Raw genomic sequence first — 115,343 nt, 5'->3', positions numbered from 1 at the left:
CGGTCATCAACTATTTGCTGCACCGTCTGGAGCAATTGATCGACGGACGCCCGCTAATCTACGTCATGGACGAGTTCTGGAAGATCCTGGACGGCGGCGGCGCCCTCAAGGATTTCGCCAAGAACAAGCAGAAGACCATCCGTAAGCAGAACGGCCTGGGCATTTTCGCCACGCAGAGCCCGGAAGATGCGCTAGCCAGCGACATCTCCGCTTCGCTGATCGAACAGACCGCGACGCTGATCCTGTTGCCGAACCCGAACGCAAGCCGCGACGACTACATCGAGGGTCTCAAGCTCACCGATGCCGAATTCGAAGTGGTACGCAGCCTGGACGAGCGTTCGCGCTGCTTCCTGGTCAAGCAGGGCCATGCGGCGACGGTGTGCCAGCTTAATCTGCGCGGTATGGACGACGCTCTGGCGGTGATCTCGGCTTCGACGGACAACATCGAAATCATGCATTCCGTCCTGGAAAAGGCCGCCATCAAGGCGGGCGTCACCCAGGACAACCTGACCCCGGAGCAGTGGCTGGCCGATTTCTACGCCAACCGCAAGGGCTCGGGCAAGGGCAAGGCGGTCTCCGCGGAAGCACGGACGGAGCGGGCCTGACCCTAGACCAGGCCGGGATCCGTTCTTAGGGATAGCAAGGCACTGACTGTATCGCTGTAAACCGTTCCAGGCTGGGATGCCGGGGCGGCCACTCAAGGAGAGTCGAACGATGCACTTCAAATCATCCGCCTGGCCCTTGCTCTGTTCGCTGCTGCTCGGCGTTTGCGCGCTGTTGGCGCCGCGTCCGGCGGCGGCCCAGTGCTGGTACGACTTCACGTACACGCAGACGTTCTACGGCGCCTGCATGAGCCAGGTCACCCAGGGTCTGAACAATATCGAATGGGTCACCGACACGATGACCCAGATCGAGAAGTACACGACGTGGCAGGACCAGCTGAAGAAGCAGAACGAGCGTTTCGAGCAGTTGAACGTGGGCGGCTTCCAGCTCGGCGAACTGACCGGTAGCCGGGTGAAGATCGACGACCTCAAGGAGCGCAGCGAGGAAGACGGCGTGGAAGAGGTCTGCGGGAAAGGCAAGGGCAAAAGCGTCGTCGCCGATGAGCAATACAAGATTTGCCAAGCGAAACAGCGTTTGGTCAATCGCCGCTACAACCTGATGGTGCAAATGTTCAAGGATGCGGAAACGCGCGACCAGAAGATCGCCGACTTGCGCAATAACCGCAGGGGGCTGACCAGCGCCAACGATGCCGGCAAGCTTGCCGGCAACACCAACAGCGGCGTGCAGTCGCGGGCGTCGACCACCAACGACGGCCAGAACTACATGATGACGATGGAGCTGTATACGTCGATGATCGCGGCGCTCGACGAGGAAATGGCGAGAAGCGCGCAAAAGGCGCTGACGCATAAGGGGGCGAGTCAAAAGGGCCCCTTCGGTTTGCCGCCGATCGCGGGCAAGGTGATCCAGGGCGCGGTGCTGAAAGCAGCGCTGGCCGGAGCCAGGTCCCGAGATCTCTGAGCGCCGGGCGATACCGGACTACCGTCTTTCATATTCAAGGATTCCGATCATGAAGCAGATTTCCTCGCAGTCGTTCCACTCCCTGGCACTGAGCCTGGCTCTGGCCGCATCGGTCGGTCTGGTCGCGTTGACCCCCATGCCGGCGCATGCGATCTGGGCCTCCGAAATCACCCAGGGCATGAACAATGCCGAGCTGGTGGCTTCGACGAAGAAGCTCAAGGATCAGTACGACAGCCTCATGGATCAGCTCAATACGCTGCAGAAGCAGTACGACCAGCTGAATCCGGGCAACTTCAATCTCGGAGCGATCACCGGCTTCCGCGACAACAATGGCGAGTTCAGGGAGCGCGCCACTGACTACGGCATCGAAGTGTGCGAGGAAGGCAAGAGCAGCGTGAAAACGCAGCAATTGGCTATCTGCAAGAAGTCCGTTGAGATTCGCAACCTGCGCTTCAATGCGATGGTCAAGATGCTCAAGGACGTTAAGACGCGCGACGACGAGATCAAGCGTCTGCTGGATAAGCGCAAAACGTTGACGGCGGCGGCAGACAAGGGGCAGCTCGACGCCAACACCAACGACGTGGTCCGTCTGCAGGCGCAGATGGAAAACGACATCCAGAACGGCAAGTACACGCTGGATACCTATACCGCGATCTTGAACACCTTGAACGACGACATGGTCGCGACGGCGCAACGCGCGCTGCTCAACAAGCCCGTGCCGAAGAAGGAAGGTTTCACCCTGCCGCCGATCCTGGGCAAGGTGGTTCAGGGCGCGGCGCTGAAGTTTGCGCTGTCACAGGCCGGCAAACGCGATCTTTGATCCTGACCGTCGTTGCCGAGGGCGCGACGGCAGATAGTGCAATGGCATAGAAACCGGCCGGGCGGCACGCCTGCCGATGGAGATGGAAAGACGTATGGACATCCACACCGTATCGTTGGGGGCCGGTTCGCTGTTGGACTGGATGGATATGCAGACGGCGGCTCTGCAGAACATGGAGTTCTTCACCCTTATCAAGGACCATCTGGACAAGATGATCCTGAAGTTTCAGACCAACCTGCTCAAGCGGGTAGGGCAGCTCATCGGCGCGGTCGCGGCCACGGTGGTGACGTTGTGGATTGTCGTGCAGGGCTTCCGCATCGCCACGGGCCAATCGCGCGAGCCGATGATGGCGCTGGTGGTGAACTCGCTGCGATCGGTGTTGATCGTGGGCGTTGCATTGACGACAGCGGTGACGGCGAACACGACTTACGGCGCGTTGACCGATGGCGTATCCCACGTGATCCGTGAGACGGTGACCGGGCGGGACGACGACGGCCCCTACGCGGACATGGATCAGGTGTTGGCCATCCTTCAGGCAGGCCTCGATCTGGTCGGTTCGGTGGATGTCGGCGAAGACGTGATGACCAACGACACCAAGAACAAAGCGATGAACATGATCGGCGTGGGGCTGGGCGGGCCAGTCATCATGGCGATGATCGCGATGATGTTGAACAAGATCGCTATGGCCCTGTTCATAGGCATGGGTCCATTCTTCATCCTGTGTCTGCTATTCGACCAGACCAAGGCTTTGTTCCAAAAATGGCTGTTCTATGGTTTAGCGACCATGATGTCGATGGCCGTATTGATAGTAATGACCACGATTTCGATCGACCTGATATTGGCGGTAGGTGCGGCATTCTGGGTGACAGAGCTGATACCGGGAGTAGGCGACAAAGAAAGCATCATGAACTTGGCGCTGCAGCAGGGTGGTCTAGGAACGATTCTGTCGGCCCTGATCATCACCGCTCCACCGATGGCGGGTGCGTTCTTCAATGGTGTGATGGGTCAGTTCAGTCCGTATAACGCGTTCCAGCCGGCCAGTGGTGGCAACAACTACCCGGCGCCGGGACAGCAGTATCCGCAGCAGGCTCCCCCTGTAGCGCAGGCGCCCCGTGAATCAGGCGTTCATCAGGGCAGGCGAATGAGTTAATGCTTGACAGCACTGAAACTTGAGGTGGGCATGAATTATTTTCGATCTCTGATGCTAGTGGCCGTTGTTTTTGCGGGCTCGGTCTCTGTTGCTCAAGCAGAACAGGGGTGTGCAGATGGATTTATTCCTAATGCTGCGCCGACTGGCACTCCAGGGCAAAATCAATGCGTGCCGATTCCAGGCTTGAGCAGGCCTGGAACTCCATCTGCTCCTACGCCCCAGTGGGCTAAGCGATGGGGAGCTATTGCATACGACCCGACTACCGGCAAGGTAGGGGTTGCTAGCGATATGACCAGCAAACGAAAAGCTGTCAATGGCGCTTTAGCGCATTGCAGGTCCAAAGGTGGGACGGCTTGCGCCATCAACATTGATTACAGCAACCAGTGTGCAGCCATTGTTTATGGTGGCGGCGGAGAGATAGTGAAGTCGGCTGCCGCGAGTGCTGCCACTACCGATGAGGCTGAAGGCTTAGCCCTCAAAAATTGTAGGGAAGCTGCAGGGGTTGAATGCCAGGTTTTTTATTCTGGTTGTAGCTACCCACAGCGTGTTCAGTAAAGTTCTAGCTACTCGTTAAGCCATCATTCGGCGCCCATTGGGCGCCGAATTCGTTTTAATTCGTGAGATTCGTGTGCTTAGTTGCACGGTTGCCATGGATAAATGCCGTGCGGTATCCGCACATGCTTTCTGCTCTCGATAACACTTGCGTGGGCGTGTGAGAAACTATGACCTAAGCTGGTTTCTTGCACGCACAATTGAATGGGCGGTTGCCTAAATATGAAAAGCGTCGCTTGCTCAATGCTGCTGCTTACACTCATGCACTGGGGGCTGTCGCTGCCGAGCAAGGATGCCCTGACTGATTTGTCCCCCGCGCGACACCAACCGGGACTCCTGGGTAGAGTTCAATGAATGTCGATACCGGTCTGGAGTTACGAGCGCTCATTACTGCGTCTTTTCCCTGGCGGGCTAAACGTTGGGAGGCGATCGCATACGATCCGGCCACGGGCAAGATAGGGATTGCTAGCGGTATGGTCTGCAGGCTAAAAGCTGTCAATGACGCTTTAGCGCATTGCAGGTAACGAACTGAAATCTCTCATCGGATTCGCATTTATTTTGTGGTCGTAGAAGCAGCGTCCGCCAAGTCTCTGATGCTTTTGCATGTTGATGTGCTGAGCATGCACTTGGATTCCACATCGGTGGAGTAATAAAAAAGCGCATCAGAGGAGATATTGCTTCCGTTATAATCTACGCAGATCTGAATTCAACGGAGTCGATTGACATGAACGTCGAAAAATCCTCGGCCGTCCCTGCCATGATCGCGCTGCTCGCGATCTCTTCCATCTACTCTTCGGGCGTCAAGGCAGAGCAGGGATGCCCTGATGGATTTGTTCCGAATGCCGCGCCGACTGGTATCCCCGGGCAAAACCAATGCATACCAGGCCCTCCGCAGGGATACGACAGCGGAAACGGATATTCATCAGGGTCGAGCCACCATGACGGACATGGGGCATTCGCCTTCGATCCGGCGGCGATGGCGGTAGGTGCCAGCGATATTCAGACGGCCTTCGCGCGTTCGTGGCAGGCCAAATGGTCCGCGCTTAGAAGCTGTAAGAAAAATGGTGGAACCGATTGCAAGATCATCGCGACGTTCGAGAACGAATGCGCAGCGGCAGTTCTGGGGGCGACCGATAGCAGCAATGCCAAGGTCACCATTTATGTCGGCAAGGGCCCGAACATCGACGACGCGCAGGGCGACGCGGAGCAGCGTTGTAAGGCTGCCGGTTCGCCGGTATGCAAGGCCGCCTATTCGGATTGCGCGATGCCATGGCAAGATTAGGCCGATAACAGCGATGGCTTGCCAGGAGTGAGTTGCCTTACAGGCAGGGATGCGAAGTTCGGTGGAGGCTTTGCTGTGAAAACGGTTGGATGGCTTTTGCTGGGTTTAAGTAGCGTCGCCTCGATCTCCGCTCGCGCTGAGCAGGGATGTTCGGATGGCTTCTATCCTGGAGGTGCTCAGCCAGGGGGGGGCAGATTTGCGTGTCGATCCCTGGATACGGGACTTCGGGCGGTGGAGAGACTCCCTCCGAACAGTGGCAGTCGCGTTGGGGAGCGATTGCGACGGACCCATCGGGGAAGACGGGTATAGCCGGAAATGCGCTAACCAAGAAAGCGGCGGAAAAGGCTGCCGTGAGCCAATGCCAAACCAAGGGCGGGGCTGATTGCAAGGTCAAACTTAGTTATCGCAACGCATGCGGCGTTCTTGCTTGGGGCGGCGGTTTTATGGCCACCGCCAGCGCGGAGACTTCGAGTGAGGCTTCGGAAATGGCGCTCAAGGGATGCAGCAAGGATTCTTCAGAATGCGAAGTGTTTTTCTCCGACTGCAGCTATGCGCAGCGAGTGTGTTAGTCGATATCTGCGAAAGAGGTTTGGCGCAACATGAGATCGATGCCTTTGACAGTGTCGGAAGGGAGGGGTCACCGCGACGTGTTGTAGAGGCTCGATATCGAAACAACTGCAATGGAGATGGGTATATGGATATCAAAAGCTGTGCTGGCGGCTTATTGTTTTTAGCGTTGTCTGTTTGCTGCAGCACTGCGGTGGCAGAACAGGGTTGCCCAGATGGATTCACTCCTAACGCCGCGCCGGTGGGTACTGCGGGGCAGAATCAGTGCATCCCGATACCGGGGCTGAGCAGGCCCAGCAGTGGCGGCGGCAATTACGGCCCCACTGGCTGGAAGAGTGCCTGGGGCTCGATCTTTTTTGATTCCGAAAATTCGATCGTCGGTATCGGCGAAGGCGAGAAGAATCGCAGCCGGGCTAGAAAAGCCGCGCTGGAACATTGCAAGTCCAAGGGCGGCAAGGATTGCAAAGAGGTCTTGAGCTACCGCAACCAGTGCGCTGCTGTCGTTTGGGGTCCGTCGCCGACGGGGCAGGGATTCGTCATGGACACCATGACCGCAGACACCTTTGCCGCGGCCGCTGTGAGCGCGAAGGAACAATGCGAGCCGCGCTCGGCCACGGGCAAGTGCGAGATCTTCTATTCTGGATGCAGCGAGCCAACGGCCTATTGACGAGGAACCTCGGCGGGGAGGCAGGGCGCGCCAGACCGACGCAAGCGCGTTCTAATCGTCAAGATTGCACGTCAATCGTGGGAGTCCTCGCGATGACCGCGGTCACAGCCGCGGTCCCTGTGTCGACAGCGCACATCGCGCGCGGCCGCTCGCAGCACGCTGCTTTCAAATCCCCGTGACGGATGGCTGTGCTACAACTCCCCGCACCCCGCGCCGAATACCGGTAGCCACATGAAGCACTCACCACATTGCGCAATGATGCTCGCCGCCGTGCTGATGGTAGGCTGTAAGCCTGCTTCGGCCCCGTCGTCTGCTCAGACTTCGGCGGCCGCCGCGCCGGCGGCTCCGGCGGTCGCTGCGGCGGCGCAAGCTCAGCAAGGAAAGCAGGAAATGGGTTCGCTGCAAAGTCTGCTGGATGTACTCGGCGCCAAAGACGGCGCGGCGTGGTCGGCCTTCGACCACGCGCTCGGCGTGCAGTGGCGCGATCCCGCGCCGCAGGACAATCCCGATTCGAACTCGCCGCGCAACGCGCGCTATCGCAGCGGCACCTTGCTGCTCGCCGGCTTCGGCATGGTCGAGGTGCCCGACGGCAAGGCCGGCGCCGAAGCGGGGACGCGGCAGGCCAACGAGGGCGAGGTCGGGGTGACGCTCAACGGCGATACGCAGACCGTGCATTCTGTGTCGCTCGTCAAGTTTTACGCCAGCGACGATTACCAGGGCATCCTGCAGAAACAGCTGGGGCCGGGCGCGTCGTTGAGGCCCATCGCGGGGCAGTGCGAGCTCGACTACGGCACCACCTCGGAAAACACCCAGGCCAATCAATTCTTCGAGCTGTCCTTGACTGGCTCGAAAATCGTGTATGCTGAAGTCTACGTGGACGACGGCGGCAACCAAGGCCCCGGCACGACCACCTTCGAATTCACCCCCGACAAACCGGCGCAGAAGATCGCGTCGATGCGTTGCAAGGAGTCATAAGACCCTTAGCTGGTGCGACACGCGGTCTCTCGCAGACCCTCACAACTTGATTCGTCCTATCCAAAAGGAACAGCGTTATGGCTGATAGACGAGAAAAGGCAGTGGCCACTGCCCATGAGTACCACCAGGGTACGATCGCGAGCTTGGACGCTGCGATGACCCGACGTCTGGTTGCTTCCACGGTACTGACCGAGAGCAACGGCGGTGATTTAGGAATCACCAACAAACAAGGCTATGTCGGTCGCTACCAGGCGGGAGCCGGTTGGCTGGCCGAGGCCGGCTATGTCGACAAGCACAAGCTCGACGCTGCGATGAAACACGACGGCTTCGACCCCGAGAAAACCCGTGGGGCGGAGTGGAAGTGGGCGAGCAGCGGCGGCATGACGCGCTTCCTTGAAGACAAGTCGAACTGGAACCAGGGCCTGAGCCTGGACCAGTACAAGGCCTCGCCGGAACTGCAGGACAAAGCCTTCAAGACCAACAGTGACCAGGCCTACCGCCAGGCGCTGAAGGACGGCGTGCTGCATGCCGACGACAAGGCCGAGACCGTCGCCGGGTTCCTCAAGGCGCGCCACATCGCCGGCTACGGCGGCGCCAAGGCCGCGGTCACCGGCGGCCGCGTCAGCCGCGATGCCAACGGCACCAGCAACTACGATTACCTGCACGACATCACCCGCAATCGCGACGGCCTCAATCAGCTGATGGCGCGCGATCCGAAGACGCATGCGCGCATGGATGAGTCGCGCAGCGAACCGGCGCAGGCCAACGCGATGGCCGACGGCGTGCTCAAGCACGGCGAGCGCGGCCAGGACGTGCGTGCGTTGCAGGAAACCCTCGCCAAGCTCGGCTATCGCGACGCGCAAGGCCATGCGCCGCGCGCCGATGCCGACTACGGCGATCGCACCCGCGAAACGGTGCAGTCGTTCCAGCGTGCGCACGGGCTCAAGGACGACGGCATCGCCGGTCCGGACACGTTGCAGGCGCTCAAGCACGCGGCGCAGACGCCGTTGCTGTCCAATCCCGCGCATCCCGACCACGCGATGTACAAGGGCGCGCTCGAAGGCCTGGAAAAAATGGGCCCGCAGGCGTTCAAGAATCGCGACGAACTCGAACGCACCGCGGCGACGCTGGCGTTCGAGGCCAAGGTCAGCGGCCTGAGCAAGATCGATCATGTCGTTCCCACCGCCAACGGCGCAGGCCTGTTCGCGGTGCAGGGCGGCCTGGACGATCCAGGGCATAAGCGCATCCACGTCAGCAAGAGCCAGGCGGCCGAACAGCCGGTCGAGCAATCGACGTTCCAGGCCGCGCAGGACGCTCCGCAACCCGCCGCTCCCATCCCGGACAACAAGCCCCGAATCCAAAGCGCCTGACCGGGCGGCGCCGCCGCGCGCGCGATCGAACCGGATCCTCGCGATCCGTCTCGGCCGCGAATCGCGCAGCGGTACCGCTTCGGGGCGTATCGGACGGGCGCGCGTCTTCGACGACATCGGCACGGCCATTCGATCCGCTCCCGGCGCGCACGCAACGCATCGGCGTGCATCGCATCGCTCAGCGCTTATCCGCAACAACCAGTTCAGATCAGTCAAGGAATGTCATGAAATCTGCGAATTTGTTAGCCATCGCCCTGCTCACGGCCCTGGTCGGTTGCAAGGCCGCCGACGCGCCGGCGGGCGATGCGACGAAGACGACGCAAGCCACCGTCGCTTCGCCCACCGCCGCCGCGCCCACGCCGACTTCGGCGCCTGCGGCGGTTGAGCCGGCACCGGCAGCGGCCGGCGACGGCCGCTCGCTGTGCGCGGCAGGCGAGAGCGTGGTGTTCTCGTGCACCTTGTCCGGCGACAAGAAGTTCGCCTCGCTATGCGCGTCCAAGGGCGTCAGCGATCAGACCGGTTACGTCTACTTCGCGCAAGGCGCGGCCGGACATGCCGACTTCGTCTATCCCGCGGACAAGTCCGCGCCGGCTGGCCGCTTCAAGCGCAGCCACCTGGGCTTCGGCGGCGGCAGCGGCGGCTTTGCGTATTCGTTCGAAGACGCCGGCCGCAAGCACATCGTTTATTCGATCTCCGGCGAAGGCCTGGAAGACCAGGGCGTGATCGTGGCCGCGGCGCAGGACCTGGCGAAAGCCGATTCCGCGCTGGCCTGCGAGAAGGGCAGCGTGATCGAAGACGAGGACGACGCGTTGTTCAAGTACACGATGAGCTGGCCCAAGGACGAAGCCATCGAAAAGAACGGGCTGCCGCCCAAGAACTGACCGGCTGCGTTTCAGCCCGCTTATTACCTGATCAATCAAGGAAGGATTTTCATGTCTACTCCGAACAACCGCGATTTCCTGCTGCTCAAGGCCTACGAGTCGGGCATTCGCGAACCGAAAGAACTCGCCGTTTTCATGGGCCAGATGCAGATCGAGTCCGGCGGCTTCAAGAGCATGAACGAGAACCTGCACTACAGCGGCGCGGGTCTGATGAAGAATTTCAACGGCCGCAACGGCATGGACACGCAGGCCGAGGCCGACGCGATCGCCGCCGGCGGCCAGGAAGCGATCGCCAACGCGATCTACGGCGGCAAGTGGGGCGCGAAGAATCTCGGCAACACGCAGGAAGGCGACGGCTGGAATTTCCACGGCCGCGGTTACGTGCAGTTGACCGGACGCAGCAACTACGCCGCCGCCGGCAAGGAACTCGGGCTGGATTTCACCGCCAATCCGGGCCTGGCCGCCGATCGCGACACCGCCGCGAAGGTCGCCGTGCACTACTGGCAGAGCCGCGTGGTGCCGCACGGCCATCAGCACGACGTCAAGGGTTCCACTCACGACATCAACGGCGGCGAAAAGCATTTGCCCGAGCGCCGCGCCGCCGCCGCGCAGTGGGAAAAGATGCTGACGCCGGAAGTGATGGAGCGCCTGGCGCACGGCGAAGTGAAGCTGCCCAAGAGCGTTGGCGGCCACGATCCGATGGCCGACGGCAAGCTCAAGCTCAACGAGCGCGGCGAAGCGGTGCAGCACATGCAGGAATCGCTCAAGGCGCTGGGCTATCGCGACGCGAAGGGCGGCGAACTCAACCCCGACGGCCACTTCGGCAAGAAGAGCGAGGACGCGCTCAAGCAGTTCCAGCGCGATCAGGGCCTCAAGGACGACGGCGTCGCCGGCCCGGCCACGCTGGACAAATTGAAGGAAGCGGTGAAGCAGCATGCGCAGGCGCCGGCTCAGGCACCGCAACACGCCGAGCCTGCGCGCGCGCCGTCGTTGGCCGATCCGGCCAATCGCGATCACGCGATGTACCAGCAGGCCCTGGACGGCTTGCAGAAGCTCGGCCCCAACGGCGGCTTCAAGAACCATGGAGAGATGGAACGCGCCGCCGCCACCCTGACCTACGAATCGCGCGTCCACGGCATGACCAAGATCGATCACGTCGTGCCCAACGCCGATCGCAGCGGTTTCTTCGCGGTGCAGGGCGGCTTGAACGATCCGGCCCATCAGCGCGTGCTGACCGACAAGCAGCAGGCGATCGGCCATTCGGTCGAGCAGACCAGCGCGCAGTTGCGCCAGGACGTGCCGCAGTTGCAACAGCCTCAACAGCAGCCGGCGCAGGAAGAGCGCCAGCAGCAGCCGCGGACGATGGCGGCCTAAGGGTAAGACCGCTCGCCCCGGCAGGAGGCCAGGGCGGGCGGATGTGTTGGGGATGGTGCGTCCGCCGGTCGATCCGGCGGGCGCACCATCCCGGCCCCTCACAGGGCCGCAGTTGCTCCGTGTTTGCGCTTCATCACCACTCGACAGTTGGAACCGGCCGATGACTACGAACCGCTATGCCCCGTTGATCGCTGTGTGCGCTTTGTCGTTGGCGTTGGCGGCCTGCCAGAAGCAGGGCGCCGCGCCCGACGCCGCGCCGGCCGCGCCCGCGGCGGCAGCGTCCGCATCCCCCGCGGCCGCGCCTGCCACCGCGCCCGCCGCCAGCACTCCCGCCCCTACGGATACCGCACCAATGACTACCGAAATCCCTCAAGGCTTTTCTTCCTATGCATCCGAATCCATCGGCGACGGCAAGCAGTGCGTGGCCGGCGCGACCCGCGACGAGGACGGCATGAACCAGCGTCCGGTCGCCTACGTCGCGCAGACCTCGGGCAAGCCGGTCTGGACCAAGTCGCTGGATCTGCCGGCCGACACCTACCAAAGCCGCGCCACCCACTGCGTGCGCGAAGGCGATGCGGTCTATGTGTTGCTGCAATCCGACACCCAGCCTGAGCAAACCTTGTCGCAGACCTTGCTCAAGGTGGTGAAGCTCAGCCTGGACAACGGCGCGGTGCAGGCCAGCGGCGATGTCGCCGTGCCCGGCGCGCAGGGCGCGTACTCGGCCTTCGTCGAAGAAGGCGCGCAGCACCTGCGCTGGGACAACGGCGCGCTGCAGGTGACGGGCCAGTACTTCAGCCTCGGCGATCCGGACAAGCGCAGCGATTTCCACGCCACGCTCAAGGCCGACCTCACGCATTGATGCGCACCGCGCGCAATCGGTTTTTCATCCCGGATCGATCGCTGTGTCGATCCAATCAGAAGGAGTTTGATCATGGGTAAGAAAGAAGAATTCATCGCCGACCTGTACCCGGCCGCGATGCGCGTATCCAAGCAGACCGGCATGTCGGCCGAGCTGATCCTGGCGCAGGCCGCGCTGGAAACCGGCTGGGGCGAGAAAGTCCTGCCGGGCACCAACAACATCTTCAACATCAAGGACAGCAAGGGCTGGGACGGCCCGAGCAAGACCTTCAACGTGTGGGAAATCGAAGGCGGCAAGAAGGTCTGGAAGGACCAGGATTTCCGCGTCTACGGTTCCATCGACGAAGCGCTGACCGACCGCGTCAAGTTCCTCAAGGAGAACGGCCGTTACGCCAAGGCCGGGCTGTTCGAGGAAGGCACGCTGGGTAATCTGGAGAAGGAAGCCAAGGCGCTGCAGAAGGCCGGCTACGCCACCGATCCGGGTTACGCCAAGCAACTGGGCGAAGTGTTCAACGGCCCGACCATGCGCCGCGGCATCGCCCTGGCCAACAGCCGCGACCACGGCGGTCCGGACCATGTCGAACCCAAGCCGGCCGACGCCAAGCCCGCGCCGGCCAAGCCGGTCGATGCGATGGCCGACGGCAAGCTCAAGCTCGGCGAAGAAGGCAAGGCGGTGACGGCGCTGCAGGAACGCTTGAACGAACTGGGCTTCCGCGACGCCAAGGGCCAGCCGCTCAAGCCCGACGGCGATTTCGGCGCCAACACCAAGCACGCGGTGCAGGCGTTCCAGCGCGCGCACGGCCTCGACGACGACGGCGTGGCCGGCGCCAAGACGCTCGACGCGCTGAAGAAGGCCGGGCAGACGCCGCTGTTGTCGGATCCGGCCAACCGCGATAACCCGATGTACCAGCAGGCGCTGCAGGGTCTGGAGAAACTCGGCCCGCAGGCCGGTTTCAAGAACCGCGAAGAGCTCGAACGCGCCGCCGGCACCCTCACCTACGAGGCGCGGGTGAGCGGTCTGACCAAGATCGATCACGTCTCGCTGAGCGCCAATGGCAATGGCCTGTTCGCGGTGCAGGGCGAGCTGGCCGATCCGGCCAACAAGCGCGTGCACGCGGACAAGGCGCAGGCCGCGGGCCAGTCGCTGGAGCGTTCCAGCCAGCAGCTGCAGCAGGACGTGCCGCAGACCGCGGCGGTGGCGGCGCCCGAGCCGGAAAAGACCAAGCTCCAGGTCGCGTGATCCTCGTCGCGGCCGGCTCTGTCGGCCGGCCGCGGCGGCAGGTTGCGATGGCGTGGCGCGCTGCCCAGACGCGGCCCGGGCTTGCTGCGAGAGTGCGAAGTTTCAGCAGGGAAATCGAACGATGAAATTCAAGCAGATCGGTGTGTGGACAGCGGCGCTCGCATTGGCGATGGCGTTGGGCGGGTGCGAACTGGCTTCCAACAGCCAGCCCGCTTCGGCCGCGGGCGACAAGAACGCGACGCCGGCGGCAGCCGCGCCGGCGCCGCCGGCCCAGGCCTGCCCGTCGCAGGACTTCGATGTGTTCCTCAAGGCCTTCGCCGACGACGTGCAGATCCAGCAGGCCTACACCCAGCGGCCGCTGCAGAGCGAGACCATCGACGCCAACGCCGATCCCGAGCCCAAGCCGGTGACCGCGATGCTCGACGGCGACGCGCTGCATTTCCCGCTGATGCCCAGCGCGGCCAAGCAACAGGCCGACGGCCTGGTGCTGAGCCAGACCGAGCTCAACGGCGACAAGGAAGTGATGCTGGCCAAGCCCGACACCGATTACCAGCTGTCGTTCTTCTTCCGCAAGGGCGAGTGCTGGACGCTGTACCGGATGCGCGACGACTCGCTCTGACGGCAGCGACACCCAGCCCCGCATTCCCTTCAGGAGATCGCAATGTCCTACCAAGACGTCATGAACACGATCCTGCCGCAGCAGCAGGGCCGTGAGGCGCACATCACCGGCCACTACGGCGAGCACCGCGAAAACGGCGCGCACGGCGGTTCGGATTTCAATTACCAGGGCGGCCAGGCCGGGGTCAATCTGACCCATCCCACCATTCATTCGCCGATCGGCGGCACGGTGGAATTCGTCGGCGGCCGCTACGGCACCATCACCATCCGCGATGCCGAGGGCAACAGCCATCAGCTGCTGCACACGCAGACCCAGTCGGTGGTGGTCGGCCAGCGCGTGGAGGCCGGCAGCGAGATCGGCACGATGGGCGGACGCGGCCCGCGCGGCGAGGAGCAATACGCCCAGCACGTGCACTACCAGATGAAAGACGCGCAGGGCCGCAGCATCAATCCGGAAGAGTTCTGGAATCAGCGCCAGAGCGTCGGCGGCCGCACTGCCGCGCAGGCCGACGACGGCGTGCTGCGCAAGGGCGAGAACGGCGCGGATGTACGCAAGCTGCAAGAGGATCTCAACCGACTGGGCTATCGCGACGAACACGGCCAGCCCTTGAACGCCGACGGTCACTTCGGCGACCGCACCCGTCAGGCGCTGCAATCGTTCCAGCGCGAGCACGTCCTTAAGGACGACGGCGTCGCCGGTCCGCGCAGCCTGGACGCGATCAAGCACGCCGGGCCGCGTCAGGACGATCGCAGCAGCGGCCTGCTGTCGAATCCGAGCCATCCCGACAACGCCATGTACCGGCAGGCGCTGGACGGCCTGGAACGGCTGGGCCCGCAGGCCGGTTTCAAGACCCATCAGGATCTGGAACGCGCGGCCGCGACGCTCACTTACGAGGCGCGCGTCAGCGGCATGAAGCAGATCGATCACGTGGTTCCGAACGTCAACGGCACCGGCGTGTTCGCCGTGCAGGGCGCGCTCAACGACCCGGCCCATCACCGCGTGTTCGCCGACAAGCAGCAAGCGATGAGCCAGACGGTCGAACAGTCTTCGCAGCGTCTGGCGCAGGACGCGCCGGCCTTGGCGCAGCAGCAGGCCGAGCAGCACACGCAACAGCAGCAACAGCAGCAACAACAACGCATGACGATGGGTTGAGTCCGGCTTCGGCCGGACGAGGCGACGCAAGGAGGCGTCGCGGCAACGCAGGATGCAGGGGAGGTCGCCGCTTGGACGCGGCGGTGTTTCCACAGGCTGATCCGGACCGGCGACCGCGTCTTCGGTGGAGGTGGAACGGCGGTTCGGATTGGAGGGCCTCGCAGGCCAGGGACGGTCAAGCAGTCTCTGCGGGGTTCGCGACATGGAGGTCGATGCTTCGCCCGCAAGGGCGGAGGGGCACGGCAGGTTCGGTCACTAGGGAGGCCGAACCTGCCGCTGCCGCTTATCTGCCTTCGGGCATGCGCGCCGATCGCGGCGTTGCGGTTCGAGGGGAGGGGAATCAGAGCGGCGCCGCGCGACGGCCGGTTCGACCTGGGACCGGGCCCGGGGTAGGCTCGACGAGGAACGCGCCTGGCTGCGGCCGGGACCGCATCGGCTCGGGCGACACGCGACAGCCGCATGCCGCATGCGTGGCGGCGACATCGCTCCGGCAGGCATCCGGGGCACAACATCACCGGACCGGAATGTCCGGACGGAGGCAGCGATGAGCTCCAATCCACCGGATCGACAGCTTCGCGTCGGCACCGACGACGCCAGCCATACCCTGGACGACATGCGCCGGGCGCAGCAGCGCAATTTGCTCAGCAGCCCGAACCATCCGCAGCACGACCAGTTCTCGCAAGTTCGCGTTTGCCTGGACAAACAGGAAATGGCGCGTTCCTACAGCCCCGGCGAGCGCGACAACCTGGCCGCGGCGCTGGCTCTGGAAGCCGCACGCGGGCGTCACGGCGTGGACCACGTGGTCTTCAGCCACGACGGCGCGCGTGCGTTCGCGGTCGAAGGCGAACTGGATTCGCCGAGCCGTCAGGTCAGCTACGTCGATGCCGGCCAGGCCGCGCAGCAATCGATCCAGCGCAGCAGCGAGCAGTTCGCCCAGCTCGCGCGCGAGCAGGAACTGCAGGACCGCCAGCGCGAACTCGAACGCCAGCGCGACGCCGAGCGCAGGCGCGAGCGCGAACAGCAGGACCCGGACGGGCAGACCGCCGCGCGCAGCAGCGAGCGTGAGCAGCCCTCGCTGCTGCGCAACCTGTTCAAGGACAAAGACTGATCGCCCCGGTCTGCCGCCAGGTGCGGCGGACTGGACTGAATCCACATCCGGTCAGCCCCCGCTGATCGAGCCCGCCGGACCCCGCGTCCGGCCCGTGCAGGCATCGGAGGCCCGCAATGAACGAATATCGCCATCACATCCAGACCCGGGGCCACTATCAGATCGTGGCGCTGACCCGGGACTCGGAGTACGAACAAGACGACGTCTACGCCTACGCGATCATGTCCTCGGCCGGCGTCAAGCTGCACCAGGAAGTCACCCTCAGCGAGGCCCAGATCTGGCTCGACGACCGCATCCTCAAAGATTTGCTCGACAGCAGCGACGTTTCGCCGGATATGATGTCCCCATCGCGCCGGGCGGAGCGTTCAGGGCTCCGCAGTGGCCGGAAGCGAAGCTGACCGACAGCGGGGTCGGGGAAACAAAGCAGGAAACAAAACGTGAAAGGGAAGCCGATTGTTGCCCTGGTGGCATTGTTGTTGTTCATTGCCGCGGGCGCGTATCTGTCCGGATACGTAACGTTGTTGTTGCTGAAAGTCGAAGCCGCCGTCAAATGGAATACGTACCTTGAGTACGTCAAGGCACTGCATCTGCCGCAGGTCCGGCCGTATGTGGGCAAGATCAAGGCCGGCGGCTTCATAGGCTTCGGCATGCCGCTGGCCGCGTACTGCGGCCTGCTGTACCTGATGTTCATGCCGAAAAAGCAGTCGATGCACGGCGACGCGCGCTTCGCGACCGCCGGCGACTTGAGCAAGAAGGACATGTTCAAGTCCACCCCGACCAGCATCGTGGTCGGCAAGTACAACGGCCGGCTGGTCCAGCTCAGCGGCCAGCAGTTCGTGATCCTGGCCGCGCCGACCCGTTCGGGCAAGGGCGTGGGCATCGTGATTCCGAACCTGCTCAACTACCAGGCTTCGATGGTGGTACTGGACATCAAGCAGGAAAACTTCGACCTGACCAGCGGCTGGCGTTCGCAGCAGGGCCAGGAAATCTTCCTGTTCAATCCCTTCGCCGAAGACCGCCGCACCCATCGCTGGAATCCGCTGACCTACGTCTCGGCCGATCCGGCCTTCCGCGTCTCCGACCTGATGAGCATCGCCGCGATGCTGTATCCGGACGGCTCGGACGATCAGAAATTCTGGGTCAGCCAGGCGCGCAACTGCTTCATGGCGTTCACCCTGTACCTGTTCGAAGCCTACGAAGACGCAAAGAAAGTCGGCTTCCCGTTCGGCACGCAGCCGACCCTGGGCGCGGTCTACCGCTTGTCCTCGGGCGACGGCAAGAGCGAGCTCAAGCCCTTCCTCAAGGGCTTGTCGGAGCGGCCGTTCCTGAGCAGCAACGCCCGCGCCGCGTTCGGCAACATGCTGTCGCAGGCGGACGAAACCTTCGCCTCGATCCTGGGCACGTTCAAGGAGCCGCTCAACGCCTGGATCAACCCGGTGCTGGACGCGGCCACGGCGACGGACGATTTCCTGTTGACCGACCTGCGCAAGAAGAAGATGACGATCTACGTCGGCATCCAGCCGAACAAGCTGGCCGAAAGCCGCTTGATCGTGAACCTGTTCTTCAGCCAGATCATCAACCTCAACACCCGCGAACTGCCGCAGAACAACAAGGAACTCAAGCATCAGTGCCTGTTGCTGATGGACGAATTCACCTCGATCGGCAAGGTGGACATCATCGCCTCGGCGGTGTCGTACATGGCCGGCTACAACATCCGCCTGCTGCCGATCATCCAGAGCATGTCGCAGCTGGACGCGACCTACGGCAAGGACATCTCGCGCACCATCATCACCAACCACGCGCTGCAGATCATCTACGCGCCGCGCGAGCAGCAGGACGCGAACGACTACTCCGACATGCTCGGCTACACCACCGTGCGCAAGCAGAACATCACCCGCGGCAAGGAAATCTCGCGCAGCGAGTCGGAAGAGCGCCGCGCGCTGATGCTGCCGCAGGAGCTCAAGGCGATGGGCTTCGACACCGAGGTGTTCCTGTACGAAGGCATCCCGCATCCGGTGAAGTGCGACAAGATCAAGTATTACCAGGACAAGCTGTTCACCCAGCGTCTGCTTCCGAAGGTGACGGTGCCGATGCTGGATGTGAAGGTCTGACCGGTCGGATTGACTGATCCCAGGCGCCACCGCGATCGCCGATCGCGGTGGCGTTTTTGTTTGTGGCAAGCCGGCAAGTCCCGGCCGGGAGCCCATCTCCCGCAAGCGGGAGAGGGAGTAGGAAGCAGAGTCCCGCAAGCCAGTAGGGAGTGGGGAGCAGGGGTAGGAGCAAGCGACGATGCGGTTTCGTCACAGCCACCGCGCCATGCCCGCGAGTTCTGAAGATAGGACGAACTCGCCCAATTTTGAACCGGCGACGCGATCCGTCGCGGCGCCCGCGCGTCATAATGGCGGCAGCACGCACGTCAGGCCGAACCGTCATGAAAGACCTCCGCGTATCCCTCGTCCAAGGCGCCACCCGCTGGCACGATCCCGCCGGCAATCGCGAGTACTACGGCGATCTGATCTCCTCGCTGCACGGCATCACCGATCTGGTGCTGCTGCCGGAGACCTTCACCAGCGGTTTCAGCAACGAAGCCATCGGCAGCGCCGAGACCATGGACGGCCCTACAGTCGCCTGGATCCGCGAGCAGGCCGCCAAGCTCGGCGCGGTGGTGACCGGCAGCGTGCAGCTGCGCACCGACGAGGGCGTGTTCAACCGCCTGCTGTTCGCCACCCCCGACGGCGAGCTCCAGACCTACGACAAGCGCCACCTGTTCCGCTACGCCAAGGAGCACGAGCGCTACGCCGCCGGCCGCGACCGCCTGACGGTGGAGTGGAAGGGGTGGCGGATCTGCCCGATGGTCTGCTACGACCTGCGTTTCCCGGTGTTTTCGCGCAACCGCTTCGATGTCGAGCGGCCCGGCGCGGCCGACTTCGATCTGCTGCTGTACGTGGCCAACTGGCCGTCGGCGCGCGCCTATCCGTGGAAGACGCTGCTGCGCGCGCGCGCGATCGAAAACCTGTGCTACGTCGCCGGCCTGAACCGCGTCGGCGACGATGGCAACGGCCTGCACTATGCCGGCGACAGCGCGGTCATCGATTTCCTCGGTCATCCGATCAGCGAATGCACCGACGAGGAAGTCGTCGTCACCACGACCCTGCAAGCGGCCGAGCTGGCCGCGCATCGCGAGCGTTTCCCGGCGATGCTGGACGCGGACCGGTTCGAGTTGCTGTGATCCGCGCTTACGCGCGCAGCGACACTCAGTAATCTTCCCCGGCGCGCGAACGCACCGCGCCGGCTTCGATGTCGGCCTCGCTGACGCCGCGCTTGTGGAAATACACCTGTTCGGCGGCCCAGCGCAGCGGCGCGGAGTGCAGCAGCAGGTCGAACGGCCAATCGAACTGGAAGCGGTCGAAGGCCCAGCGCAGCGCGCGCTTGCGGCGGAATTTCGGCGCCGCGTCCTGGGCGATGGATTCCGGCGCCGGGCCGATGCCGCGCGCGTGCAGGGCGATCGCCTGGCCCAGGGTTTCGCCGTGCGCCCAGGCCGAGTGGATGCCGCCGGCGGTCACCGGCGAGACGATGCCGGCGGCGTCTCCGGTCAGCATCACGCCGTCGCGCGCGAGCGGGAACACCGGCCCGCCGCAGGGAATCAGGCCGGCTCGGGTCGCGGTGGGTTGCAGTTGCGCGCCCAGGCCGACCACGTCGCGGACGCGGGCGAGGAAGCCGTCGATATCCGGCACGCGCGCGCGCTCGGGATCGTGCCGCAGCGCCAGCCCGGCCTGCACGCCGGTCGGATTCTGCGCGACCCAGCCGATGTAGCCCGGCGCGTAGCGCTTGCTGACGAAGCAGTGCAGGGCGCCCGACTCGGGCAGGGTGGCCTGCGGGAATTCGTATTCGATGCCGTACAGGAACTCGTGCGTGCGGCCGAGCCCGGTGCGCTCGGCGACGCGCGATTTCGCCCCGTCCGCGCCGACCAGGAAACGCGTGCGGCCCACGCCCTCGATGCGCCAGCCCTCGCCGTCGCGCTCGGCCTGGGTGAACGACGCGCCCAGGCGCAGGTCGACCTCATGCCGCACCAGTTCCTGCGCCAGCCAGCGCATCAGCCGCGGCGTGTCGGTAGTCAGGAAGTAATAACCCGGCGCGCTCAGCGCCATGCTGCGCAGCTTGGGCGAGTACAGCCGCACCCGTTCGACCCGGTGCAGACAGCCGGCCGGCGCGCGGCTGAGCCAGGTCTGCTCGGCCGCTTCCTTGACCACGATACCGGTGGTGCGCAGCTTGTCGCCCGGATCGCGCTTGCGTTCGAGCACGACCACGCGCAAGCCCGCGCGCGCCGCCGCCAGCGCGCAGGCGGCGCCGGCGAAACTGGCGCCGACGACGACCAGATCGCAATCGTAGTGAGCGGTGTCCTGGTTCATGGGCGGACCTGTGCGTTGGGGTTGGGCACAGTGTCGGCGCGTTGCGCGAAGGGCGTATGGCGGCTGTGTGAAGTGCCGGCGCAGGCCTGAAGTCTCTGTAGGAGGGGCTTCAGGCCCGATGCTTTTCGTTCCAACGCCGCGATCTGACCGAAGCCTCGGGCTTGAAGGCCCTCCCACAGAGACTTCGGTGCTGTCCAGAACGGTTGAGCGAGGGATTCAGGCCCGAGGCTTTGCGGCGGCCTGTCGAGAGGCCACGGGTGCACAAATGGCCTCGACCGCGGTCTCCAGGCCATCGAGCGCAGCCTGCGGTGTCGCTTCGCAAGCCGCGCGCACGATCGCTCCGTCCACCGCGATCGCCAACGCGCCCGCGCGCGCCTCGCGCCGGTTGCCGGGCGGCAGCAATTCGGCGATGCGCGCCTGCATCTGCCGCTTATGCTCGCGCGAACGTGTCACCGCTTCGGGCAGGACCGGGCCGATCTCGGCCACCGCGTTGATGAACGCGCAGCCGCGGAACTGCGGATGCGCGAACCATTCGCCCATTGCCGCGACCAGCGCCGCGGGGTTCGAGCCGAAGCGGCTCAATGCGCCGTCGAACCAGCTCATCCAGCGCTCGTGGCGGTAATCGAGGAAGGCCAGGATCAGATCGTTCTTGCTCGGGTAGTGCCGGTACAGCGTCACCTTGGTCACGCCGGATTCGGCGATCACCTGGTCGATGCCGGTCGCGCGGATGCCCTGCAGGTAGAACAGGTCGTGCGCGGTGTGCAGGATGCGTTCGCGCGCGCTCGGGACCGGGTCGGTTTTGCGGTTCATGGCGTGATGGTAGATCGGTTCGCCCGGCTTCGCCATCGATGTAGACAGATCGGTCTACCGGCGTTAATCTACCCAGGTAGACAGATCGGTCTACTAACCTTGGAGCCGCTCATGGAAACTCGTCCACCGTTGCCGCCGTTCACCCGGGACAGCGCCGTGCAGAAAGTTCGTCTGGCCGAAGACGCGTGGAATTCGCGCGATCCGGCCCGCGTCGGCCTGGCCTATTCGCTGGACACGCGCTGGCGCAATCGCGCCGAGTTCGTCCAGGGCCGCGAGCAGGCGGTGGCGTTCTTGCAGCGCAAGTGGAGCCGCGAGATCGAGTACCGCCTGATCAAGGAATTGTGGGCCTTCGAAAGTCACCGCATCGCCGTGCGTTTCGCCTACGAATGGCGCGACGATTCCGGCCAGTGGTATCGCAGCTACGGCAACGAGAACTGGGAGTTCGGCGACGACGGTTTGATGTCGCTGCGGCTGGCGAGCATCAACGACAAGCCCATCGCCGAAAGCGAGCGCAAGTTCCATTGGCCGCAGGGACGGCGTCCGGACGAACATCCGGGGCTGAGCGAACTGGGGTTGTGACGGCGCGGATCCACGGCTGCATCGCAAGCGTGGTTCCGCGATCGCCGCTCGCATCCCTCCTGCATGAAACCACCGCGCCGTAAACGAATAAGGGCGCCGAAGCGCCCTTGTGCCGTGCACCGATACATCGCCGCGGATCACTTCGCTGCGGCCAGTCCCGCATACACCGCATCGCGCAGATCGAAGGTGAACTCTCCCTCCATTCCTTCGATCGCGGTATTGGTCAGCGCGACCACGCTGAGCCCGCGCTGTGCATCGACGAACCACGAGTGTCCGTACACGCCGCCCCAGGCAATGGTGCCGCGCGACTGCGGCGTGCCGCTCGCGGCCGGATCGCTCAGCACCGCCCAGCCGTAGCCATAACCCCAGCCCGGGTCGAGGCCTTCGAGCGGGGCGGGCACGTGCTCGCGCATCATCGTCGCCACCGACTCGGCCTGCAGAATCTCGCCGCCGCCCCGGCGCACCGTTTCCAGCAGGCTCAGCACGTCGCCGGCGGTGCCGGCCAGACCGGCGCCGCCGGAGGGATAAGACGCCGCGTTCTCCAGGCGGTTGGGCGCATAGCGCAGCGCACCGTCGAAAAACGGCAGCACGGTTTCATCGTGCATGCGCGCCGGGCGCCGCGAGCCGTCGGCGGCGAGGCCGTCGGTGTAGGGCGTCGCGGTGCGCTTGTGGTCGACGATGCGAAACGCGGTGTCCTTCATCGCCAGCGGCGCGGCGATCAATTCTTCGATCAAGGCCGGCAGCGGCGTATCGGTGGCGCGCGCCATCGCTTCGCCGAGCACGTCCAGGCCGATCGAATACTTGAAGCCCTGGCCGGGCGGAAAACGCAATTGCGCCTGGCTCAGGCGCTGCAGGTTGTCATCGATGCCCAGGCCGGGCTGATCGAAGCCGTCGGAGACGTTCAACTGGTCGTAATCGCTGCCGGTCGGCTCGCCGAAGCGATAGCTCAAGCCGGAGGTGTGGCTCAGCAACTGGCGCAGGGTGATCTGCGGTTCGCTGCCGTCGGCCAGACGCGGGCGGAACTGCGGCAGGTAACGAGTCACCGGCGCGTCCAGGTCGATGCGGCCTTGTTCGGCCAGCTTCATCGCCGCGGCGGCGACGATGGGCTTGGTCACCGAGGCCAGCAGGAAGATCGCGTCTTCGCGCATCAGCCGGTCGGATTCGCGATCGGCCAGACCGGCGGCGCGGCGATAGACCAGTTGGCCGTCGCGGGCGATCAGCACCACCGCGCCGACCAGGCGGCGTTCGGCGATGGCTCGGTCGATCGCGTCATCGACGCGGTCGCGCAAGGCGGACGGCGCGGGATGCTCCGCGATGGCGGTCGCGGCGACGGACTCGAGAACGGGCAGGTTCATGGGGATTGCCTGTGCCTTCGGTTAGATGCGTGCAAGCTGGACGCTAATGATGCAGTGCACAAGTGACCGGGGTGAAACACTGCGATGCCGTCATCGGATTGTGTTGCTGGCCGGTTCGAAGCAGGCGCAGCGCGAGCGGTGGCGAACCTGTCCGGGTCGGGTTGGTGGCTGTGCCGATGCGGTTTCGTATGAGCGAAGTCAGATCGCGCCCTCCGGACCATGCCGAGGTCCCCCTGCCGTCGTCCCCGCGAAGGTGGGGATCCAAAGGCTTCAGAGTCATGCCTCGGTGAAGCCCTGGATCCCCGCCTTCGCGGGGATGACGGTAATGGGGCCCCGCGCGGAGGGCGATCTCGCAAAAAACAAAAGGGCGCCGAAGCGCCCTTTGTTCGATACCGATCCGGCCGCTGAGCGCGGACCGGATCGTGTCGTCGCCGACTCAGCCGCGCGGGCCGCGACCGCCGCCGGGACGCCCGCCGCCGCGCGGGCCGCCGGGACGCGGGCCGTTCGGGCGGGCGGTGTTGCCGCCCGGACGCGGGGCGCCGCCGGGGCGTCCGCCAGGCTTGCCGCCGGCCGGACGCGGCGCGTTGCCGCGCGCGGGGCGTTCGCTGCCGTAGGGATTGAACCCCGGGTTGGCGTGATCGGACGGGAAGCTCGGGGCGTTGCCCGGGTGGCCGTAGGGACGCGCGCTGCGCTGGCCCTGGCCCTGGCCTTGCCCCTGACCGCCGCCGCCGCCGCCGCGGCGTTCGCCGTAGGGGCCGTTGCCGGTGGTGTTGCCGTTGCGATCGCCGCCGAAACCGCCGCCTTGCGGACGGCCGCGACCGGCGCCGGCGCCCGGACCGCGATTACCGCCGGCGCCGCCGCCGGGCTTGCCGGCATAGGGCTTCTTGGCGCGGCCGTCGGGATTGCGATGGCCGCTGGGGCCGGTCTCGACGCCTTCGGGCACGTACCAGGTGCGGAACGCGGCCGGATTGCCGTCGGGCAGGGGTTTGACGCCCTTTTCCTTGCGCTGCTTGAACGGCTTCTGCGACTGGCGGGCGGCGGCTTCGCCGCTGACGGTCAGGCCGCCGGGCTTGCGCGGACCGCCGCGGCCGCGGCCGCCGCGATCTTCGCGGACATGGTCGAAGCGACGCAGTTCGCGGCCTTCATCGGCGGTGTTGTGGCCGCTGACGTAGCCGGCCGAGCGCTCGCCGCCGGACAGGTGCACGGTGGACTTGGCCGCCTTGCGCTGACCGATCACCGGCTGCAGCGTCAGCGCCGACGGGGTGCCGTCTTCCAGGCCCAGTTCGGTGCGCAGGGCATCGACCTTGTCGTTGACCAGTTCCTGCGACTGGCCGCGCAGCAGTTCGCGCGGCAGCGAGACGGTGCCGTAGCGGATGCGCTTGAGCCGGCTGACCTGGCAGCCCTGCGATTCCCACAGGCGGCGCACTTCGCGATTGCGGCCTTCCTTCACCACGACGCGGAACCAGTCGTGCGAATCGGTGCCGCCGATGCGTTCGATCTCGTCGAACTTGGCCGGGCCGTCTTCCAGCGAGACGCCGCGGGCGAGGCGATCGACGAGGTTGTCCGGCACCGTCTCCTGGCCTTCGGGAGCGCGCACGCGGCAGACGTACTCGCGCTCGACCTCGAAGGAGGGATGCATCAGCGCATTGGCCAATTCACCGTCGGTGGTCAGCAGCAGCAGGCCGGTGGTGTTGATGTCGAGGCGGCCGATCGCGATCCAGCGCGCGCCCTTGAGCGCGGGCAGGGAATCGAAAATGGTTGGGCGGCCTTCGGGGTCTTCGCGGGTGGTGACCTCGCCTTCGGGCTTGTTGTACATCAGCACGCGAGACGGTTCGGTCAGCGCGCTGGCGACGAAGCTGCGGCCGTCCAGCTCGATCTTGTCGCCGCCCTTGATGCTCATGCCGATCTGCGCGGTCTCGCCGTTGACCTTGACCAGGCCGTCGGCGATGCGCTGCTCCAGCGCCCGGCGCGAGCCCAGGCCCGCTTGCGCGAGCACTTTGTGCAGGCGTTCTTCCAAGCGCGGCGCTTCGGGGGCCGTGCTGTCGCCGCTGCGCTTCAATGAGAGCTTGCGGGGTTTTTCGTCAGTCATTTCTGTTGCTCCGGCTGGTCGTCTTCGGACTCAGCCTCAAGTTCCGGAACGGTCGTCGTCTCGACGGCGTGTTGGTCTTGCTCGTGATCGTTCGCGTCCGCCGCGCGCTCGCCCGGCGCGGCTTCGGGGTCGTCCGAAAGGACGGTTTGTTCGGTGTGTTCGGTGTCGTCTTCGCTGTCGGCGCTTGCGCCGGCGGCTTCGGATTCGGTGGGGGCTGCTTCGCCGGCATCGGCTTCGGCAGGGGCCGGAGCGTCTTCGGCGGCGGCGATTTCTTCATCGCCGTAATCGTCGTCGTTGACTTCGCCGCGCTTGCCGGCCGGTTCGTCGGCGTGGCGGGCGGCGGTTTGCGCATCGGCCTCGCTGGCTTCGGAATCGCCCGGCGGCTGCTCGTCGCCGCCGTCGGCGTCTTCGTTACCCTGGCCGATGCCGCCAGCGGCGATCGCTTCGCCGCCGAACGACAGCTGCGGTTCGAGCTCGCCGATGTCCTTGAGTTCCGACAGCGGCGGCAGTTCGTCCAGGCGCTTGAGGCCGAAGTAGTCGAGGAAGGCCTTGGTGGTGCCGAACAGTGCCGGCTTGCCGGGCACGTCGCGGTGGCCGACGACGCGGATCCACTCGCGCTCTTCCAGCGCCTTGATGATGTTGCTGCTGACCGCGACGCCGCGGACCTGTTCGATCTCGCCGCGGGTGATCGGCTGGCGGTAGGCGATCAGGGCCAGGGTCTCGAGCGTGGCCCGGGTGTAGCGGGTCTGGCGCTCGGTCCACAGGCGCGCGACCCAGGGGTGGACGTCGGCCTGGACCTGGAAGCGGAAGCCCGAGGCCAGTTCGACCAGTTCCACGCCGCGCTCGGCGCAGCCTTCGGCCAGCGTCTGCAGCGCGGTTTCGACGCTGTCGGCCGGGGCCGGCTGGTCTTCCGGGAACAGCGCGTGCAGCTGCGCCAGCGTCAGCGGCTGGTTGGCCGCGAGCAGGGCGGCTTCGACGATGCGGGTGACTAGGTGTTGGTCCATGTAACCGGGATTCGGGAATGGGGATTCGGGATTCGTAAGGGTGTGTAGCGGTTCAGCCGTGGCGGGAAGCGGTGCGGCGCGATCGCCCCCGCGGATTTCGGAGACTGACTGACAGCGATGGCGCGCCGGGCGCTTGCGAGGTCCGGGTCGCGGACGGTCCGGCGCAGGCGCTCACAGGGCGCGATCGTCGTTGGCGGCGTCGTCGAACTCGCTGCTGAGCTCGATTTCGTCCGGGTCCTTCATCAGCGCCAGCGACTTGACGTAGATCGGCGCCAGCGGCCCGTCCTGCAGGATCTCGATCAACTGCTCCTTGGCCAGGGTCAGCAGCCCCAGGAAGGTCACCACCACGCCGAGCCGGCCTTCCTCGACCGTGAACAGCGTTTCGAAGCGGTGGAACACGCCGTCGTTCATGCGCGTGAGCAACTCGCCCATGCGCTGGCGCACGCTCAGCGCGTCGCGCTTGATCGCATGCTGGGTGTACAGCTCGGCGCGCTTGAACACGTCGTGCAGGGCCAGCAGCATTTCCTTCAATTCCACCGGCGGCGGCAGCTTCACCGAGGCCCGGTCGGGCACGTAGGCCTGCACCGGCACGGTGTCGCGGTCCTGGCGGGGCAGGCTGTCGATGTCCTCGGCGGCCTTCTTGAAGCGCTCGTACTCCTGCAGGCGGCGGACCAGTTCGGCGCGGGGGTCTTCCTCGATGCCTTCCTCGTTCGGCGCGCGCGGCAGCAGCATCCGCGATTTGATCTCGGCCAGGATCGCGGCCATGACCAGGTATTCGGCGGCCAGCTCGAAACGCATTTCGTGCATGGCCTGGATGTAATCGACGTATTGCCGGGTGATCTCGGCGACCGGGATGTCCAGGATGTCCAGGTTCTGTCGGCGGATCAGGTACAGCAGCAGGTCCAGCGGGCCTTCGAAGGCTTCGAGAATGACTTCCAGCGCGTCCGGCGGGATGTACAGATCCTGCGGGATCTGCAGCACCGGCTGGCCGTGGACCACCGCCAGCGGCATTTCCTGCTGCTGAGGCGTCGTCGGGCCGGGTAAGTGCCCCGTAGCGGGTTCGGTCGCGGCGGGCGCGGGTTCGTTGGTCATTCGGAACCGGCCCCTCCGGGCCGTGGGCACTGCAGTTGCGACGATGCGTACGGCACAAGGCCGCACCGGGAATGCCGGACCGGTTGCGTACCAACCGGAATCGGAGCGTCCCTACGGGTGCTACGAACCACTCATTAAAGGCGTGTGCTTGGCCCGAACGATCCCGGCCTGCGCGACACGCGGGGCGTGGCGGCTAAGGCGTCGAGGGTTGCGGGCGCGGGCCGGTGGACTGCAGCGATGCAAGCGTACTGGCGCACCGATGGTGTGCGGGAGAGTACGGGTGCGGACGTGGCGACGGCGTGGGGTTCCGGTCGCGACGGGTTTGCTGCATCCGGCCTGACGGCAATTGAGGTTTAGGGTAAGGGCTGGGGGCGGCAGTGTCCAGCGCCGGTATGAATGCCGGGTGGGGCGCGGTTCCCGGTTCAGACAAGCCAGGCCGCCCGCGCGGCGGTCCGCCCGGGTCGCCGGCGGTGGCCGGACCGGGCGGATTAGTGCAATTGATCGGCGCGGGCGGGACACATTGCCCGGGGTTCGATCGCCCGCGGCGATCGGATCCGGTGGCCCGGCAGGTTGCGAGTGCCGTGCGGAGCGGGACTCGCGGGCGATATCGTCAGGCCGCCCGCGCCGCTAAACTGCCGCGAGGGACTTTCATCCGCCTATATGGAATCGGGGATACAGATGAATCAAGCAAGGATCGCGGCCAGTTTGCTGGTCGTTGTGTTGTCGGCCTGCAAGGCGTCCGCGCCGGCCGAGAGCGCCGCTACTCCGGCAGCAGCGCCGGCTCAGGCCGCCGCCATCTCTCAGAGCGCTGCGCCGGCGGAGGCGAGCAAACCGCAGCCCGCGGTTGTGGCCGGCAAGATCGAGTTGACCGAAGGCGCGTGCAACAAGACCGAAGACGACTTCTGGTCGTTCTTCCAGGATTACGTGAACCGCGAGGATGTGCGCGCCCGCTACACCGCGCCGACCATCGAGATCCGCAGCTACGCAGACCCCAAGAAAGTGCTCGGCAGCGAGGTCGTGCAGGGCAACGGAGCATTCAAAATCGGATTGGTCGACAATATGTGGTCCTACATCGAGCCTTCGCGTGCGGACGATGACACACCCTACGACCGGGTCGAGCTGGACCTGCGCAACCAGGGCGATTTCATGCGCATGAATTTCTCGAAGGCCGAATATGCGCCGAACGACGATCTGATCAAGAAATTCGGCGCCCCGGGCGCCTATGTATTCCAGCACAAGGACAATTGCTGGCAATTGGTCCAAGAGCTGCGCTGAGATTCATCCACAAGGAGAAGTGCGATGCCTAAGTACACGATTGTCGAATCCGTCGACAAGAAAAACACGATCGAACACATCCACGATCTGGGCGACATCGAGCGCCACCATCCCAGCCGCGGCAACGAATCCGGCCGCGTCTATGGAACGGTGAACGGCGAACGCGAAGAGTTGTTGGGCAACTACGCCGGCAAGGCGACGGTGTCCCGCGACGGCGATCACTATGTGTCGAAGGACTTCATCCTGCAGTCGGGCAACATGAAGAGCGTGCCCGTTCCGTCGGTGGCCAACGGCTATATCGGCAAGATCGATCCGGCCAACGGCATCGTGCAGTTGTACGACAAGCCGGCCACCGATCCCAGCCGCGAGATGATCGCCCAGTACCGTCATCTGGATCTGCGCGGGACCAAGCTGGAAGTCGGCGACAAGGTCGAATACGGCCAGCCTCTGGCGCCGCAGGGCGGCTTCAACAAGGGCAATCCGAAAGCCTTCGGTCCGCACGTGCATATCGATATCAATGCCAGCTATCTGCCGCAGATGGACCGTTACATCCGCGACATGGACAACGGCACGATCAGCACGGACAAGCGTCCCCCGCATTCGGAAAACCTCACCGCCGCGGCCAAGGTGACCGATGTCTCCGGCAAGGGCAGCGTCACCCATACCGCTCCCGGCGGCGGTGCGCATCACGACAAGCCGCATGCCGCGCCCATGGCCGACGGCACCCTGCGCAAGGACGAGCACGGTCCGGAAGTGAAGGCGCTGCAGGAAAAGCTCAGCCAACTCGGCTACAAGGACGCCGACGGCAAGCCTCTGGTCGCCGACGGCAAGTTCGGCCAGCGCACCAAGGACGCGGTCGAAGCCTTCCAGCGCGATCACCATCTGAAGGAGGACGGCATCGCCGGCAAGGACACGCTGAAGGCGCTGAAGACCGCGCAGCCCAAGCATGCCGATGCCGAGCCGACCCGTTCGGCCGAACCGGCGACGCGCGGGCCGCTGCTGTCGGACGCCGCGCATCCCGACAACGCCATGTACAAGCAGGCGGTCGGCGGGCTGGAGAAGCTGGGCGGCTTCAAGAACCACCAGGAGCTCGAACGCGCCGCGGCCACGCTGACCTATGACGCCCGCGTCAGCGGCCTGACCAAGATCGATCACGTCGTGCCCAACGCCAGCGGCACCGGCCTGTTCGCGGTGCAGGGCGGGCTCAACGATCCCAGCCACCAGCGCGCCTTCGTCGATCGCGCCCAGGCGACGCAGCAGAGCGTCGAGCAATCGACCCAGAAGCTGCAGCAGGATGCGCCGAAAATGGCCGAGCCCGCTCAGGCCCAGCAGCAGGCGCGCACGATGGTGGCGTAAGGCCTCCATCGCGCCGACCCCGCGCACGGCCCGCATCATCGATGCGGGCCGTCGTGTTTTCGCCAATCGCCGCAAGCGGCATCGCCGTGCGCCGCGCGGTCGCCGCTACAATGCGCGTTCCCTGCGCAGCTACGAAATCGAGGCTTGGCCATGTGGTATCTGATCGAAGGTTATGACGTCGCCGACGCGTTGCCCAAGCGTGGCCAGGCGCGTCCCGCGCACTTGGCGCGCCTGCATGAACTGCGCGATCAGGGCCGCCTGCTGCTGGCCGGCCCGTGCCCGGCGATCGACGCGGAAGACCCGGGTCCGGCCGGTTTCAGCGGCAGCCTGATCGTGGCCGAGTTCGAATCCCTGGAAGCCGCGCGCCTGTGGGCCGACGCCGATCCGTATGTCGCCGCCGGCGTGTATTCGCGCGTGGACGTGCGGCCGTTCCGCAAGGTCCTGCCGTGAGCGCAGGGCCGTTGCCGCGCGAGCAGCGCGTGGAAGCGATCCGCATCGCGATCGAAGCGGCGCTGGCGCCGTCCGCGCTGGAGATCGAGGACGAAAGCCATCGCCACGCCGGTCACGCCGGCGCCCAGGACGGGCGAGGGCACTTCCGCGTAGCGGTGGTCAGCGACGCGTTCGCAGGTTTGAGCCCGATCGCGCGCCATCGCGCCGTGTACGCGGCGGTCGGCGATCTGATGAACACCGACATCCACGCCTTGGCGATCAGCGCCAAGACGCCGGACGAAGCCGCGCGCTGAAGCTGCCGCATCGATGCGCGCGATCGGCGTTGCGACGAGCGGCCTCGTTGCGCACTGCAGCATGATTCGCCGGGCGAATTCGGCGACGCTGACGGCCTAGCCGGTTTTCATAACAAGCGCTTTACACTCGTTCCTGAAAACGTTTACAGTCGTCCCACTTTCCAACCGCGAGGGGCGGCCAGGACAAGTGGTGAGCGTGACGATCAAAGATGTCGCCCGCGCGGCCCAAGTGTCGGTGGCGACCGTATCGCGGACCTTGAACGGCCACGGCAACGTGGCCGAGGACGTGCGTCGGCGCGTGCTGGCTGTCGCCAACGACCTGCGCTACACCCCGCATGCCGCCGCGCGCAGTCTGAGCAGCCGGCGCACCCAGACCCTGGGTGTGGTGCTGCCGGATCTGCACGGCGAATTCTTCTCCGAATTGGTGCGCGGCGTCGATCAGGTCGCGCGCGAACACCGGCTGCATCTGCTGGTGTCGAGTTATCACGGCCGTCCCGACGAGCAGGTCGCCGCCCTGCGCGCCATGCGCGGCCGCGTCGATGGCCTGCTGGTGATGTCGCCGTACGCCGCGGCGCATGCCTCCATCGTCGAGGAACTGGCGCCGGCGCTGCCGATCGTGCTGATCAACGCGCAAAGCGACGCGCCCGACGTGCTGTCGCTGAGCGTGGACAATTACGGCGGCGCACAGGCGATGGTCGAGTACCTGATCGCCAGCGGCCATCGCCGCATCGCCTTCATCGCCGGCCCGGAAGACAATTTCGACGCCCACGAACGCCTGCGCGGTTATCGCGAAGCGCTCGCGCGGCTGCTGCCGGATGCGAGCGAATGGGTACTGCCGGGCGCGTTCGACGAAGCCTCCGGCCATGCCGCGGGGCAGACCTTGCTCAGCGCCGCGCAACGGCCCGACGCGGTGTTCGCGGCTAACGACATGATGGCCCTGGGCTGCCTGTTTTCATTGGTGCAGGCCGGCTTGAACGTACCGGGCGACATCGCCGTGACCGGGTTCGACGACATCCCGCTCGCACGCTACGTCCACCCGACGCTCACGACCATGCGGGTCAATATCGCCCAGTTGGGAGCGCGCGCGGCGCGCTTGCTGATCACGCGCCTGAGCGTGGATTCCAATGCGCTCGACGCGCAGCAACACGAAGTGCGGGAAGACGAGGTAGAGCAGCGGCGCAGCGAACCGCTGCGGCCGGAATTGATCGTGCGCGAGTCGGGAGTACGCCGGGGGGGCGGTGCCTGATCGCGTCGAAAAAAATTTGGTCGTGCGTGTAAGCGATTACAGAACGAAGCCGCAACATCAATGCAACTTGCAGTACGTGCTCCTTGGAGGGAGGAACGCTGATGAACCCGAATAACAATCGACCCAATCGCCACCCCATATCCGCTTTGCGCACCGGCGCCGGCCGCAACCTGCTGGCCTGCGCGCTGGCCAGCTGCCTGATGGTCGCCGCGCCGGCCGCGTTGGCGCAGAGCACGGCCGCGACCATCCGCGGCGTGATCAGCGGCAACGCCGGTCCCGCCGCCAATGCCAGCGTCACCGCGACCAATATCACCAGCGGCCTGAGCCGCAAGGCGCAGACCGGCGCCGACGGCAACTACACCCTGGCCGGCCTGCCGCCGGGCACCTACCGCATCGACGTCAACGCCGACGGTCAGACCAATACCCGCAACGTGACCGTGGCCGTCGGCCAGGCCGCGACGCTCAATCTGTCCACCGGCGGCGTGGCCGAGACCGCGCAGGCGGGCGAGGCGACCGACCTGGATAAGGTGACGGTGACGTCCACCGCTCTGGTCGAAACCAAGACCTCGGAAATCGCCACCTACGTCAGCAACAAGCAGATCGCCGCGTTGCCGCAGGGCTCGCGCAACTTCCTCGCCTTCGCCGACATCGTGCCGGGCGTGCAGTTCACCACCGGCACCGAAGGCTCGACCAAGCTGCGCAGCGGCGCCCAGCTCAGCAACGGCATCAATGTGTATGTCGATGGCGTGGGCCAGAAAGACTACGTGCTCAAGGGCGGCATCACCGGGCAGGATTCCAGCCGCGGCAACCCGTTCCCGCAGCTGGGCATCGCCGAATACAAGGTGATCACCTCCAACTACAAGGCCGAGTACGACCAGCTCAGCAGCGCGGCGATCACCGCGGTGACCAAGTCCGGCGGCAACGACTACCACGGCAGCTTCTTCTGGGACCGCACCTCCGACCAATGGGCGTCGAAGACGGTGCGCGAGGAAAAGGGCGAGGTGCCCAAGGCCGAGCAGAAGGAAGAGCAGTACGGCGCGTCCTTCAGCGGCCCGCTGATCCAGGACAAGATGCATTTCTTCGTGACCTACGAGGCGAAGGAATACAACTCGCCGCGCGCGATCACGCCCGGCCGCAACTACCGCATCGAGGATCTGCCGGGGCAGTTCCAGGACATGGCGCGTCAGTCCATCAGCGCGCCGTTCAAGGAAGACCTGTATTTCGGCAAGATCGACTGGACCCCGGGCGACGCCCACCTGATCGAGTTCACCGCCAAGTACCGCAAGGAAGACGAGCTGACCAACATCGGCGGCGCGCGGCTCGCCGATTACGGCACGCTCAAGGCCGGCGAAGAAACCCGTCTGGACCTGCGCTACCAGTACAGCGCGGCCAACTGGCTCAACGACGCCCACTTGACCTACGAGGACACGACCTTCGGTCCGCGCCCGGCGACCCTGGCCAACGGATTCCAGCTGCGCGTGCCCAAGCAGGGCCAGGAGGCGCGGGACAACCCCGACATGGAAGAAGTGCTGTTCTTCGGCGGCGGCGGCGACTTCCAGGACAAGGGTCAGAAGGGTTACGCGCTGCAGAACGACTTCACCTGGAACGGCTGGGAAGGCCACACAGTCAAGGCCGGCGTTAAGTACAAGGTGATCGACATCACCGCGATGGAGAAGCAGCCGTACTCGCCGCAGTTCCGCTACGACATCCGCAACTTCGCCACGCCCTACGAGGTGAACTTCTCCGGCACCGCCGGCGATTTCCCGCCCAGCGTGAAGTCGCGCAACAAGCAGTTCGGTATCTATCTGCAGGACGACTGGGAGGTCAACGAACACCTGACCTTGAACCTGGGCCTGCGCTGGGATTACGAGACCACGCCGAGCTACGAGGATTTCCGCACGCCGGCCAATCTGGTCGCGGCCTTGAACGGCTTCTCCAACATTCATCAGCCCGGCGTCGACTACAACATCAACGACTACATCAGCACCGGCAACAACCGCAAGGCGTTCAAGGACGGTTGGCAGCCGCGCCTGGGCTTTTCGTACGATCTCAACGGCGACGAGCGCCATGTGATCTTCGGCGGCGCAGGCCGCTCGTATAACCGCAACCAGTTCGACTACCTGTCGTTCGAGCGTTACCGCCTGGCGTTCCAGCAGATCACCTACCAGTTCAACTCGCCGAACCATAGCTGCACGGTCACGCCGACCGGCAACTGCTTCAACTTCGATCCGAGCTTCTACGATCCGGAGACCCTGGCCGCGCTGGCGCGCCAGCGTCCGAACGCGGGCAGCGAAGTGTTCTTGCTCAACAACGATCTGAAGACGCCGTATTCGGATCAGTTCAGCCTTGGCATGCGCAACGGCTTTGCAATGTTCGGCCAGGAATGGAATTCCTCCGCGACCTTGGTGCATGTGCGCAGCCACGACGGCATCTTGTTCGCGCTGGGCAATCGTCGCCCGGACGGCAGCTTCTATCCGCCGGGCGTGAGCTTCGGCAGCGCGCCGTTCGGCGAGAATCTGCCCGGTTTCGGCAAGTTCTTCCTCGGCGACAACGCTGTGGAGACCAAGACCAATCAAGTGCTGTTGTCGCTGGACAAGCCGTTCTCGGAAGAGTCGGGCTGGGGCGTGAGCTTCGCCTACACCTATACCGACGCTAAAGAGAATCGCAATAACTCCGACATCTTCACCTTCGACTATCCGAACCTGGATAACGTGGGCTACACCCGTGCTCTGGGCGTGTCGAAGCATCGCTTCGTCGCCACCGGCATCATGGATTTCTACGGCATGACCTTGTCGGGCAAGCTGACCTTGGCCAGCCCGGAAGCCGAGGAATCGTTGAATTGCGTCAAGTACGGCGACAAGGCCTGTTTCTTCGATCCGTACACGCCGGGCGACACTATCGGTTTCAAGCAGTTCGATCTGGCCTTGCAGAAAGAATGGGACACCGGTGCGGGCTTCAAGATGTGGGCGCGCGGCGATGTGCTCAATGTCTTCAACTGGCGCAACTACATCGACTTCGACACCTACCGCGGCACCCAGGCCGATCCGAACGAGAAGCTCGGCGAGCGCCGCGACAACATCGCTCTGCCGACGCGCATGTTCAAGCTGTCGATGGGCTTCAACTGGTAAACCGCCGGCGCCGGCCGTCGCTGGACGGCCGGCGCCGCATCGCTCGGGCGTAATCGCGCCGGCGAATGTTGTTTGGTTGTATCGATACCCTCCCTACGAAGACACAGGGGTCTTTGGTTTTCATGCGACGCGTTAAAACGACAACACGTGCGGTTTCCTTCGCTGTCCTGGGCACGTTGTTGCTCGTCCTGTCCGCCTGCAAGAAGCCGGAAACGCAATCGCAGACGCAACCCATCGTGAGTCCGGAGCCCGTCGTGGTCGAGCCGCTCAAGCAGGAGCGGCTGGAACTGCCACCGCTGTTCCGCGACATCGAAAAACGCACGTTCCAGTTTTTCTGGGACACGACCAATGAGCAGAACGGGCTGACGCCGGATCGATATCCATCGCGGCCGTTCGCGAGTATCGCTTCGACCGGGTTCGCGTTGACCGCGTATCCGGTCGGCATCGAACGCGGCTGGGTCAGCCGCAACCAGGCGGTGGACCGCACCCTGACCACGCTGAAATTCCTGCGCGATCTGCCGGCCGGGCCGCAGGCGACGGGCAAGGGCAGTTACAAGGGCTTTTACTACCACTTCCTCGACATGCAGAAAGGCCAGCGTTACGACAGCTGGGTCGAGCTGTCGAGCGTGGACACGGGCCTGCTGATGATGGGCGTGCTGTTCGCGCAGTCGTACTACGACCGCGACGAGCCGCGCGAGAAGGAAATCCGCGAGTTGGCCGACACGCTGTACAAGCGCGTGGACTGGACCTGGCTGCAGCAGAACAAGCCGCTGGTGTCGATGGGCTGGTTCCCCGAGAGCGGCTTCATCAAGCACGACTGGATGGGCTACAACGAAGCCATGCTGCTGTACGTGCTGGCGCTGGGTTCGCCGACCCATCCGGTCGGGCCGGAGGCCTGGACGGTGTGGACGCGCACCTACAACGACGTGTGGGGCGTGTACCAGGGCGAGGAGTTCCTGGCTTTCGGTCCCTTGTTCGGTCATCAGTACAGCCATGTCTGGATCGATTTCCGCGGCATCCAGGACGACTACATGCGCGAGCGCGGCATCGATTACTTCGAGAACAGCCGTCGCGCCGCCTACGCCCAGCGCGCCTATGCCATCGCCAATCCGATGAAGTGGGAGGACTACGGCCCGGAAGTGTGGGGCCTGACCGCCAGCGACGGGCCGCAGCAGACCTTGCAGGAATATCACGGCGAGCAGCGCCAGTTCCGCCATTACTCCGCGCGCGGCGCCGGTCTGCGCGAGAACTTCGACGACGGCACCATCGCGCCGACCGCGGCGATCGCGTCCCTGCCGTTCGCGCCGGAGATCGTGATTCCCACCACGGTGACCATGCACGAGCGCTACGGCGAATACATCTATTCCAGCTACGGTTTCCTGGACTCGTTCAATCCCAGCTTCAAGTACGACATCCCGCTGAAGACCGGGCGCGTGGTGCCCGATCACGGCTGGGTGTCTAGCGATTACATCGGCATCGACCAGGGCCCGATCCTGGCGATGATCAGCAACTATCGCAACGAGTTCGTCTGGAACGTGATGAAGCGCAATCCCTACGTCCGCACGGGCCTGGAACGCGCCGGATTCAAGGGCGGCTGGCTGGCGCCGGCGGACGACAAGGGCAAGGACGGCGGCAAGGACAAGAAAGCCGCCGAAGAGGCCAAGCCCGAGGTGAAGCCGGCCGGCACCATGGACCCGGCCACGGCGCGCGCGCTGGGCGAGGCGGAATCGCGCGCGGGCCGCACCAACGCGCCGGCGAAGCAGACCGCGCCGAAGCCGGATTGACGGCATGAGGCGAGCCGGCAGTGACACGCGCAGGGCGGGCGAGGGCGTCGAACCGGCGCCGCGCGCATGGGCGTTGGCGGCGATCGCGCTGTGCGCGGCGCTGCTGCTTGGTGCGTGTTCGCAGCGCGACGACGGCCGCGAGCGCGTGCGCTTCTGGGCGATGGGCTACGAAGGCGAGCAGGTGCTCAAGCTGATCCCGGAGTTCGAGCGGCGCAATCCCGGCATCCGCGTGGAAGTGCAGCAACTGCCCATCACCGCCGCGCACGAGAAATTGCTGACCGCCTTCGCCGGCGATGCCTTGCCCGATGTCGGCGCGATCGGCAATACGTGGATTTCCGAATTCGCCCTGCTCGACGCGTTGACGCCGCTGGACGCGCGCCTGACCGATCCCGCCGCGCCGCAGCGCCAGGATTATTTCTTCGGCGCCTGGGACACCGGCGTGATCGACGGCACCACCTTCGCGGTGCCGTGGTACGTGGAAACGCGTTTGCCGTACTACCGTCGCGACCTGCTCGAACAGGCCGGCATCCAGCGCCCGCCGACGACCTGGGACGAATGGAAGGTCGCGATGGCGGCGATCAAGCGCGAGGTCGGGCCCAAGCGTTATGCGGCGCTGTTTCCGCTCAACGAGGCCGAGCCCTTGCTCAACCTGGGCATCCAGGCGCCGGAGCCGTTGCTGCGCGAGGACGGCCGCTACGGCAATTTCCGCAGCCCCGGGTTCAAGCGTGCGCTGAGTTTTTACCGCGAAGTCTTCGACAAGCAATGGGCGCCGCTGGCCAGCAACACTCAGATCGCCAACGTCTGGAACGAGTTCGGACGCGGCTACTTCAGTTTCTACGTCAACGGCCCGTGGAATATCGCCGAGTTCCGCAATCGCCTGCCGGCCGATCTGCAGTCCTCGTGGATGACCATGCCGCTGCCGGGCGAACACGGCCCGGGCGCCTCGGTCGCCGGCGGCGCCAGCTTCGTGCTGTTCCGCGGCGCCAAGCGCGAGGACGCGGCGTGGAAGTTGATCGCGTATCTGTCCGAGCCGGACGTGCAGGCGAAGTTCCACGAGATCACCGGCGATCTGCCGCCGCGGCGCAGCGCCTGGAATGCGCCCAAGCTCGCCGGCGACGTGTATGCGCGCGCGTTCCGCGATCAGCTCGAACGCGCGCGGCCGGCGCCGAAGGTGCCGGAGTGGGAGCGCATCGCGACCGAGGTCAAGCTGGTCGGCGAACAACTCGCCAACGGGCGGGTCAGCGTGGATGAGGCGGCGGCCGAGCTGGATCGCCGAGCCGATCGGATCTTGGAAAAGCGGCGGTGGATGCTGGATCATCAGACGCTTAAGCCTGCGGCTGCAACGAAACAAGCGGCCGGCGCGGACCGCAGTTTGCGGGCTTCGGATACGGCGGTTGGGACTGCGCCGGCTTCGGTTGGAGAACGCGGATGAAACCTGCCACCGCAGGCTGGGTGTTCGCCGGGCCCGCCGTCACTGTCATCGGCCTGTTCTTCGGCTTGCCGGTGCTGGCCGCGCTGGCGCTGAGCCTGACTGACTTCGATATCTATTCGCTGGCGCACATCGACAACCTGCGCTTCGTCGCCTTCGACAACTACATCAACCTGCTGCGCAATCCCTTGTTCTGGAGCGCGCTGGGCAACACCTTGTACTTCGTCGCCGCCGGCGTGCCCTTGTCGATCGCGGTGTCGCTGGGCGCGGCCTTGCTGCTGCATTCCAAGCTGGGTTTCTTCAAGCCGTTCTTCCGCACCGCGTTCTTCGCGCCGGTGGTGACCACGGTGGTCGCGGTCGCGGTGATCTGGCGCTATCTGTTCCATACCCGCTACGGGTTGGTGAACTGGGGCCTGTCGTGGGTCGGCATCGATCCGGTCGATTGGCTCGGCGATCCGCACTGGGCGATGCCGAGCATCATCTTGTTCGCGGTGTGGAAGAACTTCGGCTACAACATGATCATCTTCCTCGCCGGCCTGCAGGCGATTCCGGAAGATCTGTACGAGGCCGCGCGCATCGACGGCGCCAGCCAGGCCCGCCAGTTCCGCTACATCACCTTGCCGATTCTGGGGCCGGTGTTGCTGATGGTCAGCATCCTGACCCTGGCCGGGTATTTCCAGTTGTTCGCCGAGCCTTACGTCATCACCCAGGGCGGGCCGCTGCAAAGCACGGTCAGCGTGCTGTACCTGATGTACGAGGAAGGCTTCAAGTGGTGGAACCTCGGCAACGCCTCGGCGGTGGCGTTCTTGTTGTTCGTGCTGATGACGGCGGCGACCAGCGGCCTGATGTGGATCGCGCGCCGCAAGGGGATCGAATGAACGACTCGGGCATGCCGGCCTGGTTGGCCAAGGCGATCGTCAACGGTTTGCTGATCGGGCTGGCGGCGCTGAGCCTGGCGCCGCTGCTGTGGATGTTTGCGGTGTCGCTGATGCAGCCCGGCGAGGCCAGCGCGTTTCCGCCGCCGCTGTGGTCCTCCAGCCCGACCCTGCACAACTACCATGAGCTGTTCTCGCGCATGGGCATGGGCCGTTACCTGTTCAACAGTTTTCTGATCTCGATCCTGGTCACGGTGATCGCGGTGCTGCTCAACACCTTGGCCGGCTACGCCTTCGCCAAGCTGGATTTCCCGGGGCGCGAGCGGGTGTTCCGCCTGCTGCTGGCGGCGCTGGTGATTCCGGCGCAGGTGTCGATGATGCCGCTGTTCCTGATGCTCAAGCAGATGGGTTTGATCAACAGCTATGCCGGCGCCGTGGTGCCGGGCATGGCGGGGATCTTCGGCATTTTCCTGGTGCGGCAGTACGCGCGCTCGATCCCGGACGAATTGCTGGAAGCGCCGCGCATCGACGGCGCCGGCGAGCTGCGGATCTTTTTCCAGATCGTGCTGCCGGCGCTGCGGCCGATCCTGGTGACCCTGGCGATCTTCAGTTTCCTCGGCGCCTGGAACGATTTCATGTGGCCGCTGATCGTGCTCAGCGACGAAAACCTGCAGACCTTGCCGGTCGCGCTGGCGTCGCTGTCGCGCGAGCACGTGCAGGACAACGAGATGATGATGGCCGGCTCGGTGGTCACCGTGGTGCCGGTGTTGCTGTTGTTCCTGGTGCTGCAGCGGCATTACCTGCAGGGCCTGCTGGTCGGCAGCGTCAAGGGCTAGAACACTCAGCCGCGATGCGCGGCGCGGACAAGGTGGAAGGAATGTCGGAACGCTACCTCTCGGTCGTGGCGCGCGTGCTCGTCGCTTGGCGAGGCTTGCCGAACTCGGCTGTTGTGGGAGGGCCTTCAGGCCCGATGCTTTTGTCTCAGATCGCTGAGAACCCTGAGCTTGTGTCCACAACCGGCTTGGCAGTTCGGCGATCCGAGACGAAAGCATCGGGCCTGAAGGCCCTCCCACAAAAGACTTCGCGGCATGCCTCGTTGGCGTCGCTGGCGCTGCTTCTGGCTACGGCCCACGGCGCTGCCTTCGCCGCGCAACCTCGCATGCTCGACGATTTCGAATCGGCGACTCCATGGAAAGTAGTGGTCTCCGATCAAGTCAGCGCCAGCCTGCGCAAAGTCGAAGGCACACAAGGCGGCGGCTTGTGCCTGGACTACGACTTCAACGGCGTATCCGGTTATGCCGGCCTGCAACGCGAGTTGCCACTGGAATACCCGGACAACTATCAGTTCGCATTCGACCTGCGCGGCGATTCGCCGGCCAACGATCTGCAGTTCAAGCTGGTCGATGCCAGCGGCGACAACGTGTGGTGGGTCAACACGCCCAAGTACGATTTCCCGAACCGGTGGACGCCGGTCGTCTACAAGAAACGCCATATCGGCCGCGCCTGGGGGCCGGCGCCGGACCCGAGCCTGCGCCGCAGCGCCAAGCTGGAGTTCACCATCTACAACAGCGCCGGCGGCAAGGGCTCGGTGTGTTTCGATTCGCTGAGCCTGCAGGCCTTGCCGCTCGATCCGGGCGGGCCGTACACCGGCACGGCGAGCGCTTCGGCGGCCGATGCGAACGGCGCGGCGGCGAACGCGGCCGACGGCAAACCCGACACCGCCTGGCGTGCGCGTTTCGATGCGGCGCAGCCGCCGCAACTGGTGTTCGACCTGGGCCGCAAGCGCGAATTCGGCGGCGCGATCCTGCGTTGGGCCGACGATGCGTACGCCTCGGCCTATCGGTTGCAGGTGTCCGACGACGCCCGCCAATGGCGCGATGCGGCGGCGGTCGGCGATGGTGACGGCGGCGCGGATTATCTCGCCTTGCCCGAATCCGACGCGCGCTATCTGCGCCTGCAGCCGCTGGCCGGGCCCGGCGCGTCGTTCGCGCTGGCCGAATTGCAGGTGCACCCGTTGTCGTTCGCGGCGACGCCGAACGACTTCGTGCGTTCGATCGCCGAGCAGGCGCCACGTGGCCGCTTTCCGCGCGGTTTCAGTGGCGAACAACCGTATTGGACCTTGATCGGTGTCGATGGCGGCAGCGACCAGGGCTTGATCGGCGAGGATGGCGCGATCGAGGTCGGCAAGGGCGGTTTCAGCCTGGAACCGATGCTGATCAGCGACGGCCAACTGGTCACCTGGGCCGATGTGCAGACCTCGCAATCCCTGCAGGACGGCTATCTGCCGATGCCGTCGGTGCATTGGTCGCATCCGCGCTTCAAACTCGATGTCAGCGCGTTCGCATCCGGCGATCGCGCCCGCTCGCGCCTGACCGCGCGCTACCGCCTGCACAACGACACCGCGCAACCGCGCAGCTACGTGTTCGTGCTGGCGTTGCGGCCGTTCCAGGTCAATCCGCCGACGCAGTTCCTGAGCCAGGTCGGCGGCGTCAGCGAGATCCGCGCGTTGCGCAGCGACGAACACGGCTTCAGCGTCGAAGGCGCCGCCGCCAGCGGCTCGGCGCAGAAAACCCGCAGCCGGCGCGTGCAGGCCAGCGCCGCCGATGCGGCCTACGCGATGAGCTTCGATCACGGCGAAGTGGCCGAACGCCTGGCCCGCGCCGACTGGAACTCCCCGTGCGTCAATTGCACGCCGGCCGGCGAGATTCTGCGCCGCCTCGGCGGCAGCGCCATGAGCGCGGTCGCCAACGATCGCAACGCGCTGGCATCGGGGGCCTTGTTCTATCGCGTCGAACTGGCGCCGGGGCAGTCGCGCGAGTTCACCTGGAGCACGGCGCTGTCGGGCGCGGACGAGGCCGGCTTCGCCGATCTGGCCGAAGTCGATGCCCTGCAAACGCTGGTCGCCCAGCAATGGCGCGACAAGCTCGATCGCGTGCAACTGCGCGTGCCGCGCGCCGGCCAGCGCGTGGTCGATACCTTGCGCACCGGACTTGCGCACATGCTGATCAGCCGCACTGGCCCGCGCCTGCAGCCGGGCACGCGCTCGTACGCGCGCGCCTGGATCCGCGACGGCGCGATGATCGGCGAAGGCCTGTTGCGCATGGGCCGCGAAGACGTGGCGGAGGAATTCCTGCGCTGGTATGCGCCGTATCAGTTCGGCAACGGCAAGGTGCCGTGCTGCGTCGATGACCGCGGCAGCGATCCGGTGCCGGAGAACGACAGCCACGGCGAGCTGATCTTCACCATCGCCGAGGTCTATCGCTACACCCACGACCGCGCCTTGCTGGAATCGATGTGGCCGCACGTCGAGGGCGCGATGCGCTACATGGACGGGCTGCGCCTGAGCGAGCGCACCGCGGCCAATCGCGAACGCGATCCGGCCTTCTACGGGATGATGCCGGCCTCGATCAGCCACGAAGGCTATTCGGCCAAGCCGATGCATTCGTACTGGGACAATTTCTGGGCGTTGCGCGGTTACAAGGACGCGGTCGAGATCGCGACCTGGCTGGGCAAGGACGCGCAGATCAAGGCGTTCACGGCTTCGCGCGATCAGTTCCGCGAGGATCTGTACGCCTCCATCGGCCACGCCACCCGCCGCCACGGCATCGACTACATTCCCGGCGCCGCCGAACTCGGCGATTTCGACGCGACCTCCACCACCATCGCGCTCGCGCCCGGCGGCGAGCAGGGCCTGCTGCCGCAGACGCTTTTGAACAATACCTTCGAGCGTTACTGGAAGGAATTCGTCGACCGCCGCGACGGCCGCCGCGAGTGGAAGGACTACACGCCGTACGAGCTGCGCACCATCGGCAGCTTCGTGCGCCTGGGCTGGCGCGAGCGCGCGCACGAGGCCCTGGCGTTCTTCTTCGACGATCAACAGCCGCGCGGCTGGAATCAGTGGGCCGAAGTGGTCTCGCGCACGCCGCGCAAACCGTTCTTCGTCGGCGATCTGCCGCATGCCTGGGTCGAGTCGGACTATGTGCGCTCGGCGCTGGATCTGTTCGCCTACACGCGCGATGTCGATCAATCGCTGGTGATCGCCGCCGGCCTGCCGGCGTCGTGGCTGGACGGCGAGGGCGTGAGTGTCGCGGGCCTGCGCACGCCGTACGGCGCCCTGGCGTATCGGTTCAAGCGCGAAGGCGCGAAGGCGACGCTGGAGATCGGGCCGGGGCTGCAAGTGCCGGCCGGCGGGGTGATCGTGAAGTGGCCGTTCGACGGCAAGCCGGGCGCGACCCGGGTGGACGGACGCGAGCGCGCGTGGAAGAACGGAGAGCTCAGGATCGAGCGGGTGCCGGCGAAGGTTTCGATTCAGTTGCCGTAAGCCGCCGGCGCGCGCTTGGAGGGATCGCAAGCGCGTCGCGCTATCGCGTTACGGGCACCAATGCACGTCGAGGCCGACGTCGCCTTCCATGCCGATCAACACCGGCCAGCGCTTGACGTCGCCGCTGGCCACGGCCTGGCGGAAGGTCTCGCGCTTGGCCGTGCCCTGGATCAGCAGGAAGCGCGCTTGCGCGTAGGCCAGGCCGGCCGGGGTCACGCTGATGCGCTTGCTCCATTGGCCCGCACCGGGCGCGCCGCTGGCGTCGATGGCGACGTAAGGCTGCTTCGACGCCAGCACCCGGTCCAGCGCCGGCAGACCGGGAAACAGCGAGGCGGTGTGGCCGTCCTCGCCCATGCCCAACACCGCGGCGACCGCGCTCTGGCGCGCGTGCGCGTTGGCGAAGGCGACGGCTTCCTCCAGCGTGCGGCCGGGCTGGGTCAATGATTCGAAACGCGCGGCGGCGGCGTTGTCGCGCAGCAGATGCTGGCGCACCAGCCAGGCGTTGGCGTCGGGATCGTTCGGCAACAGCCAGCGCTCATCGACCAGGGCGATATCGACCCGCGCCCAGTCCAGCGGCGCGCGCGCCAGAGCGCGGTAGACCGGCGCCGGCGTGGTGCCGCCGGACAGCAGCAGGCGCGCGCGCGGACGCCGCGCGAGTTCGCGGCGCAGGTCGGCCGCGAGCGCCACCGCGCAGGCCCAGGTCCAGGTGTCGAGGCTGCGGTGTTCGTGCCAGCGGTACGGCGTGGCCTGAGGTTGCGCCGGATCGTGCGGGACGGGTGAGGAGTCGTCGAGCATGCGGCGATCTTCGCACGCCGGGGTTTAAGGCAGTGTGCTCGCCGGCTGTGACTTATGCCTCATGCGCTTGGTTGATTGGCACACGAATTGATTGCGTGAACATCGGTCGCGCCGCCGCGACGGTGAGTCGCGGCGTGCGGGCGCGCAGTACCCGCGTCTGATTCAGCGATGTGATTCGAACCGTCCGATGCGGGCGATCCGCTCGTGGCGATCCGGCCGATCCGGCAGGACTCAGCCAGCCGGTTCGAGCCGCGCCGCCAGCGCCGCCGCGCCGAGCAGGCCGGGTTGCGCGTGAGTCACCGCCAGGGTTGGTACCCGCGCCATCGTCGGCGAGAACCGGCCCTTGTGTTCGAAGCGCTGGCGGAAGCCGGAATGCGCCAACCACGGCATCAGCTTCGGCACCAGTCCGCCGGGCAGGAACACGCCGTCCCAGGCGCCCAGGGTCAGCACCAGATCGCCCGCGGCGGCGCCGAACACCGCGCAGAACACGTCGATGGCGCGCAGGCAGCGCACGTCGCCTTCGCGCGCCATCGCGGTGATGTCCTGCGGCTGCAGCGGGCCGGGGTCTTCGCCGGCGATCTGGCTCAGCGCGCGATGCAGATTGACCAGACCGCTGCCGCTGAGCAGGCGCTCGTTGGAGACGCGGCCGAATTCGCCCGACAGGCGCTGCAGCACTTCGATTTCTTCCGGCGTGCCGGGGGCGAAACTGACGTGGCCGCCCTCGGTCTGCAACGGGTAGTAGCGGCCCTCGCGGCGCAGCAGCGCGCCCACGCCCAGGCCGGTGCCGGCGCCGATGATGGCGTAGGTGCGATCGCCGCTGTCGTTCCAGCCGTTCCAGCGCACGCCGCCGATCGGCACCACGTCGGCCGGCTGCAGCAGCGACACCGCCATGGCTTGCGCGGCGAAATCGTTGACCAACCGAAGGTGCGTCAGCCCCAGCGCGATGCGAGTGCGCTCAGAAGAGATCACCCAAGGATGATTGGTAATCCGCGCCTCATCGCCGTCCACCCGTCCAGCCACCGCGAACACGCCTTGGTCCGGCGTCGCGCCGGTGCGGTCGAGGTAATGCCGCGCGGCGTCGGCCAGCGACGGAAAGTCGGCGACCGCGAACACCTGCACGCTGTCGGGCAGCAGGGCGGGGGTGGACGGGTCGGAAGAGGCGAGGGCGAAGCGGGCATTGGTGCCGCCGATATCCGCGAGCAATGCACCGCTCATGCGTGGCCTCCGCCGTTGCTGTTGCCGGGTCGGTAGCCGTTGGTGGGCGGCAGGTAGCGTTCGGCCTCGCTGGGACCCCAGGAGCCGGCCGGGTATTCGAGCGCCGGTTGCCCGGTCTGGGTCCACGCGGTTTCGATGCTGTCGATCCAGTGCCACGCCGCTTCGACTTCGTCGTCGCGCACGAACAGGGTCTGGTTGCCGCGCAGCACGTCCACGATCAGGCGTTCGTAGGCGATGCGCCGCTGCGGCGAGCCCGACATCGAAAGGTCCAGCGACATCGGCTTGAGTTCCATCGCGCCCCATTCGGGCGCGGCCAGGCTGCCCATCAGGCCCAGCTCGATGGTTTCGTCCGGCTGCAGGCGCATGCGCAGGCGGTTGGGGCGTTCGCGGCCGCGGCGCGGGCGTTCGAACAACCAGTGCGAGGTCGGCCGGAACGAGACCACGACTTCGGTCGCGCGTTCGGCCAGGCGCTTGCCGGTGACCAACCGGAACGGCACGCCGGCCCAGCGCCAGTTGTCGATATAGGTTTCCACCGCGACGAAGGTCTCGACCGTGGATTCGTGCACGAAGCCCTTTACCGCGCGGCCTTCGACCACGCCGGCGGCATAGCGGCCGCGCACGGTGCGCGAGGCGACATCGTCGTTGCTCATCGGCCGCAGCGCGCGCAGCACTTTGCGTTTTTCGTCGCGGATGCTGTCGGCGTCGAGCACCGACGGCGGCTCCATCGCGATCAGCGCCAGCAGCTGCAGCATGTGGTTCTGGACCATGTCGCGCAGCGCGCCGTAATTGGCGTAGTAGCCCTCGCGCCCGTCCACGCCGGCGGTTTCGCCGACGAAGATGTCCACCGACTCGATCCAGCGATGCTCCCACACCGCTTCCAGCAGGGTGTTGCCCAGGCGCAGCGCGAGCAGGTTCTGCACCGCGGCCTTGCCCAGGTAGTGGTCGATGCGAAAGATCCGCGATTCGTCCAGGCAGGCCTTGAGCGCGGCGTTGATCTCGCGCGCCGAGGCCAGGTCGCGGCCGATCGGCTTTTCCAGCACCAGGCGCGATTCGCCTTCCAGCAGGCCGGCGGCTTTCAGGCCTTTGGCGCAGGGCACGAACAGGTCGGGCGGGGTGGCCAGATAGCTGACGCTCGGGCGGTCGGCGTAGGAGGCCAGGGCCGTGGAGATGGCGGTTTCGTCGCGCAGATCGACCGAGACGTAGGTGATTTTGCCGAGCAATTCCTCGACCACGGTCTGGTCGTCGGCGACCTCGCCGGCCATGCGCTCGCGCAGCCAGGCGCGGAAGTCGTCGTCGGACAGCTCCTGGCGGCCGACCGCGACGATCCGGAACGCCGGCGGCAGCAGCCGGTCGCGCCACAGATGGACCAGCGACGGGAACAGATAGCGCTGGGAGAGATCGCCGGTGGCGCCGAACAGCAGCAGGGTGTCGTGCATGGAACCGCGAGCTCTGAAAGTGGGGGAAACAGCGATCGAGCGCGGTAGCTGCGTTCGGTCGTGCGCCGGGAAGGCTCCCGGCTCGGGTCCCAAGCATATCGCCGCTCGGGGTCAGGGCGAATATTCGTTGTTATGGATGTCGGTTGGTGCGGGGTTTGGGGGTGCCGGTAGTAGCAGTCTTGGCAGTCGGGGGCGCGGTTTGAGGCGGCAGTGTGCCGACCCCGGCAGCGCTTTCCCGCGAATCCATCAGTCCGTCATCCCCGCAAACGCGGGGATCCAGCGACTTTCGTGCAGGTCACGACAAAGGCACTGGATCCCCGCGTTCGCGGGGATGACGTTCTTGAGGGGGCGGCGTCGGGTGTCGGATTCGCTACGCCTCGGTGTTCGAATCCGGATTCCGAATCCCGATCCGGAGCCACGAATCCCAAATCCAAAATCCCGAATCCCCGCCTCAATAAGGCAACGGCTCGCTCAAATGCTTGCCGTTGCTGGCGATCACCTTCGTATACCAGCGCGCGCTGTCCTTAGGCGTTCGGTCCTGGGTGGCGTAGTTCACGTGCACCACGCCGAAACGCTTGGAATAACCCAGCGACCACTCCAGGTTGTCCAGCAGCGACCAGACCATGTAGCCGCGGATGTCGCAGCCGGCCTGGATGGCGTCGTGGATCGCGCTGATGTGCTTTTGCAGATAATCCATGCGCAGCGGATCGCGCACGCGGCGCGCGCCGCTGACGTCGGGCTCGGCCACCGGCGGATCGAAGAAGGCCGCGCCGTTCTCGGTGATGTACATCGGGATGTCGCCGTAGCGGTCCTTCACCCAGGTCAGGGTGTCGGTCAGGCCCTGCGGGAACACTTCCCAGCCGGTCTCGGTGTAGGTGCCCGACGGCTGGCGCACCACGCCGGTGTTGAGCGGGTAGCTGACCGCGTCCTTGGTGACGCTGCGGGTGTAGTAGTTGACGCCGATGAAGTCGAGCTTCTGCTTGATCAGGTCGAAATCCGCTTGCGGCCATTCCGGCCAGGCCTCGCCGAATATCTCGCGCAGTTCCGGCGGATAGCTGCCGAGCAGGGCCGGATCGAGGTATTGCTCGTTCATGTAGGCGTGCGCGCGCTTGACCGCGGCGGCGTCTTGCGCCGAATCGGTGGCGGCGTACTTGGGCTCGATGTTCACCACCAACCCGATCTCGTGCTTGCCCTCCGCGCGATAGGCCTGCACCGCCGCGCCGTGCGCGCGCATCAGGTTGTGCGAGGCGATCGGCGCTTCGAAGCGGCTGCGATGGCCCGGGGCGAGGGCGCCGTGCAGATAGCCGCCGTCGGTGATCACCCACGGCTCGTTGAGCGTGACCCACTTCTTGACCCGGCCGTCGAGCGCGCGGTACATGACCTGGCCGTATTCGGCGAACCAGTCGGCGCAGTCGCGGTTGAGCCAGCCGCCGCGGTCGTCGAGCGCGGCCGGCATGTCCCAGTGGTACAGGGTCAGCAGCGGTTCGATGCCGTTGGCCAGCAACTCATCGACCAGGCGCGAGTAGAAATCCAGCCCGGCCTGATTCACCCGGCCGGTGCCTTCGGGCAGGATGCGCGACCACGACACGCTGAAACGGTAGGCCTGCAGGCCCAGTTCCTTCATCAGCCTGACGTCTTCCTTCCAGCGCCGGTAGTGATCGCAGGCCACGTCGCCGGTGTCGCCGTTGAGGGTCATGCCCGGCGTATGGGCGAAGCGGGTCCAGATGCTGGGACCGGCGCCGTCGGCCATCGGCGAGCCCTCGATCTGGTGCGCGGCGGTCGCGGCGCCCCACAGGAAGCCCTGCGGAAAGGTACGGTCAGCGGTAGTGCGGTCGGTCATTGCGTCGTGGCCTCCGGAGCCATTCGGGCCTGCGATTTGGCCGGCGGATCGAGGCCCGCCGGCAAAGCCGCAAGTGGGACGTGCATGAAAACGGTTACATGGCAGAATAGCCCAGGGCGCGGCCAAATGCATCGCCCCGATCGCATTGTCGGGAGAATTCATGGCGAAGGTCACTCTGCAGCATCTGCGCAAGGTTTATCCGAACGGCTATGTCGGCGTCGCCGACGCCAGCTTCGAAATCGCCGACGGCGAACTGCTGGTGCTGGTCGGTCCCTCCGGCTGCGGCAAATCGACCCTGTTGCGCATGATCGCGGGCCTGGAAACCATCAGCGACGGCGAGCTGCGCATCGGCGAGCGCCGGGTCAACGACATGCCGCCGAAGGATCGCGATATCGCGATGGTCTTCCAGAGCTACGCGCTGTATCCGCACATGACCGTGGCGGAGAACCTCGGCTTCGGCCTCAAGCTGCGCGGCATGAGCAAGGCCGATGTCGCCAGGCAAGTCGGCGAAGCCGCGGCGATGCTGGAACTGGAGCCGCTGCTGGAACGCAAGCCGGCGGCCTTGTCCGGCGGCCAGCGCCAGCGCGTCGCGCTGGGCCGCGCGCTGGTGCGCAAGGCGCAGGTGTTTCTGCTCGACGAGCCCTTGTCCAATCTCGACGCCAAGCTGCGCATGACCATGCGCGTGGAGATCGCGCGGCTGCACCGCCAACTGGGCACCACCATGATCTACGTGACCCACGATCAGGTCGAAGCGATGACCCTGGGCCAGCGCATCGTGGTGATGAAGGACGGCAAGATCCAGCAGATCGACACGCCGATGGCCTTGTACGAGCGCCCGATCAATCTGTTCGTCGCGACTTTCCTCGGCAGTCCGAAGATGAACATCCTGTGGGGCCCGGTGCTCGAACGCGACGGCGGCCTGCATCTGCGGATCGGCGAGGGCGTGGAGCTGCGCCTGCGGCCGCAGGGCGAGATGCTGGAGAAAGTGCGCGCCTACATCGGCCGCGAACTGATGATCGGCCTGCGCCCGGAAGACATGCATCTGGCCGAAGCCGGCCCGGACACTTTGCCGGCCAAGGTCGAAGTGGTCGAACCGGTCGGCAACGAGGCCTTCCTCAATCTGGGCTGCGGCGGTTGCGATCTGGTGCTGCGGCTGCCGCCGTTCCATCTGCCCGCGCCGGGCGAGACCGTGCACTTGTCCTACGCCGCCGAGCGCATGCACTTCTTCGATCGTCAGAGCGAGTTGCGCCTGTAGTCGCAGCGCGCGACCGCGCCGAAATCCTCGCGCCGCGTTCGCGGCGAAGCGTCGGGCATGCACGCCGATCAGGCCGCCGCATGCGCAGCGGCCCGGCGTGCGCGCAACCAGCGAGTTGAGTCCGATCGCCGCTTGAGTGCACACTTCACGTTGTGTGTTCCGCCGCCTGCGCAGTACGGAAGGGGACGCGCCCGTACGGTGGGCGCGACCGGCCTGCGATGTTAGTGTGCCGGGGCACCCGGAGGGATCCAGATGGACAGTCAGTCCGCGACCGGCCGCCGCCGTCCCGCGGCGATACCTTGCGCCGCGCATCGTATCGCCCGTGTTCGCCGGCTTCGCGCCTTGGCCGCGATGCTTGCCCTATTCGCCGCAACAGGATGTCAAACCGCCATGTCCAGTTCCGCCGCAACCGACTCTTCCGCGCAGCCCGGGCCCGGCGCCGGCACCACGGCCGAGTGGCCGCTGCGCTTCCAGCGTCACCGTTTCGGCGGTTTCTGCTTCGACACCTACGGCTGCAGCATCGTCTATAACGGCTTTCCGCACGGCAAGGACGATCCGGACCAGCTCAGCGCCGCGGCGTCCTCGTTCGGCGCCAATTACCAGCAGCGCATGAAGGCCGCGCACCTGGACATCGCCAATTTCCCCGCCCCGGCCGAAGTGAAGTGGCGCTCCAAAGACAAGAGCGAGCACCACGCCAGCATCGACATCGCGGCGATCTTCCGCGACCAGCTGATCCGCCATGAGGTCGCCCGCGAAGACGTCGCTGTGGGCGTGAGCGTCAACGATCCGGAAATCATCCTGGAAGTGGACGACCGCACCGTCAACGTCTACATGCGCTGCATGATTCCGCTGAAAAAGCCGCGCGACCCGGCCAACCCGAACAGCGATTTCCGCGCCGACCTGATCCGGGTCTTCAGCCAAACGTATTGATCGACCTGACCGGGCGCGGCCGCCGCAGGCGCCGAGACCCGGACCGCAGTGCTAAGGAGAGTTTGCGATGGGCGGTGGCAAGAATCCCGACGGCGTCAAGACCTATCCCGCCGACGAGCACGACCTCAACAGCTATGTGGAGGCCAGCGAAAAGCTCGCGCAGTTGCGCGCGCCGACGCTGCTGGATTCCTCCGATCCGCATGCGCGTTTGTTCGTCGCCGCCTTCGACGGCAGCGGCAACAGCATGTACGGCGACGAGCCGAAGAATCACACCAACGTCGCCGAAGTCGTCAAGCAGTTGCAGAACGGCATGCACGACAACATCGGCGTGGGCTACGTCGAGGGCCCGGGCACCCAGAGCGGCTTTTTCAAGAGCACCGTGGACCTCGCCACCGGCCGCACCTTCGAGCCGCGCGTGGAGAAGATGTACGCGCAGTTCATCGAGCAGTCCAAGCAATGGAAGGCCGAAGACCCGGACGCGAACATCAGCCTGGCCGGGATCGGCTTCAGCCGCGGCGCCGAGCAGGAAGCCGCGTTCGCGCGGCTGGTGCACGAGCGCGGCATCCAGGACCCGACCGGCGCGGTCTACAGCAAGGACCGGGACGGCAATATCACCGATGTGAGCTATACCAAGCCCCCGCTGCAGGCGCCGGGGCAGGTGCCGCAGGCGGTCGGTTTGTTCGATCCGGTCGGCACCGGCGAGCCGCGCAATCACGACCGGCGCCTGCCGCCGACAGTGATGTCGGCCTTCCAGATCACCGCCGAGGACGAGCGCCGCGACCAGTTCAAGTCCACCAGCATCCTGCGCGACGGCTTCGCCGAGGATCAGCGCTTCCTCAACGTCACCGTCGGTGGCGCGCACAGCAACATCGGCGGCAGCTACGAGCTCAACGGCCTGTCGGTGCGCAGCGGCAATCTGATGGTGGACTACCTCAACGGCCTGAGCGACCGGCCGTATCTGGAAAAGCGCGTCGAGTCCGACGATCCCAAACTCAACGTCGTGCATCGCTCGGACAAACACCAGTTCTTCTACACCACGCACGGGTTCCGCGACGGCGTGCGCGACCGTGTCGATGAGGTGGCGAGCAAGGACCAGATCAGGCACGGCTCGGTCGTCGATCCGCGCAACAAGGAGCCGATCGACCCGGCCATGGACGCGCGTTTGCAGCGCCATCCGGTGCGCATCGGCGCGACGCCGGGCAACGAGCGCGGCATCACCGTCGGCGGCCACGCGGCCGCGGGCGACGATATCGACCGCACCTTCGCCCGGCTGGTCGATGCGGCGCGCAATCGCGACGACGGCGCCTTCCGCGCGGCCACGCAGGACCACGCCCGCACCGAAGCCACCCAGGCGTGGCTGCAGAGCGGGCGCGATCGTTATCAACTCAATCAGGCCGATCAGGCCACGCAGCAGCACGCCGCGCGCCAGCAACCGCCGGCGCAGCCGCTGTTGCCGCACGAGGCGCCGCCGAACCCGCAGTCGCGGGCGACCGGGCCGTAACTTCAACGGAGAGCCAAGCAGTGCAGGACGCGCAAGACCTAAAACGATTGGCCGCCGATCTGGCGGTATTCGCTCAGCACCTGCAGGAGCAGAGCGAGCGCGCGGTGCAACACGTGGACCGCAGCGCCGATGAACTGCATCGCGCCGCGGAGGGCATGGGCGCCGGCGCGCAGGAACTGGCCGAGCAACTGGTCGGGGCGGTGCAGGGGCAGGCGCGCGATGCCATCGGCCGCGCCGTGGATCAGTCCTTCGGCCCGATCGGCGCGCAGTTGCGCGAAAGCGCCGAGGTCGCCACGCGCGCGAGCAAGGCGCTGGAGGAGCAACGCCAGGGCCTGGAACGCGCGCAGCAGATGCTGATCTACAAGGCCACGCTGGCCTTGGTGGTGGGCTCGGCGGTCGCGGTCGGCGGCAGCTGGTTTTTCATCAGCAAGTCCATGCGCGAGATCCAGCGCGCCAAGTTCGGCCGGGACATCATGGAGGCGACCCGCACCGGCGCCTTGACCCGCTGCGACGGCGAGCTGTGCGTGCGCGCCGGCAAGCGTTTCGGCAGCAAGGGCGAGTATGTGCTGATCGAGTCGCAGCAATAGTGCGGCATCGGGATCTGGCGACGACGAACCTGCGGCGTTGGCGAAGCGGTGATGTATCGACCTCATGAATAAAGCGGCGACGACGGTGTTGGTCACCGGCGGTTCGGGTTTCCTCGCCAGCCATTGCATCGCGCAACTGCTGGCCGCCGGATACCGCGTGCGCACCAGCGTGCGCGATCTTCGGCGCGAGCCCGAAGTACGCGCGATGATCGCCAAGGCGGCGGTCGAGGCCGGCGATCGCCTGTCGTTCGCCGTCGCCGATCTGGAGCGCGACGCCGGCTGGGCCGAGGCCGTCGCCGGTTGCGGCTACGTGCTGCACGTGGCATCGCCTTTTCCGGCCGGCGTGCCCAGGCACGAGGACGAACTGATCGTGCCGGCGCGCGACGGCGCGCTGCGGGTGCTGCGCGCAGCGCGCGGTGCGCGGGTCAAGCGGGTGGTGCTGACCTCATCGTTCGCGGCGATCGGCTATGGACACCCCGCGCGCACCGCGCCGTTCGACGAAACCGTGTGGTCCGATCTGAGCGGCGAGGTCGCCGCCTATCCCAAGTCGAAGACCTTGGCCGAACGCGCGGCCTGGGAATTCATCGAGCGCGAAGGCGATGGACTGGAACTGTCGGCGATCAATCCGGTCGGTGTATTCGGCCCGGTCCTCGGCCCGGACTATTCGACTTCCATCGCCTTCATCAGGCGCATGCTCGACGGCAAGCTGCCTGGCTGCCCGCGGCTCGACTTCGGCACCGTCGACGTACGCGATGTCGCCGATCTGCATCTGCGCGCGATGATCGATCCGGCCGCCAACGGCGAGCGCTTCCTCGCCGTCGCGGGCGATTTCATGCCGGTGATCGAAATCGCGCGGACGCTGCGCCGCGGCCTGGGCGCGGAGGCGAATAAAGTGCCGGTGCGGCAACTGCCCGACTGGCTGGTCCGCGTCACCGGTTGGTTCGATCCGATGGTGCGGCAGATCGTACCGGACCTGGGCAAGAAGAAAAACGCGAGCAGCGCTAAAGCTCAGCGCGTGCTGGGATGGACGCCGCGTTCGAGCGAGGAAGGGCTTATCGACGCCGCGCGCAGTCTGATCGAACTGGAACGGGCGCGCGCTTGATCCCTTGTCCGGATTCGACGCATGCCCGATCGCGATCGACGGGTAAACTTGCGGCATGAAGCGGCCGGCGGCGTGAAGTCCGCGGCTATGAAATCCGAATCGCACCTCATGGAGAGAGCGAATGAATGAGCGCATTCGCGTAAAAGACGTACGGCTTCTTTCGGACAACTGGTATGTCCTGAAGACGACGACGTTCGAATACCTGCACGCCGATGGGCAGTGGAAGACCACCAGCCGGGAAACCTACGATCGGGGCAACGGCGCCACGATCCTTCTGTACAACCGCCCGCGGCGCACGGTCGTGCTCACCCGGCAGTTCCGCTACCCGACCTACGTCAACGGCAATGCCGACGGGATGTTGATCGAGACCTGCGCGGGCTTGCTGGACGACGACCCCGAGACCTGCATCCGTCGCGAAACCGAGGAAGAGACCGGGTATTCGATCGGCAACGTCCGCAAGGTGTTCGAGGCCTACATGAGCCCGGGCTCGGTGACCGAGAAGCTGTTCTTCTTCGTCGGCGAGTACAGTCAGAAGGATCGAATCAGCGATGGCGGCGGCGTGGACAGCGAGGATATCGAGGTCTTGGAGATGCCCTTCGATGAGGCCTTGCGGATGGTTGCTTCCGGCGAAATCAAGGACGGCAAGACCATCATGTTGCTTCAGTTCGCCAAAACCAGCGGGTTGCTGGATTGAGGTTGAATCAATTCACGCGCGCCTGGGCGCGGCGGACTGGCGCTCAGGCCGCGGCCACCTCGCGCTCGGCGCGGCCGGATTGCCGCTTCAGCATCGCGATCGCCAGCAGCAGCAGCGCCATCGGCAGCAGCGACAGATAGAACGCGGTGCCGCCGCCGATGCGGGCGAACAACTGTCCGGTGATGAACGATCCGGTGGTGCCGCCCAGCGCGGAGAACACCACGATCAAACCGGTCATCGCCGCGTGCCGCGATTTCGGCAGCGAGCTGAGCACGACCGAATTGATCGCCGGATAGATCGGCGCCATGAACAAGCCGATCAGCGGGAACACATACGCGGCCAGCGGCGCGCGCATCCAGTTCATGTCCTCGTGCGGCTGCACGTCGCGCGCCAGCGGCAGCGCCAGCAGCACCAGCATCGCCATCGCGATCACGCATACGCTCAACAGCCAGTGCCACGGCACCCGCCGCAGCGCCACGCCCGCCGCCAGCCGTCCCAGCGCCAGCGACACGGCGAAGATGCTCGCCGCCTGCACGCTCATCTTGGTCGGCAGGTGCAGGATTTCGCGATTGAACGTCGGCAGCCAGGTGCCGACGCTTTGTTCGATCAGCACGTACAGGAACGCCGACACCAGGAACGCGGCGACCAGCGGCTGGGCGATCAGGCGGAACATGTCGAGGAAGGATTCGCCCGCGGCGTGGCCGTCGCGCGCGGCCGATTCGTCCATGCGCGAACTGGCCAGCAGGATCACGATGGCGGCGGCGATGGCGGCGAGCAGCCAGTACACGTGCAGCCAGACCGGATCGCCCGGCGACTGCGGATTGATGAACCAGGCGAAGACCCAGTAACCGGCGAGCACGCCGACCATGAACCAGCCTTCGATGATGCTGGTCAGGCTGGCGTGCGCCTGCTTGCCTTCGGTGAGCAGGCCGATGGAGGAGTACACGGAGACTTTCGCCAGGGCGAAGGACATGCCGGTGGCGATGAACAGCACCTTGGTCATCCAGAACGACGACAGCACCGGCATCAGCGCGCAGGCCACGCCGACGATGCTCAGGCCCAGCATCATCGCCCGGCGATAGCCCAGCCGCGGCATCAGCGCGGCGGTCAGGAACGAGACCACGGCGATCGGCAGATCCTTGAACGCCTCCAGGATGCTGGCCTCGTTCTTGCTGATGCCGAAGCCCTGGATCGCCTGCAGGATCACGGTGCCCACGCTGTTGAGCAGGATCCCGAACATCATGTAGGTCAGGATCATGGCCGCGATCATGCGACGGCGGTTGGCGGCGGTGGAGGGCATCGGGGCTCCGTGAGTGTCGCGGCGTGTAGCGAAGTTTTCGGGCGTTGCGCAACAACTCCCTCTCCCGCTGGCGGGAGAGGGGCGGGGTGAGGGCGCGCGCGATAGCGATCGCCGGCATTTGCGTGGATTCTGTCAGAAGGTGGCGCGAAGGGCTTGAGGGCACTGAGGGCAACGCTTCGCTAAGTGGCGTGGCGTTTGCTGTCCCGCGAGCCCTCACCCCAACCCCTCTCCCGCAAGGCGGGAGAGGGGCTCCAGTCACATCACCACTTGTAAGCCGCCGAGAACAGATACTGCCGCCCCGCGATCGGCCGCCCCATGAACACACCGCCGCTGGCCGCACCCGGCACGCGCACATTGCCTTCGGTCAGACCCAACTCGTTGGTCACATTGCTGCCGCTGAGCGCGAACTCCCAGTGATCGCCCACATGCATGTTCGCGCCGACATCCAGCGTTTCGTACGAAGGCAGCTTCTGGGTATTGGCCAGATCGGCGAAACGGTCGCCGATGCGCGAGTAGGTCGCGAAGATCTTCAGATCGCCGAACGGCAGCGTCCAGAAATAGCTCGGGGTGAAGCGGAACTGCTGCTTGGGCTGGCGCATCACCTGGTTGCCGGTGAACTCGCGGTAGTTCTCGTACTTCGCGTCCAGCCACACGCCGGTCAGGGCCAGTTCCAGGCCGCCGATCGGGCGCACCGCGCCTTCGACTTCCACGCCGTAAGCGCGCGAATCGCCGGCGGTGGTGAAGTTGGTGCCGTCGTCGAGGAAGGCCTGGAACGGCGAGTTGGTGAAGCTGTTGTAGAACGCGGTCAGGTACAGGTCGTAGACCGAGTTGCCGGACTTGAAGCCCAATTCGTACTGATCGATCTCCTGCACCTTGTTGTTGCCGTCGCGCAGGTTGTCGAAGGCCGGCAGCTTGTAGCCGGAGTTGGCGCGGGCGAACACGCTGGCGCTGTCGGTGAGCTTGTAGTTCAGGCCCAGGGTCCAGGAGAAATGCTTGTCGTCCTGGTCGATGCGGCGCGAGCTGGGCAGCGACACCGAGGTGTTGTTGTCGTACAGCGTGTTCGGATTGCCGTCCAGATCGACCGTGGCGGTGTCGTGCACGGTGCCGTCCACTTGCTGCCACTCGTAGCGGATGCCGCCGTCCAGGCGCAGGCGGTCGTTGATCTGCCATTCGTCGGCGACGAACACCGCGGTGTTCTGGCCGTCGTAATCGCCGCGCAGGGAGAAGAACGAGGTGCCGGTGAAACCGTCACGGGTGACCTGGCGGCCGTCGGCCAGGGATAGATTGATGCGGCGCGCGTTGTTCTGCGCGGTCAGCAGCATGTTGTTGCCCAGGTACCAGGTGTCCTTCGACGAGTAACGCGCGAAGTACACGCCCGCCGTCAACGTGTTGCCTTCGAACAGGTCCTTGCTGAAGCGCAGGTCGTTGGTGAACGATTCGATTTCCTTGTCCACCACCCAGAAGCCCGCGGTCAGCACCTGCTGGTTCGGATCGACCGCGCCGCCGCCGTTGACGTAGGTCGCGGTGCCGGCGCTGCCGAATCCGGCGATGAACGATCCCAGCGTCTGCGGGCTGGCGCCGGTGAACAGGCCGTTGGTCGGGGCGCTGCCGCTGACGAAGTTGACGCGGTCGCTGATGGTCCAGTCGCCCAGATAGAAGTCCATCGACGCGCCGAACACGTCGAGGTTGACGCCGCGGCCGTCGGCGAGATCGCGGCTGATGGTCTGTCCGCCCGGTCCGGTCGGAATGGTGACGTGGCGGAAATCGTTGCCGAGCAGGGTGCCGGTCTGCGCATCCAGGCCCGGGAAGCTCGACAGGCTGCTGCCGTTGTCGCGCGACAGCAGCGGGATCGGAGTGAAGAACGCGTTCTTGTCGTTGGTGTGGCGCGCGTACACGGTGATCTCGCCCTTATCCCAACTGTGGGTCAGGGTGGCGCTGAACTGGCCGCCCTTGTCGGCCGGGAACTGGGTGTCGCGAACGCCGTCGGTGGTGCGGTAGAAGCCGCCGACGCTGTAGTACCAGCCTTCGGCGAGCTTGCCGCTGTTGAACAGATCGACGCGGCGGAAACCGTCGCTGCCCAGGCCGACGCGGACGCTGCCGGCCGGTTCTTCGCCGCCTTTCTTCTGGATGAAGTTGACCGTGGCGCCGGGCTGGCCGTTGGAGAAGATCGGGCTGGGACCGCCGCGCAGCACTTCCATGCGGTCGATGGTGTCGTCCATGCGGAACAGCGTGGAGTTTTCCAGGAACGACAGGGTCGGCGGCGGGAACAGCGGTGCGCCGTCCATCTGCACGGTCACGAACGGCGCATCGCCTTCCGACGGCATGCCGCGCACGAAGATGTTCGCACCGGTGCTGCCGCCGGCCGATTCGGCCCACACGCCCGGCACGACCTTGAGCGCGTCGGCGGTGCTCAGCGGCACGGCCTCCTGCAACTGTTCGGCCGATGCGGTGGTGATCGAGAAACTCGCGTCGCGCTTGCGCAGGCCCTTGAAGCGGGCGGTGCCGCTGACCACGACCGCGTCGAGCGTGGTCGCCGAATCGTTGCCGGGCGCGGCGGCCTGCGGCGCCGGGGCGGCCGCGTCCTGGGCCAGCGCGAGGCCGGGGGCGAGGGCGACGGCGATCGCCGCCGACAGCGCGTAACGCATCAGCCGGGTTTGTTCGACGCCTGCGCGTTGGCCGGCTGCGTGCTTGAAAGTGGTCTGTTGCATGGTGTTCTCCCCACCCATCGTTATGGATTGTTGGTCAGTGGCGGTCCTGCCGCGGCGGTACGTGCCGCGCGCGGTCAGGGCGAAACGAAAGCGTTCAGATCGAAAGAGGCGATATCGGGCAAGCAGGCGTCGGCGCGCGCCAGCGTGGCGGCATCGCCGATGCCGATCGCGGCCATGCCGGCGGTCTTGATCGAAACCACGCCGGCCGCGGCATCTTCCAGGCCGATGCACAGCGACGGCGCGACGCCGAGCGCGGCGGCGACATCCAGGAAAATGTCCGGCGCCGGCTTGGCGCGGGCGATCCGCGCCGCGTCGGCGATGTAGTCGAAGCGATCCGCGATGCCCAGGCGATCGAGCAGGGCGGCGGCGTTGCGGCTGGCCGAAGCCAGGCCGAGCTTGAGCCCGCGCGCGCGCGCCTGTTCGAGCACGCGCTCCACGCCCGGGAACAGATCCTTCGGCGTGACCTCGGCGATGGCGTCGACGTAGTAACCGTTCTTGCGTTCGGCCAGCGCCAGTTTCTGTTCGGCGCTGAGCACCTTGCCGGCGTGGCGCAGGATGATGTCGAGCGAACTCATCCGATCCACGCCCTTGAGCTGCTCGTTGACGTGCTGGTCGAACGGCAGGCCTTCTTCGTCGGCCATGCGTTTCCACGCGCGGTAATGGGTTTGCGCGGTGTCGGTGAGCACGCCGTCGAGATCGAAGATCAGGGCCTGCGCCGGGCGCGGGAACGCCAGCTTGGCCTCGTCGCCGGGCGTCGCCAGCGGCTTGCGCACGGGCGCGCCGGTGCGCAGCTCGATGCGTTCGCCGGCGTGTTCGATGCTCAGCGGCGCGCCGTCGAGCAGAACGTATTCGACGCCGTCGCGGCGCAGGTTCACGCGCAGGCGCCGGCCCTGCCAACGCAGGCCGAAGCCGAAACCACGCCATTGCCGCGGCAGAGTCGGCGAAAACTTCAAATCGCCGTCAGAAACACGCAAGCCGGCGAACCCCGACACCAGGCCCAGCCACGTCCCCGCCAGCGCCGCCATGTGCACGCCGTGATCGGTATTGCCGTGCAGATCGTCCAGGTCCACGCGCAGGTTGTCGTGGAAGAAGCGCTCGGCCTGATCGGCCAGCCCGACTTCGCTGGCGAGAATGCCGAACACCGAGGCCGACAAGGTCGAATCGTGAGTCGTCACCGCTTCGTAGTAGTCGTAGCTGCGGCGCTTGACCGCGGCGGGAATATCGTCGCCGGCCAGCACCAGCGCCATCACCACGTCGGCCTGCTTGCAGATCTGGTGGCGGTACAAGGTGATCGGGTGGTAGTCGAGCAGCAGCGGGCGATGTTCGCCCTCGTGCTTCGGGAACGGCCAGCGCGGCTTGTCGAGGAAGGTGTCGTCCTGGGCGTAGATGCCCAGGGCCTGATCGAAGTGCAGGAACATGCGCTCGCCGGCGCGGCGCCAGGTGTCGATCTCGTGCGTTTCCAGTTGCAGGCGCTGCGCCAGCGCCTGCAGTTGCTGCGGGCGTTCGCGCTGCAGTTGTTCCCACACCCGCACCGCGCGCAGCAGATGCTGCTGGGCCATGCGGTTGGTGTAGAAATTGTTATCGACCAGCGCGGTGTATTCGTCGGGGCCGGTGACCTCGTGGATGCAGAACGCGCCGCCGCGGCGCGGATTGAAGTGGCCGATCTGCGGCCAGATGCGCGCGGTTTCGAACAGGATCTCGGCGCCGCATTCGAGCAGGAAATCGATGTCGCCGCTGGCGTCCAGATACAGCCCCAGCCCATAGGCCACCGCCGCATTGATGTGGTACGCCGCCGAACCGGAGGGATAGTGCGCCGAGCATTCGCCGCCGGTGATCGTGCGCCACGGGAACAGCGCGCCGCGCGCATGGTTCATCTCGCGCGCGTGCTTGCGCGCCGGCTCCAGCGCCAGGAAGCGCGCATGCAGCATCGCGCGCGCGACCTGCGGCGCGGTGTAGGCCATCACCGGCAGCATGAAAGCCTCGGTGTCCCAGAAATAATGGCCTTCGTAGCCTTCGCCGGTGAGGCCCTTGGCGGCGGTGCCGTTGATGCCGTCGCGACCGGCCGATTGCAGCAGGTGGAACAGGTTGAAACGCAGCGCCTGTTCGGCGCCGGCATCGCCGTCGATGAACAGTTCGGCGCCGTCCCAGAACTGCGCCAGCGACGCGGCCTGGCGCGCGGCGATCGCGTCGAAGCCCTGCGTCGCGGCCTGATTCAAGGCCTGCGCGGCGTGAGCGGGCAGGTCGGTGGCGTGCGGACTGGTGTCGGTGGCGTAGGCCACGAACTTCTCGATCGTCGCCGCCTGCCCGGGCTTTAACTGCGCGAGGTAGCGCTGGGCGACGTGCTCGGCGCCGATCACCGCCTCGTCGAAGCTCAAGCCATCGCCGAGGCGATGGGCCTGGCTGCAGACCACGCGCACGCCGCTGCGGCGGGTCGCCTGGACTACATCCGCGCTGCGCTGGTCGGCCTGGCGCGACAGCAGTTGCAGGCCTTCGGCCGAGGCCACGCCGATGCGCGGGTCGTCGCCTTGTTCGGCCGCGGCGTGGCCGCATTCGATCGCCGAGACCAGGGCGAGCGGGCCGCTGTAATCGATGGAGGCGACCGTGTAGCGGATCGCGAGCAGGTCCACGCCGGCCGCGCCGCTGTCGAACGGCAGCACGCGCTCGGCGCGAATCTCGATGCTGTGTCCCTGCGCGGTCTTCAGGCGCAGGCGCCGGCGCATCAGGCCGCTGCGCAGATCGAGTTCGCGTTCGAACCCCAGCCATTGCGCCGCGTCGATGTCGAGCCGCTGCGCGCCCAGCCACACCGCGATGCGCTGGCCGTCGGCGACCGGCAGGCGGGTGTCGGTGCTGCGGGCGAAGCCGGGGAAGCGTTCGTGGTAGTGGATCGGGTGTTTTTCGAACACCGCGGCGAGGAAGCTGCCGTCACTGCCGCCGTCGGCTTCCTCGAAACCGCCACGCACGCCGAGCGAGCCGTTGGCCAGCGCGAACAGGGTCTGGTCGCGGCGCGCGCGGGCCGGGTCGAAGGCGTTCTGGCGCAGGCGCCAGGCGTCGGGCGCGTCGGTCGAAGCGGTGTCGGGGGCGAGGGGTTGAGGCTGGATCACGCGAACGGGGCCCTGGATCTGGACGCCGCGGCGGGTATCGCGGCGGCTTGGAGGCGGACCCTAGGGATTCATTGTTATCGATGTCAAGTTATCGATAACAGTCGATGCATCCGGTGATGGTGCGGGGCACTGATCGCTGGCGCACGGCTCGCCGGATCACGAAACCTTAACCCCTTCGAATCAGCCGCTTAGCCGATTGCTGCGGTGCGCAAACCGGCGCGGCCCGAGCGCAGCAACGCAGTCCGGCCGCGCTGCGTTGCAGCATGTTTCAGCGGGCCGGCTGCGCGAACGCCGTCGTTAACGCGGTCACGGATTTCCAGAACGCATCGCGATGCCGCTCATGGATGAGTGGCGACGTAGGGATTCAGATCCAGGCGCAAGGAATCGAAGTACTGCAGGCGGTACGGCACCGTGGTCAGCACGGTGTAGGCCACGTCCGGCGGGACCCGCCCCAGACCATGTCGCACCGCCAGCCACATCAGGAAGGTTTCCGCCATGTCCTCGCGGGTCGGGTTGTCGCGCGCGTAGGTCGAGATGTATTCGCGGTCCCACTGCTGCGCCACCCACCAGCCGGACGAGCCGGCGTGGAACGGATCCAGCGAGGTGTGCGTGGCTTCGTGGACGAAGGTTTCCTCCAGGATGCCGCGGGCGATGTAATCGCGGGCGTAGCTGCCGGTGTGGATCAGCAGATTGTTGTTGCCGCCGCCGAACGGCTGATCGCCGGCGTGGATCCACAGAGTGCTCACTTGCGAGCGCAACGCGCGCGGGATGCGGCCGATCACCGGCGCGTAGAACTCGACCTGCGCCTGCGCCGCGGCCGCGCTGCCGAACTCGGGATTGACCTGGGCCTGGACGTGGACGTCGTTGGCGTAGACGACATCGAACAGATACGCGTTGTAGTACGCATAGGCGTTGGTGCGCCGGTCGAACATCAAGCGCACGCCCTGGCCGCTGTAGCTCACGCCGACATAGTCGCTGGGATCGGCCGCGGTGATGAGGTTCGGAGCGAGATAAATCGTGCCGCTGTACGGCGGCGCGGCCTGAGCCAGGCCGCAGCAGGCGAACACCGCCGCGCATGCGGCGATGCGGGCGAAGCAACGGGCGAGGCGGCGCGGGAGCGAACCGGTGTGCGAGGCGATGAAGCGCTTCATGGCATCCTTCCTTGATGATGAGCGATGCGATCGTCGTGATCGCGTGCGATGTATCCATGCCGCGAGCGCCGCGGCGACTCACGCTAACGGCCCGGGCGATGCCGCGTCCACGCCGAAACCGCGCGGTTTCAAAACGCGAATGGCGACTGCGTCGCTGTTGCGCGAATTCGCTTGGGAGTGGCAAGCGAAACCGCTCTTCTCCCTCTCCCGCTTGCGGGAGAGGGCTGGGGTGAGGGGAGCGCCGCAGGCGAGAATGCTCTTGCCTGGAGGTCTGCGACTAGCCGCGCCCTCACCCCAACCCTCTCCCGCGCCCCGAAGGAAGTCACCTTGGGTGGCAAGCGGGAGAGGGAGATGATGCAGCTTCGCAATCGGTTCCTGGACAGCGAAATTACAGCCAGGTGAACATCGTGATCAGCAGCGCGATCGCCCAACCGCCCAGCCAGGCCCGCCAGGTCCGGGTCACCGCGGAATAAATCAGCGTGGCGATCAGGAACACGCCGGCCACGATCGGGCCGAGGAAGATCAGGATGTAGGCATGGCCCAGGTTGTCGCCCTGGAATATCCACGCGGTGAGCAGATTGACGACGACGGCAAACCCCAGCGGCAGGCCGAAGCTGACGTAGGCCTGTTGCGAGATGGGCTTGGGTGGGACGGGTTGCGGGTCGGTCATGTCGAGTCCATTCGTGCGCTGTGCGCGCGCATCCGCGCGACCGGCATTGTCGGCGATGGCGGCCACATGCGCCGCATCGTGATGCGGCGGTCGAATCCGCGCCATCGCCAAGCCAGCGCTCAGGTGACGCGCGCGACCAGATGGGTGGGCAGGATTTCCGACTGCGCCGGTTCGCCTTCGATCATCGCCAGGATCTTGCGCGCCAGCGACACGCCGGCATCGACGAAGTTCTGGTGGATCGAGGTCAGCGGCGGCAGGTAGGTGGCGCCCAGCGGCGTGTCGTCGTAGCCGATCACCGATACGTCCTCGGGCACGCGCCGGCCGCGTTCGATCAGCGCGCGGATGGCGCCGATCGCGAGCAGATCGCTGGCGGCGAACAAGGCGTCGAACTGCGGATGCTGGTCGAGCAGGGCGTGCACCGCCTGGGCGCCGGCGCTGACGGTGAAATTGGCCACCGTCGGGGTCAGCGGCACGATGCCGTGCTCGGCCAGGGTCTGGCGGTAGCCCTCCAGGCGCTCGGCGAACTCGCCGTGGGCTTCGTCGCCCAGGAACACCGGCCGGCGCCGGCCCAGGGCCAGGAACCGCTCCGCCGCCAGCTTGCCGCCGCGATGGTTGTCGCTGCCGACCACGACCTGCGATTCGTGCCGGCTGACCGCGCCCCAGACCACCATCGGCCGGCCCCAGCGCCGGACCTCGTGCATGGCGTCCTCGTGCGCGCCCTGGCCGAGCAGGATCACCCCGTCGGCGGCCTGCACGCTGGGCAGGGCGCCGCCCTGCAGCGAGGTCAGCAGCACGCTGTAGCCGGCCGAGGTCAACTCCTGGCTGATGCCGCCGAGCAGGTCCAGCGGGTAGGGGCCGGACATCTGCCGCTCGACGGTGGGTTTCATCTCGACCACCACCGCCACGGTCATGCTGCGGCGCAGGCGCAGGTTGCGCGCGCTGATGTTGAACTGGTAGCCCTGGCGCTCGGCCAGCTCCTTGATCTTGGCCCGGGTCTCGGGATTGACCAGCGGGCTGTCGCGCAGGGCGCGCGAGACGGTGATCGCCGAGACCCCGGCCAGTTCGGCCAGATCGGCCATGGTCAGGTGTTCGCCGGCCTTGCGGGCGGGGTTGGATGCGCGCGGTCGGCTCATGCGGGGCGTGTCGCTCCATGTCACGTTGGCGACGGCGAGTATTCGCGACTCGGGTCGGATGGGCCGTGCATATTTACCACGGCCGGGCCGTGGGCCGCATGGTCGCGGGCCGATCGCCGTCCCAGGATGGGGCGCCGGCGGGTTCGGGCCCGGCGCCCCGCCGCGGCGGCCCCAACGGCAAAACCGCGGCGTCGACGGCGGGCTCGGCTCCGGCCCGCTATACTCGCGAGGAAGCACGGTTTGGAACCGCGTCCTGCCCATACGATTCAACCACTTGGGCGTACTGTCTAACCTAAATTCACGGTCGCGCCCCGGCGCGCCAAGAGGCCACACCGCCGCATGCGTCTGTCCACGATCAAGCTGTCCGGTTTCAAGTCCTTCGTCGATCCGACCACGCTGCACCTGCCCACCAACATGACCGGCGTGGTCGGTCCGAACGGCTGCGGCAAGTCGAACATCATCGACGCGGTGCGCTGGGTCATGGGCGAGAGCTCGGCCAGCCGCCTGCGCGGCGACTCGCTGACCGACGTGATCTTCGCCGGTTCCTCGGCGCGCAAGCCGGTCTCGCAGGCGATGGTCGAACTGATCTTCGACAACTCCGACCACACCATCACCGGCGAATTCGCCGCGTTCAACGAAATCTCGGTCAAGCGCACGGTCAGCCGCGACGGCACCAGCCAGTACTACCTCAACGGCGGCAAGTGCCGCCGTCGCGACATCACCGATCTGTTCCTCGGCACCGGCCTGGGCCCGCGCAGTTACTCGATCATCGAGCAGGGCATGATCAGCCAGATCATCGAGGCCAAGCCCGAAGACCTGCGCGTGTACCTGGAAGAAGCCGCCGGCATTTCCAAGTACAAGGAACGCCGCAAGGAAACCGAAACCCGCATCCGCCACACCCGCGAAAACCTCGACCGCCTGAACGATCTGCGCGAGGAAATCGGCAAGCAGCTCGAACACCTGCGCCGCCAGGCCCGCCAGGCCGAGCAGTACCAGGCGATCCAGGCCGAGCGCAAGATCAAGGACGTGGAGTGGAAGGCGCTGGAATACCGCGCCCTGGATCAGAAACTGCAGGTCCAGCGCGAGAAGCTCTCGCAGCAGGAAACCCGCCTGCAGCAGTTGATCGCCGAACAGCGCGAAGCCGAGCGCGAGCTGGAAACCGGCCGCGTCGGCCGCGAGGAAGCGGCGGAAAAACTCAACAAGGCCCAGGCCGCCAGCTACGAAGTCGGCGGTGCGCTGGCGCGCATCGAGCAGCAGATCCAGCATCAGCGCGAGATGTCCAGCCGCCTGCTCAAGGCGCGCGACGAGGCGATGGCGCAGTTGGCCGAGATCGGCGAGCACATCGGCAGCGATCAATCGCGCCTGGACGTGCTGATGGCCGCGGTCGCCGACGCCGAGCCGCGCATCGAGGCCATGCGCGAGGACGACGAAGCGCGCCAGGACGCGCTGCGCGACGCCGAAAACAAGCTCAACGACTGGCAGCAGCGCTGGGACGCGCACAGCCGCGAGCAGTCCGAAGCCGCGCGCGCGGCCGAGGTCGAACGCACCCGCATCGAAGGCCTGGACCGGCAGACCCTGGACGCCGAGCGCCGGCGCGAATCGCTGAGCAGCGAACGCACCGGCCTGGACGTGGCGGCGCTGGCCGATGCCTTCGAACAATTGCAGAGCCAGCACGATCTGCAGAAAGAATCGCTGGACAGCCTCAGCGAAGAACTGGAAGTGCGTAAATCGGCGGTGTCGGACCTGCAGGAACAGCAGCGCTCGACCCAGAACCAGCTCGCCGAAGTGCGCAAGCAGGCGCAGACCTCGCGCGGCCGCTTGTCGTCGCTGGAAACCCTGCAGCACGCCGCGCTTGGGCAAGAGCAGGGCGCGGCGCTGACGTGGCTCAAGGCGCGCGGCCTGGATTCGGCGCAGCGCGTCGGCGAAACCCTCACCGTCGAGCCGGGCTGGGAAAACGCGGTGGAAAGCGCGTTGGGCCAGTTGATCGAAGGCGTGCTGGTGGAAGCGCCCGAAGCCCTGGTCGATGCGATCGGCGAACTCGGCGAAGGCCGCCTGACCCTGGTCTCGCCCGAGCGCGACAACGCCACGTATGCGGCGACTTCGCTGGCCTCGAAGGTGCAGGGACCGGCGGCGATCCGCCGGCTGCTCTCGCGCCTGCACGGCGCCGAGGATCTGGCCGCGGCGCGCGCGCTGCAGCCGAGCCTGGGCGCGGAAGAAACCGTGATCACCCGTAATGGCGAGCGCCTCGGCGCCGGCTGGGTGCGGGTGCTGCGTTCGGGCGCGGCCAAGCAGGGCGCGCTGCTGCGCGAACGCGAGATCCAGACCCTGCGGGTCGAGATCGAAGAACTGCAGACCCGCGAGCGCGAACTCGAACAAAACCAGATTCAACTGCGCGACCGCTCGCTCGCCGCCGAGCAGCATCGCGAAGACGCGCAGCGCACCTTGTACATGGCCCATCGCGGCGTGTCCGAACTCGCCGGCCAGTTGCAGAGCCATCAGGGCCGCCTGGATTCGGCGCGCAGCCGCATCGAGAAAATCGACGCCGACCTGGAACAGCTGCTGATCGGCCTGGACGCCGGTCGCGAGCAGGCGCGCGAGGCGCGCATGCGTCAGGAAGCCGCGGTCGAGCGCATGGGCGAGTTGGAAGACGCGCGCCTGCAGCTGGAATCCGAGCGCCGTTCGCTGTCGGAAGCGCGCGACGCCGCGCGCAACGCCGCGCGCGAATCGCGCGACGCCGCCCACGCCTTGAGCCTGACCCTGGAAACCCAGCGCGCGCAGATCGCCGGCCTCAGCCAGACCCTGCAACGCATGGGCGGCCAGCGCGGCCAGCTCGATTCGCGCCTGAGCGAACTGTCGGCGCAGCTCAGCGACGGCGATGAGCCGGTGGTCGAGCTGGAACAGCAGCGCCAGGTCGCGCTGGAGCAGCGCGTCATCGCCGAGCAGGACCTGACCGCCGCGCGCAGCGCGCTCGACGGCATCGACAACGATCTGCGCAAGTTCGAACAGACCCGCCAGCAGCGCGACGAACAAGCGCTGCAGCAGCGCGAAGCCATCGGCCAGCGCCGCCTGGAACAGCAGGCGCTGGTGCTCAAGGCCGAAACCCTGACCGAGGCCATCGCCGAAGCCGGCGCGGTGCTGCAGGACGTGGTCAATTCGCTGGACGAGAACGCCGAGCCGCAGACCTGGGAACGCACGGTCATCGAACTCGACAACAAGCTGCGTCGCCTGGAGCCGGTGAATCTGGCCGCGATCGCGGAACACGCCGAGTCGCAGCAGCGCAAGGATTACCTCGACGCGCAGTTCCTCGACCTCAACACCGCGCTGGAAACCCTGGAAGAAGCGATCCGCAAGATCGACCGCGAAACCCGCGGCCGCTTCAAGGACACCTTCGACCGGGTCAATTCCGGCGTGCAGGAGCTATATCCGCGCCTGTTCGGCGGCGGTCACGCCTATCTGGAACTCACCGGCGAAGACCTGCTCGACACCGGCGTTGCGATCATGGCCCGTCCGCCTGGCAAGCGCGTGTCGAACATCTCGTTGCTATCCGGCGGCGAGAAGGCGATGACGGCGGTGGCGCTGGTGTTCGCGATCTTCCGTTTGAATCCGGCGCCGTTCTGTCTGCTCGACGAGGTGGACGCGCCGCTGGACGAAGCCAACGTCGGCCGCTTCACCGCGATGGTCAGCGAGATGAGCGAACAGGTACAGTTCCTGTTCGTGAGCCACAACAAAGCGACGATGGAAGCCGCGCAGCAACTTTCGGGCGTGACCATGCGCGAACCGGGCGTGAGCCGCCTGGTCTCGGTGGATCTGGCCGAGGCGACGCGGTTGGCGGGTGCTGCTTGAGCCGTGATTGGTGATTCGGGATTCGGGATTGGTAAAGGCCGAAGCCGTTGTATTTGAGTTGTCGTTATCCATTTTTGGAGTCGGGACAGGTAAGGGATTCAACGCCGGCGCAGCCGCTGTGACGAATCCCGAAATCTTCTTCCCGAATCCCCGCACCAAAAGGAGCAATCGATGTCCGACGTGACCCTGATGAGGATCGGCATCCTGATCGCCGGCCTGATCCTGATCGGCGCCATCGTGTTCTTCGGCCGCCCGCGCAAACCCGGGCAGGGCAAGCGCGTCGCGCGCGAAGACGAAAGCCGCGCCGGCGAGCGCAAGCCCGGACCGCGCCAGGAACCGACCCTGGGCGAGCAGATCGAAAGCGAACTGGGCCAGAACGGCGCGCCCGGCGAGGCCACCACCCAGGCCGAGCTGGAGCTGTTCGACAAGACTCTGGAAGGCGGCGTCAACGCCGCCAACAGCGAACTCGGGCGCCGGGTCAGCGAGGAGTTCGACAAGATCGTCACCCTGTACCTGGCCGCGCGCGCCGGGCAGAAGCTGCACGGTCCCGACATCGTGGTCGCGGCGGAGAAGGCCGGCCTGGTCTACGGCCACATGGGCGTATTCCATCGCCTGGTCGAAGGCCATCCCGAGCGCGGCCCGGTGTTCAGCGTGGCCAATATCATGAAGCCCGGCAGCTTCGACATGGCCACGATCCAGTCGCTGGAGACCCCGGCGGTGGCGTTCTTCCTGACCCTGCCGGCACCGGTTCCGGCCCTGGACGCATGGGAAACCATGCTGCCGACCGCGCAGCGCATGGCCGAACTGCTTGATGCGGTGGTGCTGGACGAACAGCGCAACGCGCTCGGCCGCCAGCGCATCGCCCATCTGCGCGACGAACTGCGCGCCTACGACCGCCAGCGCGAAGCGCCGCCGTTGAGCAAGCCGACGCGGTGGTGATCGGCGCGGCAGCTTCGCTGCCCGCTCTCTAGCCGCACCTCAATACCAGCGTCCCCCCGAAGTCTCTTCCCCCCTTTGAAAAAGGGGAGCTAGGGGGGGCGCTTTTGCTCTTAGCACCGCCAAAGCAAATCCCCCGCGCGCCGGTTATCGGTACTGGCCTCCAAGCCCCGCAGCGCGCAGCCCCCTTTTTCAAAGGGGGCATATTTCCGTGCCCGCATTCGCGACAGCGCATCTCCGCGCCTCCCCGAAGTCTGTTCCCCCCCTTTGAAAAAGGGGGGCTAGGGGGGATTCGCTTTTGCTCTTAACACGGCCAAAGCAAATCCCCCGCTCGCCGGTTGTCGGTACAGACCTCCAAGCCCCGCAGCGCGCAGCCTCCTTTTCAAAGGGGGCATATTTTCATGCCCGCATCGGCTATCAGCAGCCGCCATAACGAACGCATCCTCAGCCCCACGCGTCGCGCCGCAGCAGTCGCAACCCACGACACCCACAACGCCCACAATTGCAGCAAATCCGTTCAAAATGCCGGTCGCCCCGCTCGAACGGCAGCGCAAGGACAACCCGCCCGTGACGACCGCCAACAAGAAAGACGCCGCCCAGGCCGCCAAGCGCGCCGCCGAACTGCACAGCCAGCTCGATGACGCCAACTACCGCTACTACGTCCTCGACGACCCGACCCTCACCGACGCCGACTACGACCGCCTGCTGCGCGAGCTCGAAGCCCTGGAAGCCGCGCACCCGGAACTGGCCAGCGCCGATTCGCCGACCCAGCGCGTGGGCAACACGCCTTCGGGCGCCTTCGCCGAAGTCACCCACCAGGTGCCGATGCTGTCGCTGGGCAATGCCTTCAGCGATGAGGAAGTCGCCGATTTCGTGCGCAAGATCGTCGAGCGCCTGGACATCGAAGCGCCTGAGTTCTCGGTCGAACCCAAGCTCGACGGCCTGGCCATCAGCCTGCGCTACGAAAACGGCCTGTTCGTCCAGGGCGCGACCCGCGGCGACGGCGCCACCGGCGAGGACGTCACCCTCAACCTGCGCACGGTCAAGGCCATTCCGATGAAGCTGCGCGGCAAAGGCTGGCCGCCGGTGCTGGAAGTGCGCGGCGAGGTCTATATGCCGCTGGCCGCGTTCAAGACCTACAACGAAAAAGCGCTCAAGGACGGCGGCAAGGTTCTGGCCAATCCGCGCAACGGCGCCGCCGGTTCGCTGCGTCAGCTCGATCCGCGCATCACCGCGCAGCGGCCGCTGGCGTTCTATGCCTACGCGGTCGGCGTGGTCGAAGGCTATGCGTTGCCCGCCACGCATTCGGCCACGCTCAGGCAATTGCGCGAATGGGGTTTCCCGGTCAGCGGCGAAAGCGGCGTGGTCGCCGGCAGCGAGGGCTTGCTCGGTTACTACCGGCAGATGGGCGCCAAGCGCGACTCGCTGCCGTTCGATATCGACGGCGTGGTCTACAAGCTCGACGACTACGCCGGCCAGCGCGAGATGGGGTTCGTCTCGCGCGCGCCGCGATGGGCGATCGCGCACAAATTCCCGGCGCAGGAGCAATCCACGGTGCTGGAGGCGATCGAAATCCAGATCGGCCGCACCGGCGCGGCGACGCCGGTCGCGCGGCTCAAGCCGGTGCAGGTCGCCGGCGTCGTGGTGACCAACGCGACCTTGCACAACGCCGACCAGATCGCGCGCCTGGACGTGCGCGTCGGCGATACGGTGATCGTGCGCCGCGCCGGCGACGTGATTCCGGAAATCGTCCGGGTCGTGCCCGAGTACCGCGCGCCCGATGCGCCGCAGTGGCAGATGCCGACCGTATGCCCGGTGTGCGGTTCGGAAATCGTGCGCGAGGAAGGCGAAGCGGCATGGCGCTGCTCGGGCGAACTGAGCTGCCCCGCGCAGCGCAAGGAAGCCATCCGCCACTTCGCCTCGCGCCGGGCGATGGATATCGAAGGCCTGGGCGATCGCTATATCGAGGATTTGTCGGACCTGGGCTATCTGCAATCGGTCGCGGATCTGTTCAAGCTCACCCTGGACGATCTGCTGGAGATGAAGCGCCGCGCAGACGAGCGCGACGGCACCACCCCGGAGACGGTCAAGGCCGGCAAGGTCGCGACCAAATGGGCCGACAACCTCATCGAAGCGATCGACCACAGCCGCAAGACCACCCTGGAGCGCTTCCTATTCGCGCTCGGCATCCAGCACGTCGGCGAAAGCACGGCCAAGGCTTTGTCGATCTGGCTCGGTGATCTGCAGCTGATCCGTCAGTTGCCGTGGCCGGTGTTCAAGCGCCTGCCCGATGTCGGCGGCGAAGTCGCGCGTTCGCTCGGGCATTTCTTCGACCAGCCCGGCAATCAGCAGGTGATCGACGATCTGCTCGCGCGCGGCGTGCTGATCGGCGACACCCACGCGCCGTCGCCGAAGCTGCGCGACGGTTTGAATCTGGCGACCCTGCTGGTCGATCTGGAAATTCCGAAGGTCACCAAGATCCGCGCCGAACAACTGGCGACCGCGTTCGACAGCGCGGAGAAACTGCGCGACGCGCCCGAGCATTCGTACATCACCGCCGGTTTGCCGGCCGACAGCGCGCAGGCGCTGGCGTCGTGGTTGAGTGTGAAGGAGAACGAACTGCTGTTGTTGCGGGTCGGTGACGCGCTGAAGCGGCTGGATGCTTTGACGCCTGTGATCTCTGCATCTTCGGTTGGACCGCTCGACGGCCAGACCGCGGTGCTGACCGGAACGCTGAGCGCGCTGACCCGCGACGAAGCCAAGACCCGTCTGGAAGCGCTGGGCGCCAAGGTCGCCGGCAGCGTGTCGAAGAAGACCAGCTTCGTCGTCGCCGGCACCGAGGCCGGGTCAAAGCTCGACAAGGCGCAGGAACTGGGCGTGGACATCTGGGACGAAGCGAAGTTGCTCGCGTTCCTGGCCGACAACGAATGAGTCCGGGCGATTCTCGCTGGCGGCCGTCGGCGGGCTTCGACGCGCTGCGCCTGCGCGCGCGGCTCAACGCCGGGGTGCGCGCGTATTTCGCCGAGCGCGGGGTGACCGAGGTCGAAACCCCGGCGATGTCCGTGGCCGGCAACACCGATCCGAACATCGCCTCGTTCGCCCTGGAATTCAGCGGCCGCAACGACGGCGCGCCGCGCACGCGCTGGCTGCGCACCTCGCCGGAGTTCGCGCTCAAGCGCCTGCTCGCGGCCGGGTTCGGCGATTGCTACGAGCTGGGCCGGGTGTTCCGCGACGGCGAAGCCGGCGGCCGCCACAATCCGGAATTCACCATGCTGGAGTGGTACCGGATCGGCTGGGATCATCGCCGCCTGATCGGCGAGACCGCGCAACTGGTGCGCGGCGCCCTGGCGTTGGTCGGGCGCGATGCGGGCTTGCGCGAAGTGACGTATCGCGATCTGTATCGGCAGCGGCTGGATCTGGACCCGTTCACCGCCGATGAAGCGCAACTGCGAGCGGCGCTGGGCGATGTCGTGATCGATCCGTCCGGGCTCAATCGCGACGACTGGCTCGACCTGCTGATGACCCATCGCCTGCAGCCCTCGTTCGCGCGCGACGAGTTGCTCGCCGTCTACGACTACCCGGCCTCGCAATGCGCGCTGGCGCGGCTGCGCGACGACGGCGACGGCCATCGGGTCGCGGAGCGTTTCGAGTTGTACCTGGGCCCGCTGGAGCTGGCCAACGGCTACCACGAGCTGGCCGAGGCGGACGAGCAGGGCGCGCGCTTCGATCGCGACCGCGCCGTGCGGGTCCAGCGCGGCGTCCCCGCGCCGCCTCGCGACGAGGCCTTGCTGAGCGCGCTGGGCGCGGGTTTCCCCGATTGCGCCGGCGTCGCCATGGGCATGGACCGGCTGCTGATGGCGATGCTCGGCACCGATCGCATCGCCGAGGTGCTGGCCTTCGATTTCACGCGTGCTTGACCGCGATGAACCCCGTGCTTCGCACCGGCCGCCGACCCCAGGTTTTTCATTGCAAGTTAGCAGTTCGCGGTTAGAGTGATTGCATCGGGTGCGGGGGGCCATGCATGCGCAATGTGAAAGCCGCGATCCATCTGCTTGCGTTCGCCGCGATGGCGTGCGCGGGCATGGTGCGCGCGGAACCGGCCGGCGAACGGCTTTTCGGCGGCGACGTATTGCGCTGCGCATCCAGCAATGAAGAAACCGTGCACTGTCCGGCCGACACGCGCGGCGGCGTGCGCCTGATCCGGCGTACTTCGGGCAAGCCCTGCGTGGAAGGCACCACGTGGGGCGCCGACCGCGGCGGCGTGTGGGTATCGCAAGGCTGTTCGGCCGACTTCGTGCTCGGCAAGGGCGGCAGCGGCGCCGGCAGCACCCGCGGCGCGCGGGTGATCAAGTGTGAGTCTCGCGGCGGACGCTGGAACCATTGCCCGGCCCAGACCGAAGCCGGTGTCGCGCTGGCCCAGCAATTGTCCAAACAACCTTGCCTGCGCAATCAAAGTTGGGGCACCGATGCCAGCGGCGTGTGGGTCGCCAGCGGTTGCCGCGGCGAATTCCGCCTGCTCGGCGCCGAGCCGGAACCTGAAGCCACCGCGCCGCCCAACGTGCTGCGTTGCGAATCGCGGGACCGCCGCGCACGCCGTTGCGACGGTGAAACCGGTACCGGCGTGCGCATGGTCAAGCAGCTGTCGAAGTCCGAATGCGTCGAAGGCCGCAGTTGGGGTTTCGATGCGCACGGCGTGTGGGTGGAAGACGGCTGCCGGGCCGAATTCGAACTCGATTTCCGCCGCAGCGGCGGTTGATGCACTGCGCAATAGTTACGCAGCATTGCGCATGGATGGCACCCCGTAGGCCGAAGGTCATGCGACCAACGGCGGAGATTTGGCGCAAAACAAGGCGCAAAATTAGTGGGCCATGAATGTTTCGGGGCTGTTTCTGTCTTGGCCATCGAAGTACGGGAAATCTTGAGCTGGCGTTAAGCCCGCTCAGCTAGAGTCCTCGGCAAATCGACAACGACAAGGAGCACCTACATGTCCGCACGCATGCTTTCCGGTATGAGTCTGGTAATCGGCCTCGGCCTGTCCGCCGGTGCCGTCCAGGCCGCGCCGCAGTACGACGACTACGGCAACGGCGGCAATGTGATCCGTTGCGAATCCGACAGCGGCCGTCAGCGTCGCTGCGACGCCGACACGCGTGGCGGCGTGCGCATGTCGCGCCAGCTGTCCAAGTCTTCCTGCATACAGGGCCGCAGCTGGGGTTACGACCGCGGCGGCGTGTGGGTGTCGGAAGGTTGCCGCGCCGAGTTCGAACTGGGCCGCGGCGGCGGTTGGAACGGCGGTGGCGGCGGCTGGAACGGCGGCGGCAGCGGCGAGGTGGTGCGCTGCGAATCCGAAAGCGGCCGTTATCGCACCTGTCCGATCAACGGCAACCGCGCGCGCCTGCAGCGCCAGCTGTCCAGCACCTCGTGCATCGAGGGCCAGAGCTGGGGTTCGCGTCAGGGCGAGGTATGGGTGAACAAGGGTTGCCGCGGCGAATTCGTCGCCGGACGCGGCGGTGGCTGGGGCGGTGGCGGTGGCGGCGGCTGGAACGGCGGCGGCAATGGCGGCGGTTGGAACGGCGGCGGCGGTCAGGAGATCAGCTGCGAGTCGAACAACAACCGGCAGAACCGCTGCAACATGAGCGTGCGCCGCGACGTGCGCCTGCTGCGCCAGAACTCGGGCTCGCCGTGCATCGAAGGCCAGACCTGGGGCTGGGATCGCGCCGGCGTGTGGGTGTCCGGCGGTTGCCGCGGGCGCTTCCAGGTCGATTGATCGCGTTTAGCTTGCAGAGCGTTCGATTCGCGCAACGCCCCGGTCGCAGGACCGGGGCGTTGTCGTTTGCGCGGCGCTGGCTTGCTTGGGTTTGCCTCGCATCGGAGCGAAGAGCGTCAGGCCTGAAGGGCCCCTCCCACAAAGACCGCGCCACACAAGAGGCCGGGGCCGATTTCGGGACCGACACATGCATCCGTTAAACTCAGGGGCATGAACGACGCCATCGATTTCGACCGTTACGACCGCATCCGCCCGATCCGCTGGACCGGCGAGGCCCTGGAATTGCTCGATCAGCGCAAGCTGCCGTTCGCGGTGGAATACGTGCGCTGCGACGACAGCGACGCGGTCGCCGCGGCGATCCACGCGCTGACCGTGCGCGGCGCGCCGGCGATCGGCATCGCCGCGGCCTGGGGCGTGGTCCTGGCCGCGCGCGATATCGACGCCGCCGACGGCGCGCAGGCGCTGGCCGCGGTCGAACCGGCCATGCAGCGCCTCAACGCCGCCCGCCCGACCGCGGTCAACCTGGCCTGGGCGCTGGCGCGCATGCGCCGGGTGCTGGCCGCGGCCGGCGCCGACTGGCGCGAGGTCCTGAGCCGCGAGGCGCAGGCCATCGCCGACGAAGACCTGGCCGCCAACCGGCGCATGGGCGCGCTGGGCGCGGCCCTGATCGTGCCGGGCAGCGGCGTGCTGACCCATTGCAATACCGGCTCGCTGGCCACCGCCGGCTTCGGCACCGCGCTGGGCGTGATCCGCGCCGGCGTGGCCCAGGGCCGCATCGCGCAGGTGTTCGCGGGCGAGACCCGGCCGTGGCTGCAGGGCGCGCGTCTGACGGTGTGGGAGCTCGAACAGGACGGCATCGCGCCGACCCTGATCGCCGACTCGGCCGCCGCCCACCTGATGAAGACCGGCAAGATCGGCTGGGTGATCGTCGGCGCCGACCGCATCTGCGCCAACGGCGACACCGCGAACAAGATCGGCACCTACCAACTGGCGATCTCCGCGCGCCACCACGGCGTCAAGTTCATGGTCGCCGCGCCGTCGTCGACCGTGGACATGGCCACCGCGTCGGGCGATCTGATCGAGATCGAGGAACGCGAACCCGGCGAGCTGTTCTCGGTCGGCGGCAACCGCACCGCGGCCGAGCGGGTCGGGGCCTGGAACCCGGTCTTCGACGTGACCCCGCACGAGCTGATCGACGCCATCGTGACCGAGCGCGGGGTGATCGAGCGGCCGGACGCGGCGGCGATGAAGGCGGCGTTCGGGGGCTGAGGGGAGGGGCGCAGGGGTTTGCGGCTTGACCTTCAACGACGTCATTTCCGCGAAACCTTCAAGGGCTCAATTCCGCGAGATCTTCGAGACCTAATTCCGCGGAATTCACAAGACTTCAATCCAGCGAAACCCGCAAGATCGTCAACCCCCGCGGAACCTACCAGATCGTCATTCCCGCGAAAGCGGGAATCCAGTGCCTTTCGTGCGAGAACGCCTGAAGTCGCTGGATTCCCGCGTTCGCGGGAATGACGATCTGGAGAGATGGCGCTGAAGGCTCTGGATTCCCGCGTTAGCGGGAATGACGGCCTGGATGGATCGCGCTGAAGTCTCTGGATTTTCGGCTCCGCCAAAGTAGAGCGGAGCCCGCCTTCGCGGGAATGATGGCCTTGGGAATGGCGCTGAAGGCTCCGGATGCCCGGTTCCGTAAAGCCCTGGATTCTTCCTCGCAGCACGCCCCGTAAGAGAACCGCGCAAGCCCCCTCCACACCCCGCCCGGCGCAACTTCGAGCCACCGCAAAACCCCGTCGCGCCACCCCGGCAACCCAGCCCCGCGAGCGATGCTGCAGCGCAGCTGAAAATCCCCGCCAAGTGCTTGTTTCTGCGTGGGAATCGGGGCCCTGTGAAAGCGCGTTTCGTGATATGATTTCACGTCTCTTTGATGCCGCCCCGAGCGAGCTGCAGGACAGGCCCGCCGAGGGACTGTTTCCGGTGGTTTTACCGGCGTTCCCCACGGAATGCCTGCTGCGTTCGCCCGGGTCGTTCGAACCACCGCACGCAACGGAACCCTGATGGCCGAACTCGCCAAGGAAATCATCCAGGTCAATCTCGAAGACGAGATGCGCCGCAGCTATCTCGATTACGCCATGAGCGTGATCGTCGGCCGCGCGCTTCCCGACGTACGGGACGGACTCAAGCCGGTGCATCGCCGCGTCCTGTACGCGATGAGCGAGCTCGGCGCCCACAGCAACAAGCCTCACTTCAAGTCGGCGCGTATCGTCGGCGACGTGATCGGTAAGTACCACCCGCACGGCGATCAGTCGGTCTACGACACGCTGGTGCGCATGGCCCAGCCGTTCTCGTTGCGCTATCTGCTGGTGGACGGCCAAGGCAACTTCGGTTCGGTCGATGGCGACTCGGCCGCGGCAATGCGTTACACCGAGTCGCGCATGTCCAAGCTCACCCATGAGCTGATGGCCGACATCGACAAGGAAACCGTCGATTTCCAGCTCAATTACGACGAAAAGGAGTTCGAACCCACGGTCATGCCGACCCGGGTTCCGAATCTGCTCGTCAACGGCTCGGCCGGTATCGCCGTGGGCATGGCGACCAACATCCCGCCGCACAACCTGTCGGAAGTGATCAACGCGACCATCGCGCTGATCAACGCGCCTGACCTGGACGTCGATGCGCTGATGGAATACATCCCCGGCCCGGACTTTCCGACCGCGGGCATCATCAACGGCACCGCCGGCATCATCAACGCCTACCGCACCGGTCGCGGCCGCGTGCGCATGCGCGCGCGCGCCGAGATCGAGGTCAACGAGGACACCGGTCGCGAAGCGATCGCGGTCACCGAGATCCCGTACCAGGTCAACAAGGCGCGGTTGATCGAGAAGATCGCCGAGCTGGTCAAGGAAAAGAAACTCGAAGGCATCAGCGAGCTGCGCGATGAGTCCGACAAGGACGGCATGCGCATCTTCATCGAGGTCAAGCGCGGCGAATCGGCCGAAGTGGTGCTCAACAACCTCTATCAGCAGACGCAGATGGAGTCGGTGTTCGGCATCAACATGGTGGCGCTGGTCGACGGCCGCCCGCAGTTGCTGAATCTCAAGCAGATCCTGGAAGCCTTCATCCGTCACCGCCGCGAAGTGGTGACCCGCCGCACCATCTTCGAACTGCGCAAGGCGCGCCAGCGCGCGCATATCCTGGAAGGCCTGACGGTCGCGCTCGCCAACATCGACGAGATGATCGAGCTGATCAAGACCTCGGCCAATCCCAACGAAGCGCGCGAGCGCATGTTGGAGAAGACCTGGGAACCGGGCCTGGTCGGCGCGCTGCTCGGCGCGGCCGGAGCCGAGGCCTCGCGTCCGGAAGACCTGACCGCCGAGTTCGGCCTGCACGACGGCCGTTATCAGCTGACCGACGTCCAGGCCACGCAGATCCTGGAAATGCGCCTGCACCGCCTGACCGGGTTGGAGCAGGAAAAGCTCACGGAAGAATACAAGCTGCTGCTGGAAGCCATTCGCGGCCTGATCGAGATCCTCGAGAACCCCGAAGTGCTGCTGGAAGTGATCCGCACCGAGCTCCTCAACCTGAAGGAAGAGTTCGGCGATGCGCGCCGCAGCGAAATCCGCGCCAGCGAAGAAGACCTCGACATCCTCGACCTGATCGCGCCGGAAGACGTGGTGGTGACCTTGTCGCATTCGGGTTACGCCAAGCGTCAGCCGGTCAGCGCCTATCGCGCGCAAAAGCGCGGCGGCAAGGGCCGCAACGCCGCCGCGACCAAGGACGAGGACTTCATCGACAAGCTGTGGCTGGTCAACACCCACGACACGCTGCTGACCTTCACCAGCACCGGCCGGGTGTTCTGGCTGCCGGTGCACCAGTTGCCGGAGGCCGGGCCGAATGCGCGCGGCCGTCCGATCATCAACTGGCTGGCGCTGGAAGCCGGCGAGCAGGTGCAGGCGGTGCTGCCGGTGCGCGAGTACGACGACAGTCACTTCGTGTTCTTCGCCACCCGCAACGGCATGGTCAAGAAGACGCCGCTGACCGAGTTCGCGTTCCGTCTGGCGCGCGGCAAGATCGCGATCAATCTCGACGATGGCGATGCGCTGGTGGACGTGGCGCTGACCAACGGCCAGCGCGAAGTCATGCTGTTCGCGAGCAACGGCAAGGCCGTGCGCTTCGCCGAAAGCGGCCGTGAGGACGATGTCGACGCGGCCGAGGAATCGGCCGACGCGGATGCGCCCGACGACGGCGTCGAGGCGGAAGCCGCGGGCGAAGGCGAGGGCGCGGACAAGTCCCGGCGCGGCAAGGGCGGCGTGCGTTCGACCGGCCGCAACAGCCGCGGCGTGCGCGGCATCAAGCTGGCGCCGGGCGAACTGGTGGTCAGCATGATCGTGATCGACGGCGACGGCGACATCCTCACCGCCAGCCAACGCGGTTACGGCAAGCGCACTCCGGTCGATGAGTACCCGTGCAAGGGCCGCGGCACCCAGGGCGTGATCGCGCTCAAGACCACCGAGCGCAACGGCGCGCTGGTCGGCGCGATCCAGCTCAGCGATCACCACGAAGTGTTGCTGATTTCCGACGGCGGCACCCTGGTGCGCACGCGCGCGGCGGAAATCTCCCAGGTCGGCCGCAACACCCAGGGCGTGACCCTGATGCGTCTGGCCGACGACGAGACCCTGCAGACCATCGAGCGCGTCGATGCTTCGCTGGATGAAGTCGAGGAAGGCGGCGAAGGCGAGCTGCCGGCGACGCCGGTCGCCGAGGCCCCGGTCGAGGCGCAGGACACTCCGTCGCCGGAATCCTGAGCAACACGCTGAAGCAACCAGCAAAACGCCGCCTTCGGGCGGCGTTTTGTTTTTGGCGATGCCGATCGCGCGAGGCGATCGGGGATCAGCGATGCCTACCGGCATGCGTCGCCGCTGCGCCATGCAAGGCCGAACACGAGCGCAGCCCTCGATGCTGCACTGCGTCGTAAATCCGGATCGTTTTCGCATACTCCACCGGCGAAACGATGCTGCGCGCCGCCGCGATTGCGACTCGCGCAGGGCCGGTGGTAGCGTGCCCCGACTTTCGCCACGGACCGCACCATGAACAAGCTCACGCTTTGCGCTATGACCTCGCTCGTCCTGTTCGCGGGCGCCGCCGCCGCCGCGCCGGTGACCTACAAGATCGATCCGACCCACACCTATCCCAGCTTCGAAGCCGATCACATGGGCCTGTCCACCTGGCGCGGCAAGTTCAACAAGTCCGAAGGCTCGATCACCCTCGACAAGAAGGCCGGCAGCGGCACCGTCGATGTCACTGTCGATGCCACCAGCGTGGATTTCGGCCTGGATGCGATGAACGAACACGCCAACAAGGAAGAGCTGTTCAACACGGGCAAATTTCCGAAGGCGACCTACAAGGGCAAGCTCGCTGGTTTCAAGGACGGCGTGCCGGGCAAGGTCGAGGGCGAGCTGACGCTGCTCGGCGTGACCAAGCCGCTGACGCTGACGATCAACAAGTTCAAATGCATGCCGCATCCGATGCTCAAGCGCGAAGTCTGCGGCGCCGATGCCAGCGGCACCTTCCAGCGCGATCAGTTCGGCATGAGCGCGGGCAAGGACTGGGGCTTCAACATGGCGGTCGTGCTGCGTATCCAGGTCGAGGCGGTCGCGGCCGAATAGACGTGGAAAGAACCGATTCGTAGCTCACCACACGCCGCCTTCGGGCGGCGTGTTGCGTTGTGCGCGTGCCCGCGCATCGGCGCGCCGGCGGCTTGGCCGGAGATGACAAACCACACTGTGGCGGCCGCGCACGAGTGGGGATATTGGACCGGCCCTCTTTCGAACGCGCGATCGCTCCGCCGCGGATGCGACGCGCGACTTACGCCCGCGACCCGTTGCGGCGCCGCGCCCGCGCTAGATGCGCCAGCGCCGCAATCCGCCATCACGCGCGATACCAGGACTTGCCGATGACCACACCCGAACCCGTTTCCTCATCCGCGCGCAGCGCCCACGGCAATCGCTGGGTCGCATTGGCCGTGCTGTGCATGGGCGCGCTGATGATCGTGCTCGACACCACCATCGTGAACGTGGCGTTGCCGTCGATCCGTACCGATCTGAAGTTCACCGAGACCTCGCTGGCCTGGGTGGTCAACGCTTATCTGCTGACTTTCGGCGGTTTCCTGCTGTTGGGCGGGCGCCTGGGCGATCTGTTCGGACATCGGCGCGTGTTCCTGATCGGCATCGCGATCTTCACCCTGGCCTCGCTGGCCTGCGGCATGGCCGGCAGTCAGGTGTTCCTGGTCGCCGCGCGCGGCGTGCAGGGATTGGGCGGCGCCGTCGTCACCGCGGTGGCGTTGTCGTTGATCATGAATCTGTTTACCGAGCCGGCCGATCGTGCCAAGGCCATGGGCGTGTACAGCTTCGTCTGCGCCGGCGGCGGCAGCGTCGGCGTGCTGCTCGGCGGTCTGCTGACCGACGCGCTCAATTGGCACTGGATCTTCCTGGTCAATATTCCGCTCGGCGCGATCGTGCTCGCCGCGACCTTGAAGCTGCTGCCGGCCGCGCCCGGGCAGGGCGAAGGGCATCTGGACGTGGCCGGTTCGGTGACCGTGACCGCTTCGTTGATGCTGGCGGTATACGCCATCGTCAACGGCAACGAAGCCGGCTGGACCTCGCTGCGCACGCTGGGTTTGCTGGGCGCCGCGGCGGCGTTGCTGGCTGCGTTCTTGTGGATCGAATCGCGAGTGCGCGCGCCGCTGATGCCGTTGAGCCTGTTCCGCCTGCGCAATGTCGCGGTCGCCAACGTGGTCGGCGTGCTGTGGGCGGCGGCGATGTTCGCGTGGTTCTTCCTCTCGGCGCTGTACATGCAACTGGTGCTGCACTACACGCCGATGCAGGTGGGGCTGGCGTTTCTGCCGGCGAACCTGATCATGGCGGCGTTTTCGCTGGGCTTGTCGGCGAAGCTGGTGATGCGTTTCGGCGTTCGCTGGCCCCTGGCCTTCGGCCTGGCGCTGGCGACCGTCGGCCTGTTGCTGTTCGCGCGCGCGCCGGTCAACGGCGAATTCCTGCGCGACGTGCTGCCGGGCATGTTGTTGCTGGGCCTGGGAGCGGGCATCGCTTTCAATCCGATGCTGCTGGCGGCGATGAGCGATGTCGCGCCGTCGGAATCGGGCCTGGCCTCGGGCGTGGTCAACACCGCTTTCATGATGGGCGGCGCGCTCGGCCTGGCGATTCTGGCCAGCCTGGCGGCCTCGCGCACGAGCGGCGCGCTCGGCGCCGGCGGCGATCCGCTCGCGGCGCTGGCCAGCGGCTATCACATCGCGTTTCTGGTCGGCGCGGTATTCGGTTTCAGCGCGGCTTTGCTCGGCGGTTTGTTGCTGCGTGCGCCGGCGCAGGACACGGCGCAAGAGGCCGCGCCCGCGCTGCACTGACGCGGCGCGGGCTTGTCCAACACAGGGGCCATTGTTCTATCGGAGGATGTATGAGCTACGTGGATGGTTTCGTACTGGCGGTGCCGAAGAAGAATCTCGCCGCGTATCGCGCGCTGGCGCGCAAGGCCGGCAAGGTCTGGATGGAGCATGGCGCCCAGGCGTATATGGAGACGGTCGAGGACGACGTCGCACCCGGCAAGACCACTTCGTTTCCGCAAGCGGTGAAGCTCAAGCCGGGGGAAGTCGTGGTGTTCTCGTGGATCGTGTACAAGACGCGGGCGCAGCGCGACAAGATCAACAAGCGGGTCCTCAACGATCCGCGGTTGGCGAATATGGACCCCAAGAAGATGCCGTTCGACCTCAAGCGGATGATCTACGGCGGGTTCAAGCCGATCGTGAGTTTCTGAGCGAACGCGCTGTTTCCTCCCATGCTGTTCCCTCCCATGCTGTTCCCTTCCGTGCAGTTCCCCCCTTTGAAAAAGGGGGGGCTAAGGGGGATTTGCTTTTGGCGCCGTACCCAGAAAACCAACAGCAACAGCAAATCCCCCCCTAACCCCCTTTTTCAAAGGGGGGAACTGCAGCGCGTTGTCGTGCAGAGCATCGGGTGAAAAAAGAAAACCCCGGCCGAAGCCGGGGTTTCCAAGGCGATCATGCGGGTCGCCGATGGATCAGAACGTGATGCTCCAGGTATCGATGCGGCCAACGTCGGCATTGGCGTTATCGTTCACGCGCAGCTTCCAGGTACCGTTGAGCGGTTCGCTGGAGAGGTTGAAGGTGAAGGTCCCGGTGAGGTTGTCGGCGCTGCCGCCGGCACGGTTGCTGATGTTGTACAGCGAGCCATCCGGCGCCACCAGGTCGACCTTCAGGTCGCCGCGGTAGGTGTGGATGATGTTGACCGACACTTGCGCGTTGGTCGGGGCGTTGCCGGTACGGCCGGACACGGTGATCGGGCTGTCAACGGTGGAGTTGTCGTTGATCGCGAAATCGGTGTCGTTGGTGTACTTCGTGCCCGGACCCGGGCCCGGGCCGGTGGGGCAGGTGACGCCCACGACCGAGAACGCGGCGGTGACGTCGGCCTTGGCGAAGCCCAGATCGGTCGCGGAGGTTTCCACGCCGCAGGCGCCGTTGTTGAAGTCGGTGCTCGGGGTCCAGTAGTCCTTGTTCGCCTTGGCGAAGACCTTGAACGCCTTGACCGTGTCCCAGCCCGCCTTGGTGGCCAAGGTGTAGAACGCCTTGTTGTAGACGCCCGAGGAGTAGTGGACGTCCATACCCGAGGTGTAGTTGCTGGCGTGACCGATCGAACGGCCGTCCTGCGGCGGGTTGGCCATGTAGCGCAGCGCGCCGCTGGCCTTGAAGATCTGCGCACCGACCAGGAAGTCGTTGGTGCCGTTCATGTAGAACTCGGCCGCTTCGCCGGCGATGTCCGAATAAGCTTCGTTGATGCCGCCGGACTGGCCGGAATACACCAGGCCCGACTGCTGCTCGGTGAAGCCGTGCGAGACTTCGTGCGCCGACACGTCCAGGCTCACCAGCGGATAGAAGCGCGTCGCGCCGTCGCCGAAGGTCATGGCCGAGCCGTCCCAGAACGCGTTTTCGTAGCTGTTGCTGTAGTGCACGCGCATCGACAACTGGAACGTCAGCGGCGCGACGCCGACGTAGCTGTTGTACATGTCGAACACGACCTTGCCGAAGTAATGCGCGTCGTTGAGCGGCGAGAACGCGCCGTTGATCGCCTTCACGGTGTTGCGCGGGCAGGTGTAGGAGAACGCCGTCGTGCCGCTGGTGCCGTGGTTGAGGTTCACCGTCTTGACGTTGGTGTTGTTCATCGTGCACGTGCTGCCGCTTTGGGCGACGTCGTTGAAGCCGAAATCGGTGCCGTACTCGTACTGGCCGGTCTTGGTGTTGCCGCCGGGACCGGTGCCGACCAGGGCGTGGTTCAAGCCTTCCCACTGCTTGAGCACCTTGCCGCTGTTCGCATCGAGGATCACGAACGGGCGGGTCGGCTCGCCGCCCTTGGGCGCGTCGGCGAAGTAGTTGACGACATAGGCCATGTGCGCGCGGCCGTTATCGTCGATGTAGATCATCTGCTTGCTGCTTTCGTTGCGCACCTGCAGCGCGCCCAGGCGCTTGCCGAGCGCGGCGCTCTTGGCCAGATTCAGCGCCTGCGCGCTGCTCAGCTTCGGCGCGGTGGCCGGCAGTTCGGCGGCCAGGCCGGCGACCGAGCGGCCGAACAGCGTGCGCACGTTGCCCTGAGCATCTTCGCTGACGACCACGTGCTCGCCGAACACCGGCACGCCGCGGAAGCTTTGCTGATAGCGATAGTTGCGGGTGCCGTTGGCGTCCTGGCTGCTCTTGATCTGGGTCAGCGAGGAGTCGGCGTCGAGCGAGATCAGTTCTGCGTGACGCACATTGGCTTTGGCGGCGGCGCCGGACTTGGCGACGGCGGCCTTGTATTGCTGATTGAGCTTGGCGATGTCCTGGCCGTGCAGATCGACGCGCTGAGCGGCGCCGGCGGCACCGGAGGCGAGGACGAGCGACAAGGCGAAGGACAGGGCAGTCGGCGATACGTTGCGATTCACTGGAATTACCCCTAAACGAGTGTGGATGTTGGCCGCGTTCACGGCCGGCTCTCATTGCTCGTGCATCCGCTCTTCCGTAGTTCGCACGCGCCGCTTCCGGCGATCCGTGCCCGAGGCCGTGCGTGTCGTCGAACTTCGATGCGGATACCGCGCTGACGCGTAGCGCGGCGGAGGGACGCTATGGACGAGCCGAAAAAGCCGTCAACGACGTGTACGGAGGTCACAAACCGAGTGCGACCTGTGCGTGTGCGTTCGCAACATGATTTCTTCTGAAAGCGTTCTGCCGCCTCGCTCGCGGCGATTGGCGCCCAAATGGGGAGGTTGAAAATCGTCGTAATAATATTTCACTTATGTTGCTGCGCTGCAGCAAGGTATTGCGAACCCCGGGTAGGGTGCGGCGGCCTCTGTGCGTTGGATTAATGTGACTGCAGTCGTCGAAGTGCCTTAAATCCTCCGGCGAGGTGCATGTCGATGAGCGCGTACGTTTCTGTCGAATTACGCAGTTCACCGCAGAAGCGATTATGTCCACCAGCTGGTGTGACCCTTGCACGCGTGGTTCTGCGGGCTGCATAGCACTATTCGATTATTATGTTTATTCATAAGCCGAAGTCGTTTTTCAAAAACCGGAACGGCGCCGCACAACGGCAGTAGCGCCCGGCTTCGAACCGGGCACGGTGATCCGTCCGGATCGGAGTCCGGGGCGATCGGCTCGTGCCGTGAGCCGCGCCAATGCCGTACCGGCAAAAGAAAACCCCGGCCGAGACCGGGGTTTTCGTTGTTGCCTTCGCGATCGCAAGCCGCGGCGGCGCACACCGGGAGATGAGCATGTGCGCCGCGGCAAGCGCCGCGCGATCTTATTGCGCGTTCACGCCGACCTGCGAGAACGCGTTGACCACGTCGGCGGTGCTGTAGCCCAGATCGGCCGCCGCCTGGCGCACGCCGACGCCGCCCTGGTTGAAGTTGGTACTCGGCGTCCAGTAGTCCTTGTTGGCCTTGGCGAAGGCCTTGAACGCCTTGACCGTGCCCCAGTTCGGCTTGTTGGCCAGAATGTAGAAGGCCTTGTTGAACACGCCCGAGGAGTAGTGCACGTCCAGGCCGTTGGTGTAGTTGCTGGCGTGGCCGATGGAGCGGCCGTCGCGGGTCGGATCGGCGAAGTAGCGCAGCGCGCGGCCGGAAGCCTTGAAGATGTCCGCGCCGACCAGGAAGTCGTTGCGGCCGCGCGAGAAGAACTCGGCCGCTTCGCCGGCGATGTCGGAGAACGATTCGTTGATGCCGCCGGACTGGCCCGAGTAGATCAGGCCCGACTGCTGCTCGGTGAAGCCGTGCGAAGCCTCGTGGCCGACCACATCGAGCGAGACCAGCGGATAGAAGGTGGTGCGGCCGTCGCCGAAGGTCAGCGCGCGGCCGTCCCAGAACGCGTTTTCGTAATTGCTGCTGTAGTGCACGCGCAGGCTCAGCTGGAAGGTCAGCGGCGAGATGCCCAGATAGGCCTGGTAGGTGTCGAACACGACCTTGCCGAAGTAATGCGCATCGTTGAGCGGCGAGTAGGCGCCGTTGATGGTCTTGACCGTGTTGCGCGGGCCGGCGTACGAGTACGCGGTCGAGCCGCTGGTGCCGTGGTTGAGATTCACCGTCTTCACGTTGGCGGTGTTGAAGGTGTAGGTGCTGCCGTTGCGGGTGACGTCGAGGAAGGGACGGCCGCCGCTGCCGTATTCGTACTGGCCGATCTTCTGGTTGCCGCCGGGGCCGGTGCCCACCAGTTCGTGGGTGAGTCCTTCCCACTGCTTGAGCACCTTGCCGCTGCGCGCGTCGATGATCGCGAACGGCCGGGTCGGCTCGCCGCCCTTGGGAGCGTCGGCGAAATAATCGACCGCGTAGGCCAGATGGGCGCGGTCGGTATCGTCGAGGTAGATCACCTTGCGGCTGTTCTCGTTGCTGACCCGCAGCGTGGCCGCGCGCTTGCCGAGCGCGGCGCCCTTGGCCAGGCTCAAGGCCTGCGCGCTGCTGAGCTTGGCGTCGAGAGTCGGCAGGTCCGCGGCCAGGCCGGCGACCGAGCGGCCGAACAGGGCGCGCACGTTGCCCTGGGCGTCTTCGCGCACGACCACGTGCTCGCCGAACACCGGTACGCCGCGGAAGCTTTGTTGGTAGCGGTAGTTGTGCGAGCCGTCGGCGTCCTGGCTGCTCTTGAGTTGGCTCAGGGCCGAGTCGGCGTCCAGCGCGATCAGTTCGGAATGGCGCACGTTGGCCTTGGCGGCGACCCCGGACCTGGCGGTGGCGGCCTTGAATTGCTGGTCGAGTTTGGCGACGTCCACGCTGTGCAGATCCACGCGTTGGGCCGCTCCGGCAGCGCCGGCGGCGAGGGCGAGGGAAACAGCGAAGCTCAGTACCGATACGTTGCGGTTCATCGTTAATACCCCGAAGTGAGTGATTAAATGACGGCCGCGATATTCGCGGCCGGTTCGCGATGTTTCGTATCCGCGTCCGATTGGGAGAGGGATTTGTGCGGATGCCGCGCGGCGAGGCCGTTCGACGGAATCGACGCTAGGGATCGGCCGGAAGATCGGTCAAATCGGGCGGCGGCGATCACACAGGGCCGGCGGCGGTGATTTTCCCGGCAGTAGTGGGAATTGGGCTGAAAGCCTTGCGCTGATTGGCTTTGGCTATTTTCCCTGTTTGCGCACCGAATAATATCTTCGGTAATAATGTTTCATTGCTTATGTTGCAACGCAGCATAAATAATCGTGGCGAGCGGATCGATTTTTAAATGTCGGCGGAAAGATAATGTGATCGCGATTGAATTTCGCCGCTGCGTCTGGCTGCATGCATCGGTGCCGCGATCGCTTCGAATAATCGGAATTCATCGTTTCCGGCGTTAGTCAATGCCGTGCCGTGATAGCCGTCGCCGGGAATATGCGACGCGGCGCAGCACTCTTGTCCACGCGGGGCCGTCCATAACTTTTGGTAATGCCCGGGGTATATGGGCGAAATTTGTGCACCGGCACAAAACGTGGATCGAGCGGTGGCGCGACATGTTCGCGGTGAGGCCGCGAGCGCATCGGCGCGCCGGTACGCGGCGCGCACTCGCGCAGGCGACAGCAACCCCGCGCCGACCCAGTCGATCGCTCACCGCCGGCCACGGCGACACAGCTCGCTGCGCGATTACCGCTTGCATGCGCTCGTTCTATACTCAGTCGCAGTTTCCTGAGAGATACGCATGATGCGCGCTAAGCCCCTGGATGGACTCGCGGATAAAACCGCTCTCTCAACCCTCTACGCGGCGCGCGGCGCGAGCCGGCCCGGCGCCTGGGCGCGCACGGCGGCGGCGCTGCTGATCGCGGCGACCGCGCTGGTCGCCGGCTGCAAGCGCGACACCACCGGCCAGCTGCCCACGGTCAGCGGCGAAGCGATCCAGGCCAAGCGCGAAGCGGTCAAGGGCTTCGCCCTGATCGCAGCCTATCCGGACCAGAAGCGCGGCGACGAACTGGCGATCGCGCTGGAATTCAGCCAGCCGCTGGTCGGCACGCAAAGCTTCGACGAACTGCTCGCGGTGACCGACAAGAACGGCGCGGCGGTGCAGGGCGGCTGGGTGCTGGACGACGGCGGCAAGATCCTGCGCTTCCCGCACGTGGAAGCGAGCAAGGACTACACCGTCACGATCAAGGCCGGCCTCACCGCGGCGGCCGGCGACCGCATCGGCCAGCCGATCAGCAAGCAGGTCTACACCGGTCCGTTGGACCCGGTGGTCGGTTTCGCCTCGCAGGGCAGCGTGCTGCCGGCGCGCGACAGCCGCGGCCTGCCGGTGGTGTCGATCAACGTGCCGGAGGTCGATGTCGAATTCCTGCGGGTCAAGGAAAAGGAACTGCCGAAGTTCTTCTCCGAATATCAGCGCGGCGGCCGCAAGGGCAGTTGGGAACTGGAACGCGACTGGGACGACAAGAAGCCGCTGTCCAAGCTGGCCGAGCCGGTCTACGTCAATCGCTTCGTGCTCGGCGGCAAGCCCAACGAGCGCGTGCTGACCTATCTGCCGCTGCAGGACATCAAGGAACTGCAGGAGCCGGGCTTGTACTTCGCGGTGATGAAGCGCGCCGGCCAGTTCAAGGACGAGTTCGAGACCGCCTTCTTCACCGTCAGCGACCTGGGCCTGCACGCGCGCGCCTATAAGGACAAGCTGTTCGTGCACGTGGCCTCGCTGGAAAAGGGCGGCGCGGTCGGCGGCGTGACGTTGAAAGTGATCGACGCGCAAGGCGAGCCGGTGCTCAAGGGCGAGACCGACGGCAACGGCAACGCCATGCTCGGCTACAAGCTCGACGCCGGCCACGTGCTGATCGCGAGCAAGGGCAGCGACGTGTCGATGTTGCCGTTCAACCAGCCAGCACTGGACCTGTCCGAATTCGCCGTCGCCGGCCGCGAGCAGGCCTGGTTCGACGTGTTCGCCTGGTCCGGCCGCGATCTGTATCGCCCCGGCGAGACCGTGCGGCTGTCGGCGCTGCTGCGCGACCAGGACGGCAAGCCGATCGACGCCAAGGGCAAGGCCCTGCAGCCGGTGTTCCTGCGCTACGTGCAGCCCGACGGCAAGACCTTCCTGGAAACGCGCCTGCAGCCCGATGCGCAGGGTTATGTGCGCCATTCGCAGCTGATTCCCGCCGACGCCGCCACCGGCCGCTGGCGGGTCGAGTTCCGCACCGATCCGAGCAGCAAGGAAGCGGTGCAGGGCATGACCCTGCGCATCGAGGAATTCCTGCCCGAGCGGCTGAAGATGGATCTGAGCGCGCAGCCGGTGCTCAAGCCCGGCCAGCCGTTCAAGCTCGGCGTCGACGCGGCCTATCTGTACGGTGCGCCGGCCGCGGGCAACCGTTTCACCGCGAAGATGACCGTCGCGGTCGAGCAGCATCCGCTGGAACAACTGCCGGGTTATTTCTTCGGCGATCCGACCCTGACTTTGCCGAAAGAAGCCAAGGACGTGATCGATACGACTTTGGATGAGCAAGGCAAGCTGACCCAGGACATCGCCCTGCCGGACGAGGCCAAGCCGGTCAGCACCATCGCCGCCATCGTTACCGGCAGCGTGTACGAAACCGGCGGCCGCAGCGTCAACCGCAGCGTCAAGCGCGTGCTGTGGCCGGCCGATGCGCTGGTCGGCGTGCGGCCCTTGTTCGACGACAAGGACGGCACCGACAGCAACGGCAACGCCGGCTTCGAGATCACCCGCGTCGGCAGCGACGGCAAGACGCGTCCGGCCACAGGCCTGCGCGTGACCCTGGTGCGCGAACATCGCGATTACCACTGGAACTACGCCGACGACGGCGGCTGGGATTACGACTTCACCCGCCGCTATCAGGACGTGGAAGTGCGCAACGTCGATGTCGGCGCGTCGGTGGCCAAGCTCAGCTTCCCGGTGGAGTGGGGCGAATACCGCCTGGACGTGTTCGATCCGGCGACCAAGCTCACCACCCGTTATCCGTTCCGTGCCGGCTGGAGTTGGGACGATCAGAACCGCGGCCTGGACGCGCGCCCGGACAAGGTCAAGCTGGCGCTGGACAAGACCTCGTACAAGGCCGGCGACACGCTGGAGGTCGCGATCACCCCGCCGCACGAAGGCCCTGGCCTGCTGATGGTCGAAGCCGACCGCATGCTCTATGTGCAGGCGATCGAAGCCAAGGCCGGCAGCAAGTTCAAGATTCCGGTGACCGCCGACTGGGAGCGTCACGACATCTACGTGACCGCGCTGGTGTTCCGCGGCGGCAGCGCGCCGAGCAAGATCACCCCGGCGCGCGCGGTCGGCGTGGTCCATGTGCCGATGGACCGGCGCGATCGCAAGATCGCCGTCGGTATCAACGTGCCCAAGCTGATGAAGCCCGAGCAGGATCTGCCGGTGATCGTCAGCGCACCGCAACTGGCCGGCAAGGACGCCTACGTCACCGTGTCCGCGGTCGATGTCGGCATCCTCAACATCACCCGCTTCCCGGTGCCGGACGCGGCCGCGCATTTCTTCGCGCAGCGTCGCCTGGGCGTGGATGCTTACGACGTGTATGGGCGGGTGATCGAAAGCTACGAAGGCGACACCGCCAAGATCCGTTTCGGCGGCGACATGGCGCTGGAGGCCTTGCCGCAGGCGCGGCGTCCGACCGCGCGCGTGCAGACCGTCGACCTGTTCGCAGGGCCGGTGAAGCTCGACGCGCAGGGCATCGCCCGGATCAAGCTCGCCGTGCCCGACTTCAACGGCACTGTGCGCGTTTCGGCCCTGGTCTACTCCGGCGGCAGTTACGGCAACAAGGACGCCGAGACCGTGGTGCGCGCGCCGGTGTTGGCCGAAGCCAGCACGCCGCGTGTGCTGGCGCCGGGCGACAAGAGCAACGTCACCCTCGACGTGCAGAATTTCACCGGCAAGCCGGGCGAGTTCGCGGTCAAGGTCGAAGGCATCGGCCCGCTGTCGCTCAGCGACGGCGAGCACAAGCTCAGCCTGGGCGTGGAAGCCAAGAAGACCCTGACCTTCCCGGTCGCTGCGCGCGAGGGCTACACCACCGCGCAAGTGCGGGTGCGGGTGGACGGCAACGGCTACAAGGTCGACCGCCGCTACGATCTGCCGGTGCGTCCGGCCTGGCCGTCGGTGCTGCGTTCGCGCACCCGCGTGCTCGACGAGATCGGCGCGGTCCAGCTCGGTACCGATTTCGCCGACGGCCTGATGCCCGATTCGGTCAACGCGCGCATGGTGGTCAGCGCGCTGCCGCCGATTCCCTTCGCCAGCGCATTGCAGGGCGCGCTGGAGTATCCCTACGGCTGCGCCGAGCAGACCACCAGCAAGGGTTATGCCGCGCTGGAACTGGACGAGGCCACGGCGAAGATGCTCGGGGTCAAGGGCATCGACGCCAAACAGCGGCGCGCGCGCATGGAAGGCGCGTTCGGCCGCCTGGCGGCGATGCAGATCGCCTCGGGCCATTTCTCGATGTGGGGCGACGGCGATACCGTCAACCCGGCGCTGACGCCGTACGTGGTCGAGTTCCTGCTCGATGCGCGCGACGGCGGCTTCGCCGTGCCCGAGGCGATGCTGCAAAAAGCGCTGAAGGTGCTCAGCGAGGATCTGCTCTCCGGCAATGCCTCGTTCTACGGCTACGACCGGCGCGAACATCTGAAGTTCGCCTATCAGGCCCACGCTGGTTACGTGCTGGCCCGCGTCAACCGCGCGCCGCTGGGAACGCTGCGCGCGTTGTACGACAACGACCGCAAGCAGAGCCTGACCGGTCTGCCGCTGGTGCACCTGGGCCTGGCGCTGTCGCTGCAGGGCGACAAGGCGCGCGGCGGCAAGGCGATCAAGGAAGGCTTCGCGCGCGATCCGGCCCAGCGTCCGCCGTATCTGGGCGATTACGGCAGCCGCCTGCGCGACGACGCGCTGATGATCGCGCTGGTGCACGAGCACAAGCTGTCGCAGCCCGAATACGACGCGCGCACGGTGTCGATGGGCCGCGATCTGGATGCGCGCCGCAACAGCGGCTGGCTGTATCTGAGCACGCAGGAACAGGTCGCCCTGGCGCGCCTGGGCAAGGCCTTGATGGCCGAGCAGGGCAAGCAGATCTCCGGCCGCTGGACCGTGGCCGGCGCCTCCACCGACGCCGATCCGGCCAAGCTGATCGGCCGCGTGTTCGACTACGCCACGCTCGCCTCCGGCGTGAGCTTCGCGCCCAGCGGCCAGCCGCCGCTGTACGCCAGCTTCGAAGTCGCCGGCGTGCCGCGCACCGCGCCGGCCGCCGACGATTCGCAGATCGAGGTCGCGCGCAAGTACTACACCACCGAGGGCAAGGATTGGAGCGGAGGCAGTCTGGTCGAGGGCGAGGCGTTGATCGTGCAGGTGAAGATCAAGGCTCACAGCGCCATGCCCGACGCGCTGCTCACCGATCTGTTGCCGGCCGGCCTTGAGATCGAGAACTTCAACCTCGGCGACGGCAAGCAATGGGCCGGCGTGGTGGTCGACGGGATCGAAGTCTCCGAGCGTTCCAGCGCCGCCGACGTCAAGCACGAGGAGTTCCGCGACGATCGCTACATCGCCGCGCTGAAGCTCGACGCCAACCAGACCGCGCGCGTGTTCTATCTGGTGCGCGCGGTGACGCCGGGTACTTACACGGTGCCGCCGTCGCTGGTCGAGGACATGTACCGTCCCGAGCTGCGCGGTGTCGGCAAGGCCAGCCCGGCCAGCTTGTCGGTGCGCCAGCCGTGAGTCCGGCGTTCCGGGCGGGAAGCTTCGCGCTTCCCGCCGCGCGCGCCGCGCGCGCCGCGTCGCTGGCGGCGTTGCTGGCGCTGGCCGGTTGCGGCGGCGATGACGGCAAAGGCGGCGCGGTCGAACCGGCGGCGCCGGTTAAAACGGCCGATGCCTCCATCAATCCGGCCACGGACCCGGCCTTGAACTGGGGCGGCACCTCGCCGCACGACACGCCGCCGCTGGACCCGCTGATCGAGCAGGCCGATGCGATCGTACGCAAGGCCGATCCCGGGTTCGACCGTTTCGACGTCGGCCATTTCGTCGGCGATCTCGATCGCGACGGCCGCAACGATGTGGTGATCGAGTACGGCATCGGCGAGGAGGGCGCGATGCGCCACGTCGCCAAGCGCGTGCGTCTGTTGCTGGCGCGCGAGGACGGCCTGCAATTGCAGCCGGACCAGACCGACGTGTTCGCCGACTGCCCGCAGGTACGCGGGATCCGCGACGGCCGCCTGTGGGTCGACGGCCTGGAGGCGTGCATGCTGCCGTTTCCCAGGACGCTGGGTTACTACGCCTTCGAATGGGACGGCAAGGCGCTGCGCCGGGTCGTCGAACAAACGCCGGAGGAGCGCGTGATCGCGCAATTGCAGGCCATGCGCGAGGCCCTGCAAGCCGGCCGCGACAGCGATCTCGCCGCACATCTGCGTCCGGGCCCCACCGCCGCGGGCAAGAACGCCGCCGAGCCAGAAGCCGTGTTCGCCGACGCGCAGCGGCGCCGCGCCTTCATCGATACCGTCGGCATGCTCAGCCACGTGCAGTTGAGCCGCATCGACGAGCACCGGCGCTTCGCCTCGGTCACCCGGCGCGACGGCGCCGCCCCGGGCGAGCGCGCCTTGCAGATCGATCTGGCGCCCGACGGCGCCATGCTCGAAGTCGTGGACGACAGCTATGTGGTCGATGCCACCGCCATGTTGCAGTGGCCGCAGAGCGGCGGAGCGGGGTACCGCATGAACTTCCGTCTGATCGAAGGCGAGCTGTATCTGGCCGATCACGAAGAGCACGATGTGGGCGATTGAGCGCGGCCGCCGCGGCCGCGATCCCCACGCCGGTCGGCCGCGTACCCTGCGCGCAAGCGTTTCACCTTCGTTGCCTTGACCTCATCGCCAGCCGCTCTTGTCCACATCGCCCGCCGCCATCGAATCCCCTCGCGCCGTCGCACGCGGCCGCGCGCGCCGGGTCGCGCTGAAAACCCTGCTGGCGCTGTTGTCGCTGATGATCGCGGCGATGCTGCTGGATCTGGCGTTCCCGCTGCCCTTGCCGAAACCGCGCGATGCCGGCGCGGTGGTGGTCGCGCGCGACGGCACGCCGCTGCGCGCCTTCGCCGACCGCGACGGCGTGTGGCGTTATCCGGTGAGCGCCGAACAAGTCTCGCCGCTGTACCTGCAGGCGCTGTTGAACTACGAGGACCGCTGGTTCTGGAAGCATCCGGGCATCAACCCGGTGGCGATGCTGCGCGCGGCCGGGCAGTGGCTGCGCAGCGGGCGGGTGGTGTCGGGCGGATCGACCTTGACCATGCAGGTCGCGCGCATCCTCGACGCCGAGCCCGGCGAACATCGCCGCAGCCTGTGGGCCAAGAGCCGGCAGATGCTGCGCGCGCTGCAACTGGAAACGCATCTGTCGAAGACGCAGATTCTCGCCCTGTATCTCAACCGCGCGCCGTTCGGCGGCACGGTCGAGGGCGTGGAGGCGGCCAGCTGGGCCTATCTGGGCAAGCCGTCCTCGCGCCTGTCGCACGCCGAGGCCGCGCTGTTGACGGTACTGCCGCAATCGCCGAGCCGCCTGCGCCCGGATCGCGAACCCGAGCGCGCGCGCATCGCCCGCGACAAGGTGCTCGCGCGAATGGCCGCGTTGGGCGTGTGGTCGCGCGCGCAGATCGCTGATGCGCGGGTGGAGCCGGTCGTCGCGCGCTCGCTGCAGCCGCCGCGCTACGCGCCCTTGCTCGCGCAGCGGCTGCGTTTCGAAAATCCCGACGCGGCGCGGGTGGTGTCCACCATCGATCCGCAGTTGCAGCGAACCTTGGAAGACCGGCTCAGCGCGTATTTCTCCAGCTTGCCCGAGCGCACCTCGGCGGCGCTGCTGGTGGTCGACAACGCCAGCCTGGAAGCGCGCGCCTATGTCGGCTCGGTGACCTTCGGCGATGCGGCGCGATTGGGCCACGTCGATATGGTCCAGGCCTGGCGTTCGCCCGGCTCGACCTTGAAGCCGTTCCTGTACGGACTGGCGATCGACGATGGGCTGATCCACTCCGAAAGCCTGTTCGTCGATGCGCCGCAATCGTTTCACGGCTACCGGCCGGGCAATTTCGATGCCGCCTTCAACGGGCCGGTGGGCGCGGCCACGGCGCTGCGCTTGTCGCTCAACGTGCCGGCGGTGGATCTGCTCGACCGGGTCGGCCCGGCGCGGTTCTCCGCGCGCCTGGCCCACGCCGGCATCGACCTGCAATGGCCGCGCGGAGCGCAGCCGAATCTGGCGATGATTCTCGGCGGCACCGGCGCGCGCCTGGAGGATCTGGTCGGCGCGTACTCGGCGTTCAATCGCGGCGGCATCGCCGGGCGCGTGCGCTATCAACGGGGCTCGCAGAAAACAGAACGCCGCCTGCTGTCGCCGGGCGCGGCATGGATCGTGCGCGAAATCCTCGAAGCCAACCCGCGCCCCGGCAGCGTCGAACAAACCTTCGATTCCGCCGCGCGCCCGCGCGTGGCCTGGAAGACCGGCACCAGTTACGGCTTCCGCGATGCCTGGGCGCTGGGCAGCACGCGGCGTTACACGGTCGGCGTGTGGGTCGGGCGGCCCGACGGCACGCCGCTGCCCGGCCAGTACGGCGCGGTCACCGCGCTGCCGCTGTTGTTCGAAGTGATCGACAGCCTGCCGCGTCTGCGCGGCGACTCCGTGCCGCGGCCGCCGCCGGCCAACGTGCGGCAGATCGAGGTGTGCTGGCCGCTGGGCGTGGCGCCGGACCCGCAGGCGCCGCAGCTGTGTCATCGCCGCTTGCAGGCGTGGACGTTGGACGGCTCGGTGCCGCCGACCTTGGCCGAGCGCGATGCGCGTTTGTGGAATGCGGGCGTCGAGAGGTATGAGGTCGATGCGCGCAGTGGCCTGCGTCTGTCGGGCGAGTGCTCGGCGCCGCACGAGCGCAAGGCGCTTGAGCTGGCGCGTTGGCCTGCCTTGGCGTCGCCTTGGTTGGCCGCCGATACGCGCAAGGCCTCGCGATTGCCGCCGCTGTCGCCGGACTGCATCGACGACGGCCGCGACGCGGTCGAAGAACTGCGGATCGAAGGCATCGACGATCTGGCCACGCTGGCCCGCGCGCCGGGCAGCGCGACGCCGCTGCGCTTGTCGGTGCGCGCGCTCGGCAGCGATGCGCGCGTGCGCTGGTTGCTCGACGGACGATTGATCGGCGAATCGCAGGGCCGCTCGCGCCTGGATCACGATTTCGGCGAAGCCGGCGAGCACAGCCTGACCGCGCTGGCCGATACCGGCGCGTGGTCGCGGGTGCGGTTCAAGGTTTTGCGTTAGGCGAACGACGGCGGCGCTCGCATACGCGGAGTCGCCGGCTCAACGCCGTTTGCGTCGCTCGCTCAGCAAAACCACTTTCTCGTTCGTGCTTTTCTTCGCTTCGGCGGCCGGCGGTTTCTTGGTCGCGGTTGCCTTGGCCGGCGCGCGCAGCGACGAGCGGATGCGTTGCAGCCCCCACGGCAGCACGCCCCAGGCCGTGCGTCCGTCGAACGGCGCGATCGGCAGCAGATTGACCACGATGTTCAACAGGTTCAGCGGGCCCCACACCAGGACGATCGCGGCCAGGGCCGGGCCGAACGGGCCGCCGGGATTCGGCGCCAGGATGGACAAGGCCACGGCCACCGCGAACAACACCGCTTGCGCGGCGACGCCGCCCCAGGCCACGGCGATGTCCTGGCCACGCGTGCGTCCGGCCTCGTAGCGACACCAGCCGTGCAGCGGGAACACCAGCAACTCGTGCACGCGCAGGCGGTTGAACCGGGCGATGCAGGCATGGCCGATTTCATGAACCAGGATCAGCGACAGATACGCGGCGAAGCCGGCGCTCAGCACGAGCGGATCGCGACTGAACAACAACGCCAGCAGGACGATCAGCAGCACCGTCCAATGCACCAATACCGGCGCGCCGAACAGGCGGAACAAGGTCAGTTCGCTGCGACGATAGGCCATGGGAGTTCGCGAACCCGATACGCCGAGGGATGAGCGGCATGGTAGCGCAAGGTGTCCGACCCGGCCGCGCGTCGCCGTCGCTGCGTTGCGCGCGAGGCGGGACGGCTGCATCCGCATCGGCGCGGTGGTATACATCGCGGGTAACGGCCGCCCGGTATAAAAACGCGGCCTGCGGCAGTGAGGCGCGAGGCAGTCGTCTTGCGGCATCGACCAGATTTCCCACCGGATCGGTTCGCAACCGATCCTGGCAGGCACAGGAGTTCCAATGACTCATGACACCCCCACCCAGGCGGCATTCGCCCATATCGATGCGCAGCGTCTGCCCGAGCTGCTGCGGGCCATGCCCAAGGCCGAGCTGCACATGCACATCGAAGGCTCGCTGGAGCCGGAGCTGATCTTCGCCCTGGCCCGGCGCAACGGCCTCAGCGTGCCCTATGCCGATGTCGAGGCGCTGCGCGAGGCCTACGCCTTCACCAATCTGCAAAGTTTCCTCGACATCTATTATGCCGGCGCCAGCGTGCTGCTCACCGAGCAGGATTTCTACGACATGGCCTGGGCCTATCTGCAGCGCGCCGCGGCCGACAACGTCGTTCACACCGAGATGTTCTTCGACCCGCAGACGCACACCGCGCGCGGGGTGGCGATGGAGACCGTCATCAACGGCCTGCACCGCGCCTGCGTGGATGCGCGCGCCCGGTTGGGCGTGAGCGCATTGCTGATCCTGTGTTTCCTGCGCCATCTGAGCGAGCGCGAAGCCTTCGAGACCCTGGAGCAGGCCTTGCCGCTGCGCGACAAGTTCATCGGCGTGGGCCTGGATTCGAGCGAACTGGGCCACCCGCCGGAGAAATTCGCACAGGTGTTCGCGCGTTGCCGCGAGCTGGGCCTGCGCCTGGTCGCGCACGCGGGCGAGGAGGGGCCGCCGGCGTATGTGTGGAGCGCGCTCGACGTGCTCAAGGTCGAACGCATCGATCACGGCGTGCAGAGCGTGAAAGACCCGGCGCTGATGAAGCGGCTCGCGCAGGACCGCATCCCGCTCACCGTGTGTCCGCTGTCGAATCTGAAACTATGCGTGTTCGAGCAGCTGAGCCAGCACAATCTGGGCGCGCTGCTCGATGCCGGTCTGGTGGCGACGGTGAATTCGGACGATCCGGCCTACTTCGGCGGTTACGTCAATCAGAACTTCACGCAGACTTTCGCCGCTACCGGCCTGGGCGCGCGTCAGGCATGGCAACTGGCGGCCAACAGCTTCGAAGGCAGCTTCATCGACGCTTCGGCCAAGCGCGCGTACATGGATCGGCTAAATCAGGTGTTCGTGACGTTCTGAGCCGTTGCCGCGGCCTCAGCGCGCGGCGTGCGCGGCAATCACATCGCCGATGGAGTCCGCGCCCGGCGCGTAATGCGCGCCGGCGTAACCGGCCAGCCCGGCGATCAGCGCGACGCCCAGGAACGGCAGCGCGGTGCGGCGAAGCACGGTGCTGAGCCAGTGCCGCGATTCGATCCGGCGCAGTCGCCGGTACAGGCCGCCGGCCAGGGCGACGTCGAGCAGCAGTTCGGCCATCAGGCCCGGCGCGATCCAGATCACCCAGCCCATCGCCAGCAGCGCGACAGCGGCGATGGCCAGCGCGACCAACACCCAGACCGCGTCGTCGAGCGCCTCGGCCGGCGACCAGTCGCCGCCGGAGGAATTCGCGCCGCGGCTGGACAGCGAGGAGGGGCGATCGAACCACGACGATGCGCCGCCGCCGCCGGACTGGCCGCCGCCGGACTGCCACTGCGGCGAATAACCGCCAGAGCCCGAGCTGTTAGAGCCGGAGCCGAAATCGGGCAGATCGAAGTTGTCCCAGAAATCGCGGCCGTGCGTGCGCGCCCAGGTCCACAGCAGCACCATGAACGCCAGATAGGCTAGGCCCGCCGCGAGCGGGTAGCGCAGCCACATCGCCTGCAGCCCCGAGTTGAGCATCCAGTACGAGGCGAGGAACCCGATCGCGCCGGTCACCAGCACGATCAGACTCATCTGCAAACGCGGCCAGTGCGCGCGCTCCAGATAAGCGCGCAAGCGGGAGACTTCCATGTGTCTGCTCATGCGATCGAGTCTGCCGCGATCGCGGGCGCTTCGAACAGGGGGCGCCGGGTGAGCGTTTATGGGTTCGTCAGCGAATTGTTAATGAGGCGTTTGCCAGTGCAGTTGGTTTTGTTTTTGCCCGACGGTCCCGCGTTCGCGGGCTCCGCTTTATTTCGGCGGAGCCGAACATACAGCGACTTCAAGCGTTCTCGCACGAAAGACACGGGATGTTCGGCTATCGCCGAAGTGAAGCGGAGCTCGCGTTCGCGGGAATGACGACCTGCGAGGATGGCGCTGAAGTCTCTGGATGTTCGGCTTCGCCAAAGTAATGCGAAGCCTGAATGTAACCGCCGCGCGATCCGCGATGTGCCCAAACCCGCGGCATGATCGCGGCTGGAAGCCGCCGAGCGCGGACTCACCGCGCTTGCGGCAACCGACGATGCTTACTTGCCGGTCCAGCCGTCGAGCATGTCGGCCAGTTCGTCGGCGTGTTCTTCTTCCTGCGCCAGGATGTCTTCCATCATGCGCTTGGTGGTGGTGTCCTTGTCGCCGATGTAGTTGATGATCTCGCGATAGCTGTCGATGGCGATGCGCTCGGCGACCAGGTCTTCCTTCACCATGTCGCGCAGGTCGTGGCCTTCCACGTACTCGGCGTGCGAGCGCTTGGACAATACATCGGGATTGAGGTCGGGTTCGCCGCCCAGTTGGACGATGCGCTCGGCGATGCGGTCGGCATGCGCCTGTTCTTCGTTGGCGTGCTGGAGGAATTCGGATTTGATCGCGTCGGCCATCAGGCCGCTGGCCATGAAGTAGTGGCGCTTGTAGCGCAGCACGCAGACGATTTCGGTGGCCAGGGCCTCGTTGAGCAGCTTGATCACCGCCTGGCGGTCCGCGGCGTAGCTGTCGGTGATCGCGCCGTCCTCGATGTGTTTGCGCGCGCGTGCGCGGATCGCGCTGATGTCGCTGACGAACGGCGAGGACTTCGGGGCGGGCTTGCGGCTTTCGATCTTGGTGACGGGCTTGGCGGACATGACGTCTCCTGGCGGTCGGGGGATGGGCGGGGAACCTCGGCGATACGGAGAGTGATGGGAACGCCGGCCGGGCGGGGCCCGGACGGCGTGGCGACGGATGCGGCGCGGGTCAGACCTGCTGCAGCATGTACTCGGCCGAGGACACGCGGTATTCGCCGGGTTCCTCGACATGCACTTGCTTGACCACGCCGTCGTCGATGTACAGCGCGAAGCGCTTGGCGCGCGTGCCCATGCCGTAGGAGCTGGCGTCCAGCTCCAGGCCGAGCGCGCGGGTCAGGTCGCCGTTGCCGTCGGCGAGCATCAGCATGCCCTCGGGAACGTGCTGGCTCTGCGCCCAGGCCTGCATCACGAACGGATCGTTGACGGCCAGGCAGGCCACTTCGATGCCTTTGTCGCGGAACTGCTGGAAGTGCTCGACGAAACCGGGCAGGTGCTTTTCCGAACAGGTCGGGGTGAACGCGCCGGGGACGGCGAACAGCACCGCCTTGCGGCCGTCGAACAGCGAACGGGTGTCTACCGTTTCGATGCCGTTGTTGATGCGCTTGAGTGCGACTTCGGGCAGGCGTTCGCCGACCTGGATGCTCATGGGGTTCTCCTGATGTGGGGTGCAGTCTAGGCAGCCGGTTCTAAATACCGCGTCAACGTGACTTGAAATCGCGGTCGTAATCGCCATGCTGTGAGCTTAATCATGCGTCAAGGCGGCGTGAGCGGACAGCGCCGCTCCTGCGTTTGCGCGTTTGGAGCGATCGATCGATGCAGTTCAAGGACTATTACGAAACCCTGGGCCTGGAGCCCAGCGCGGGCGAGGCCGAGATCAAGACGGCGTATCGCCGCCTGGCCCGCAAGTACCATCCCGACGTCAGTAAAGAAGCGGGCGCGGAAGAGAAATTCAAGGCCGTCAACGAGGCCTACGAGGCTTTGCGCGATCCGCCCAAGCGCGCGGCCTACGATCAACTGCGCGCGCGCGGCTATCGCCCCGGCGACGAGGTGCAGCCGCCTGCGGGCGGTTTCGGCGGCGGCTATGGCGGTGGCAATGCGGATTTCGAGGAAATCTTCGCCGGCGGCGGCGCGGGCGGCGGTTTCAGCGATTTCTTCGAGAACCTGTTCGGCCGCGGCCGTTCTTCCAACGGCGGCGGCTTCGGCGGCAATCCGCGCGGCGCGCAGCCGCCGCGCGGCGATACCCGGGCCCGGCTGGCGGTGTCGCTGGAAACCGTGTTCGAAGGCGGCAGCGTGCGCATCTCGGTCAACAACAAGACCCTGGATGTGCGCGTGCCCAAGGGCATCCGCCCGGGCCAGCTGATCCGCCTGGCCGGCCAGGGCACGCACGGCGATCTGCTGCTGGAGATCGAATACGCCGCGCATCCGCAGTTCGAGGTCGATGGACGCAACATCATCCATGTGCTGCCGCTGGCGCCGTGGGAAGCGGCGTTGGGGGCGACCATCAGCGTGCCGACCCTGGGCGGGCCGGTGGAGCTGAAGATCCCGGCCAACTCCGAAGCCGGACGCAAGCTGCGCCTGCGCGGTCGCGGCCTGCCGGGCACGCCGGCCGGCGATCAGATCGTCGAGCTGGAAGTGCTGGCGCCGCGCGCGCAGACGCCGGCGCAGCACGAGGCCTACGAGGCCATGCGCCAGGCCTTCGGCGAGGACTGGCGCCGGTCCTGAAACGCGAAATCCCGGCTTGCGCCGGGATCGGGATGAATGCGCGCGGCGCCGCCGCGACGCGTGTTCAGCTCAGTGAGGGCAGCAGCTGGCCGATGATCTCCGACAGGTCGGTCTCGCTGAACGGCTTGGTGATGTAAGCCTTCGCGCCCTGGCGCATGCCCCAGACGCGGTCGGTGTCCTGGTCCTTGGTGGTGACCAGGACGATCGGTATGTGCTTGGTCGTGGGCTCGCGGCAGATCGAGCGGGTGGCCTGGAAACCGTTGAGGTTCGGCATGACCACGTCCATCAGGATCAGGTCGGGCAACTCCTTCTTGGCCGCTTCGACGCCGGCGGCGCCGTCTTCAGCGGTCAAGGCCTCGTGCCCCAGTTTCTCGACGATGCGACGGATGCCCATCAACTGGGACGGCGAATCATCGACGATCAAAATACGCGCCATGTGTTTCCCCCAAGGATCTGCGGCCGATTGTAGCGACGCGCCGCGCGGCTGCAATGCCAACTAGATCACGACCAGGGTCCGGCCCAGCGAACCGCCGGCCAACATGGCCGGAAACACCTGCGCCAACTGTGCCAAACCGACCTCGCGGGTGCAGATCCGGTCCAGATGCGCGGGCTTCCATTGACTGCCCAGACGCTGCCAGATTTCGTCGCGGATCGCGCGCGCGGTGCCGGCCGAGGCGACTCCCAGCAGGGACACGCCGCGAATAATGAAAGGCATTACCGTGGTTTCCAGCGCATGCGTGGCGGCCAGGCCGGCGGTGGCGACGTTGCCGTAGGGCGCGGTCTGGGCGAGCAGGCTGGCGAGCATCGGCCCGCCGACATTGTCCAGGCCGCCGCCGAAACGCGCCGATTCCATCGGCCGCTGCGTCTGCAGAGCGTCGCGACCGAACACCTGATGAGCGCCGATGGATTTCAGATAATCGGTCTGCTCCGGCTTGCCGCTGATGGCGTGCACTTCGAAGCCTGCGCGGCTGAAGATGTCCAGCGCCAGCGATCCCACGCCGCCGGTGGCGCCGCTGACCGCCAGCGGCCCGTGTTCGGGCGTCTGCCGGTTGTCGAGCATGCGGTGCAGCGCCAGCGCGGCGGTGAAGCCGGCGGTGCCCAGCACCATGCTCTCGCGCAGGCTCAGCCCGGACGGCAGCGGCACCACCCACTGCGCCTGCAGCCGCGCGTACTCGCTGTAGCCGCCGTCGCGGGTCTCGCTGAGGCCGCAGCCGGTGACCAGCACCGCGTCGCCTTCCTTGAACTTGCCGTCGCTGGAGGCGACCACGTGCCCGGCCACGTCGATGCCGCCGACTAGCGGGAATTTGCGCAGGATCTTGCCCTCGCCGGTGCCGGCCAGCGCGTCCTTGAAATTGATCGAGGAGTAGGCGGTCTTGATCACGACCTCGCCGGGGGCGAGATCGTCGATGCCGATCGCTTCGACGCCGGCGCGATAGCCGGCGTCGTCGTTATGAATGCGGAACGCGTTGAACGAGGCGGGGACGCTCATGGGACGGTCTCGTCGGACGAGCTGAGATCATAGCCGAGCGGCTGTGGATGCCGCTGGGTGGGGCTGCAATGCGGCGATCCGGGCAAAGCGGGGCGAAGACGGGATGCGTTGTTTTTTGCTCGTCATTCCCGCGAACGCGGGGGGCCAGTGCCTTTCGTGCGAGAACGCTTGAAGTCGCTGGATTCCCGCGTTCGCGGGAATGACGTTCTGGAAGGATGACGCTGAAGCCTCTGGATGTTCGGCTCCGCCGAAGTAAAGCGGAGCCTGCGTTCGCGGGAATGACGGCCAGGAAGGATCGCGCTGAACTTTCGGGATGTTCGGCTCCGTCGAAATAAGGTGGAGCCCGCTTTCGTCGGAGTGATGGTGTGGAAGGGCGATACTTCAGCGCAGCGCCTTGCGCCGCTTTTCGTCCATCCACTTGGACGCCGAGGCCGGGGTGTAATCGCGCATCCAGCTCAGCAGGACGTCGATGTCGTCGCCGTGCCACAGGTCCTGGCGCTGGTCGGCGTGGAGAAAGCGCTCGGCGACCATGCGGTCGAGCATCGCCATCAGCGGCGCGTAGAAGCCGTCGATGTCGAGGAAGGCGCAGGGCTTGTTGCCGATGCCGAGCTGGCGCCAGGTCAGCATCTCGAACATCTCATCCAGCGTGCCGAAGCCGCCGGGCAGGGCGACGAAGCCGTCGGCCAGATCGAACATGCGCGCCTTGCGCTCGTGCATCGAGCCTACGATTTCCAGCTTGGTCAGGCCGCGGTGGGCGACTTCCCAATTGACCAGTTGCTCGGGAATCACACCGATCACTTCGCCGCCGGCATCGAGCACGGCATCGGCGACGGTGCCCATCAGGCCGACGTTGCCGCCGCCGTAGACCAGGGCGATGCCATCGCGGGCCATGCGCGAACCCAGCGCCATCGCACGCTCGGTGTAGATCGGCTTGGCGCCGGAGTTGGAGCCGCAGTAGACGCAGAGGGTTTTCATGGGGACGGGAATCGGGAGTCGGGAGTCGGGAACGGGGAATCGGCACGGCGAAGCGAAAGCGGCGATCGCAGGTTTCGGAAGGCTCAAAAGCGAATCGGGAACCGGACGAGCGCACTGCGCTCTTTCCGATTCCCGATTCTCCATTCCCGATTCCCGGCTTCAGTTGGCCTTGTGAATCGCCCGCTTGTCCACCGCCATCGCCGCATCGTGGATCGCTTCCGACAGGGTCGGATGGGCGTGGCAGATGCGGGCGAGGTCGTCGGCGGAGCCGTTGAACTCCATGGTCAGCACGCCTTCGTGGACGAGCTCGGACACGCCGACGCCGACCAGATGCAGGCCCAGCACACGGTCGGTCTCGGCATGGGCGATGACCTTGACGAAGCCGGCCGGCTCGCCCATGGCCACCGCGCGGCCGATCGCCGCGAACGGGAAGCTGCCGGTCTTGTACGGAATGTTCTCGGCCTTGAGCTGCTGCTCGGTCTTGCCGACCCAGGCGATTTCCGGCTCGGTGTAGATCACCCACGGCACGGTGTCGAGGTTGACGTGGCCCGGCAGGCCGGCGATGAGTTCGGCGACCGCGATGCCTTCCTCGAAGCCCTTGTGCGCCAGCATCGGCCCGCGCACGCAGTCGCCGACCGCCCACACGCCATCGACGCCGGTGTGGCAATGCTCATCGACTTCGATCTGGCCGCGCTCGTTGATCTTGACGCCGGTGCCTTCGGCCAGCAGGCCTTTCGACGCCGCGCGGCGGCCGACGGCCACCAGCAGCTTGTCCACGACCAGTTCCTGATCGGACTTGCCGTCGTTGTAGGTCAGGTGCACGCCGTCTTTCTTGATCTCGGCCTTGCTGACCTTCGCGCCGAGCTTGATGTCCAGGCCCTGCTTCTTGAATTCCTTGGCCGCGGTCTTGGCGACCTCGGCATCGGCGGCGGCGAGGAAGTCGGGAAGGGCTTCAAGAATGGTGACTTCCGAGCCCAGGCGCTTCCACACGCTGCCCAGTTCCAGGCCGATCACGCCGGCGCCGATCACGCCCAGGCGCTTGGGGACCTCGGTGAAGTCCAGCGCGCCGACGTTGTCGACGATCTTGTCGCCGTCGAACTTGGCGAACGGCAGTTCGATGGAATCCGAACCGGCGGCGATGATGACGTTGGTGCCCTTGAGTTCCACCTCGGAACCGTCGTGCTGCTTGACCTTGACGATGTTGCCCGGGTGCAGGGTGCCGAAGCCGTAGTACGGGGTGATCTTGTTCGCCTTGAACAGCATCGCGATGCCGCCGGTGAACTGCTTCACGATCTTGTCCTTGCGGCCGACCATGGTGGCGACGTCGATCTTGGCGTTGTCGGCGCTGATGCCGTGTTCGCCGAACAGGTGCTGCAGGTTCCAGAACTGGCGCGAGCTGTCGAGCAGCGCCTTGGACGGAATGCAGCCCACGCGCAGGCAGGTGCCGCCCAGCGCCGGCTTGCCGTCCTTGCCCAGCGCGGCGTCGATGCACGCGGTCTTCAGACCGAGCTGTGCGGCGCGGATGGCGGCGTGATAGCCGGCGGGGCCGGCGCCGATGACGACTACGTCGAATTGTTCGCTCATTTCATTCGCTCACGGGAATCGGGAATGGGGAATCGGGAATCGGAAGGCGGGAAGGGGACGGAATCGCTTTGCGATTCCCGATTCCCCATTCCCGATTCCCGGCTTCACATGCCCAGCAACATGCGATGCGGATTTTCCAGTTGGTTCTTGATGTCCACCAGGAACAGCACCGCGTCCTTGCCGTCGATGATGCGGTGGTCGTAGCTCAGCGCGATGTACATCATCGGCGCGGCGACGACGGCGCCGTTCTCGACGATGGCGCGTTCCTTGATCGCGTGCATGCCGAGGATGGCCGACTGCGGCGGGTTGACGATCGGGGTCGACATCAGCGAGCCGAAGGTGCCGCCGTTGGTGATGGTGAAGGTGCCGCCCTGCAGGTCTTCCAGCGCCAGCTTGCCGTCGCGGGCCTTCTTGGCGTAATCGCCGATGGCCTTCTCGACGTCGGCGAAGCCCATGCGCTCGACATTGCGCAGCACCGGCGTGACCAGGCCCTTGTCGGTGGACACCGCGATCGAGATGTCGGCGTAGCCGTGATAGACGATGTCGTTGCCGTCGACGGAAGCGTTGACCACCGGATGGCGCTGCAGCGCGTTGGCCGCGGCCTTGGCGAAGAAGCTCATGAAGCCGAGCTTGACGCCGTTGGCCTTCTCGAAGGACTCGCCCAGCTCCTTGCGCATGGCCATGACCTTGCCGAGGTTGACTTCGTTGAACGAGGTCAGCATCGCGATCGAGTTCTTCGACTGCATCAGGCGCTCGGCGATGCGGGCGCGGATGCGGGTCATCGGCACGCGCTCTTCCGGACGCGCGCCGGCGGCGTTGCCGACGCCGCCGCTCTTGGCGTAATTGACGATGTCTTCCTTGGTCACCGCGCCCTTGCGGCCGGTGCCTTCGACCTGGGATGCGTCGATGCCTTCCTTGTTCGCGGTGAAGCGCGCGCCCGGGGGCAATTGGTCGTTGCCGGCCGGCGCCTTCGGCGCGTCGGCCTTGGCGGTGATCGGCTGCGCGCCGGCGGCGGGCAGGGCTTCGGTCTTGGCGGCGGCCGGAGCGGCGGCAGCGGCCGGGGCGCTCGCGGTGGCGGCGGCGCCGGCCTCGACGATCGCGATCAGCTGCTGGCTGGTCACGGTCGAGCCTTCTTCGAACTTGATTTCCTTGAGCACGCCGTCGACGGGCGAGGGCACTTCCAGCACGACCTTGTCGGTTTCCAGATCGACCAGGTTCTCGTCGCGCTTGACCGCATCGCCCGGCTTCTTGTGCCACGTGGCGATCGTGGCGTCGGAGACCGACTCGGGAAGGACGGGGACTTTGATCTCGGTGCTCATGGGGCAGGCATCCTGGAGTGCTTGAATGTGGGTATGTAAGTCGTTTCGGGAAGAACCAGCGCCTTATTCGGCGCTGGACTCTCCGTGCAGCGAGTTGACCAGCGCGTCGGCGACCAGCTTGGTCTGCTCGGCGACGTGGTCGGCCAGATGCCCGGCCGCCGGCGAAGGCGAACGCGCGCGTCCGGTGTAATGCAGCGCCTGCTTCGGAGCCAGGCACGCGCTGAGGTGGTGGCGGATCTGGTACCACGCGCCCTGGTTCTGCGGCTCTTCCTGGCACCACACCACATCCTTGGCCGCGCTGAAGCGCTTGAGTTCGGCGGCCAGGACTTCGCGCGGGAACGGATAGAGCTGCTCGATGCGGACGATGGCGACGTCTTCCAGACCGTCCTTCTGCGCCTGTTCGAACAAGTCGTAATAAACCTTGCCCGAGCACAGCACCACGCGCTTGACCTTCTTCGGGTTGGCCGCGGCGTCCGGGATCAGATGCTGGAATTCGCCGTTGGCCAGCTCGTCCAGGCTCGACACCGCCAGCTTGTGGCGCAGCAGCGACTTGGGCGTCATCACCACCAGCGGCTTGCGCGTGCTCATGCACATCTGCCGGCGGATCATGTGGTACGCCTGCGCCGGCGTGGTCGGCACGCAGACCAGCATGTTCTCCAGCGCGCACAGCTGCAGGAAGCGCTCAAGGCGCGCGGAGCTGTGCTCCGGGCCCTGGCCTTCGTAGCCGTGCGGCAGCAGCAGGACCAGGCCGCACAGGCGGCCCCACTTGGCTTCGCCGGAGGACAGGAACTGGTCGATCACCACCTGGGCGCCGTTGGCGAAATCGCCGAACTGCGCTTCCCAGATGTCGAGCGTCTGCGGATCGGCGGTGGAGTAGCCGTACTCGAACGCCATCACCGCTTCTTCGCTGAGCAGCGAGTCGATGATGGTGACGTCGGAGGGGTTGGTCACCAGCTTGCGCAGCGGCAGGATGTACTCGTCGCTGGTCTGCTCGTGCAGGATCGCGTGGCGGTGGAAGAAGGTGCCGCGGCCGCTGTCCTGGCCGACCAGGCGCAGCTTGTAGCCTTCGCTGATCAAGGTGGCGTAGGCCAGGTTCTCCGCGAAGCCCCAGTCGCCGGGTTGTTCGCCGGCGGCCATCTTGCGGCGGTCTTCGTAGATCTTCGCCACGCGCGCATGCAGCTTGACCGTGTCGGGCACGGCGTTGATCTGCGTGGCCAGCGCGTCGAGCTTGCTGCGCTCCACCGTGGTGTTGACCGGGTCGCTGAGCTTGCCCGACAGGTACTTGGACCAGTCGATGGTGAACTCGTCGGGCTTGACCTCGACCAGCTCGGTGGTGACCGCGCCGGCGTCGAGCTTGTCGCGGTACTGGTCGACCAGCGCCTGCGCGTCCTCGGCCTTGAGCACGCCTTCGCCGACCAGTTGCTCGGCGTAGAGCTCGCGCGGGGTCTTGTGCTTGCGGATCACCTGATACATCAGCGGCTGGGTCGCCGCCGGCTCGTCGGCCTCGTTATGGCCGTGGCGGCGGTAGCAGACCAGATCGATGACCACGTCGCGGCCGAAGCGCTGACGGAAGTCCAGCGCGAGTTCCGCGCAGAACACCACCGCTTCGGGGTGATCGGAGTTCACGTGCAGGATCGGCGCGCCGACCATCTTGGCCACGTCGGTGCAGTACAGCGTGGAACGCGCGTCCTGGCGCTCGCTGGTGGTGAAGCCGACCTGGTTGTTGATGACGATGTGGACGGTGCCGCCGACGGCGAAACCGCGCGCCTGCGACATCTGGAACAGCTCCATGCCCACGCCTTGGCCGGCGAAGGCGGCGTCGCCGTGCAGCAGCACCGGCAGCACCTGGGCGCGGCCCTTGTCGCCGCGGCGAGTCTGGCGCGAGCGAACGCTGCCGGCGACCACCGGGTTGACGATTTCAAGATGCGAGGGATTGAACGCCAGGGCCAGATGGACCGGGCCGCCGGGGGTGGCGACGTCGGCGCTGAAGCCCATGTGGTACTTCACGTCGCCCGTGTGGGCGTGCTCGTCGTGGTCGAACTTGCCTTCGAACTCGTCGAACAGCTTGCGCGGCGGCTTGCCCAGGGTGTTGACCAGGACATTGAGGCGGCCGCGGTGGGCCATGCCGATCACCACGTCCTGCACGCCCTGTTCGCCGGCGCGGCGGATAGTCACGTCCATCAGCGGGATCAGCGCGTCGCCGCCTTCCAGCGAGAAGCGCTTCTGGCCGACGTACTTGGTGCCCAGGTAGCGCTCCAGGCCGTCGGCGGCGGTGAGCCGTTCGAGGATGCGCTGCTTGTCTTCGACGCTGCGGCCGAACTTGCCGCCGGCGGTTTCCAGGCGCTCGTACATCCAGCGGCGCTGTTCGGCGTCGGCGATGTGCATGAACTCCGCGCCGATCGGGCCGGTGTAGGTGGCCTTGAGCAGGGCGAGCAGGTCGCCGAGCTTCATGCGCTCCTTGCCGGCCACCCCGCCGGTCGAGAACTCGACCGACTGGTCGCTCTCGGACAGGCGGTGGAAGCCCAGCGCCAGGTCGGGCGCGTCGGGTTTCTGCAGCAGGCCCAGCGGATCGATGTCGGCGGCCAGGTGGCCGCGCGAGCGGTAGGCCGTGATCACCTTGCCGACGGCGCGTTCGCGCTCGTCGCTGCCGGAGGACGCGCCGGCGGCGGCGACTACGCCGCGCGAGGCGGCCTTGCCGGCCTGGGTGATGCTTTCGATCGCGGCCGAATGCGGAATATCGCCCGCTTCACGGCCCTTGAAGCCGTCGAAATAGGCTTTCCATTTGGCCCCGACGCTGTCGGGATCGACCAGGTACTGCTCGTACAGGTCTTCGATGAAGGCGGCGTTGGCGCCGAGTTGCGAGGATTGCGAAAACTGCTTGAGGAGGCTGTCCACGATGGCTATCGGGAAACTCTTGGGGGCGGAAGTGGCGTCGCGCACGCACGCGGGGTGCTGGGCGCGGACAAGGCTCGGAATTATAGCGGTAGTGTTAAGCCCAACGGCATAACTACTTATGTCTAAGCGACCGATTTGCTTCGATTTCGGGTTGATCGGGGGCGCCGGAGGGGACCGGAACGTTGAGTGGACCGTTCCGGCAATGCTGGACAAAGTCTTGGGCCGCGGCGCGGCGTTTCAAGCAAGGCGGGGGGCGGCGGCGGTCTGGACCTGCGCGCTTATGGGCACGCTGCGGTTCGCGGTCGCGGTTTAGCCGGCACTCAGATCCGCGGGCCGGGGCGGGGCGCGGGCACAACGGCTGCGCTGCGGGCGTGGTGGGATGCCCGCGGCCGGGGCGCCGATAGGGCTCGGTCGCCGTCGGGGCTGCTGTGCCCGACGCCGCGACAACAAATAAGGTGGCTGATTCGGTCCAGCCCGGGCGGTTGGCGTAGCGGCGAAGGTGTTCCGGCGGTTGCGCAGCCGCAGACTCTGGTGGTGCCGCCTTTGGCATGGGCCAGGGGCAGAACTGGTCGAGGCGCTGTCCGGAGTCAGACGGGAGTTCGAACCGGGATTGTCGGCGTCGCCGCGGGCCGGGCCCGGCCCGGTGTCGCGCCCGGCGATCGGTTGGTCAGATTCCGAGCGCGCGAAACTCGGTGCAGGCCCGGGCGCGTTCCCACACCGGCTCGAAGTGCGCGCGCAACTGGCGGGCGCGGGCGCCGCCGTCGATCCGGGTCTCGCCTTCGAAGCGATGGCCGAGCGGGCGGAAGTACCAGCCGTCGCGATCGTTGACGATGTAGGCGGCCGGGTAGTTCTGATCGACCGGTTCTTCGATGGCGCGGAATTCGAAGGCGCTGGGCAGGCGCTGCGCCAGCCCGATCAGCGGCGCCAGGGCGCGTTGCGGCGCGGCCGGGTCCTGCAGCAGCACGCGGGTGACGCCGCCGGCGGTGGCGAAGCGACGCAACAGGCTGACCGCGTCCGCGCGGTCGAGCAGGCCCGGGTCGAGTTCGCGGCTGTAGATCGACAGGCCGCGGCGCGCGCCGGCGACGATCGCGCTCAGCGCCGCCAATGCGGCCTCGCGGGTTTCCACTTGATCGCCGGCGGTGGTGGGTGAATTCATAGTGTCTGAATCCATTGCAGGTTAAGGCCGGACCCGCCGCGGGCGAGCCGGCCGGGTCGGGCCGCGCCGAGGCTTATTCCTCTTCGGCGCCGGCGTCCTCATCCAGTCCCAGCCGATAGTGGCCGCCGGCGATGAGTTCGAGCACGCATTCGCGGCCGGCCTCCGACAGCGCGGAATAGCCGGCCAGATCGAGTTCGGCCGCGCCCGCGATCGCCTGCGCGTCGCGCGCGGGCAGGGCGAATTCCTGTCCGCTGACGTACAGGCTGGCGGCCCGCCCCTTGGCGTGCGCGCGGCGCCAGGCCATGCGCGACCACGGATGCCGCCACAACGCCGCGCCGCGCTGCAGGTCCCATTCGATCTCGATGCGCGAACGCGCCGGCTCATGGCCCGCGGACACTTCGCCGGCGGCGCGGTACACGGTGATGAAGCGGCCGAACCAGTCGCCGAGGCGGTCGGGGTCGTTCATGCGCAGCGCGTTCAAGGCCTCGACCACGCGGACCATGGCGGCGGCGTCGATCTCGTTCGGATCGCGCGGCGGGGCGAGGTCGGGATCGTGATAACGCAGGCTTTCGTCGGCGTCCCCGGCGAGGGTGTCGATGTAGTCGCCCATCAGCTCGGCGGCCGAAGGCGCGCGCATGCCGATCGAGAAGGTCAGGCAGGCGTCTTCCGCGACGCCGTGATGCGGTACGCCCGGCGGCAGATACAGCATGTCGCCCGGGCCCAGCACCCAGTCGTGGCTGGGATCGAATTCGCGCAGCAGCTTGAGGTCGGCATCGGGACGGAAGTCCTGCGGCGCATCCGCGCGCGCGTCGATCTGCCAGCGGCGGTGGCCCTGGGCCTGCAGCAGGAACACGTCGTACTGATCCACGTGCGCGCCGACCGAACCGCCGGGCGCGGCGAACGACACCATGATGTCGTCGATGCGCCAGCGCGGCAGGAAGTCGAAGGCCGGCAGCAGCGCGGCGACGTCGGCGTCCCACTTGTCCACGTCCTGGACCAACAGCGTCCAGTCTTGTTGGGGAAGCCCGGGGAACTCGGACTCTGCGAACGGCCCGTGCCGCAGTGAATAGCGGTCGCTGGCGCGGTCGTGCTGGATCAACCGCGCCAGCACGCCTTCCTCGCAGGCCAGGCCGGCGAGGTCTTCTGGCTGGATCGGCGATTGCAGCCCGGCGAACGCATTGCGGATCAGCAGCGGGCGTTTTTGCCAGTAATCGCGCAGGAACGCGGCCGGGGCGATGCCCAGCGGCGGCTTGCGGCTGGCGTCGATTTCGATCGGAAGGTCGAGGCTATTGGACTTGGTGGCCATGAGGCGAGACAGGCAGGCGGGCGTATTCGCGCCGATAAGCCCATTGTCGCTCAAGCGAGCCGCGCATGTCGGGCCGCGCGCCACTGCCGTTGCAGTTCCCCCCTTTGAAAAAGGGGGGAAGCGGGGATTTGCCTTTGCCTCACCCCGCAATCTCATCGTAACCCCGCCCCAAAAACTGCAGCAGGCACCACCCATGCCCGAACGGATCGGCGATCGCCACGATCCGCCCCCAGTTCGCGCTGCGCACATCGCCTTCCTGCACCGCCCCGGCCGCCAGCGCGCTGCGCAAGGCCGCATCCAGATCCAGCACGACCACGTCCAGATGCAGCGGCGACCAGTGCCGCGCATAACGTCGAGTCTCCGCGCCGGCCGCGAGCGAGCCCTCGGCCTTGAGCAACAAATAGATCGGCGCCTGCCCGCCCAGCAGTTCGATCACCTCGCCGCCGAGCCGGCGTCCGGCATGCAGGCCGAACGCGCGCGTATAGAACGCCAGCGCCGCATCCAGATCGGGCACGTCGATATTGATCAACTGTTGCATCGCCATCCTCCGTCAACGCCGGCGGCGAGTCTGCGCGAGCCGGCGCTAAGGCCGCGTGGTCGCGGCCCGGGCGATCACCACGCCCCGATCACGGCTTGGCGTCGCCGCGTTCCCTGGCGATGCGCGCATCCAGCTTGGCCGCGCCGGTGGCGGAGTAAGCGCGGCAGGCGCCGGCATCGACCAGCGGCCGGGTCGCGCCCGGGCCCAGGCGCGAGAACAGCTCGCTGGCGCCCGGATGCGGCGTCAGCAGAATGTCGCAGGGCAGGTTCGCGACCGTGACCAGGCTTTGCCGGAAGGCGGCGATGAAGCCCGGATGCGCGGCTTCGTCGGTATAGCGATACACATCGTCGGAAAACGGCGTGAGGCTGTCGGCATAGGCGATCGCGCGGCATTGTCCGCCCTGATCGCAGGAACGCCAGGTCCAACTGGTGCTGCCCGGCGTATGCCCCGGCGTGGCGTGCGCGGTCAGCGCGATCGACCGCAGGGTCAGCGTTTCGCCGGCTTCGATGCGGCGCACCGTGCGCACCGGCGCGAACGCCGGCGTGCTGAGGAACTGCGGATCGCCGCGATCGCCCTGGCCGCGCTCCAGCGACGCCGCTTCGGCCGGCAGCGCGACCACGGTCGCGCCGCTGTCGCGTTGCAGTTGGGCGATGCCGCCGGCGTGATCGAGGTGTTCGTGCGAGCTGAGGATGTAGCGCACGTCCTCGACCTTGAAACCGAGCGCGCGGATGTTGGCTTCCACCGACGCCGCGCCTTTCTTGGTGGTGCCGTCGATCAGGACATGGCCCTGGTCGGAGGTGATCAGGATCGAGCTGATGCCGCAGGTGCCGACGAACCAGGTATTGCCATGGATATGATGCGGCGCCGAGGGCGTGTCCCAGGTCGGATCGGCCGGACAGGCCGCGGCGGCCGTCGCCGCTTTTTGCCCGGACTTCAGAGCGGGCGCGGCGCAGCCGCCGAGCGCCAATACACCGATCAGTGCCATCGCCAAACGCATCGTCGCTTCGCTCGCGGAAATGAAAAACAGTCGCACACTATCGGTCATCGCGTGGCATCGCGAAACCGGTTTTCGTGTTGCGATTTGTGCGCGCGCGAACTCAGTGCAGGCCGATCGCGTCGGCGAAGGAACGGTAGAACTCGCCCTTGGGATCGCTCTCGTGGTCGATCTCGATCGGATAAGGCGTGGCTTCCTGCGGCATCGCGTTGAGCACGCCGATGAAGGCATTCACGTCGCGGGTGTGGAACACGTACTCGCGATGGTCAGGCTCGGTGAACACGATCGCCAGCACGCTGTGGCCGGCG

General features: G+C 66.4%; 87 protein-coding genes (2 of these 87 cut by a window edge). 54 read left to right on the top strand and 33 right to left on the bottom strand.

The features are described 5' to 3' along the window. The 20 genes from LG3211_RS12700 to LG3211_RS12615 form a co-directional block, all read left to right on the top strand. A protein-coding gene (locus tag LG3211_RS12700; RefSeq protein WP_057943171.1) for a VirB4 family type IV secretion/conjugal transfer ATPase crosses the window boundary here: on the top strand, positions 1-605 show its end. The gene continues 1,852 nt to the left of window position 1, outside the view; the window shows 605 of its 2,457 coding nt (coding positions 1,853-2,457); the start codon falls outside the window, past its left edge; the stop codon is at positions 603-605. Between the two features lie 109 nt (positions 606-714). Further along, positions 715-1,521, top strand: a complete 807-nt coding sequence (locus LG3211_RS12695; RefSeq protein ID WP_057943170.1) for a hypothetical protein — start codon at positions 715-717, stop codon at positions 1,519-1,521. 49 nt (positions 1,522-1,570) lie between these two features. Further along, on the top strand, positions 1,571-2,341 hold the full coding sequence (locus LG3211_RS12690; protein ID WP_057943169.1) for a TrbJ/VirB5 family protein: 771 nt from the start codon (positions 1,571-1,573) through the stop codon (positions 2,339-2,341). 94 nt (positions 2,342-2,435) lie between these two features. Beyond that, a complete protein-coding gene (locus LG3211_RS12685) occupies positions 2,436-3,491 on the top strand; it encodes a TrbL/VirB6 family protein (protein WP_187313008.1) in 1,056 nt (351 codons plus the stop codon). A gap of 3 nt (positions 3,492-3,494) precedes the next feature. Continuing rightward, positions 3,495-4,046 (top strand): DUF4189 domain-containing protein, encoded by a 552-nt coding sequence (locus LG3211_RS24880; protein WP_083512508.1) that lies wholly within the window; start codon positions 3,495-3,497, stop codon positions 4,044-4,046. A gap of 721 nt (positions 4,047-4,767) precedes the next feature. Then, positions 4,768-5,325, top strand: a complete 558-nt coding sequence (locus tag LG3211_RS24875; RefSeq protein ID WP_083512507.1) for a DUF4189 domain-containing protein — start codon at positions 4,768-4,770, stop codon at positions 5,323-5,325. Positions 5,326-5,471: 146 nt separating this feature from the next. Beyond that, positions 5,472-5,894, top strand: coding sequence for a DUF4189 domain-containing protein (locus tag LG3211_RS27470; protein ID WP_083512506.1), 423 nt, complete (start codon positions 5,472-5,474; stop codon positions 5,892-5,894). Positions 5,895-6,019: 125 nt separating this feature from the next. Continuing rightward, complete coding sequence (locus tag LG3211_RS24865) at positions 6,020-6,559, top strand: DUF4189 domain-containing protein (protein WP_187313006.1); 540 nt, start codon at positions 6,020-6,022, stop codon at positions 6,557-6,559. A gap of 255 nt (positions 6,560-6,814) precedes the next feature. Next, a complete protein-coding gene (locus LG3211_RS12670; RefSeq protein WP_235114530.1) occupies positions 6,815-7,534 on the top strand; it encodes a hypothetical protein in 720 nt (239 codons plus the stop codon). A 155-nt stretch (positions 7,535-7,689) separates the two neighbouring features. Further along, positions 7,690-8,904, top strand: coding sequence for a peptidoglycan-binding domain-containing protein (locus LG3211_RS12665; RefSeq protein ID WP_057943164.1), 1,215 nt, complete (start codon positions 7,690-7,692; stop codon positions 8,902-8,904). Positions 8,905-9,128: 224 nt separating this feature from the next. Then, on the top strand, positions 9,129-9,785 hold the full coding sequence (locus LG3211_RS12660; protein WP_057943163.1) for a hypothetical protein: 657 nt from the start codon (positions 9,129-9,131) through the stop codon (positions 9,783-9,785). Between the two features lie 51 nt (positions 9,786-9,836). Beyond that, entirely contained in the window at positions 9,837-11,159 is a 1,323-nt protein-coding gene (locus tag LG3211_RS12655; protein ID WP_057943162.1) for an XVIPCD domain-containing protein, read from the top strand. Between the two features lie 352 nt (positions 11,160-11,511). Then, on the top strand, positions 11,512-12,018 hold the full coding sequence (locus tag LG3211_RS26395) for a hypothetical protein (RefSeq protein WP_057943161.1): 507 nt from the start codon (positions 11,512-11,514) through the stop codon (positions 12,016-12,018). A gap of 72 nt (positions 12,019-12,090) precedes the next feature. Next, a complete protein-coding gene (locus LG3211_RS25695) occupies positions 12,091-13,257 on the top strand; it encodes an XVIPCD domain-containing protein (RefSeq protein ID WP_148648887.1) in 1,167 nt (388 codons plus the stop codon). Positions 13,258-13,378: 121 nt separating this feature from the next. Then, positions 13,379-13,876: a hypothetical protein gene (locus LG3211_RS12640; RefSeq protein ID WP_057943160.1), complete on the top strand. Its 498-nt coding sequence runs from the start codon at positions 13,379-13,381 to the stop codon at positions 13,874-13,876. Between the two features lie 42 nt (positions 13,877-13,918). Further along, positions 13,919-15,028, top strand: a complete 1,110-nt coding sequence (locus LG3211_RS12635; RefSeq protein ID WP_057943159.1) for an XVIPCD domain-containing protein — start codon at positions 13,919-13,921, stop codon at positions 15,026-15,028. A gap of 544 nt (positions 15,029-15,572) precedes the next feature. After that, positions 15,573-16,136 carry an XVIPCD domain-containing protein gene (locus LG3211_RS12630; protein WP_057943158.1) on the top strand — a complete coding sequence of 188 codons (564 nt, stop codon included), beginning with the start codon at positions 15,573-15,575 and terminating at the stop codon, positions 16,134-16,136. Between the two features lie 116 nt (positions 16,137-16,252). Further along, the gene (locus LG3211_RS12625) at positions 16,253-16,534 is read left to right on the top strand and encodes a hypothetical protein (RefSeq protein WP_057943157.1); all 282 of its coding nucleotides are present in this window, start codon (positions 16,253-16,255) and stop codon (positions 16,532-16,534) included. A 39-nt stretch (positions 16,535-16,573) separates the two neighbouring features. Next, positions 16,574-18,247 (top strand): type IV secretory system conjugative DNA transfer family protein, encoded by a 1,674-nt coding sequence (locus tag LG3211_RS12620; RefSeq protein WP_057943156.1) that lies wholly within the window; start codon positions 16,574-16,576, stop codon positions 18,245-18,247. Between the two features lie 320 nt (positions 18,248-18,567). After that, the gene (locus tag LG3211_RS12615; RefSeq protein ID WP_057943155.1) at positions 18,568-19,365 is read left to right on the top strand and encodes an amidohydrolase; all 798 of its coding nucleotides are present in this window, start codon (positions 18,568-18,570) and stop codon (positions 19,363-19,365) included. Between the two features lie 25 nt (positions 19,366-19,390). Here the strand turns inward: LG3211_RS12615 and LG3211_RS12610 are convergent, their stop codons facing one another. Both LG3211_RS12610 and LG3211_RS12605 read right to left on the bottom strand, forming a co-directional pair. Next, positions 19,391-20,545, bottom strand: a complete 1,155-nt coding sequence (locus LG3211_RS12610) for an NAD(P)/FAD-dependent oxidoreductase (RefSeq protein ID WP_057943154.1) — start codon at positions 20,543-20,545, stop codon at positions 19,391-19,393. A 216-nt stretch (positions 20,546-20,761) separates the two neighbouring features. Then, positions 20,762-21,355 carry a TetR/AcrR family transcriptional regulator gene (locus tag LG3211_RS12605; RefSeq protein WP_057945455.1) on the bottom strand — a complete coding sequence of 198 codons (594 nt, stop codon included), beginning with the start codon at positions 21,353-21,355 and terminating at the stop codon, positions 20,762-20,764. Positions 21,356-21,466: 111 nt separating this feature from the next. Here LG3211_RS12605 and LG3211_RS12600 point away from each other — a divergent pair, with 111 nt between their 5' ends. Then, positions 21,467-21,934 (top strand): nuclear transport factor 2 family protein, encoded by a 468-nt coding sequence (locus LG3211_RS12600; RefSeq protein WP_057943153.1) that lies wholly within the window; start codon positions 21,467-21,469, stop codon positions 21,932-21,934. A gap of 137 nt (positions 21,935-22,071) precedes the next feature. Here the strand turns inward: LG3211_RS12600 and LG3211_RS12595 are convergent, their stop codons facing one another. From LG3211_RS12595 to LG3211_RS12580, 4 genes are all read right to left on the bottom strand, one after another. Then, entirely contained in the window at positions 22,072-23,289 is a 1,218-nt protein-coding gene (locus LG3211_RS12595) for a serine hydrolase domain-containing protein (protein ID WP_057943152.1), read from the bottom strand. A gap of 436 nt (positions 23,290-23,725) precedes the next feature. Beyond that, positions 23,726-25,378 (bottom strand): pseudouridine synthase, encoded by a 1,653-nt coding sequence (locus LG3211_RS12590; RefSeq protein ID WP_057943151.1) that lies wholly within the window; start codon positions 25,376-25,378, stop codon positions 23,726-23,728. Next, positions 25,375-26,382 carry an SMC-Scp complex subunit ScpB gene (gene scpB, locus LG3211_RS12585; RefSeq protein ID WP_057943150.1) on the bottom strand — a complete coding sequence of 336 codons (1,008 nt, stop codon included), beginning with the start codon at positions 26,380-26,382 and terminating at the stop codon, positions 25,375-25,377. The genes LG3211_RS12590 and scpB overlap by 4 nt, the downstream gene beginning before the upstream one ends. 171 nt (positions 26,383-26,553) lie before the next feature. Beyond that, positions 26,554-27,474 (bottom strand): segregation and condensation protein A, encoded by a 921-nt coding sequence (locus LG3211_RS12580; protein WP_057943149.1) that lies wholly within the window; start codon positions 27,472-27,474, stop codon positions 26,554-26,556. A 678-nt stretch (positions 27,475-28,152) separates the two neighbouring features. Here LG3211_RS12580 and LG3211_RS12575 point away from each other — a divergent pair. The 11 genes from LG3211_RS12575 (at position 28,153) to LG3211_RS12525 (ending at position 43,631) form a co-directional block, all read left to right on the top strand. Next, positions 28,153-28,749 (top strand): hypothetical protein, encoded by a 597-nt coding sequence (locus LG3211_RS12575; RefSeq protein ID WP_057943148.1) that lies wholly within the window; start codon positions 28,153-28,155, stop codon positions 28,747-28,749. Positions 28,750-28,773: 24 nt separating this feature from the next. Then, entirely contained in the window at positions 28,774-30,105 is a 1,332-nt protein-coding gene (locus LG3211_RS12570; RefSeq protein ID WP_057943147.1) for a peptidoglycan-binding domain-containing protein, read from the top strand. Between the two features lie 150 nt (positions 30,106-30,255). Further along, on the top strand, positions 30,256-30,555 hold the full coding sequence (locus LG3211_RS12565) for a YciI family protein (protein WP_057943146.1): 300 nt from the start codon (positions 30,256-30,258) through the stop codon (positions 30,553-30,555). Next, positions 30,552-30,848, top strand: coding sequence for a BolA family protein (locus LG3211_RS12560; RefSeq protein ID WP_237049753.1), 297 nt, complete (start codon positions 30,552-30,554; stop codon positions 30,846-30,848). The genes LG3211_RS12565 and LG3211_RS12560 overlap by 4 nt, the downstream gene beginning before the upstream one ends. Before the next feature lie 190 nt (positions 30,849-31,038). Beyond that, entirely contained in the window at positions 31,039-32,094 is a 1,056-nt protein-coding gene (locus tag LG3211_RS12555) for a LacI family DNA-binding transcriptional regulator (protein ID WP_235114553.1), read from the top strand. 101 nt (positions 32,095-32,195) lie between these two features. Next, positions 32,196-35,222 carry a TonB-dependent receptor gene (locus LG3211_RS12550; protein WP_148648886.1) on the top strand — a complete coding sequence of 1,009 codons (3,027 nt, stop codon included), beginning with the start codon at positions 32,196-32,198 and terminating at the stop codon, positions 35,220-35,222. 122 nt (positions 35,223-35,344) lie between these two features. Further along, complete coding sequence (locus LG3211_RS12545; protein WP_057945453.1) at positions 35,345-37,006, top strand: glucoamylase family protein; 1,662 nt, start codon at positions 35,345-35,347, stop codon at positions 37,004-37,006. Between the two features lie 4 nt (positions 37,007-37,010). Continuing rightward, positions 37,011-38,438 (top strand): sugar ABC transporter substrate-binding protein, encoded by a 1,428-nt coding sequence (locus LG3211_RS12540; protein WP_083512504.1) that lies wholly within the window; start codon positions 37,011-37,013, stop codon positions 38,436-38,438. Next, a complete protein-coding gene (locus tag LG3211_RS12535) occupies positions 38,435-39,313 on the top strand; it encodes a carbohydrate ABC transporter permease (RefSeq protein WP_057943143.1) in 879 nt (292 codons plus the stop codon). The genes LG3211_RS12540 and LG3211_RS12535 overlap by 4 nt, the downstream gene beginning before the upstream one ends. Continuing rightward, positions 39,310-40,146 carry a carbohydrate ABC transporter permease gene (locus LG3211_RS12530; protein ID WP_235114560.1) on the top strand — a complete coding sequence of 279 codons (837 nt, stop codon included), beginning with the start codon at positions 39,310-39,312 and terminating at the stop codon, positions 40,144-40,146. The genes LG3211_RS12535 and LG3211_RS12530 overlap by 4 nt, the downstream gene beginning before the upstream one ends. A 323-nt stretch (positions 40,147-40,469) precedes the next feature. Further along, positions 40,470-43,631 (top strand): discoidin domain-containing protein, encoded by a 3,162-nt coding sequence (locus LG3211_RS12525; RefSeq protein ID WP_057945451.1) that lies wholly within the window; start codon positions 40,470-40,472, stop codon positions 43,629-43,631. A 48-nt stretch (positions 43,632-43,679) separates the two neighbouring features. On the opposite strand, the gene pgl is transcribed toward LG3211_RS12525, so the two are convergent. The 4 genes from pgl to LG3211_RS12505 all read right to left on the bottom strand — a co-directional run bounded on the left by pgl (position 43,680) and on the right by LG3211_RS12505 (position 48,917). Continuing rightward, positions 43,680-44,426, bottom strand: a complete 747-nt coding sequence (gene pgl / locus LG3211_RS12520; RefSeq protein WP_083512503.1) for a 6-phosphogluconolactonase — start codon at positions 44,424-44,426, stop codon at positions 43,680-43,682. Positions 44,427-44,657: 231 nt separating this feature from the next. After that, positions 44,658-45,641, bottom strand: a complete 984-nt coding sequence (gene glk, locus LG3211_RS12515; RefSeq protein WP_057943142.1) for a glucokinase — start codon at positions 45,639-45,641, stop codon at positions 44,658-44,660. Next, entirely contained in the window at positions 45,638-47,077 is a 1,440-nt protein-coding gene (gene zwf / locus LG3211_RS12510) for a glucose-6-phosphate dehydrogenase (protein ID WP_057943141.1), read from the bottom strand. Before zwf ends, glk begins: the two co-directional genes overlap by 4 nt. Positions 47,078-47,528: 451 nt before the next feature. Continuing rightward, positions 47,529-48,917, bottom strand: coding sequence for a GH1 family beta-glucosidase (locus LG3211_RS12505; RefSeq protein WP_057943140.1), 1,389 nt, complete (start codon positions 48,915-48,917; stop codon positions 47,529-47,531). 160 nt (positions 48,918-49,077) lie between these two features. On the opposite strand from LG3211_RS12505, the gene LG3211_RS12500 reads away from it, so the two are divergent. The 6 genes from LG3211_RS12500 (at position 49,078) to nudK (ending at position 54,986) form a co-directional block, all read left to right on the top strand. Beyond that, a complete protein-coding gene (locus LG3211_RS12500) occupies positions 49,078-50,172 on the top strand; it encodes an ABC transporter ATP-binding protein (RefSeq protein ID WP_057943139.1) in 1,095 nt (364 codons plus the stop codon). Positions 50,173-50,562: 390 nt separating this feature from the next. Beyond that, the gene (locus LG3211_RS12495) at positions 50,563-51,102 is read left to right on the top strand and encodes a hypothetical protein (protein ID WP_057943138.1); all 540 of its coding nucleotides are present in this window, start codon (positions 50,563-50,565) and stop codon (positions 51,100-51,102) included. Positions 51,103-51,169: 67 nt separating this feature from the next. Continuing rightward, entirely contained in the window at positions 51,170-52,603 is a 1,434-nt protein-coding gene (locus tag LG3211_RS12490) for a phospholipase effector Tle1 domain-containing protein (protein WP_057943137.1), read from the top strand. A 20-nt stretch (positions 52,604-52,623) separates the two neighbouring features. Beyond that, a complete protein-coding gene (locus LG3211_RS12485) occupies positions 52,624-53,190 on the top strand; it encodes a hypothetical protein (RefSeq protein WP_148648884.1) in 567 nt (188 codons plus the stop codon). 64 nt (positions 53,191-53,254) lie between these two features. Next, entirely contained in the window at positions 53,255-54,292 is a 1,038-nt protein-coding gene (locus LG3211_RS12480; protein WP_057943135.1) for an SDR family oxidoreductase, read from the top strand. A 121-nt stretch (positions 54,293-54,413) separates the two neighbouring features. Continuing rightward, on the top strand, positions 54,414-54,986 hold the full coding sequence (gene nudK, locus LG3211_RS12475) for a GDP-mannose pyrophosphatase NudK (protein WP_057943134.1): 573 nt from the start codon (positions 54,414-54,416) through the stop codon (positions 54,984-54,986). Between the two features lie 43 nt (positions 54,987-55,029). Here nudK and LG3211_RS12470 read toward each other — a convergent pair whose 3' ends face one another. From LG3211_RS12470 to LG3211_RS12445, 6 genes are all read right to left on the bottom strand, one after another. Next, positions 55,030-56,286 (bottom strand): MFS transporter, encoded by a 1,257-nt coding sequence (locus LG3211_RS12470; protein ID WP_237049752.1) that lies wholly within the window; start codon positions 56,284-56,286, stop codon positions 55,030-55,032. A 260-nt stretch (positions 56,287-56,546) separates the two neighbouring features. Further along, positions 56,547-58,931: a TonB-dependent receptor gene (locus LG3211_RS12465; protein ID WP_057945449.1), complete on the bottom strand. Its 2,385-nt coding sequence runs from the start codon at positions 58,929-58,931 to the stop codon at positions 56,547-56,549. 137 nt (positions 58,932-59,068) lie between these two features. Beyond that, entirely contained in the window at positions 59,069-62,095 is a 3,027-nt protein-coding gene (gene pgmB / locus LG3211_RS12460; RefSeq protein WP_057943133.1) for a beta-phosphoglucomutase, read from the bottom strand. A 338-nt stretch (positions 62,096-62,433) separates the two neighbouring features. Then, a complete protein-coding gene (locus LG3211_RS12455; protein WP_057943132.1) occupies positions 62,434-63,246 on the bottom strand; it encodes a hypothetical protein in 813 nt (270 codons plus the stop codon). 388 nt (positions 63,247-63,634) lie between these two features. Beyond that, entirely contained in the window at positions 63,635-63,916 is a 282-nt protein-coding gene (locus LG3211_RS12450; RefSeq protein ID WP_148648883.1) for a hypothetical protein, read from the bottom strand. 119 nt (positions 63,917-64,035) lie between these two features. Beyond that, on the bottom strand, positions 64,036-65,049 hold the full coding sequence (locus tag LG3211_RS12445) for a LacI family DNA-binding transcriptional regulator (protein ID WP_057943130.1): 1,014 nt from the start codon (positions 65,047-65,049) through the stop codon (positions 64,036-64,038). Between the two features lie 339 nt (positions 65,050-65,388). Here LG3211_RS12445 and smc point away from each other — a divergent pair, with 339 nt between their 5' ends. The 11 genes from smc (at position 65,389) to LG3211_RS12390 (ending at position 83,416) form a co-directional block, all read left to right on the top strand. Next, positions 65,389-68,892, top strand: a complete 3,504-nt coding sequence (smc, locus tag LG3211_RS12440) for a chromosome segregation protein SMC (protein ID WP_057943129.1) — start codon at positions 65,389-65,391, stop codon at positions 68,890-68,892. Positions 68,893-69,063: 171 nt separating this feature from the next. Then, complete coding sequence (gene zipA, locus LG3211_RS12435) at positions 69,064-69,831, top strand: cell division protein ZipA (RefSeq protein WP_057943128.1); 768 nt, start codon at positions 69,064-69,066, stop codon at positions 69,829-69,831. 564 nt (positions 69,832-70,395) lie between these two features. Further along, on the top strand, positions 70,396-72,759 hold the full coding sequence (ligA, locus tag LG3211_RS12430) for an NAD-dependent DNA ligase LigA (RefSeq protein ID WP_057945448.1): 2,364 nt from the start codon (positions 70,396-70,398) through the stop codon (positions 72,757-72,759). Next, the gene (gene epmA, locus LG3211_RS12425; protein ID WP_057943127.1) at positions 72,756-73,745 is read left to right on the top strand and encodes an EF-P lysine aminoacylase EpmA; all 990 of its coding nucleotides are present in this window, start codon (positions 72,756-72,758) and stop codon (positions 73,743-73,745) included. The genes ligA and epmA overlap by 4 nt, the downstream gene beginning before the upstream one ends. 104 nt (positions 73,746-73,849) lie before the next feature. Beyond that, a complete protein-coding gene (locus LG3211_RS12420; protein ID WP_057943126.1) occupies positions 73,850-74,584 on the top strand; it encodes a DUF3011 domain-containing protein in 735 nt (244 codons plus the stop codon). A gap of 228 nt (positions 74,585-74,812) precedes the next feature. Next, positions 74,813-75,592, top strand: a complete 780-nt coding sequence (locus tag LG3211_RS12415; protein WP_083512501.1) for a DUF3011 domain-containing protein — start codon at positions 74,813-74,815, stop codon at positions 75,590-75,592. A 210-nt stretch (positions 75,593-75,802) separates the two neighbouring features. Next, a complete protein-coding gene (gene mtnA / locus LG3211_RS12410; RefSeq protein ID WP_057943124.1) occupies positions 75,803-76,861 on the top strand; it encodes an S-methyl-5-thioribose-1-phosphate isomerase in 1,059 nt (352 codons plus the stop codon). A 788-nt stretch (positions 76,862-77,649) separates the two neighbouring features. Further along, positions 77,650-80,397 (top strand): DNA gyrase subunit A, encoded by a 2,748-nt coding sequence (gene gyrA, locus LG3211_RS12405; protein WP_057943123.1) that lies wholly within the window; start codon positions 77,650-77,652, stop codon positions 80,395-80,397. A gap of 306 nt (positions 80,398-80,703) precedes the next feature. After that, a complete protein-coding gene (locus LG3211_RS12400; protein WP_148648882.1) occupies positions 80,704-81,258 on the top strand; it encodes a YceI family protein in 555 nt (184 codons plus the stop codon). A 287-nt stretch (positions 81,259-81,545) separates the two neighbouring features. Then, positions 81,546-83,009 carry an MFS transporter gene (locus LG3211_RS12395; RefSeq protein ID WP_057943121.1) on the top strand — a complete coding sequence of 488 codons (1,464 nt, stop codon included), beginning with the start codon at positions 81,546-81,548 and terminating at the stop codon, positions 83,007-83,009. A 50-nt stretch (positions 83,010-83,059) separates the two neighbouring features. Next, the gene (locus LG3211_RS12390; RefSeq protein WP_057943120.1) at positions 83,060-83,416 is read left to right on the top strand and encodes a DUF1428 domain-containing protein; all 357 of its coding nucleotides are present in this window, start codon (positions 83,060-83,062) and stop codon (positions 83,414-83,416) included. A 261-nt stretch (positions 83,417-83,677) separates the two neighbouring features. On the opposite strand, the gene LG3211_RS12385 is transcribed toward LG3211_RS12390, so the two are convergent. After that, positions 83,678-85,588, bottom strand: a complete 1,911-nt coding sequence (locus LG3211_RS12385; protein WP_187313005.1) for a M4 family metallopeptidase — start codon at positions 85,586-85,588, stop codon at positions 83,678-83,680. Between the two features lie 854 nt (positions 85,589-86,442). Continuing rightward, positions 86,443-87,993, bottom strand: a complete 1,551-nt coding sequence (locus LG3211_RS12380; protein ID WP_057943119.1) for a M4 family metallopeptidase — start codon at positions 87,991-87,993, stop codon at positions 86,443-86,445. Positions 87,994-88,805: 812 nt separating this feature from the next. On the opposite strand from LG3211_RS12380, the gene LG3211_RS12375 reads away from it, so the two are divergent. From LG3211_RS12375 to pbpC, 3 genes are all read left to right on the top strand, one after another. After that, complete coding sequence (locus LG3211_RS12375) at positions 88,806-93,797, top strand: alpha-2-macroglobulin family protein (protein ID WP_083512890.1); 4,992 nt, start codon at positions 88,806-88,808, stop codon at positions 93,795-93,797. Further along, on the top strand, positions 93,794-94,855 hold the full coding sequence (locus tag LG3211_RS12370) for a hypothetical protein (RefSeq protein ID WP_057943118.1): 1,062 nt from the start codon (positions 93,794-93,796) through the stop codon (positions 94,853-94,855). The genes LG3211_RS12375 and LG3211_RS12370 overlap by 4 nt, the downstream gene beginning before the upstream one ends. Before the next feature lie 166 nt (positions 94,856-95,021). Next, positions 95,022-97,355 (top strand): penicillin-binding protein 1C, encoded by a 2,334-nt coding sequence (pbpC, locus tag LG3211_RS12365; RefSeq protein ID WP_237049895.1) that lies wholly within the window; start codon positions 95,022-95,024, stop codon positions 97,353-97,355. A 39-nt stretch (positions 97,356-97,394) separates the two neighbouring features. On the opposite strand, the gene LG3211_RS12360 is transcribed toward pbpC, so the two are convergent. Further along, the gene (locus LG3211_RS12360) at positions 97,395-98,024 is read right to left on the bottom strand and encodes a zinc metalloprotease (protein WP_057943116.1); all 630 of its coding nucleotides are present in this window, start codon (positions 98,022-98,024) and stop codon (positions 97,395-97,397) included. A gap of 265 nt (positions 98,025-98,289) precedes the next feature. On the opposite strand from LG3211_RS12360, the gene LG3211_RS12355 reads away from it, so the two are divergent. Continuing rightward, entirely contained in the window at positions 98,290-99,348 is a 1,059-nt protein-coding gene (locus LG3211_RS12355) for an adenosine deaminase (protein WP_057943115.1), read from the top strand. A 15-nt stretch (positions 99,349-99,363) separates the two neighbouring features. Here LG3211_RS12355 and LG3211_RS12350 read toward each other — a convergent pair whose 3' ends face one another. From LG3211_RS12350 to LG3211_RS12340, 3 genes are all read right to left on the bottom strand, one after another. Beyond that, positions 99,364-100,095 carry a hypothetical protein gene (locus LG3211_RS12350; RefSeq protein WP_057943114.1) on the bottom strand — a complete coding sequence of 244 codons (732 nt, stop codon included), beginning with the start codon at positions 100,093-100,095 and terminating at the stop codon, positions 99,364-99,366. 434 nt (positions 100,096-100,529) lie between these two features. Next, entirely contained in the window at positions 100,530-101,117 is a 588-nt protein-coding gene (locus LG3211_RS12345) for a ferritin-like domain-containing protein (protein ID WP_057943113.1), read from the bottom strand. Positions 101,118-101,226: 109 nt separating this feature from the next. Next, positions 101,227-101,703, bottom strand: coding sequence for a peroxiredoxin (locus LG3211_RS12340; protein WP_057943112.1), 477 nt, complete (start codon positions 101,701-101,703; stop codon positions 101,227-101,229). A gap of 167 nt (positions 101,704-101,870) precedes the next feature. On the opposite strand from LG3211_RS12340, the gene LG3211_RS12335 reads away from it, so the two are divergent. Further along, a complete protein-coding gene (locus LG3211_RS12335) occupies positions 101,871-102,779 on the top strand; it encodes a DnaJ C-terminal domain-containing protein (RefSeq protein ID WP_057943111.1) in 909 nt (302 codons plus the stop codon). A gap of 64 nt (positions 102,780-102,843) precedes the next feature. Here LG3211_RS12335 and LG3211_RS12330 read toward each other — a convergent pair whose 3' ends face one another. The 11 genes from LG3211_RS12330 to LG3211_RS12275 all read right to left on the bottom strand — a co-directional run. After that, a complete protein-coding gene (locus LG3211_RS12330) occupies positions 102,844-103,215 on the bottom strand; it encodes a response regulator (RefSeq protein WP_057943110.1) in 372 nt (123 codons plus the stop codon). A 60-nt stretch (positions 103,216-103,275) separates the two neighbouring features. Further along, positions 103,276-104,268 carry a YhdH/YhfP family quinone oxidoreductase gene (locus LG3211_RS12325; RefSeq protein WP_057943109.1) on the bottom strand — a complete coding sequence of 331 codons (993 nt, stop codon included), beginning with the start codon at positions 104,266-104,268 and terminating at the stop codon, positions 103,276-103,278. Between the two features lie 381 nt (positions 104,269-104,649). Beyond that, entirely contained in the window at positions 104,650-105,243 is a 594-nt protein-coding gene (locus tag LG3211_RS12320) for an LOG family protein (RefSeq protein ID WP_057943108.1), read from the bottom strand. 159 nt (positions 105,244-105,402) lie between these two features. Then, entirely contained in the window at positions 105,403-106,827 is a 1,425-nt protein-coding gene (gene lpdA, locus LG3211_RS12315; RefSeq protein WP_057943107.1) for a dihydrolipoyl dehydrogenase, read from the bottom strand. A 104-nt stretch (positions 106,828-106,931) separates the two neighbouring features. After that, on the bottom strand, positions 106,932-108,146 hold the full coding sequence (sucB, locus tag LG3211_RS12310) for a dihydrolipoyllysine-residue succinyltransferase (RefSeq protein ID WP_057943106.1): 1,215 nt from the start codon (positions 108,144-108,146) through the stop codon (positions 106,932-106,934). A 63-nt stretch (positions 108,147-108,209) separates the two neighbouring features. Further along, positions 108,210-111,041, bottom strand: coding sequence for a 2-oxoglutarate dehydrogenase E1 component (locus LG3211_RS12305; RefSeq protein WP_057945446.1), 2,832 nt, complete (start codon positions 111,039-111,041; stop codon positions 108,210-108,212). A gap of 667 nt (positions 111,042-111,708) precedes the next feature. Next, positions 111,709-112,197, bottom strand: a complete 489-nt coding sequence (locus LG3211_RS12295; protein ID WP_057943104.1) for a DUF7931 domain-containing protein — start codon at positions 112,195-112,197, stop codon at positions 111,709-111,711. Between the two features lie 73 nt (positions 112,198-112,270). Continuing rightward, complete coding sequence (locus tag LG3211_RS12290) at positions 112,271-113,503, bottom strand: ribosomal protein uL16 3-hydroxylase (RefSeq protein WP_057943103.1); 1,233 nt, start codon at positions 113,501-113,503, stop codon at positions 112,271-112,273. A 139-nt stretch (positions 113,504-113,642) separates the two neighbouring features. Beyond that, on the bottom strand, positions 113,643-114,041 hold the full coding sequence (locus tag LG3211_RS12285) for a VOC family protein (RefSeq protein WP_057943102.1): 399 nt from the start codon (positions 114,039-114,041) through the stop codon (positions 113,643-113,645). Positions 114,042-114,129: 88 nt separating this feature from the next. Then, complete coding sequence (gene bla, locus LG3211_RS12280; protein ID WP_057945445.1) at positions 114,130-115,038, bottom strand: subclass B3 metallo-beta-lactamase; 909 nt, start codon at positions 115,036-115,038, stop codon at positions 114,130-114,132. 100 nt (positions 115,039-115,138) lie between these two features. Continuing rightward, positions 115,139-115,343 carry the 3' portion of a DUF695 domain-containing protein gene (locus tag LG3211_RS12275; RefSeq protein ID WP_057943101.1) on the bottom strand. It continues 224 nt past the right edge of the window, so the window shows 205 of its 429 coding nt (coding positions 225-429); its start codon lies beyond the right edge, outside the window; its stop codon occupies positions 115,139-115,141.

Source organism: Lysobacter gummosus (assembly GCF_001442805.1).
In the GTDB taxonomy this organism is placed as follows: Bacteria; Pseudomonadota; Gammaproteobacteria; order Xanthomonadales; family Xanthomonadaceae; genus Lysobacter; species Lysobacter gummosus.
This window is presented reverse-complemented; position numbering and strand designations above follow the sequence as displayed.

Bases quoted from the DNA above. Each gene is read 5' to 3' on its own strand.
- sucB (WP_057943106.1), bottom strand. From the start codon at position 108,146: ATGAGCACCGAGATCAAAGTCCCCGTCCTTCCCGAGTCGGTCTCCGAC.
- LG3211_RS12535 (WP_057943143.1), top strand. From the start codon at position 38,435: ATGAAACCTGCCACCGCAGGCTGGGTGTTCGCCGGGCCCGCCGTCACT.
- zwf (WP_057943141.1), bottom strand. From the start codon at position 47,077: ATGCACGACACCCTGCTGCTGTTCGGCGCCACCGGCGATCTCTCCCAG.
- LG3211_RS12335 (WP_057943111.1), top strand. From the start codon at position 101,871: ATGCAGTTCAAGGACTATTACGAAACCCTGGGCCTGGAGCCCAGCGCG.
- LG3211_RS12445 (WP_057943130.1), bottom strand. From the start codon at position 65,049: ATGAGCCGACCGCGCGCATCCAACCCCGCCCGCAAGGCCGGCGAACAC.
- lpdA (WP_057943107.1), bottom strand. From the start codon at position 106,827: ATGAGCGAACAATTCGACGTAGTCGTCATCGGCGCCGGCCCCGCCGGC.
- LG3211_RS12605 (WP_057945455.1), bottom strand. From the start codon at position 21,355: ATGAACCGCAAAACCGACCCGGTCCCGAGCGCGCGCGAACGCATCCTG.
- LG3211_RS12575 (WP_057943148.1), top strand. From the start codon at position 28,153: ATGAATCAAGCAAGGATCGCGGCCAGTTTGCTGGTCGTTGTGTTGTCG.
- LG3211_RS12350 (WP_057943114.1), bottom strand. From the start codon at position 100,095: ATGGAAGTCTCCCGCTTGCGCGCTTATCTGGAGCGCGCGCACTGGCCG.
- LG3211_RS12565 (WP_057943146.1), top strand. From the start codon at position 30,256: ATGTGGTATCTGATCGAAGGTTATGACGTCGCCGACGCGTTGCCCAAG.
- LG3211_RS12685 (WP_187313008.1), top strand. From the start codon at position 2,436: ATGGACATCCACACCGTATCGTTGGGGGCCGGTTCGCTGTTGGACTGG.
- LG3211_RS12400 (WP_148648882.1), top strand. From the start codon at position 80,704: ATGACCTCGCTCGTCCTGTTCGCGGGCGCCGCCGCCGCCGCGCCGGTG.
- LG3211_RS24875 (WP_083512507.1), top strand. From the start codon at position 4,768: ATGAACGTCGAAAAATCCTCGGCCGTCCCTGCCATGATCGCGCTGCTC.
- gyrA (WP_057943123.1), top strand. From the start codon at position 77,650: ATGGCCGAACTCGCCAAGGAAATCATCCAGGTCAATCTCGAAGACGAG.
- LG3211_RS12390 (WP_057943120.1), top strand. From the start codon at position 83,060: ATGAGCTACGTGGATGGTTTCGTACTGGCGGTGCCGAAGAAGAATCTC.
- zipA (WP_057943128.1), top strand. From the start codon at position 69,064: ATGTCCGACGTGACCCTGATGAGGATCGGCATCCTGATCGCCGGCCTG.
- LG3211_RS12590 (WP_057943151.1), bottom strand. From the start codon at position 25,378: ATGACTGACGAAAAACCCCGCAAGCTCTCATTGAAGCGCAGCGGCGAC.
- mtnA (WP_057943124.1), top strand. From the start codon at position 75,803: ATGAACGACGCCATCGATTTCGACCGTTACGACCGCATCCGCCCGATC.
- LG3211_RS12615 (WP_057943155.1), top strand. From the start codon at position 18,568: ATGAAAGACCTCCGCGTATCCCTCGTCCAAGGCGCCACCCGCTGGCAC.
- nudK (WP_057943134.1), top strand. From the start codon at position 54,414: ATGAATGAGCGCATTCGCGTAAAAGACGTACGGCTTCTTTCGGACAAC.
- LG3211_RS12290 (WP_057943103.1), bottom strand. From the start codon at position 113,503: ATGGCCACCAAGTCCAATAGCCTCGACCTTCCGATCGAAATCGACGCC.
- LG3211_RS12530 (WP_235114560.1), top strand. From the start codon at position 39,310: ATGAACGACTCGGGCATGCCGGCCTGGTTGGCCAAGGCGATCGTCAAC.
- LG3211_RS12465 (WP_057945449.1), bottom strand. From the start codon at position 58,931: ATGCGTTACGCGCTGTCGGCGGCGATCGCCGTCGCCCTCGCCCCCGGC.
- LG3211_RS12695 (WP_057943170.1), top strand. From the start codon at position 715: ATGCACTTCAAATCATCCGCCTGGCCCTTGCTCTGTTCGCTGCTGCTC.
- LG3211_RS12505 (WP_057943140.1), bottom strand. From the start codon at position 48,917: ATGACCGACCGCACTACCGCTGACCGTACCTTTCCGCAGGGCTTCCTG.
- LG3211_RS12500 (WP_057943139.1), top strand. From the start codon at position 49,078: ATGGCGAAGGTCACTCTGCAGCATCTGCGCAAGGTTTATCCGAACGGC.
- LG3211_RS12690 (WP_057943169.1), top strand. From the start codon at position 1,571: ATGAAGCAGATTTCCTCGCAGTCGTTCCACTCCCTGGCACTGAGCCTG.
- LG3211_RS12380 (WP_057943119.1), bottom strand. From the start codon at position 87,993: ATGAACCGCAACGTATCGGTACTGAGCTTCGCTGTTTCCCTCGCCCTC.
- LG3211_RS12540 (WP_083512504.1), top strand. From the start codon at position 37,011: ATGAGGCGAGCCGGCAGTGACACGCGCAGGGCGGGCGAGGGCGTCGAA.
- LG3211_RS12320 (WP_057943108.1), bottom strand. From the start codon at position 105,243: ATGAAAACCCTCTGCGTCTACTGCGGCTCCAACTCCGGCGCCAAGCCG.
- LG3211_RS12340 (WP_057943112.1), bottom strand. From the start codon at position 101,703: ATGAGCATCCAGGTCGGCGAACGCCTGCCCGAAGTCGCACTCAAGCGC.
- LG3211_RS26395 (WP_057943161.1), top strand. From the start codon at position 11,512: ATGACTACCGAAATCCCTCAAGGCTTTTCTTCCTATGCATCCGAATCC.
- LG3211_RS12625 (WP_057943157.1), top strand. From the start codon at position 16,253: ATGAACGAATATCGCCATCACATCCAGACCCGGGGCCACTATCAGATC.
- LG3211_RS12375 (WP_083512890.1), top strand. From the start codon at position 88,806: ATGCGCGCTAAGCCCCTGGATGGACTCGCGGATAAAACCGCTCTCTCA.
- LG3211_RS24865 (WP_187313006.1), top strand. From the start codon at position 6,020: ATGGATATCAAAAGCTGTGCTGGCGGCTTATTGTTTTTAGCGTTGTCT.
- LG3211_RS12550 (WP_148648886.1), top strand. From the start codon at position 32,196: ATGAACCCGAATAACAATCGACCCAATCGCCACCCCATATCCGCTTTG.
- LG3211_RS12600 (WP_057943153.1), top strand. From the start codon at position 21,467: ATGGAAACTCGTCCACCGTTGCCGCCGTTCACCCGGGACAGCGCCGTG.
- LG3211_RS12665 (WP_057943164.1), top strand. From the start codon at position 7,690: ATGACCCGACGTCTGGTTGCTTCCACGGTACTGACCGAGAGCAACGGC.
- LG3211_RS12630 (WP_057943158.1), top strand. From the start codon at position 15,573: ATGAGCTCCAATCCACCGGATCGACAGCTTCGCGTCGGCACCGACGAC.
- LG3211_RS12285 (WP_057943102.1), bottom strand. From the start codon at position 114,041: ATGCAACAGTTGATCAATATCGACGTGCCCGATCTGGATGCGGCGCTG.
- LG3211_RS12470 (WP_237049752.1), bottom strand. From the start codon at position 56,286: ATGCCCTCCACCGCCGCCAACCGCCGTCGCATGATCGCGGCCATGATC.
- LG3211_RS12525 (WP_057945451.1), top strand. From the start codon at position 40,470: ATGCTCGACGATTTCGAATCGGCGACTCCATGGAAAGTAGTGGTCTCC.
- LG3211_RS12360 (WP_057943116.1), bottom strand. From the start codon at position 98,024: ATGGCCTATCGTCGCAGCGAACTGACCTTGTTCCGCCTGTTCGGCGCG.
- LG3211_RS12670 (WP_235114530.1), top strand. From the start codon at position 6,815: ATGATGCTCGCCGCCGTGCTGATGGTAGGCTGTAAGCCTGCTTCGGCC.
- LG3211_RS12640 (WP_057943160.1), top strand. From the start codon at position 13,379: ATGAAATTCAAGCAGATCGGTGTGTGGACAGCGGCGCTCGCATTGGCG.
- LG3211_RS12345 (WP_057943113.1), bottom strand. From the start codon at position 101,117: ATGTCCGCCAAGCCCGTCACCAAGATCGAAAGCCGCAAGCCCGCCCCG.
- LG3211_RS12610 (WP_057943154.1), bottom strand. From the start codon at position 20,545: ATGAACCAGGACACCGCTCACTACGATTGCGATCTGGTCGTCGTCGGC.
- pgl (WP_083512503.1), bottom strand. From the start codon at position 44,426: ATGCTCGACGACTCCTCACCCGTCCCGCACGATCCGGCGCAACCTCAG.
- LG3211_RS12660 (WP_057943163.1), top strand. From the start codon at position 9,129: ATGAAATCTGCGAATTTGTTAGCCATCGCCCTGCTCACGGCCCTGGTC.
- glk (WP_057943142.1), bottom strand. From the start codon at position 45,641: ATGAGCGGTGCATTGCTCGCGGATATCGGCGGCACCAATGCCCGCTTC.
- LG3211_RS12355 (WP_057943115.1), top strand. From the start codon at position 98,290: ATGACTCATGACACCCCCACCCAGGCGGCATTCGCCCATATCGATGCG.
- LG3211_RS12330 (WP_057943110.1), bottom strand. From the start codon at position 103,215: ATGGCGCGTATTTTGATCGTCGATGATTCGCCGTCCCAGTTGATGGGC.
- LG3211_RS12490 (WP_057943137.1), top strand. From the start codon at position 51,170: ATGGGCGGTGGCAAGAATCCCGACGGCGTCAAGACCTATCCCGCCGAC.
- LG3211_RS12450 (WP_148648883.1), bottom strand. From the start codon at position 63,916: ATGACCGACCCGCAACCCGTCCCACCCAAGCCCATCTCGCAACAGGCC.
- LG3211_RS27470 (WP_083512506.1), top strand. From the start codon at position 5,472: ATGTTCGGATGGCTTCTATCCTGGAGGTGCTCAGCCAGGGGGGGGCAG.
- smc (WP_057943129.1), top strand. From the start codon at position 65,389: ATGCGTCTGTCCACGATCAAGCTGTCCGGTTTCAAGTCCTTCGTCGAT.
- LG3211_RS12545 (WP_057945453.1), top strand. From the start codon at position 35,345: ATGCGACGCGTTAAAACGACAACACGTGCGGTTTCCTTCGCTGTCCTG.
- scpB (WP_057943150.1), bottom strand. From the start codon at position 26,382: ATGGACCAACACCTAGTCACCCGCATCGTCGAAGCCGCCCTGCTCGCG.
- LG3211_RS12655 (WP_057943162.1), top strand. From the start codon at position 9,837: ATGTCTACTCCGAACAACCGCGATTTCCTGCTGCTCAAGGCCTACGAG.
- LG3211_RS12295 (WP_057943104.1), bottom strand. From the start codon at position 112,197: ATGAATTCACCCACCACCGCCGGCGATCAAGTGGAAACCCGCGAGGCC.
- bla (WP_057945445.1), bottom strand. From the start codon at position 115,038: ATGCGTTTGGCGATGGCACTGATCGGTGTATTGGCGCTCGGCGGCTGC.
- epmA (WP_057943127.1), top strand. From the start codon at position 72,756: ATGAGTCCGGGCGATTCTCGCTGGCGGCCGTCGGCGGGCTTCGACGCG.
- LG3211_RS25695 (WP_148648887.1), top strand. From the start codon at position 12,091: ATGGGTAAGAAAGAAGAATTCATCGCCGACCTGTACCCGGCCGCGATG.
- LG3211_RS12480 (WP_057943135.1), top strand. From the start codon at position 53,255: ATGAATAAAGCGGCGACGACGGTGTTGGTCACCGGCGGTTCGGGTTTC.
- LG3211_RS12580 (WP_057943149.1), bottom strand. From the start codon at position 27,474: ATGACCAACGAACCCGCGCCCGCCGCGACCGAACCCGCTACGGGGCAC.
- LG3211_RS12495 (WP_057943138.1), top strand. From the start codon at position 50,563: ATGTCCAGTTCCGCCGCAACCGACTCTTCCGCGCAGCCCGGGCCCGGC.
- LG3211_RS12415 (WP_083512501.1), top strand. From the start codon at position 74,813: ATGTCCGCACGCATGCTTTCCGGTATGAGTCTGGTAATCGGCCTCGGC.
- LG3211_RS12635 (WP_057943159.1), top strand. From the start codon at position 13,919: ATGTCCTACCAAGACGTCATGAACACGATCCTGCCGCAGCAGCAGGGC.
- LG3211_RS12395 (WP_057943121.1), top strand. From the start codon at position 81,546: ATGACCACACCCGAACCCGTTTCCTCATCCGCGCGCAGCGCCCACGGC.
- LG3211_RS12570 (WP_057943147.1), top strand. From the start codon at position 28,774: ATGCCTAAGTACACGATTGTCGAATCCGTCGACAAGAAAAACACGATC.
- LG3211_RS12595 (WP_057943152.1), bottom strand. From the start codon at position 23,289: ATGAACCTGCCCGTTCTCGAGTCCGTCGCCGCGACCGCCATCGCGGAG.
- LG3211_RS12325 (WP_057943109.1), bottom strand. From the start codon at position 104,268: ATGAGCGTCCCCGCCTCGTTCAACGCGTTCCGCATTCATAACGACGAC.
- LG3211_RS12455 (WP_057943132.1), bottom strand. From the start codon at position 63,246: ATGAAGCGCTTCATCGCCTCGCACACCGGTTCGCTCCCGCGCCGCCTC.
- LG3211_RS12420 (WP_057943126.1), top strand. From the start codon at position 73,850: ATGCGCAATGTGAAAGCCGCGATCCATCTGCTTGCGTTCGCCGCGATG.